The following is a 115343-nucleotide window of genomic DNA, read 5'->3' on the forward strand; positions in this document are numbered from 1 at the left end:
ATCCTAATTGTTCAACGATTCAAATGGTTGTTGCCTTGGAGCCATTACGTAAGGCTTATGGCTTGAATCAGGTGATTGTGTCGACTTATCAAGCTGCTTCAGGTGCTGGTCAACGTGCATGGGATGAGTTATTGCATCAAGCACAACAACACTTAGATGGAGAGACTGAAACGGCTGACATTTTGCCAACTAAGGGGGACAAAAAGCATTTCCCATTGGCCTTTAACTTATTGCCACAAATCGATGTTTTCCAAGATGATGGCTATTCTTTTGAAGAACAAAAGATGATGCAAGAAACTAAGAAAATTTTGTTTGGTGACCCTAAGTCAAGTGAGGTAAAAGTTACAGCAACTGCCGTGCGGGTACCAGTCCCAATTGGTCATGGTGAGTCAGTGTATGTTTCTGTAGCTGATGAATCAGCTACGCGAGAGGATGTCCAACATATCTTAGCTAGTGCACCAGGGGTAATCCTAGAAGATGATCCAGCTAACCAAGTATATCCACAACCAATCAATGCGGTTGGTAAGCGTGAGACATTTGTTGGTCGTGTTCGTGCTGACAATGAAAATCCTGGTAGCTTTAATCTATGGGTCGTGTCGGATAACTTATTAAAAGGTGCCGCATGGAATACCGTGCAAATTGCTGAAGAATTAGTTAAGCGCGATTTGATTCATAGTCAGGCTAAATAAAATACTAAAAAAGGTGTGACAAAACAGTTTCAAAACGTTTTGTCGCACCTTTTTACTACTTTTAATTGTTAATAAGCTTCAACCCATGGGAATTCAGGTTTTGTGGCACCATAGATGGCAAAACCTTTGTCAGTCAGACTAGCCCAGTTTTGATTACCATAATCAAAATGCCACCATTCTTCACTGTAATTTGTGAAGCCGACTTGGGTCATGACATGGTATAACAAGCGTCGATTTTCACGTACAGCATCGTATTTCGGATCAGTCTCTTCTGTTTCGTAATAGGTCGTTTTTGCTCGTTGACTAATATCATCAAATGGACTACCCATATCTAACAAGCGACCATTCTCATCAACAATTGATAAGTCGATCGATCCACCCGTGTTATGAGGGGATGGCTTTGTGGCATCAGTTGATGGTAAGGCAACGATACGAAGTGCCGCTTGCTGGATTTCTGCTTCAGAATAATCAGGATGATCCTGCTTTACAAAGCTTTTCATTTGATCAAATAAAGCTTGCTGCGTTGGAATGCTGCGCCATGTATCAAAAATCACAAATTTATAACCATAAGGTAGCTTGCGGGTTGCTGCAATGAGCTTTTCTTGAACGCCTGCCCGTGTATATAAATCAGGGTAGCTGCCCGGCAGATTTTGAATAAAATATTGCGGACTAACGACCATCTTTTCTGGCAAATAGCTTAAAGAAACGAGCGGCTCGTTATTCTCCCGAATAGGAACCTCACGAATGGGAGACCAGTCCCAGTTTGTAACTGGTGTTTCAATTGGCGTGTCAGTAAAATCTAACATCTAATGCCTCCTTGGTAATTAAATAATTAAAAAATTATGTCAATTTATTAGTATGTCTTAGCCCCATTCTACCATGAATTCAGTCTAATGAAACCGCTTTATGGTTGTTAAAAAACGCACAAATAGTGTAAAATAAAAGCATTCTTTTTACAGAAGTAAATACTTTCCTGAAAATCGGATTTTATATTATAATGATATTCAATTAAAAAATAAAAAGAAATGTGAGTGAATGAAAATGACCAAAAATGAATTTGTACAACCACTTAATCCAAAGGTCACAAGCTTAGCTGCTGATGGCCTCATCGGTTTTCAAAAAAAGGTTCGCGATATTCCTGATTTGTTACGTTTAACATTCGGTGAACCTGGTTTCAACGTAGATGGTGCCATTAAAGACGCTGTTATTTCATCAGTTGCCAACAATAATTCACATTATAGTGATGCCCAGGGGGAACGTGATCTGCGTCAAGCAGCCGTAAAGTATTATGCATCTCGCTATGATTTACCTTTCGAGAGTGAAGACAATGTGATTGTAACAGTCGGTGCCTCAGAAGCCATCAATGTTATCTTTATGACGTTATTGAATGAAAATGAAGGGTTGCTTATTCCTGAGCCTGCATATACACCCTATACAGCATCGCTGGACTTGGCACATGGTACAAAAATCACCATTAATACCCGGCCAACAGACTTTAAATTAACACCAGAGTTGGTGGCTGATGCTGTAGAGCAAGCCAATGTACCAGTAAAGGCCATTTTATTTAATTATCCATCAAATCCAACGGGAGTCACTTATACTCGTGATGAGTTAGAAGCCCTGGCAGATGTGTTTAAACGTTATCACTTATGGGTGATTTCTGATGAGATTTATGCACAACTGACATATGATCAAGACCATGTCTCGTTAAGCAGCTTATTACCTGAGCAATCGATTTTGATGACCGGACTATCAAAGTCACATGCCATGACTGGTTATCGCATTGGGTTCATTATTGCTGATCAAGCATTTATTGATGAAGCACAAAAGGTGCACCAAGCATTGACATTTGCCTTGCCAAAATTTATTCAGGATGGTGCTACGGTTGCCTTAACGACGGCTGCCGATGTTGCTGATGACATGCGTGATACTTACAAGCGTCGTCGTGATTGGTTAGTACCACATTTAGAAGAATTTGGTTTTGAAGTTGTTAACCCAGAGGGAGCCTTTTATATTTTTGCTAAGATTCCTGATGATATGGGGCATGATAGCGAGGCTTTTGCCTTGGACTTAGCTGAGAATGGTCATGTTGCGATGATTCCCGGCTCAGCCTTTTCTGAATACACGCCGGAGTATGTGCGTATTTCATACGCTGCTTCAGACGAAGATTTGCAAGAAGCGGTACGTCGTATGTCAGCTTTCTTCGCTGCCAAAAGGGCCAATGTTAACGCCTAAAAAATTTACATAGTGGTTTCAAAACATCGTTTGTCGCATCCATTTTTTGGTATATAATAAACAATGCAGCTTAGAATGTTTAATAACTTTATGATAAATTTGGAGGAACGCGATGCAAACGCGTGTAAACAAAAGTCGACATTTAGTCTTAACAGCGCTGTTTATAGCGGTTATCTTACTACAATCAATTGTGCCATGGCTTGGCACATTGCCTTTGGGAGCTTTTGCGGTCGGTGCAGCGGTGACTATTATTACTTATACGGTCGCCATTGGTGCGATGGTTCTTGGACCTAAAACAGGGGCTTTATTAGGTTTTGTTTGGGGTGCCTATTCTTTATGGCATGCATGGGCTAGTGTCCCAAGTATTGGTGCTTTGATTTTCCGTAATCCCATCACAGCATTGGTGCCAAGGATTATGGTTGGATTATTGACTGGTTATTTATATCAAAAATTTGTGCAACAATATGAGTTAAAAAAACAGGGGCCTGGCTTAGCTATCTTAGGTAGTTTGTCAGCTGTTATTAATACAACGTTGGTCTTATTGATAACATGGCTCAGTTTTACTGTGATGGATACTTCTTTTACCGGTATTCCAAACACTAATTTAGCGCAGTGGTTGATCGTTTCGATTGCTGGTTTTAATGGGATTTTTGAAATTATCGCCGGGGCCATTTTAGTACCACTGATTGGCTTACCACTCATGACTTATTTTAAAAATCGTTTGACTTAGTATACAAACTAAATAATTAAATTCACGGGTTAAGTGAGTTTATTTAATCAGGTAACGATAGCGAGTAACAACACTCATGATCGTTACCTGTTTTTTTACGGCTATTTTTTGAAATTTTACCGTAACAAAAACTTTTTATTTTTATCTGGTGTATAATAAGGAAAGAGGAGAAAGCATATGACGATAGGTAAGGATTTAGCACAAAGGAATAATGTTATTCGGGCTGCTGTTATGGGAGCTAATGATGGTATTTTATCCGTATCAGGTATTGTTATCGGTGTTGCAGGGGCAACGACAGATTCGTTTGCAATTTTTATTGCTGGCTTTGCCGGTGCGCTGGCCGGCACAGTTTCGATGGCGATGGGTGAATATGTTTCAGTGCATTCAGAAAACGATGCCCAAATCAAGGCAGTGGCGACTCAGAAAGCAGCGTTAGCAAACCATTATGAGCAAGAATTTGATTTTGTCAAAAGGCAGTATATGACGCAAGGTATATCAGCAGATTTAGCGCAAACGGCTACGGCAGAATTGATGGCCCGTGATTCATTAGAAACGACGATTCGTGAACGGTATGGCTTTACGCAGCATCATGAAATATCTGCTTTAGCGGCAGCTCTGGCATCAATGATTTCATTTCCATTAGGTTCATTGTTACCGATGCTAGCAATTACATTATTACCAGTTCATTTACGTATCCCCGCAACAGCGCTTGCTGTGTTGGTTGCCTTAGCAATTACTGGTTTTTCAGCTGCTCATTTATCAGGAGCAAATGAATATAAGGCAACTGGTCGTAATGTTATCGCAGGTATTTTTACAATGATTGTGACATATTTTGTCGGAACGTTAATAGGAGCGTGAAATTATGCAGGACTCACAAACAACGATGTCGGAAAAATTGAACACGATTCGTGCAGGTGTATTAGGATCAAATGATGGCATTTTGACAGTTGTTGGTGTTCTTTTTTCAGTAGGTGCAGCGACAACTAATCAGTTTACAATTTTAATAGCTGGATTAGCAGATTTAATGGCGTGTGCCTTATCAATGGCATCTGGTGAGTATGCCTCAGTTAGCTCACAAGCGGATGCAGAAAAGGTGGTGGTCGCGCTTGAGCAGGATCGAATTCAGGTTAATCCTAATAGTGTGCAACAAGATATTTATAACTTTTACCATGAACAAGGACTAAGTGAAACAACTGCAGACAAAATTGCCAATGAATTAATGCGTAAAAATCCGCTGGCAACAATTTTGAAGGTAAAATATGATGTTTCATTGGGCCATTATGTTGGTCCTTGGTCTGCAGCATTTTCTTCCTTATTCTGTGCAGCTTTGGGTGGTTTTTTACCATTAATTGCCATGTATATGGCACCAGTTAAGTGGAAATTCTTAGCCACAATTGGCGCAACGGTCATTGCGGTTGCTTTGACAGGCTTATTAAGTGCGCGGTTGGGAAATGGTTTCCCAAAGCGTGCAATTATTAGAAATATAATTATTGGTATAATTACAATTACTATTCACTATGGTATTGGAAAGCTCTTTTGATTTTAGTACACTAAACAGAGAGAAGAGTTTAGCAATATCATGTCACTTGAGAGGCTGTACTTTTCGGTCTCTTTTTTATTGCTAAAAATATATATTCCTGGAGATAATAATGACAGATCATTACGGGCTAATTGGTTATCCGGTACAACAATCCAAATCACCAATTATGCAAAATGAAGCCTTTCGGTTGTCTAATGTTGATGCTGACTATCAGTTATTTGCTATTGAGCCAGAAAATTTAGGGGAAAAATTTCATGAATTAGTTGCCCATGGTATACGTGGTCTGAATGTCACGATGCCTTTTAAGCAAGCAATTATTCCTTATATTGATGAAATGTCTGCGTTATCAAAAAAATTAGGAGTGGTTAACACGATTTCTGTGCAAGATGGCCAGATATTTGGTGACATTACGGACGGCATTGGCTTTTGGGCAACAATTCAACGGGTACCAAAGCATGTTGTTATTTTAGGAACTGGTGGTGCAGCGCGCGCCATTATTGCCAGTGCACCTAGTGAAAGTCAGTTACACGTCTTTAATCGCATGACGCCAGAATTTGATCAGAAAGCAGCCATGTTAGCACCATTATTGGATGAACCATTACATAATATTGCCTATGTAGATCAATTTTTATTAGAAGCAGATTTGATTATTAATGCAACAAATGTGGGTATGCAAAATAATCAATCGCTTCTTTCACCAAGACAATTTGCCATTACACCAAATCATGCGCAAGTTGTCGATGTTATTTATAAGATGAACGACACACCATTTGTAGCAGCTGCCAAACAGGCCAATCGACAAGCAACCGATGGCCTCGCCATGTTAGTAGGGCAAGGTGCATTGAGTTTTGAAAGATGGACAGGCATCCAACCTGATCAAAACGCAATGTTGACAGCGATTTTAAGAGAAGGAAGATAATAAAATGATTGTTATCATGGCAGATGAGTCTGCAGCACAAAAAACTTTAGCGAAGGCCAAGGCTAATCATATAGAACATGTTTATGCCTCTGAAAATCGTGTTGGTTTTGCTGGTTTAAAGGACATTGACGAGGTCCCATTTATTAATGAACAGCAAGTCGTAGATGTGATTACGAATCATCCGGCAGCAATGCAAGTTAGCCGGGCCTTTCATCCGACTGATACGGTGATTCAGACACCTCACTCAACAATTGGTGGTCAGAACTTTAGTTTAATTGCTGGACCAGATGCTATTGAATCTGCCGAACATGTCTTAGCGATGGGTCAAGCTGCCAAGGCAGCTGGCGCAACGATTTTACGTGGGGGATCTTATAAACCACGTACGAGCCCATATAGTTTTCAAGGACTTGGTGAACAAGGACTTATTTGGCATCGTGCAGCGGCAGATGCTTTAGGTATGGACATGATGACGGAAATCATGAGTCCTGCGGATGTTGATTTAGTTGGTAAATACACAGATATTTTCCAAATCGGCACACGTAACATGCAAAACTTTTCCTTACTAAAAGCTGTCGGTCGTCAAAATAAACCAGTGTTATTAAAGCGCGGTATGAGTGCAACAGTTGATGAGTTTTTAAGTGCAGCAGAGTATATTGCATCTGAAGGGAATCAACAAATCATTTTGATGGAGCGCGGTATTCGTAGTTTTGATCAAAAATATTTGCGGAATACAATGGATGTTAGTGTGATTCCGGTCTTGCAAAAGTTGACTCATTTACCTGTTTTGGCCGATCCATCACATGCTGCTGGAGTTTCTGAACATGTGTCGCCAATTGGATTAGCTGCGGTTGCGGCTGGTGCGCAAGGTCTAATGCTTGAAATTCATGATCAACCAGCAAAAGCCTGGGTGGATGGCAAACAAGCATTGACGCCTGATCAGATGACGAATTTATTTGCAAAAGCAAATGCTATTCATGAACTATGAGGTGAATAATATGGTGACAGTTTCTGTTCCTGATAAAACCTATCAAGTGCAAGTTTTAGACGGTTTGCGCCATGAAATTGGTAAAAAAATTCGACAAGTATGGTCACCACGACAGATATTAGTGATTACTGATAAAAATGTGGCTGATTTGTATTTATCTGATACAGTGGTACAACTGCAATCAGCTGGGTACCAGGTCACCACACTAGTACTGCCTGCAGGTGAACGTTCAAAGTCATTGGCAAGTCTTGAAAAAGCTATTTCGTGTTTAGCTGAACATCAATTCACTCGTGCGGATGGTGTAATTGCTTTAGGTGGTGGGGTAGTTGGTGATTTAGCAGGTCTAACATCCGCCACATATATGCGTGGTATTGCATTCATTCAAATTGCAACGTCGCTAACCGCTCAAGTTGATTCAAGTGTGGGTGGTAAAACAGCCATCAATTTAGGTCAGACAAAGAATATTATGGGAACATTTTACCAACCTGATTTGGTATTGATTGATCCAACTTATCTTAAGACACTAGCCATTCGTGATTTAGTAGAAGGCTACGCTGAAGTGGTTAAATGTAGTGTCTTAGCAGGTGGTGATTTTTGGCAATTGACTGGTACGATTCGGACGGTTAATGATATTTTGACTAGATCATCAGAGCTGATTACCCAATCTGTACAATATAAAGCTGATATTGTGATGCAAGATGAACGTGAAGCAGGGATTCGCAAGTATCTTAATTTTGGGCATACGATTGGTCATGCGATAGAATTACTGGCTGAAGGTGGTCTCAGGCATGGAGAAGCAGTGGCAATTGGTATGATAGCAATCACAGAACGTTTTGTTGCTGAAAACATTAGTTCGTCTGAATTTTTACAAGCGTTAAATCGGCGCTTACAGTTAGTTGGTTTGCCGGTGGACTCTGTTTTGATTCGCCAGCCAGCGACAATTGACCAGTTGGCGCACGATAAAAAGAACCTTTCAGGTATCTTACAGCTAGTCGCAGTTAAAGAACCTGGTCAACCAGCAATTATCAAAAAGTCATTGGCAGAGATGACAGAATTTATTGAAGGAGCATCTTAACCTATGCGATATATGACAGCAGGAGAAAGTCATGGTCCAGAAGAGGTTGCCATTATTGAAGGCATTCCAGCAGGCCTGACAATTACAACAAATGATATTAATGAACAACTGGCTCGGCGCCAACATGGTTATGGGCGTGGTCAACGTCAAGTTATTGAAACTGATACCGTAACGATTATGTCTGGTGTCCGTCACCAAGTCACTTTAGGATCACCCATTGCTTTAAATGTTCATAATGATGATCACAATCATTGGTCAAAAATTATGGATCCAAATATCCCCGCAACTGTTGAGAATAGTATGCGTAAAGTCATGCGACCAAGACCAGGTCATGCCGATTTAGTTGGTGGCATGAAATATCGGCATCAGCATGATTTGCGAAATGTACTAGAACGTTCATCAGCTCGTGAGACAGTGATGCGTGTGGCTGTGGGTGCCGTCGCTAAAAAACTATTGGCGGCGCTTGATATTGATGTTCATGGTTTTGTGACGAATATCGGTCCTGCTAGTTCAGATTTGACACAACTAACGCAATATAAAACCTTAGCGGAATTGCGTGCGGTCACTGAAAGCTTACCAACACGTGCATTGACCGCTGCGGATGATGAAGCGATGCGTGAAGTGATTGATCAAACAAAACGCAATCGAGATACGGTTGGTGGTACGGTGCAAGTCATGGCTACTGGTGTACCAGCTGGCTTAGGATCGTATGTATCAGCAGATGAAAAATTAGATGCGAAGATTGCCCGTGCAATGGTGGGCATTAATGCCTTCAAAGGGGTTGAATTCGGTGGTGGTTTCACAAATGCGACAAAATATGGTAGTGAACTGATGGATGAAATCTATTGGTCAGCTGAGCGTGGTTTTTATCGTGGCGCTAACCATCTGGGTGGTTTTGAAGGCGGTATGACAACTGGTGAAGTGATTGTTGTCCGTGGTCTTGTTAAGCCAATTCCAACACTATATCAACCAATGCAGAGTGTTGATATCGACACCCATGAAGATCACCGTGCATCAACAGAAAGATCAGATACAACGGCAGTAACAGCAGCAGCAGTTATTGCTGAGGCTATGGTGGCAATTGAACTTGCAAAAGCCATCTTAGATAAATTTGATACTGATAGCTTGTCACGTTTACAAGAACAAGTGGCAGCTTATCGTGAAGAAATCAAACATTTTTAATTGGAAAAGAATTGTAGGTTAAATAATGGGCAAGATTAAGTTACAAACAGCGGGGAAAAAACTGCGGGGAACTTTAACGATGCCTGGTGATAAAAGTATTTCACATCGAGCAGTTATGTTGGGAAGTATTGCGTCAGGTGATACGCGGGTACAACATCTTTTGGATTCCGAAGATGTTCGTCGTACAGTGACGGCAATGTCAAATTTAGGGGTGACATTTAGTACTGACAATCATGATTTAATTATTCATGGTAGGTCATTGAATGAGCTCGTTGAGCCAAGTCAAATGTTAGATATGGGAAATTCAGGAACGACGGCCCGTTTATTGATGGGGCTATTAGCGAATCAACCATTTGCGGTAACATTTCGTGGCGACAAAAGTTTATCAAAGCGACCATTTGCGCGGGTCATTAAGCCATTGATTGCCATGGGTGTCAGTTTTGTGACAAAGAATGATCATTTACCAGTCACTAAACTTGGTACACACGAACTTGCAGGTTTGGTCTATGAATTGCCAGTGGCGTCTGCCCAAGTAAAAAGTGCCATTATCTTAGCGGCACTGCAAGCGAAAACGCCAACGACAATTATTGGGCCAATCGCGACTCGTGATCATACTGAACGAATGTTAGCAGCATTTGGCGTACAATTGGTACGCGAGGACCATCAAATTAAAATTACACCACAGACGCATTTAACTGCGACCACGATTCGCGTCCCTGGCGATATTTCGTCAGCTGCTTTTTGGATTGTGGCTGGTGTGCTGGTTCCGAAAAGTGCGCTCACTCTCAAACAGGTTGGGATTAACCCAACTCGTACAGGTATCATGAAAATTTTACAGCGAATGGGTGCTAAATTTTCATTTGATAATGAGTCAGCTGATGGAGAACCAATGGCTGATATTCAAGTGCAATCGCAATCATTACATGGCACAACGATTACAGCAGTTGACGTCCCAGCTATGATTGATGAAATGCCACTAGTTGTGCTCGCTGCGACACAAGCACAAGGTGATACAGTTATCTCGGGTGCTAGTGAATTACATGTGAAAGAAAGTGATCGGATTGCCACTGTCACTACCCAGTTAAATAAATTAGGAGCTAATATTGAGCCTAGAGAAGATGGCTTTTATATTCATGGTGGGACACCACTACAAGTTAAGCAACCAACAATCATCGATTCGTGTGGTGACCACCGCGTGGGGATGATGTTGACCATTGCGGCTTTAATAACAACAGGGGATGTATCACTTGCCAATGCAGAAGCAGTGAATATTTCGTATCCTAACTTTTTTAGTGATTTAAGTGAGGTCATAGATTAATATGAAAGTGATTTTAATTGGCTTCATGGGAGCTGGTAAAACAACAGTTGGCCAATTACTGGCTGAAAAAACGGCGTTGCCATTCTTGGATACCGATCAACTGATTGTCAAACAGACTGGTCAGTCACCTGGAGAAATTTTTGCGACTGTTGGTGAGTTAGGTTTTCGACAGTTAGAACAAACTATCCTGCAAGAAAATCTGACAAAATCTGGGATTATGGCTACCGGTGGTGGCATTATTGAATTAGAGCAAAATCGACAACTATTAAAAAATAGCCCAGTACCAGTTATTTACTTATCTGGTTCCTTTGGTCAAACAGTCGAAAGGTTGGTAAAAGATAATACACGTCCGATCGTGCGCAATAAATCTTTATTGGAGTTGGCTGAACTTTGGGAGCAACGTCTCAAAAAGTATTCAGGTATTGCAACAGAGGTTATTTATACTGATAACAAGACTGCTGACCAGGTTGCTGAAGAAGTATTGCAGCATATGAGAGCTGTTAATGATGAAACGACTGAAAATAGGTAATGCGAGCGCAACTGAACAACGTCCACTTGTCGCCGTACCTATGGTTGATGAAACGATGGCAGATGTGAGACAGACGGCACGGATGCTTAGCCAAACGGCTGCCGATGTCGTCGAATGGCGGATTGATTACTTATCAGGTTTATGTGAGTTAACGGCTAGTAATATTCGCCAGGTTCATGAGATACTTAATAAACCCTTGTTATTTACTTGGCGAACGGCCGGTGAAGGGGGACAATTAAACTATCATCATGATAGCTACCAAATGGTTTACCAACGTGCGCTACAAGCAGGCGTTGATGCCATTGATATTGAGCTTGCGTTACTAGCAGATCAACAAGCACTTTTAAAATTAGTGCCTGAAAATGTTAAAGTTATCGGTTCTAAGCATAACTTTGACACAACCCCTAATCATTTAGTTAGTCTTTTAATGGAGATGACAAGGCTACCTATTGATGTTGTAAAATTAGCGGTCATGCCAAAAGTGGCAACGGATGTTGACCGCGTATTGCAGGCGACAATGACGGTTACTGCAAACAGTGATTTACCGCTGATTACGATGTCGATGGGGGCGTTGGGGATGAGATCACGCGAGGTTGGCTACCAATACGGTTCACAGCTAACTTTTGCAAGTGTGAAAGCGGCATCAGCACCAGGTCAAATATCACTCACAACACTATTACATAAATGGGGAGAATCAGATGTATAATAGTCACTTTTTTTCAGATGATAGACAAGCTGTCCTCAATGATATCCCGGGTACGATGGGGTATACCTTGATTACATTTCATGCAGAGGGTGATGATATTCAGTTAAATCAGGCGAAATTACGACTTGATTGGCGCGCACCGGATATTTTTCGACAACACTTAGCACAAGAATTACAGCATAATGAACAGTTTGATCGTATTGGCTACGTGACACGTGTTGAAATGTTACTTGGTCAGGCTATGTTGGATTATAATGGTCGCTTTACTTTAGATACAACTGCACTAAAGAGTACCATTCAAAAGCAAACGCAAGAACCAATGCAATTAACAGCAATTGCTGCGGATATGATTTTACCAATTGGTTTCACAGATTTGCGTCATGTTGTCCATTTAACAAAGTGGGTCCATGAAAACCATGTGGTCTATCATTTAGTGGCTGGATTACCAGCGCTAGAAAAGAAGGTCGATAATTTACGGAATTCAGCGGTGTTTAAAAATAAGGGCCCCGTATTAATTCACGAAGCGGAAATCGATTCACAAGCATTGCTATTATTTTTACAAAATTTGATTCAAGATTATTTTGGTGTCGAAGTTGCGAAACTTCATTTGACGCAGGCAGCATTCGGCCAGGCTGATCCAACAAAACAGTCAGCAGGAAATCGAGTATTGATTGCAAATTTCGAAAATTAAAAAGTAGTCAAACAGTTTTTAATCTTATTTTAATTTAACGGTTGCTTTTTCTCATGCTAGCGTTATAATTAAATAAATTCTAGTAAGACATGTAAGGAGAAAGCATAATGTTATTAATTAATTCAGAAATTAATCAAGTTGTATTCTCAACAACTATTTCATGGTGGTGGCCAACGAGATAGTTGGCTATTTGTTGTGGGCTAGCTATCAGTTATGTATTAACGATAGCTAGCCGCTAGAAATTAACCTGTCAATTTTAAAAGACAACGGCTAGTTAGCACGTAATGTGCTGATTGGCCGTTTTTTTATTTGTTGAGTTAATTATTATTTAAGGGAGAATTGTTATGAGAATAAAAAAATTATCGTTCATAGTGTCAGTGGGTCTGACAACGGCAACTATTGCAAGCTTGTCCCAGGAAAGAGTAGCTTTTGCGGATCAAGCAATCAATTGGACAGAATCAGCAGCCTTGACGACGATGAGCCCATCGCAGGCTAATGATTCTACTGGTTCGGAAATAGTCACTCAAACTGGCCAAGGATTATATCGATATGGTAAAAATAACCAACCGCAATTAGCTGATGCCAAGTCGGTTGATATTTCAAAGGATGGTCGTGAATATGTGTTTCATTTAAAAGATGATTTAAAGTGGTCTAATCACGAAAAAGTGACGGCAAATGATTATGTCTTTGGTATACAACAGACTGTTGATCCGAAAAATAAGTCTAATGGCGCTACCTTAGCTAACAATATTAAGAATGCGACAGCAGTAACAAATGGTGAGAAAGCAGCTGATGATCTTGGTGTTAAAGCACTTGATAGTCAGACATTGAAAATCACTTTGAATAATCCTGATCCTGCTTTTAAAAGTATTCTGACAGGTACAGCATTCTATCCGCAGCCTAAAAAATTTGTCACGAAAGTAGGTAAGGCATATGGTACGTCCGCAGATAAGACATTATCAAATGGACCATTTGTACTAAAAAATTGGCATGGTTCGGATAAGTCGTATCAGTTGGTAAAAAATAGTCAATATGAAGATAAGAAAAATGTTGCCACAAATAAAATTAATATTCAGACCGTGACCGATAATACGACTGGCTATAATTTATATAAAGCTGGGAAATCTGACTATACACCATTAACTGCTGATCAAGTTCGAGCGAATGAAAATAACCGCGCATACCATAGTATTAAAAATGGTCGGACTGACTTTTTGGGATTAAATATGAAAAATAAATATTTACAAAATAAAGACGTGCGAGTTGCCATCAAGCAAGCTATTAATACAAAAGGGCTGACAAATAAGGTGCTTAAGGGTATTCAACGTAGCGGGAATGCCTTTACGCCTGAGAATACAATTAAGAATCCAGATAATCAGCGTGACTTTAGTAAAGAGGCTAACAGTAAAAAATATGCCTTTAATAAAAAAGACGCTAAGAAAAGTTTAGCTGCGAGTGATACGAAGAAAATAAAGTTAACCTTACTAGCCGATAACGATGATCAGAGTAAGATTGAAGCACAATATGTGCAAAATCAGTTACAAAAGAATTTACCTGGTGTTGAATTGACGGTTAAATTTCAACCGAAGGCTGCGCGAGTTAAAGCACAATTATCACATGATTTTGACATTGTCTTAACTTCATGGGGTGGTGAATATGCAGATCCAATGAGTTTTCTTAATATGGTTCAAAGTGATAGTGGTATCAATATTGCACAATTTAATGATAAAGAATATGATGCAGCGCTCGCACGGGCTAATGGTAATGATGTGAATAAGCCAGCCAAACGGTACCAGGATTTACTACAAGCTGAACAACGAATTCATAGTGAATTGCCGGTTGTGACTTTAGGACATCAGTCAACACCAGCATTGATTCGACCAGATGTTAAAGGATTGTTAGTGAATACTTATGGCGCAACGTTTGACTTTAAAGAAGCTTACAAGAAATAAATAGGGGGATATCAGTAATGACACAAGTAAAATTTATTAATGGCGCAATTTTTATCGCAGGTGAATTTAAAACAGCATCTTTTACGATTGATACAGAATCAGGTTACTTTATAGATAATGATGATGATGCTCAAGTTGTTGATTTATCAGGTAAGTTTGTCATTCCGGGGTTAATTAATGCGCATACACATATTTCAGATTTAACAACTAGTGATAAAAAGCAATTGGCAAACATTACCAATGAGACGGAACTGGCCATTTATGCAACGAAACATTTACGTGAATTTTTATCAGATGGTGTGACGACAATCAGAGAGGTTGGCGCAGCGAATAACATTGATATTAAATTAGCAAAATTGATTAAACAACATGTGGTTGCAGGTCCAAATATTATCGCTAGTGGGGCTGCACTGACGATTACCGGTGGTCACGGGGCAGGGGCTATCGGTAAGGAAGTGGACGGTGCTGATGAGGTCCGCAAAGCGACGCGTCAATTGATTAAGACAGGCGCTAAAAATATCAAGTTAATGGCAACGGGTGGTGTTACGAGTAATGACCAAGAGGTACCTGGTAATGTCCAATTTAGTGTTACTGAGTTAGCAACAGCTGTCGAAGAAGCGCATAATTATGGCATACCAGTAGCTGCTCATGCGCAAGGTAATCAAGGAATAAAAAATGCAATCAAGGCAGGTGTAGATTCAATCGAGCATGCGATTTATTTGGATGATGAGGCGATTGATATGTTACTACAAACCGGTACGCCAATTGTGCCAACGCTTTCTGCACCGGATGCTATCCATGATCATAAAAAAGACATCATTGCATGGATGTATGACAAAAATGAGGATGTTTTGCTAGCTCATCGTCAGAGCATTGCAAAGGCGATTGAGGCAGGAGTCGAAATCGTTATGGGTACTGATGGGGGGACGCCATTCAACAACTTTAGTGATGGTTCAACGAAGGAACTTGAAAAAATGACGGCGCTTGGTTTAACGCCACAAGATGCTATTCTGGCAGCAACTAGCAATGCCGCGAAAGTGTTAAGAATCGATGACCATGTTGGGAAAATAGCGCCTGAATTTATGGCTGATTTTATTGTTTTGAATGAAGATCCATTAGAAAATATAAAGGCTCTACAAGGTCCGAAGTCCGTTTATAAGTCTGGAAAATTAACTAACTAATAATACGAAAAAGGTTGGAACAAAAGAATGTTCCAACCTTTTTTCTTAAAATATATTGTATAACGAAATTTACGCTACGGCCAAAAATGACGCAAATCACGTGACATGACACATTAGCTTCAAAACGAGTTTTGTCATGCGCTTTGTTTTACCAAGGCTTGATGACAATCGCAGTTAAAAGATATGCCAGGATTAACAGGCAGACAAGGCCCCATTGCCATTTTGGCAAATGCTCTTGTACAGTCTGTGTTCGTGGAAAGCCTTCCGAAAAACCATGAGAAGTCATGGCAATCGCTAAATCATCCGACCAATGTAAGGCGCTCAGAATCGCTTTGAAATATATCTGAGGTTGCCATAAATGATAAGTGATCCCACGCAAGGCACCAGCATATCGAATGATTTGCACTTGTCGTCTGACACGTGGCACTAAGTTAAAGGCAGCTAATAAACCATAAGTAAAAGTATTAGATAACTTTGCATGCTGATTCAAGCTGAACAGTAAATCTTTCACATTGACAGTTAGCGTGACAGCGGCTCCTAAAAGGAGGTAGGCGTATAAACGAGTTGCATAGACTAGTGCCAGGTGATGTGTGTCACCAGTACCAAAGGCAATAAATGACCACCAAGTTCCAAAGGCCACGGGAATCGAAATTATCAACATCAGGCCAACAATTTTCAAGTTTGGTCGTTGGAGCAATAGATAGATTAAACTAATGAACGCAACGATTCCGTTGAGAATAACGGAACGGACAAATGAAGTTTCAATACCAATGCCGAGCATGATGAAGACGAGAATTGTTGGATTTAATTTAAGCATTTGGCGCCTCCCCAACAAGGTCTAACTGTTGATTCTTAAAAATCAATTCATAGTCAATAAAATCAGCCAAACCGGCACGTTGATGAGAAATCATCAGGACACTTTGGTCAGTTTCGTGAATACTCTGGTTAATTAATGTCATCACTGTGTGTACTGAATCAATATCCAGACCAGCCAATGGCTCATCCAACAATAGAATTGGTTGCCCCATAATCAACATACTGAGCACTTGTAACTTCTTTTGTTGACCACCAGATAGTTGATAGACCACATGTTCAGTTAGATGATTTAAGTGTAAGTTCTCTAAAGCCGTTTGTACACGCTCATCTGTCCAATAATCGGTTGCTAAACTATGCTGTTGTGACAAAGCGACTTCTTCTTGGACGGTCATTGTTACAAATTGATCACTAGCTGATTGAAAAATCAACGCAACTTTTTTTGCCCAATTTTTTAGCTTTATTTTGGCTGTATCTTGATCATCCCAAGTCACTCGCCCGTCATATTTGACTTGGTGACTAAGTGCCTTAAATAAAGTTGATTTACCAATACCGTTTGCACCAGACAATAAACCGATTTGTCCAGTCGGTAAAGTAAAGTCACTATTGATTAACAATTGCCGGCTTTTGCCCACGGTCAGTGTCAACTCTTGCCAACGTAGATGACCATCAGTTTTAGGAACACCATAAAAAGGTGTTTGAGCAGGAAGATTAACTAATTTTGACAGTGATTGTTGATTTAATGTACCTGAATCAGTGTCGATAGCAAATAGATAATCAACAAGTTCTTGATAACCGGATAAGTCATGATCAGAGATAATGATCGTTTTGTGCTGCTCTAGTTGCATTTTTTTCAAATCCGTCAGTAGTGATAAACGTGCGGCTGGATCGACACTGGCAAATGGTTCATCAAGTAAGATGATATCACTGTCCATCGCGATGATAATGGCTAAAGCAACGCGTTGTTTTTCGCCACCAGACAATGTCAATAAATCTTGGTCAGCAATTTGCTCTAGATGGAGCGCATTGATAGCAAATGCTACTCGCTGATTAATCGTCTCAGTTGGCAATTGTAAATTTTCTAAAGCAAATACCAATTGTAGTCGTGCTGTCCGCATCGCGAATTGACGGTCTGGATTTTGGAAGAGCATGGCAATTCGTTTTGCCCGTTCGAAAGGTGCTAATGGTTGAATAGGTTCGTCGTTTAATAATACCTGACCAGCCGTGATGACCCCACCAAATTTTGGGAGTAATCCAGCCATTGCTTTCAGCAGGGTCGATTTACCTGAACCAGAGGGACCAATCAATAAATTAAAAGATCCTGTTTCAGGAACCCAGTTAATTTGATTTAATACGTTAGGTTGGTCAGCTTGATAGGCAAAACTTAGATGATCAACTTGTAATTTTGTCATAAGCTTAACGTTTTAGTAATCCAGATTTTGCAACAAGCTTTTTGATAAAGTAAACTAATACACCACCAAAGAAACCGGCAGAAATCAAACGAATAATAAATAGGGTAATCATCAAACTTGGCTTATAATCTGCATAACCACTATTGAAGAGGTCCCAAATGAACGTCACGATCGTTGTCGTTAATACAGAAAGACTAATGCCTAATTTATCCCAGTTTTTGTAGCCAGTAGTAGCAAATCCGAGTTCTGTACCAATACCTTGGACAAAACCAGAAATCAAATTAGCAGCTCCCCAGCTTGAGAATAATAGCATTTCAACAGCTGCTGCTAATACCTCACCAATGGTTGAACTACCGACCTTTTGTAGGATAGCCCCAGCTAATGGTCCGGCCATTAACCAGACACCTAATGTTAAATCATTAGCGTAGGGTTTTAGTGGGGTAGCAGCAACAGCATAATAAGCAGCACTCCATACCTCAAAAATGACCCCAAAAAAGATGGCGATAATGGCTAAGAAAATCACATCACGTAATGACCATTTAACCTTAGACTCAGTAACTGTTTGCATAATAATTGCAAACCTCCTTAAAATAAAATGTGATCGAATCGCCGAAGCTTTGGTAACAAAAAAAGCCCCAGTATCGATAGCGCTTACACACTAATCATGGATACTGGGGCTTGTTTACTGTCATGGTAAACAAACCAAGCTCCCTAGCAACATTACCTTGCTCAGGTTCTATGGGTATTATCTCAGCCAGTTTAATGGCACCCCAGCTTGTTTGATTCGCTTGTTTAAGTATAGTGGTAATATATTGAATTTGCAAATAAATTCTATTGGGCTAACACAGCATCAGAATAACTCGGGCTTTTAATGGTATAAAGCATACCGTAACCGGTTTTATTTTGTTAAAATAGATTTAACGACAGATGGTGGTGAGAAATGGAGGAAATCACTCGTGAAATCTCAAATAAAGTTGTTAGGGCTAACTGCGAATCATGATTTAGCAGATGCAGTGGCGGAAGAATTGCATTTGCCGTTGACACAGTTAGATATCAAGCGCTTTGCGGACGGCGAAATTTACGAACGAATATTAGAAAGTATCCGTGGTGATGATATTTACGTTATTGCACCAATTGCAGAGGAAGTAAATGATGCATTTATGGAAATGATGATTGTTGTGGATATCTTACGACGCTCATCTGCGGCGAAAATTACGCTTGTTATTCCATACTTTGGTTACGCTCGCCAAGACCGTAAAGCCAAATCACGAGAACCGATTACTGCTAAAATGGTTGCGTCACTTATTGAAATGAATGGTGTTGACCGGGTTGTTTCAATGGACTTTCATGCAGCGCAATTACAAGGCTTTTTTAATATGCCAGTTGACCATTTGCAAGCAGCACCATTATTAACCGACTACTTTTATAGTCGGAATTTATTAGATGATTTGGTTGTTGTCTCACCAGATCATACCGGAGCTGGTCGTGCTCGTAAATTTGCTGACTTACTGGCTGCTCCTTGGGGGGTTGTCAATGATAATGTTGCCATGACTAATCCGGAATCTGATGATGCGATTGTTGGTGATGTCAAAGGACGTCGGGCAATCATTGTTGATGATATTGTTGATACTGGCTATCGTGTGCAGATGACTGCTAAAGCACTACTGGCTAATGGTGCCACTGAAGTTTATGTTGCTGCAACACACCCAGTACTTTCAGGGCAAGCAGCGGAAAATTTGGCGGCAGATGACAATATTGAACGTTGCATCTTTACGGATACCGTACGCGTCCCCGAAGAAAAGCAAAGTTCAAAATTCACAACATTATCCGTTGCGCCTTTGTTTGCTGAGGCAATTAACCGCATTCATGAGAACAAACAGATTGATGTACTATTACGTTCAAAAAATAAGCCAGAAGTTAATTTATAAATAATCGCATTTAAAAATTAGGAGGTACCATAATGGTCTACGCAGCATCAGAAAATCGTTATGAAGTTATGCCATATCGTCGGGTTGCCGATTCAGGATTGATTTTACCAGCCTTGTCATTTGGATTGTGGCGTAATTTAGGAGATCAAAAGCCACTAGCTAATTCAAGAGAAGTGATGTTAAAAGCATTTGATAATGGTATTTTTTCGTTTGATAATGCTTCAAATTATGGCCCTTCCGATGGGACTGCGGAAGAAACATTTGGTGCAGTTTATAAAAAAGATTTACATCCTTACCGTAATGAATTGATTATCACCACTAAGGCCGGCTACCATATGTGGCCAGGACCATTGGGACAGTTTTCGGGTAAAAAGACCTTAACAGCTGCTTTAGATTTATCATTACAACGGATGCATTTAGATTATGTTGATATTTTTTATGCGCATCGTTGGGATCCAGAGACGAACTTACGTGAAACAGCCGAAGCCTTAGACTTAATGGTTCGTCAAGGAAAAGCTTTGTACGTTGGGGTTTCAAATTACACAACTGAACAAGTGGCAGAGATTAGTAAAATATTTGACGAATTACACACACCATTTATTGGTAATCAGATGTCATACAACATGTTTAATCGGGAAGCTGAAGATACAGATATGTTGGCGACTTTGGCGCAACATCATGCCGGATTGATTGCGTATGGTCCATTGGCAGAAGGTTTATTAACGGATCGTTATTTGGATGGTTTCCCAGCAGACATGCCATTGCATCGCACCAATGCGTTCATCAAAGATGATCCCAAGGGGACGGTGTCAAAGCTTAACGCGTTGAATAAAGTGTCAGCTGATCGTGGACAAACCTTAGCACAATTAGCAATGGCCTGGTTACTACGTGATAAACGTGTGCCATCAATCGTTATTGGTGCTTCTTCAGTTGATCACTTATTGGATAATGTCAAGGTTGCTGATAATATGACATTGTCTACCGAAGAATTAGCAAAAATTGATGCTATTTTGAAGGGATAAAATTTGAGGGACAAGAATTGTTTATTTTCTAGATGACTAACTTGAAAATAAACAATTTTTTTGAATAATCATTTATAGGAGAATTGAGCTATGACAAGAAAAGTAACAGTTCTGGGGTCGTTGAATTCGGATACGATTTTGCATATTGATCACTTGCCAGTACAAGGTGAAACCATGGCCATGACTGATGCTTCAACCGCACCAGGGGGTAAGGGAGCCAATCAAGCAGTAGCTGCCCAACGTTTAGGGGCTCAAGTGCATTTTATCGGTGCTGTTGGTCAAGACCAGAACGGTGAGTTGCTACTAAATGCCTTGCAAGCAGATGGTGTCGATACCACACACATTGCCCAACTTGCCAATGTTGGTACCGGAGCCGCCTATATTTTATTGGAAAGCGATTCGAACAATACGATTCTTATTTTAGGTGGTGCGAATCAACAAGTTAGTGAAACAAATGTTGATGAGGCGGAAAAAACGATTCAATCATCAAAAGTCTTGGTTGCACAATTTGAAACACCGATTGTGGCAACGCTGCAAGCGTTTAAATTGGCTAAGTCAGCGGGGGTTATGACGATTCTAAATCCAGCACCCGGGCACAAAGAAATTCCAAAAGAATTATTGGGGTTAACTGATCTGATTACACCTAACGAAACTGAGGCCGAAATCATTACTGGTATTCCAGTTAATGATGATATATCTATGATCAATGCTTCAAATAAAATGCAAGAGATGGGTGCTAAAAATGTTATCATTACTCTAGGTGAGCGTGGTGCGTATTATCAGCTGGCTGATGGTCATCATGGTTTTGAGCCAGCCCTGAAGGTTAAAGCTGTGGATACAACAGCCGCAGGTGACACTTTTATTGGGGCATTAGCAACTAAATTAGCGCCTGATATGACCAACCTTGTTGAAAGCGTTCGTTTTGCTAGTGCAGCATCCGCATTAACTGTGCAAGGTGCAGGTGCCCAACCATCGATTCCCACACTTAAAAAAATGAAAGAAGTATAACATCAATTATGCACAACAACGATATTATTCGTAGATTGCAATATATTTTCAATATTAATAGTAAGAACATGATGACTATTTTTGAATTGGGCGGTTTGACACTCGATAAGTCAACCTATTTAGCAATCATGGCTAAACCAACCCAAGATAGTGCCAGAGATGCCCAATTATCACGACATGACCTAGAAAAATTTTTGAACGGGTTGATTATCTCTCAGCGAGGACATAAAAAGAATCCAGATGGATCAATTGCTGCACCAGACTATAGTATGCAACGCGATAATGACATTAATAATGTCGTTATTAAAAAGGTGAAAATTGCTATGGCGTACACAACTGAAGATTTACTTGATTTTTGGCAAGCTGCTGATTTCAAAGTAACTAAAGGTGAGGTTGGGGCAATGTTACGGCGTAAGTCACATCCCAAATATTTAATTGCTGGTGACCAATTCATGCGTAAGCTATTGATTGGTATGGCAAACACGTTGCGCGGTTAAATAGTTTAATTTATAATAGAAAACGGCTTAAGTTAGGCTTTGCTTAACTTAAGTTTTTTTGTAAACGTTTTAATTTTTAATTGATAATAAAAATTAAAACCACTTTTGGGCAAAATATTTGATATTATTGTGTAAAAAAAATAAAAATAAGCAAAAAAATAGTTGCAACTGGGGTCGTAAGCGAGTAGTATATTGTCGACGGGTAAGGAGCGCCCCGGTTAAGTATAAGTCATAAGCTTTCAACAACCAAGTTGAACGAAATTCTTTATGAATTCTACTTAGCACTATATACAAAAGTAAATAGTACACTGGGACTGACCTTATTACGGCATATTACGTATTATGGGAGGTTGTCATGACTGAAAAAGAAGTGACAAAAAACAAAGGGCTGGTACAAGATGCAGCTGCGGATGATAGTTTAGGTGATATCAATGGTTCTGTATCTGTACCAAAAGGTGGCTCTTTTTGGAGAAAACTGTGGGCATTTTCAGGACCAGGGGCATTAGTTGCCGTTGGGTATATGGATCCTGGTAACTGGGTCACTTCTGTAACTGGTGGAGCAACGTACCACTACACATTACTTTCAGTTGTCTTGATTTCATCATTGATTGCAATGATGCTACAATACATGGCTGGTAAGTTGGGAATGGTTAAGCATGAAGACTTAGCTCAAGCGACTCGTAACCGTACCAACAAGACCGGTGGTATCATCCTTTGGATTATTAGTGAGTTGGCCTTGATGGCAACGGATATTGCCGAGGTTATCGGTGGTGCGATTGCGTTGCATTTGTTGTTCGGCTGGTCAATGATTGCTTCTGTGTTAACGACAGCATTGGATGTTGTGTTGCTATTGTTACTAATGCGTTTTGGATTCCGAAAGATCGAAGCAATTGTTGTAACACTTATTTTAACTATTTTATTTATTTTCGGTTATCTAGTAGTTTCATCAAATCCTAACTTAGCAGCTTTGTTTGGTGGTTACTTACCACAATTACAAACAGTTAGCACACACGGTATTCATGGTGCTGATTCACCATTGGTCATGACCTTAGGTATTATTGGTGCGACGGTTATGCCACACAACCTATACTTGCACTCATCAATTTCACAAACACGTCAAGTGAGTCGTGAAAACAAGGAAGAGTTAAAAGAGGGTGTTCGTTTTATGGCTTGGGATTCAAATATCCAATTGTCATTAGCCTTTGTTATTAATTCATTCCTATTGATTTTGGGGGCATCATTGTTCTTCGGACATGGGGATCAAGTTGGTACTTTCGGTCAAATGTATAATGCGCTAGGTGATAGTTCAATTGCTGGTGCCATTGCATCACCAGTATTGTCAACGTTATTTGCGGTTGCTTTGCTAGCATCAGGACAAAATTCAACAATTACTGGAACGTTGACTGGTGAAGTTATCATGACTGGTTTCTTACACTTGAAGGTGCCAATGTGGCTACGTCGTGTGATTACTCGTGGTTTGGCTTTGATTCCAGTTGTTGCCTTTACGTTAATTTATGGTGGTGATGAAGGAAAGCTTGATCAATTACTTGTTTATTCTCAAGTCTTCTTGTCAGTTGCTTTGCCATTTGCGATGGCACCATTAATTGCGTTCACATCTTCAAAGAAGGTTATGGGTGAAGAATTCGCCAACTCAAAGTGGATGACATGGTTAGCATGGATTGTCTTTGTTGTTTTGACAGGATTGAATATCCAATTAGTCTTCCAAATTCTTGGACAGATGTTTGGTTAATTAGTTAATGAAGCTAATTAAATTTGGCATAAAATGATTTAATTAAATAAACTATAAATCAAGTGGCTGAATTCTTTAAAGAATTCAGCTACTTTTTTGTAGATTTGTGAGGAGGTGGTATTTCAATTATGGTCCACAATAATTTTGACTTACATGACTGTCTTGCTGAATTAACTTCAGATTCTAAAGCAGAATCAAAGATATTACAATACATTGACCAACAGCATGGTCCCAAAAACAAAGTTGTTATGCATATTGAAATGGGTGCGTGAATTTTTACGCCTTGTTTTAGAAACATTAATATTTGGTTTTTCGTATTATTTTTTTACTAATTTAATAGGTTATGAGCAAAGCATTATTAATGCTGTTAGTGTTTCTGTCATATTTTGGGTACTAATGTTAATTGTTTTAGGTTTTATGGGTAAATTTAAGGAGAACGATTAATAATTTAGGCCATTATTGAAAGCACTGTGCGCAAGCAACAGTGCTTTTTTAGTATGTTTAGATTATGATACTAAAATGGTCAGTATTTATTAGTTGGTAATTTGTACTTAATGATGTACAATATTAAGTACAAAAGGAGGACGGCGATATGACATTAGCATTAACTCAAAGTGATTTTCGCGCGAATCTTAAAGAGTATTTAGATAAAGTGAATAATGAGGAAGAAACAGTTTATGTTGCTCGTTCGAATAGTCGGGCAGTTGCGGTTATTTCACAAGAAAAAATGACATGGTTAGAAAGAGCCTTAAGAGCTAAAGAAGGCTCACTAGAATACGCTGTTGCACGTGACCAATTAATTCAACGTCATGAGTTACCAGATGATGATATTGTTGCGTCAAGTGATGAATATTGGGATCAATTTAAAGCATGAAAAAGTTGAAATTTAAACCACGTGCCACCTTTAATGCCGACCTAAAACGGTTAGCTAGTCTTGATAAGACAATTGTTGATGAAGTGCGTGCAGCGATTGATTTATTATTGGAACAGCAACAATTGCCCTCGGAGTTTGATGACCATGAACTGCGACGGCAAATGACTGGTTATAAAGAATTTCATTTGCGAGATACGCCAAAAAGTAAAATACCAAATGATATCAATGATGTTTTGGTGGTTTATACGATTGACAAAAATGAATTAGTGTTGATTGGTATTCGGGTGGGGTCTCATGATCGATTGTTTCCATGTCAAAATCAGTCAAAAAATTACCGAAAAAAAGAACAATAAGTGTCGTTATTACATTGGTAGTATAAAAATAACTTCTTATCTTTTTAGTCTTGAAATGAAGGGTTAATTTGGTTAGTTGTTACATGGTGCTAATAGCAGAATTATTTAATTGAATAGCTTAAACATTAAGCAGCTGAATTCTTCATGAATTTGGTTGCTTTTTTCTTTAAAGGGCAATTATTATAATCTTTATTGTTGACATACCATTATACGTCATATAATATAATGGTATACAATATATAACATTGAGAAATAAGGAGAACAAGCCATGAATATTCAAGTACCAACGGTGGTACTCGATGGTTCTGTATTGGCCGTATTAACCAAGGAAGATACATATGGTTATGTTATTACTAAGGCGATGCAAGAATTATTGGGCGTCAGTGAATCAACGATGTACCCTGTTTTAAGACGATTAAAACGTGATGGCTATTTAGAAACATATGATAAGCCATTTGAAGGTCGCAATCGGCGTTATTACCACATTACTGAAGTAGGTGTGAACCATTTAAATGAAATCAGTCAAGCATGGGTAGATTTCCGTGGGGCAGTGGATTCATTATTGGAGGAAAGTGATGATTAAAGAATATTTAACAGCAGTTAGATCATATTTGAGTGATATTCCTGCTGATGAACGTGAAGAGTTACTACAGTTTTACGAAGAGCAAATGTTAGATGCTGGCTATACGATGGAAGAAGTTAAAGAAAAGTATGGTTCACCAAAGCAATTTGCGCGCTCATTAAAAATTGAATATTTCATTGAAAGTGATGAAGTAGCAGATGAAGATATGCCAACTAGCAAACGAACAAAAAACCGCGTGACCTTAATCTGGTTAATTGTTTTGGGGTTGTTTGCGTCGCCAATTTTAATTCCCGTGGCAATTGGATTAGTGCTCGCACTAATTGGTGCCTTTATTGGTTTCCTAGCAATTATCTTTGGTATCTATGTTGGGATTATCGGAACTTTAGCTGGTGGTCTGTTTGCCTTCGTTAACGGTATTATTTTATTGTGGCAGTCTGTGCCAACTGGATTACTATTTATCGGTGGTGGCTTATTGTTAACTGGTCTAGTTGTTTTCTTTGCACCAATCGTTTGGCGCTTGACCCGTTGGTTATTTGAAATGTTGGTACAATTTGTGAAGTGGATTGGTCATCGCTATTTAGGTAAAAATCACGTAAAGGAGGCACAATAAAATGGGATTAAAAACAACACTCATGGCTGGTGGTAGTATGATGCTTGTTGGTGGTGCCTTGGTGATTACTGGACTATCAACCGGTGCTAAGACGTCATTTACTTGGGATAACGGTCCCAAAATTGTCGAAACACACAGTCTTAACAAAACGTTTAATAATAAAGATTTTAAAAAAGTAACGATTGATAGTGGCGCTAATTCATACGTAAGAATCGTTCGGGGTGACCAATGGCAAGTATCAGGTAAGTATCTTGATGGCAACGCTGATTTAAGTACTGTTAATAATGAATTGAAGTTGGCCTTACGTGAACCCAAAAATTCAGTTTTTGGTTTTAAAGAATCAGATCAGACTGCTGTTGTGACAGTTCCGTATAAGGTTAATTTGGATGACTTAAACATTAACACTGAAGGTAGTGGTGTGAAAACACAAGATGTGTCCGCCAAGAATGTGACAGTTCATAATAATTATGGTGGTGTCCGTTTGACGAAATTGACCGCCCAAAAGATTAATATGCAAGGCGATGCTGGTAATTACCGTTTACAAGATGTCACAGCGGATACGTTGCATGTGGACAGCGGGGATGCCTATTTGAAGGCACGCAATTTAACGTTGAAACAAGCTAGTCATGTGCAGGGTGATAATCAAGAAGTTGTCTTGCGTGAAAGCCATCTACCAGGCATTAAGGTCGCAAACCAAGATAGTAGTATTTATGCTAACGGTGCTGACCAAGGGGATAACGATTATCTAACAGGTGATCAAAGCAAAGCCTTGACGATTGATGGTGACGAGACTGACGTTACGATTAAGTAGTTTATAGACTGATAACTAATATATTTATAGCAAGCAGGGTTTGGAATGATTAATTTGTTCCAATCCCTGCTTTTTGCTAAAAAGTTTAAACATTAATGTAACGCGATTTGTACACGCTGCGCTACGAGTCAAAATAACGCACTCATCGATATACACCGACTTCAAAACGACTTGTGTCACGCTCTTGTGTTCTCACTGTGTTTTAATCTTTGTTATAATGGAAACACTGAAATGGAGAGTGAAATATGAAAATAAATCAATTTGGGGTTATCAAAAGAACTTTCGAACAGAAAATTAATGAGTTGGCGTTGATTGGTTTTTATGATGAAAAAATCCAAGCCGCTATTTCAAAGGGGAGTGTGCCACTGTTACAAGCACTGTTAGAACAAGCAGCGCAATCAACTGCGGTGACAACAAAGTTTGATGATTATATGGTCAACGGACAACAAGATTTAGCTGCTTTTTTGGCAACGAGTAAACAGGTCACTAATCAAGAATTTAATGCTATTGCTTTGCAATTACTTAATTTTGAAGAGGCTGTTGACTATAACTTAGCTGATTCCGTACAAGCGGTAAACAGAATTGGATTACCGTTATTTAGTAAGGACGGGGATTGGTCAACTCAGGATGTGTTAAATGCATGGTATGACCTGTTAACGGCTCATACCAAAGGTGGTTTACAATTTATTGATGAATTAGTCAGTCATCAATATCTCAAGCCAACTAATCAGACAGTGTTCTTTAATGGTAAGGCGTTAGCAACATTTGATACTAACCAATTAATTAAGGAAGTTGTCTACGTTGAAACAGATTTAGATACGGATAAAGATGGTGTAAAAGACTTTGTTCGTGTCGATATTATTCGTCCAACAACAGCACAAAAGGTGCCAACTTTGTTTACGGCATCCCCTTACTACCAGGGAACAAACGATGTGGTTAGTAACAAAAAATTGCACGATGTTAATCAACCACTACAACGCAAAATTCCTAATAATTTAACATACGAGGACATTGCGTATGAGCCTAGTGAGCCTGAACAATTGACCGCCCATGAACAAACTGGTGAGACAACGGTAGCGACTGAGACTTTCTATCCAAAATCACATGTTGATTTGAATAATTATTTCTTATCTCGTGGTTTTGCTGTGGCATATTCTTCAGGGGTCGGGACTCGTTATTCAGATGGTATGCAAGATACTGGTTCGCCTGAGCAAGTGATTAGTATGCAGGCAGTTGTGGAATGGTTAGCAGGTAATCGCCAAGCCTTCGTTGATCGGCAAAGCGGTGTGACAATTAAAGCCCATTGGTCAAATGGTAAGGTGGCGATGACTGGTAAGTCATACTTAGGAACCTTAGCGACTGCTGTGGCAACCACGGGTGTTGCGGGGCTAGAAACGGTGATTTCTGAAGCAGCTATTTCAGATTATTATCAATATTACCGTGATAATGGTCTTGTGATTGCGCCTGGTAGCTTTCCTGGCGAAGACATGGATGTTTTAGCAGAATTAGTCTACTCACGGATGCAAGATGCAGGTGATTGGCATCGGACAAAAGCGCAGTGGGAGCACTTCCAAAAGCAAACCGTTAGCGATATGGATCGCACGACGGGCAATTATAATACTTATTGGGATGCGCGTAATTATCTAAAAAATGTGCCTAATATAAAAGCGGATATTGTGATGGTTCACGGCTTGAACGATTGGAATGTGAAGCCACGACAAGTGTTCCGCCTCTATCAACAACTACAAGAACTTGATGTTGTTAAGAAATTATACCTACATCAAGGACAACATATCTATATCAATAATAATCGATCATTAGACTTTAGTGATCAAATGAATCTGTGGTTGAGCCATAAGCTGTATGGCGTTGAAAATGATGCTGTTGCGCAATTACCAGATTTGACTTGGCAAAGTAACCAGACGCCTGAAACTTGGGAGACTCGTCAAAGCTGGGGCACAACGACCCCTACGAAGATTTCCTTAGCAAATGTGCAAACGCCGGTTAGTTACACAGATCGACAAACGAAAGTCGCCTATGAATCGTATAGTAAAGACTATGATCACTGGCGTTCATTAATGATTGATCGTGACAATCATGAGCTTGATCATTCCCGTGTTATCTTTTCACAACCAAAACAAAAACAAGATTTAGTGATTGATGGTGAAGTATCGCTGCAATTAAGGATTAAGTCGTCAACTAATGTGGGGTTAGTTAGTGCGATGTTGGTGGATTATGGTGATGCTAGTCGCTTAACGAAGAAACCTGTACCACAGGGTAGCCAAATTGACCGTGGTGTCAATTGGCAGCCAACGCCGTTAGTTGAATTTGAACAGGCAAAAGCAACACCTAATAAAATGATCACGATTGGTCATATCAATATGCAAAATCGTGAAAATGCTTGGCGTGTGAATGATTTGCGTCCAGATGAATATGTTGATTTAACATTGACTTTGCAACCAACCTTGTATCAGTTAACGGCGGGTCATCAATTGGGAATCGTGATTTATGGTACTGACTTTGAAATGACCGTACGTGGTAATCAAAATATTACTTATACAATTGATACAAAGCATAGCCAATTATTAGTACCAGTGGTCACTAGTAAGTAAATGTCAATAATCAAGATTGTAGGCAATAAGAGAAAATAAAAGAGGGTATAGTTATGGGACGTAAATTAGTTGGCATTGATTTGGATCGGACAACTTTAAATGATGCCGGAAATATTTCTATTAAAACACGCCAGACCATTCAAAAAATGCAACAAGCTGGTCATGTCGTGGCAATCATTACGGGACGTCCAGTACGTTTGTCAATGGACATTTATCAACAACTGGGGTTAAAATCCCCAATGATTAATTTCAATGGATCACTTGGTGAAATTCCTAATCAAATGTGGGAACATGCTTATTCTTACCAAGTTGACCGTGAAATTGCTTTCGATTTAATTGAAAATGCGGCTGATATGGCTATCAAATCAGTGGTTGCTGAAAGTCGGGCGGATGTTTGGACTAATAGTCGCATAGCACCGGAAAATCCTAATGAAGCGTTTTTCTTTCCGCAAACGACTGACACTTACCACATGTTAGACCGTTTAAGTTTGACCACGAATATCAATTCAATCTTGATTGAAGCACAAAATAGCGATCATCAAGCGCTTATCCAAGAATATGTGACCAATCGTTACGGTGCAGACCGTGTGACAGTTAATACCTGGGGTGCTGATTCACCAGTACTAGAAGTGGTGCCAGCAGGGGTTGCGAAAGATACAGGATTGCAGATTATGCAACGTGCTTTTGATATTGATAAGGATGATGTCTATGCCTTTGGTGATGGCATGAATGATTACGAAATGATTGATTATGCCACGCATGGCATTGTCATGAAAAATGGTAATCCAGCTCTAAAGGCGATTGCTAATGATATTACCTCGTATACTAATGAGCAAGATGGCTTGGCTAAGTACCTAGAGCAAATTATTTAAAAGAGCAGCAAAATATGTTTTACAGCCGTCAATCTACCCAGTAAGTATGGGCAGGTTGACGGCTGATTGTAATTTTGTGCTCTTACAGCGTCCTTATTTTCGATGCCTGAAAAACACCTTTTTGAATAGTAAAAAAACGTGTAGAATAAAATTATTATATAGGACAAGGAGTTTATGAAATGGCGGAGTTACCTAAAGACTATCAGACGAAGTACCGTCAATTAATGGGCGATGATGCAGATGAATTCTTTGCAGCATTTGATCAGCCAGTTGTGAAGGCTTTTCGAGTCAATCCATTAAAAGCTAATCAGCAATTGTATGATACATCAATAAACGGGCAAGTACCTTGGGGCGACTGGGGGTACTTTGGTGTTGCGAAAGGTCATTCGGTTGATCACACAACGGGTGTGATTTATTCACAAGAACCATCTGCGCAATTAGTAGGAGAAATCACGCAACCACAACCTGGTGAGCGGGTGCTTGATTTAGCAGCTGCGCCGGGCGGCAGATCAACGCACTTGGCCTCTTTTATGCAACAACAAGGATTATTGGTATCGAATGAAATTTTTCGTAAGCGGGCGCAAATTTTAAGCGAAAATATTGAACGTTTCGGGGTCCGAAATGCATTGGTGACGAATCACTCACCACAAGAACTATCAAAGAAATTTTCACAATACTTTGATCGCATTGTGTTAGATGCACCTTGTTCTGGTGAGGGGATGTTCCGTAAAGACCCTGAGGCAATCAACTATTGGCATACGGATTACCCAGCAGAAAATGCAACTCGTCAGCGAGAGATTCTAGTAGAAACCATGAATATGTTAAAGCCAGGTGGGACACTAGTATACTCAACATGTACGTTCGCTCCTGAAGAAGACGAACAAATCATTGCATGGTTATTAGCAACTTATCCTGGTTTACACTTGGTTGATGTACCAAAGCATGACGGCATGTCAGATGGTCACCCAGAATGGGCGGATGGCAATCCTGAGTTAGTAAAGGCTGTGCGTTTGTTCCCACAATTCGTGTCTGGTGAAGGGCACTTCATGGCAAAGTTGCAGTATCAGCCAGAGGATGAATCAACAGCTAAGGAACCTAAATTGGCTAAAACCAATTTAACGGCTGATCAGCGACAATATTGGGACGACTTTCAACAAAAATTCTTACCAAGTTATCAACCAGGCGTTCTTTTAGCTTTTGGTGATCAACTTTATGCAGCACCAACTGGCACGCCAGAATTAAAAGGCATCCAGGTATTACGAGCTGGGTTGCATTTGGGAACTTTTAAGAAGAAGCGCTTTGAGCCTAGTTTGGCTTTGGCTTTGGCCTTACACCCTGATACGTTTACGCAGCGCTATCAATTAAACGATGAAGAATGGCGTCAGTATGTCCACGGCGACACATTCATGCTACCATCATCTATGGGTGATTTAACAAATGGTTGGTATTTATTAGAGTTAAATGGTAATGGGGTTGGCTTTGGTAAGCTAGTCAACCGTCAAATGAAAAACTTTTATCCGAAGGGTCTAAGGTTCATTGTTCACGAGAATCAAGCGAATTTATCAGATGACGTATACTAAATATAAAAACTTTTGGTAAAATAGCTATATTAAAGCATGAAAGGAATTAACATGGCAAACGAGCAAATTACGCGTGAAGAAGTTGAACATGTGGCTAGCTTAGCAAAGTTAGCTTTAACGGATGCAGAAGCTGATATGTTTACAGATCATTTAGGTAAAATATTTGATATTGTGACAACATTAGCTGAGGTGGATACAGAAAATGTGAAACCAACATACTCTGTAACTGAGATGCAAACAGTATTACGAGATGATGTGGCGGTTAACGCACAACAATCAGAAGCATTATTGAACAATGCACCAGAACACCAAGGTACTTTGATTAAAGTGCCCGCAATTCTTAATGGGGGAGCTGAAGGTTAATGGATTTTTTGCATACAGATATCGAAAAGTTGCATGAACAACTAGTAAACAAAGAAATTACATCAGTTGACTTAGTTAAAGAAACACTAGCAAATATTGAGCAAACTGATGCAAAATATGACGCATTTTTAGCAACTATGTCAGAAAAGGCTTTAGCTGAAGCTGCTGCCATTGATGAAGCAGGTATCGATCCAGATAATGTACTATCTGGAATTCCATATGGAATTAAGGATAACTTGATTACGAAGGATGTGACGACAACTGCCGCATCAAAAATTTTACAAGACTTTAAACCAATTTATGATGCAACGGTCGTTTCACGTTTGCGTGAACAAGGCGCCGTTGGTGTTGGTAAGTTAAACATGGATGAGTTTGCCATGGGCTCAACAACTGAAACATCATACTATAAGCAAACTAAGAATGCTTGGGATCAAACAAAAGTCCCTGGTGGTTCTTCGGGTGGATCAGCTGTGTCAGTTGCTGCCGGTCAAGTACCATTCGCACTAGGAACTGACACAGGTGGTTCAATCCGTCAACCCGCTGCTTTCAATGGGATTGTTGGAATGAAACCAACATATGGTCGTGTGTCACGTTTTGGAGTGATTGCCTTTGCGTCATCACTTGACCAAGTCGGTGTCTTTACGCGTCGTGTCAAGGATAACGCTACTGTATTAGCTGCTATGTCTGGCCATGATGACAATGATCAAACATCTTCAGACCAAGCTGTACCTGATTTTGCGGCCCACTTGGATGGCGATATCGCTGGCTTGAAGATTGCCGTACCAACAGAATACTTTGCTGCTGGTGTTGATGAAGGTGTTAAAACGACTGTTCGTGCCGGTATTGATAAATTACGCGAACTTGGCGCAACAGTTGATGAAGTTTCATTGCCACATACAAAATATGGTGTTGCTGCATACTATATCTTAGCTTCTGCTGAGGCATCATCAAACTTGCAACGTTTTGATGGTATCCGTTATAGTACGCGTCCAGAAAACGTCAAAAGTTTGGAAGACCTATACGTACAAACACGTACACAAGGCTTTGGTGACGAGGTCAAGCGTCGTATTATGCTTGGAACATACTCACTTTCAGCTGGTTCATATGATGCTTTCTTCAAGAAGGCTGCACAAGTACGTACGCTAATGAATGATGATTTCCAAAAAGTCTTTGCCGATTATGATTTGATTGCGGCACCAACTGCACCAAATGTTGCTTATGACTTTGGTGCTAACCAAGATGATCCTGAAGTCACTTACATGAATGATGTTTTGACGATTCCTGTTAATATGGCTGGATTGCCAGGTATGTCAGTACCAGCAGGCTTTGTTGATGGCTTGCCAGTTGGTATGCAATTGATAGCAAACCGCTACCAAGAGGAGACAATTTATCGTGCTGCGTATGCTTATGAACAAGCAACACGTCTATTCGAAAAAGTACCAGGAGGTAAGGATTAATGGCAGTGCCAAATTTTGAGACGACGATCGGACTAGAAGTCCATGTTGAGTTAAAGACTAATTCTAAGGCGATGTCACCTTCTCCAGTGCAATATGGTTCTAAACCTAATGCCAATACCAATGTTATTGACTGGGGATATCCTGGGGTTTTGCCACAGGCTAATAAGGGTGCCATTGAATATGGTATGATGGCATCACTTGCATTGAATGCCGACATTACACGTGATTTGCACTGGGATCGAAAGAATTATTTCTATCCTGATAATCCCAAAGCTTACCAAATTACCCAACAACAACAACCTATTGGTCGTAATGGTTGGCTAGAGATTGAATTTGAGGGTCAAAAGAAGCGTGTTGGTATTACTGAACTACACGTGGAAGAAGATGCTGGAAAGAATACCCACGGCACAGATGGTTATTCTTATGTCGACTTAAACCGTCAAGGAACACCATTAATTGAAATTGTTGGGGCACCTGATATTTCATCACCTGATGAAGCCTATGCTTACCTAGAAGCATTACGTCAAGCTATCCAATTTACGGGTATTTCTGACGTGAAGATGGAAGAAGGTTCGATGCGTGTCGATGCCAATATTTCAATTCGTCCAGTTGGTTCAAGCGAATATGGTACTAAGGTCGAGTTAAAGAACTTGAACTCATTTAACTATGTGCGTAAGGCGCTAGCATTTGAAGAAAACCGTCATGCTAAGATTTACATGTCTGGTGGTACAATCAAGCAACAAACTCGTCGCTTTGATGAAGCAACCGGTGAAACTGTCTTAATGCGTGTTAAGGAAACAGCGGATGATTATCGTTACTTCCCAGAACCTGATTTGACACCAATCCACGTTACAGACGATTGGATTGATGAAGTTAGGGCAAAGTTGCCAGAGACAGCTAAGGCCCGTAAGGCACGTTATGTCGATGAACTTGGTTTGGAAGTTTATGATTCAGAAGTTTTGACACAAACGCTAGCTATGGCGAACTTCTTTGATGAAACCGTTAGTTTTGGTGCGGATCCAAAGCGTACAGCTAACTACTTAATGGGTGATGTTAATGCCTTCTTGAACGAGCAACAAGCTGATTTGGAAGCAACTCCATTAACACCAGCTCACTTAGCTGACATGATCAAGTTGATTGATGATGGTACCATTTCAACAAAGATGGCCAAGAAGGTCTTCAAAGCCATTACTAAGGGTGATGACCCAGTTGAATTTGTGGAGAAGAATGGCCTTAAGCAACTATCTGATCCAGCAGTATTGACACCAATGATTGATGAAGTTTTGGATAATAATGAGCAATCAATTATTGATTTCCATAATGGAAAAGATCGTGCCGTTGGTTTCTTGGTTGGACAAATCATGAAGCAAACCAAGGGTAGTGCTAATCCAGCAGTTGTTAACAAATTATTGATGGCTGGTTTGCAAGCCCGTAAACCTGAGTAAAAAGAGTGGAAACAAAAACAGTTTGAATCTGGTGTGTAGTGAGGATTCAGTTTTTGAGAACGCGTTTAAAAAGAGAGTAATATACTCTTGTCGGAATCAGAGTAGTTTCATCTGCTCTGATTTCATACATATATTTTATTTAAATTTAGGAGCGAGATAGAATGAAAAGAGCACGCATTATTTATAATCCAACTTCTGGACGTGAAGCCATTCGACGTGACTTGGTCGATATTTTGGCTGTGTATGAAGAAGCCGGTTATGAGACCAGCGCCTATGCAACAACTCCTGAACCAAACTCTGCCATGATGGAAGCAGAACGAGCTGCCAAAGCAGGTTTTGACTTGTTAATTGCAGCAGGTGGTGATGGGACGATTAATGAGGTTGTTAACGGGATTGCTCCATTAGATGAGCGGCCAATGTTAGCCATTATCCCAGCTGGAACCACTAATGATTATGCACGTGCATTGAGTATTCCGCGTGAGGATCCTTTAGCAGCTGCTAAGGTTATCCTGAAGGGGAAGGCAGCCAAGATGGATATTGGTCAAGCCAATGATTCGTACTTTATCAATATTGCGGCTGGTGGTTCATTGTCAGAGTTAACATATTCAGTGCCTTCTAAGTTAAAGTCAATGTACGGCTACTTAGCTTATGTCGTTAAGGGAGCTGAGATGTTGACCAGCATCAAACCAATGGACATCCATGTTAAGTATGATGATGGTGAATTTAATGGTAAATCAGCCATGTTCTTCTTAGCATTAACTAATTCCGTTGGTGGTTTTGAGCAAATTGTGCCAGATGCTAAGTTAGATGATGGTAAATTTACTTTGTTGATCGTTAAAACAACAAAATTTGCTGAGATTTTGAATTTGATTACCGAAGTGCTGAAAGGAAAGCACGTTAATAATCCAAATTTGATTTATGTGAAATCTGAAAAAGTGGAAGTGTCATCGACTAAAAATGACAAAATTATGATTAATTTAGATGGTGAATATGGTGGGGATGCCCCAGTCACATTCGTTAACCATAAACAGCATATTGATATCGTTGCAAACATTGATGATATTGCAGAGAATACGTTAGTTGCAACGCCAATTACGTTACATGAAGATTAATTGTTTTTGATAAGTACTAAGGAAAACCATGTGGGGATTTCTTGGTACTTTTTTTACGGGATGGCTGCGTTTAGCGAATAATTATCAATAATGCGCCGCCGAGTAAGAATGATATATGATAAAATAAAGCTTTAGAGAGTCGCTTGGTCGACATAAAAGATGAAGGACTGGTTTTCATATGGGCACTGTTGAAACATATCGACAATTTGAAAAGAGTTTGGGTGATGATTGGCAAGTATTGCCCAGTCAACATAGTCGGGTCGGCATGTTGAAGGAAATTTTAAATTGGCTTGGTCATCCTGAGCGCCGTTTGTCGGTTATTCATATTGTTGGCTCAAACGGTAAAGGATCGACTGGTGTGATGTTGAGTAAAATATTAACGACTGCCGGTTATCGAGTGGGTCATTTTTCAACGCCAGCAATTTTGTCAGATCGTGAAGTTGTGATGATTAATGGTCAGATGATTAGTGAAAAAGAAGTGATGTTTCACTATAAGCGTATTATGACTGAAATTAAAAATCACGGTGGCGATGAAAAAACATTAACAAAATTTGAAATGTGGACTCTGATTGCCCTATGCCATTTTGCGAAACAAGAAGTTCACTTTGCTATTATTGAGGCTGGTTTAGGTGGTACTGGGGATGCGACGAATGTCGTTGAAAAGCCATTGATTGTTGCGATTACGAAAATTTCCGATGATCATTCGACCATGCTGGGGCATAATGTGCTTAAAATTGCAGAGAATGTTGCTGGGGCGATTAAGCCAGGCAGTTTAGTAGTCAATTATCCTGGACAAGATGTTGAAGTTTTTAAAACACTTCGTGATAAAGCAACAGCAGTCGGGGCAGTTTGGAATCCGTATCCTAAGCCACAAATTACATTGATGCGCTCATCACCAGAAGGGCTGATCGTTAATGCCGACCAATTAGAAGGTTTGAAATTATCATTAACGGGTGCTTATCAGGCAAATAATTTAAGTACCGTTTTGCAGGTCGTCACCATCTTAAAGAATAAGCGAATTACTTTGTCAGATGTGACAGTTGCCGAAGCATTAGCGCATGTTAAAATCACGGGCCGGATGGAGTTTGATAGCACCCATAATATTCTTTATGATGGTGCTCATAATCCGCACGGTATTTCAAGTTTGGTTGCCGCTATTCGTTCTTGGCATTTACCTTTTAAGCCGATTGTTATTTTGGGCCTGATCAAAGGTAAAAATCATATGGATATGTTGGATGAATTGCTTCCTTATGTATCAACGATCATTGCGGTGACACCTGATGCCAAAAATGCGATGTCAGCTGATGAGTTGGCAGCTAAAATTGTGATGATGAGCAATGTGGACGTTGAGATTGCTGATGATTCGACAGCCGCTATTTCGTTAGCGCGACAAGTTCGTGAGTCGTCAAAGTCATTAATTGTGGTTACAGGTTCATTTTATACATTACGGGCTATCGAAAAGGAGGACGGTATTTAACATGATGGAACGATTTGTCATTGCCTCAAATAATACCCATAAAACTGACGAAATGGTTAGTTATCTGGCTGTACTAGGTTTAAAAGGTATTAATTATCGTCAGTTGATTGATGAAATAACGTTTCCACCAGAAACTACTGATGATATGGCTGCCAATGCGCTCGTCAAAGCGCAAACGATCCATAATTTATTGCCAGATGAGTATGTTTTAGCCGATGATTCGGCGCTATTTATCCCGGCCATTCCGGATCAGTTTGGGGTAACGACCATGCGCGAGTTTAGGGCCCATCAGTTACGTGGCGATGATGAAATTAATCAGTATGTACTACAACAATTGCCAGCTGGTGCATCGCGTGAGGCTCATTTGTTGGCAGATTTTGTGGTAATCACACCACAAAATATCATTTATACCACACAGGGTAAGGGTGGTGTGATGCTGACTGAAACACCACGTGGTAATCGAAATGGATTAGATGAGTTGTTAGAAACTGAAAATGGGCTGACCCTGGCAGAAATTGATATGCCAGCACGTGTGCATTACGCACATCGTGGTCGGGCAGCTATTAAAATGAAGAATCAATTACAACAAGCTGGCGAATTAAAATAATTAACGAATAATCAGAAAAGAGGATTAAGTTTGATGACACTCACTGCAGATAACATCACAACGTTATTAGCTGATCAAGATTTATTAGTATCAGCACCAGAATTCGATGGTGAGATACAACATTTAGCTTATAATTCAAATGACGTTGTACCAGGTACCTTATTATTTATTAAGGGGAATTTTAAAGCTGCGTACTTAACCGATGCCATCGAAAAGGGCGTTACTGCAATCGTTGCTCCGGCTAACTTTAAGCATGATACTAATTTACCAACTTGGGTAGCAGATGATGTACCAGCGGCCATGAGTATTATTGCGATGGCTTATTACCAATATCCACAAAATAGTTTAGCTTTGATTGGTATAACTGGTACCAAAGGGAAGACATCAACGGCGTATATGGCATATGAAATTTTGCGTGCGTATACACATGATAAGGTTGCGTTGTCTTCAACTTTACAAGTTATTACGGATAATAATCCAGAATCTCATTATCGGGCACACTTAACAACGCCAGAATCAGTAGATTTGTTCCGTTGGATGCGTGAGGCGGTTGATAATGGTATGACGCATATGGTGATGGAAGTATCATCACAGGCATTTAAAATGCGCCGCGTTTATGGTCTTCATTTCAATGTTGGTATTTTCTTAAATATTAGTCCAGATCATATTGGTGAAAACGAACATCCAACATTTGAAGATTATATCCAACACAAAATGATGTTATTTGATCATTCAGAACAGGTGGTTTTGAATGTTGATACAGATCATTTTGGGGAATTGATCGAACATGCTGAATTAACGGTTCCTCGTGATGGTATTTGGTTGTATGGGCAAGAAGATGCTGATTCTCCCAAAGCGGATGTTTACTTTGAAGCGACTGATGCCAACTTACATGGCAGTGTCTTTAAAGTTCGTGAGGTGGGTCAACAAGCCGAACACTTACATATTAATGGGGAATATACTTTAGATATGCCTGGTGATTTTAATCAAAGTAATGCGTTAGCAGCAATGATTGCAACGCGTTTGGTTAATGCGGATGCACCAGCAATGGCCGAAGGGCTCGAAACGGTAAAAGTTCCCGGACGGATGCAGGTTTTAAACACCAAAGAACACGGGACAATATACGTCGATTATGCCCATAATTATGCGTCAATTGCGGCCTTATTGCAGTTTGTTCGCCAAAATGAATCGGTCAATCAATTAACGATTGTTGTGGGAGCGCCAGGTAACAAGGGTGTCTCACGTCGTCCTGGTATTGGAAAAGCCGTTAGTGAGGGTGCCGACGTTGTTTATCTGACGAGTGATGATCCACAGTATGAGGATCCAGCAAAAATTGCTGATGAGATCCAAACGGCAATCACTAATCCGAAAGTAACGATCTATCGCGAATTAGACCGTACAAAAGCGATTGCATCAGCAATCCAGGCAGCTGGTTCAGACGATGTTGTCGTCTTAGCAGCTAAAGGATTGGATGAATATCAAAAGATAGACGGTGTCGATACACCATATGAAAATGATTGGGCAGTGGCAAATCGGATTGTTTCCGAATTAGAGTTCTAGTCTTTAGGCTAGAAATTTGTTATAATTTATAGAATTGTCGTTATTACGGCCAACTATTAATAAATAAAAAACCTCAGTTATAAAAGTAAAGGGGAAACTATCATGGCTAAAGAACCAGCAGAAAATACATCAGAATTTGATATCGGTGATTTCGTCACCGGTAAGAAGTTTGCTAATTTTGAGCATGACTTCAAAGGAATCGTTGAAAAAATTTATGAGCATTCAGTCTTAGTGGTTATTACGGAAAATAATCCTGAAGATGATGCAACCGTAAACGAATATAATCATCGTGCAGTATTGCGTATGTCAGACGCTAAAATCTTAGTAAAGACTGATAACCCTGCACCTCGTCCATCAGAAGATGATGAAGCGGATGATAATGCCAAAGGAGACAAAGCTTAATGGACTACAAGAATCAAATTGCCGAAACAATTGCTGCAGTTGTTCCTGAATTGGATAAAGCAACGATTCTTTCAAAAATTGAGGTGCCTAAGGATACTAAGATGGGTGATTATGCTTTTCCAGCATTTTTACTAGCCAAAGAACGTCGCATGGCACCACAACAAATTGCAAGTAACATTGTGTCAGAAATTGCAACTGACGGCTTTAAAGAAGTCAAGGCTGTTGGACCTTATGTTAATTTCTTTTTGGATCAAGCCAACTTTGGTGCTGAAACATTAGCTGAAGTGCTACGTCAAGATGACTATGGTCATAACACTGATGGTGAAGCGGGTCATGTGACAATTGATATGTCATCACCTAACATTGCTAAGCCAATGTCAATGGGTCACTTGCGGTCAACAGTTATTGGAAACTCTTTAGCTGAAATTGCCAAAGCAAACGGCTATCAACCAATTAAAATCAATCATTTAGGTGATTGGGGAACACAATTTGGTAAGTTGATGTCAGCTTATAAGCGTTGGGGATCAGAAGAAGAAGTGAAAGCTGACCCAATCAACACATTGGTAAAGTACTATGTACGTTTCCATAAGGAAGCTGAGACACAACCTGAATTGAACGATGAAGGTCGTGCCTGGTTCAAGAAGCTTGAAGATGGTGATGAAGAAGCGCACGGACTATGGTCATGGTTCCGTGAAGAATCATTGAAAGAATTCATGGAATTATATAATGACCTAGATATTGATTTTGATTCATTTAACGGTGAAGCTTTCTATAATGACAAGATGGACGCTGTGATTGATACCCTTAAGGAAAAGCAATTACTTGTTGAATCACAAGGTGCACAAGTGGTTGATTTGGAAGACGAAGGATTGAACGTTGCAATGATCCAACGTACTGACGGGGCAACTTTGTACATGACGCGTGACTTAGCTGCTGCTATTTTCCGTAAGAACAACTACAATTTTGTTAAGTCACTATACGTGGTTGGTGGTGAACAGCGTGAACACTTCAAGCAATTGAAGGCGGTCTTGAATAAGATGGGTTACGAGTGGTCAAATGATATTGAACACATCCCATTTGGTATGATTACTGTTGATGGTAAGAAATTATCAACACGTTCTGGCCGTATTGTTCTATTGAAGGACGTTTTGACTGATTCTGTTAAATTGGCAACTGCTCAAATTGACGAAAAGAATCCAGATCTACCTAATAAGGCAGAAGTTGCTCATGAAGTTGGAACTGGTGCGGTTGTATTCCATGATTTGATGAATGAACGTCTGGGTGACTTTGATTTCAAGTTGGAAGAAGTGGTTCGTTTTGAAGGTGATACTGGTCCATATGTACAATATACAAATGCTCGTGCGCAATCAATTTTGCGTAAGGCAGGTAAGCCTGAGTTAGATTTGACTAACTTGTCAATTGATGATGAACAAGTTTGGGAAACTGAAAAGTTAGTTGCAAACTTTAGTGATATTGTTCGCCGCGCATGGCGTGATCGTGAACCATCAGTGATTGCGAAGTATGCATTGAATTTGGCCCGTACTTTCAATAAGTACTATGCTAATTCAAAAATCTTGGTTGAAGATGACCAATTAAATGCACGTTTGGCATTAGTAACGGCTGTTTCAAATGTTTTGACTGAATCACTACGTTTGTTGGGTGTAAAAGCACCACAAGAAATGTAATTAAAATATATTAACTATTAAAAGGGTCGAAGTTCATTCCGTGTATCGGAAAACTTCGACTTTTTTACCTATAATAATGATTGATAATTTTGTCTACTAAAGGCAGAGTTAAGTGAAATAGTCGATTATGATAGAATAGTACCAGTGGTGGCAGTAACGATCAGTCATCATGATTGAGTGAAAAAAGAGGAATGAAACATGGCTTTAAAAAAGCAAGAACGACAAGCAATGATTCTTGAAATTTTGGCACGTAATGTGATTGATTCTCAAGAAGAAATTTTACATCGTTTGCAAAATGCAGGTATTGCAGTCACACAAGCTACGGTCTCACGTGACATTAAAGAACTACGGATTGTACGTCGTCCGGATGTTAATGGTCAAACGAGATATCAAGTGATGGCTGATGCAACGAATCAGGCTGCTAATGATGGCAATCAAATTGAACAAGGCTTTTCAGACATGGCAGTCGATGTCACACCAGTGTCATTTATGATTGTGGTAAAGACGACGCAAGGTAATGGCAATCGTTTGGCTGCGATGATTGATGCAGCGGAAATGCCAGAGGTGATTGGTACATTAGCTGGTCATAATACAATTTATGTCACTACGCCGACAGCTGAGGCGGCAATTGCTTTAGCTGATCAATTTAATAATTGGAAGCAATAATATGAAAGATTATATTAAAGGATTAAAAAATTGGTTTCATCAAAAAATGATGCCAGTGACTAATTGGTTACGTAAATTTTTTGGTCCGTTAATTCGGTTTCACCAACGATTTTTTCAGCCATTCTATGCGTGGTTGCGAAAAACTTTTGGCCCTTTTTGGCATAGATTTCAAATCAATCGCTGGCTGATCGCGTTATTCCTGTCGCTGATTTTAGTTATCAGTGTGCTAGGAACCTTTGAAGCTAAGACGACGGATGTGTCTGATTTGAAAAAGCGCCTCCAATCAACCACTGAAATCTATGATGTTTCTGGTAACAAGGCAGGTAGTCTGTCAGGACAGAAGGGAACGTATGTCAAGTTTAGTGAGATTTCTCCACATGCGGTAAATGCCGTTATCGCTACTGAGGATCGTAATTTCTATAAGGAACATGGTTTTTCTGTCCGTGGAATGACACGTGGGGTATTGACTACCATCTGGTACCGAATTCGCGGTAGCAATGTGTCGGTTGGAGGGTCAACTTTAACGCAACAGTTGGTAAAAAATGCCTTCCTAAGTCAGGACCAGACTGTTATTCGTAAAGCACGTGAATTATTTTTATCAGTCCAAGTTGAAAAAGAATATTCTAAACATGAAATCTTGGCAATGTATCTAAACAATGCTTACTTTGGTCATGGTGTTTGGGGTATTCAGGATGCGGCTAAAAAGTATTTTGGTGTGAGTGCAGCTGATTTGTCGGTGTCGGAAAGTGCGATGCTAATTGGGATGCTACAATCTCCCAATGGCTATGATCCATTGACATATGAAGATGCGGCTAAGCAGCGGCGTGATCAAGTCATTCAAAATATGGTGTCAACGAAATATTTGACGCAAGCGCAAGCAGACTATAATGCAAAATTTGCCTTAGGCGCTACCGATCATGAAGTTGATAATTCAAATTATAATTATCCTTATTATTTTGATTCCGTCATTAATGAAGCAATGAATAAGTATGATTTGAAAGAACAAGATATTTTGAATAATGGGTATAAGATTTACACAACTTTGGACCAACAAGATCAAACGAATTTGCAAAATGATTATGACGATGAGACCTTAAATCCAATCGGTGATGGGTCACAGGCAGCTTCAGTGGTGATGGATGCGAAAACTGGTGGTGTCCGTGCCGTTGTTGGTGGTCGTGGTGAACACGTCTTTAGAGGATTCAATCGTGCTACCCAGTCACATCGTTCACCAGGATCGACGATTAAACCAATTGCGGATTATGCGCCATCATTGTCACGTGGTTTCTCATATGATTCTGACCTGAAGAATAGTAAGATGAGCTTTGGTACCAATGGTTATTCACCTTCAAATTATGGTGATTATACCAGTGAAAAAATCCCAATGTATCAAGCCTTGGAGAATTCTTACAATATTCCGGCCGTTTGGCTGCTTGATCAAATCGGTGTGAATGCTGGGTATAACGCAGCTACTAAGGCTGGCTTACCATTGGCCAAATCTGATAAGAACTTGTCGTTAGCAATTGGTGGTATGAAAAAAGGTGTCACACCATTAGAGTTGACTCAAGCATATACGAGTTTTGCTAATGGGGGTCAAATGAGTGATAGCCATTTCATTACTAAAATTGTCGATACTTCTGGTAAGACGATTGCCCAAGCCAAAGAAAAGCATACGCGTCTATGGTCAAAGCGGGTGGCTAATGAGATGACTTCAATGATGATGGGTGTTTATACGCATGGTACTGGAACCGCTGCTGATCCGAGTGGTTATGATGTGGCTGGTAAAACAGGAACAACTGAAGTTTCAGGAACTAATTCAACGAGTGATAATGCCACTGACTCATGGGCAATCGCCTATACGCCAGATGTTGTTGTGACGACATGGACAGGATATGATGAAACGGATGCTGACCATACGATATCTGCCTATTTGTCGCAAACATCTGGTCCGTTAATGAAAACGGCACTTGAACAAGTTTTGCCAAATACAAAACAAACGAACTTTGGTGTCAAAAGTGTTCGCGCGAAGATGTCAGCCACTAAAAATGGGGCTTCAAATAAGAAGAATGGTATTTCTAATAACATTTCCGGTATTGGTGATGATATTAAGAATGGTGCTTCTAGTGCCTGGAGTAATGTCAAAGGTGGTGCCCAAAAAGCTTGGTCGGGAATTCAATCATTATTACCACAATAACTATAAAATATGAGATAATGGAATAACTAAAAGAGATGGGGAATAAATACTTATGATAAATATTTACGATGACGTTAACGCAGTTGCAACTACTTTACGCGAAACAGCGCAATATAAGACATTACGTGATGCCATTGATGCTGTCGAAGCTGAGCCAGAAGCTAAGGCTATCTTTGCTCGTTTCCAACAAGCACAAACACAAATCAATCAAGCAGTGCAATCAGGTAATGAACCAGCAGAGGATCAAATCAAAGCTTGGCAAGAAATTGCTAACGAGATGGAGCAATATGATTCTCTAAAGAAGATGCTTGAAGCTGAAAAAGGATTGAACCAATTGTTGATGGAAATCAACGATATCATTACCAAGCCAATTGCCGAATTATACGGTCAAGACTAAATAATAGAAATGAGAGCGAGATAAAAATCGTTGCGCAAGGCTTCAGACTTTTAGAATGCGTTTAAGCGATAAACAGGGTGGAACATGTGATTTTGTTCCACCCTGTTTTGCTGTATTAACGTCTTTTAGAACGTTCTCTTTTTTTTGTCGTCAAACTCCCATATAATGAAATTAAAAACAAAAAGGGGCTGGAAAATGAAATTTATTCATGCAGGCGATTTACACCTGGGTAATCCATTTGGTGGTTTATCCGTGACACCAGATTGGTTGACTGACAAGTTACAATCTGCAACCGAAACTGCCGTCCATCGCTTGGTGGATGATGCCATTACTGCTGCAGTGGATTTTGTGGTATTAGCAGGTGACTTATTTGATTCAACCACGCCCGATGCGCGCGCACAATTAGATTTAGTCAAAGAATTAGAAAGATTAGCAACGGCCAACATTCCGGTATATATCGGGTTTGGTAACCATGATTATGTTGTTGATTGGCAACGGTTACCAACATTTCCAAAGAATGTAACCCTGTTTCCAGAAGCGGTGACTACGTATGATTTACAGACCCAAAATCATGAGACAGTAGCAATTTCAGGATTTTCATATACACAACGGCATATTACGACTGACCAAGTGGCCCAATTCCCAATGAAAGCTAATCAAGCTGATTGGCATATTGGTGTTTATCATGGTGCGGTGGGTGAAGTCGGTTCAGGAAATTATGCCCCGTTTAATTTGCAAGCACTGCAAGACAAACATTATGATTACTGGGCATTAGGTCATATTCATGTGCGAGAGACATTGCAAGCTAAGCCATTTATTGGTTATTCGGGTAGTATTCAGGGATTGGATAAAACTGAAACTAATGCCAAAGGTTATTATATGGTAGAAAGTGACGGTGATGAACTAGTACCGACATTTACTCCGGTGGCGCCAATTACTTGGGTGACGGCAAGCTTACGGACAAATCGTGACTTGAGTACGGTTGTTCAATATGTACGCGAGCAATTTGCGGCCAAGGATGAGTTTGAATTAATTACGTTAGAGTTGATTACTGAAGACCCCAATGTCCTGTCAGCCATTGTGAACCAACAATTATTGGCACAATTTGTGGCAGCAGCTCAGCCTACTGATATGTTCTTTATCTACGATATTCAGGCACAAACGCAAGACCAGCAGATGCCGTTACCAGCTGTTGATGAGACCTATTGGTCAGAAACCGTGGCTGATGTATTTACCCGAGAGCAATTACAAAAACTAGGCCTAAAACAGGTGACGGATGTCGCTGTTTTAGATCATTTTTTAAATGAACAGACATTGCAGGAGCTACAGACAGCAGTTCAAACACAATTGCACTTGGCACAGATGGGGGATGAATATCATGTGGATTAAAAAAGTGCATATTGTGGGCTTTGGTCAGTTTAATGAACAAACATTTGATTTTGTGCAGGGATTACAAATTGTGCAGGGATTAAATGAAGCCGGTAAGACGACTTTACATCAATTTTTATTTGATATGTTATTTGGCTTTCCACAAGCTAAAGGTCGTAAAATCAACACTTATGAGCCATTAAATAAAGGCCCATATGGTGGTAGTATGCAATTTGAAGTTGATGGTCAACTTTACGAGCTGGAGCGTTTAGGCAGAACACAAACAGCAACGACTTTAACAGCCGTCGCAACGGGGCAACAATTTGCTGATCCGGAAGCAATGCTGACCAAGTTATTGGGACCAGTTGACCGTGACTTATATTTGGCAATTTTTAGTTTTGACCAAGCAGCTTTAATGAATATCTTTTCACTAAAGCCAGACGACTTTGCATCATACTTGCGGACGTTAGCAACACCAGGAGCTCAGAATTGGTTAGAAGTTGCGAATCGCTGGGAAAAAACAGCAACGGCAAAATTTGGTAGCACTAAAACAGCGCATCGTGAGCTCAACCAAGCTTTGGCAAATTTAAAGACACAACGCCAACAGTTACAAAATAAGATTCGCCAACAGCCATCTTTAGATAAGTTACAAGCAGAGGCGCAACATCTAAGTCAGCGGGTAACGAGTTTACAGCAACGGCAAGAGCAGATCCAAGGTCAGATGAGTCACCAACAAGCACAGGTTCACTTAGTACCGGTGTATCGACGTTGGCAGCAGATTAAGCAACAAGTCAAAGCGACTGGTAAATCGTTGGATTTAACGGTTGCTGACAAAGCTGACCGTGTCCGGCAACAATTAGCCGCATTAGATGAAGTGATGGTAACGACAGCGGTTACGAAGCAACAAGTTGAATCAGCGACCGTTGCTTTACGGCAATTAGAAAAATTAGAAAAGCAGCAACAAACTTTGGCTGAACAACAAGTCAAATCTGTCCAGGCTCAAAATGAATTATTGGAAAAATATCATTGGACACAGATACCACCATTATTAACAGAGCAACAAAAAGCTCGTTTGGGTGGTCAAAGAGAAACGACGCAAGCAAATTCTGATTATCGCTGGTTGATAGTAGCGGCAATAATTTGTGTTGTGGTTATTATTGGTGCTTTGCTGGCGGGTCATTGGATGATCGGTATGCTGTTAGCGGTGCTTGTCTTAGTCATTAGTTGGTGGGGTAGTCGCCGACCAGAACAAACAAAAACAACACTGAATGGGTCACAAGATTTACCAGCTGCCTATCAACAAATGTCAGCCAACGATATTTTTGCTGTCCAGGCGGATATCCAGCATATTAATGATATGATGTCGTCTAATAATCAAATTATTCATGATCAACAGGCGATGATGCCAGAATTGGTTAAAGTGCGAGCAGCTTTAAATTGGTTAGGTGAAGGCTTAACTGTTGATGAATACCGCAAGCGACTTGCTGATATCCATATCAAGCAAGAAACCATGGGACAACAACAATTACAACGCGCTAATCTCCAACAAACTTTACAAGATTTGTATCAAGAATTAGGCGTGAAAGATGCTGCCATGTTGCGGCAACGACGCGATGCACAGCGTCATATTAATGATTTGCAGCGTGAAGCAAATGTGCTTGAAGAACAACTAAAAGATGCTGACTTGCATGAGTTAGCTGCGCAAGCTGTTGTTAAGCCAGATGATCAGCCAGAAGCGGACGAGCAGCAACACATTTTAAAGCGTATTCAGGATGAGAAAAATCAGTTGAATCAAAAGTTGGCTGAAATCAATGTACAATTACAAAATCTACAAACTGATAATACGATCGAGCATCAGCAACAGGTGGTGGCTAACCAAGTAGCCGTTGTTAATCAACAATTGACTCAGTATTTTGTTGATCGGCTAGGTAGTGAGTGGATTAGGCAGGCATTGAATGCGGCCATTGCTGATCGGTTGCCAAATCTTTTGACGCAGGCAGGGGTTATTTTAAGCCGGTTGACCGATAATCATTATCAAATGATTCAGCAAACGAAGACGTTGCTCAAGGTGGTTCGTGATGATGGGAAGATTCTAGGGGTGAATCAGTTATCAAAAGGAACGGCTGAGCAATTGTATGTGGCATTGCGTTTAGCCTTTATTAAAACTGTGGCCGCTGCTTTGCAGTTACCGCTGTTGATTGATGATGCCTTTGTTGACTTTGACAATCAACGACGGCAGACCATGTTGAACGTATTGAAAGATCTGGCATCATCTGAACAACAAATTTTTTACTTTACGGCGCAAAAGACACCAGGAGAACAGGTCTTAGAATTGACGCATCAACAATAGGAGGTTGTTTTGACAAAAGCATTAAAGGACTATCAATTAGATGAACGAGTTGAAACCTTTGCATTACTTAAAGAAGTTGATGCCCGGGTAACACAACAGGGAAAGCGTTATTTAGCTTTACAATTGGCTGACCGTTCCATGGATATCAAGGGGATGAAATGGGATGCTACCGAAGCAGAAGTCGGCAAATTAGCTGCAGGCATGGTAGTCTATATTCAGGCGGTACGCCAAGCGTATCAGGATAAACCACAATTAAAGGTGTTGTCGATTCGACCAAGTAAAATTGGTGAACCACAGGATGCAGCAGATTTTGTGGCCGCTGCACCTATGAAAAAACAAGATATGGCCGAAGAAGTATCAGCGATTATTTTTCAAATTACTAATGCAAATTGGCAACGCATCGTACGACACATTCTTGGTAAGTACCGTGAGGCGTTTCTGCAGTTTCCAGCTGCTAAAAGTAACCATCATGCCTTTGCGGGTGGGCTAGCGTATCATAGTTTATCGATTGTGCATTTAGCACAAGCTGTTGTTAAGCAATATGATAATTTAAATGCTAGTCTATTATATGCGGGGGCTTTATTGCATGATCTTGGGAAGGTCATTGAACTTTCCGGACCAGTTGCAACGCAATATACGACTGCTGGTAATTTGATTGGTCATATTGTGCTCGTTGATGAAGAGATTGTTTTAGCAGCCACGGAGTTACAGATTGATTTAAAGAGTGAAGACATGCTTGTTTTGCGGCATACAGTTTTGGCACATCATGGTTTATTGGAATATGGCTCACCTGTACGTCCGATGATCAAAGAAGCGAATGTGTTACACCAGTTAGATGAACTAGATGCTGGTATGCAAAGCTTTGATAACGCTGTGGCTGAAACCCAACCTGGTGAATTTTCACCTCGCCAATGGGCCTTAGATAATCGCAGCGTTTATCGACCAAGTGAAGAGCATCTCGCAGATGAAACAAGGTAGAAAAAAATTTTCGTGAATTCGTTTGCAAAATGTAAGCTTTTTACATAAAATTATAGTAAGTGATAAAGCAAAATTAGATTTGAGAGGTTTTAATAATGGATTACCTAATTGGAGTTGACTTAGGAACCACATCAACAAAAGTTGTCCTATTCGATACTAAGGGACATGTTATTGCAAGTGCTAATAAAGGTTACAAGTTATACCGTGATGCACCCGATATGGCTGAAGAAGATCTAGATGAAATTTGGGAAGCGTTTACTGATGCGATGGTACAAGTAACTCGTACTGCCAAGGATGGTAAAATTTTGGGTGTTTCATTTAGTTCAGCAATGCACTCATTGATTGCCTTTGATGCTGACTGGAAGCCTTTGACTCGTGTGATTACGTGGGCAGATGCACGTGCTGTTAAGTACACAGAGCAATTAAAGTCAAGTGGTGTTGGTCAAGAGATTTATAGTAAGACTGGAACACCAATTCACCCAATGGCTCCTTTGTCAAAACTTCTTTGGTTAAAGAATGAGCAAACTGATATTTACAACAAGGCAGCTCATTATTTGGGTATTAAAGAATACTTGTTTAACCGTCTATTTGGCGCTAACAAGATGGACTACTCAATTGCATCAGGAACTGGTTTGTTTAATATCTTTAATTTAGATTGGGATGAACAAGCATTATCAGTTACTGGTGTTGCTAAGGATCAATTACCAGAACCTGTGGATCCATACACTATTGAAAAGGGCATGAATCCACAATATGCTGCTGAAATGGGCTTGGATGTCGATACGCCATTTATTTATGGTGCAGGGGATGGTCCATTATCAAACCTTGGTGTTAACGCTATTCAACCAGGTGTTGCAGCCGTTACGATTGGTACATCAGGAGCTATCCGTGTCGTTACAGATGCACCAAAGATCGATCCAAAGGGACGTACATTTACATACGCCTTGGACAAGGACCACTGGGTTGTTGGTGGACCTGTTAATAACGGTGGTGATGTCTTCCGTTGGGCACGTGACAACATGTTCGATTCAGAAAAGTCAACGGCTGAATTATTAGGGGTTGATTCATACGATCTCTTAACTGAAATCGCCTCAAAGATTCCAGCTGGTGCTGACGGTTTGTTGTTCCACCCATACTTAGGTGGCGAACGTGCCCCAATTTGGGATGCTAATGCGCGTGGTTCATTCTTTGGTTTGACACACAACCATACGCGTGCTCACATGGTACGCGCTGTCCTTGAGGGTATTATCTTTAATATCTACATGGTATCGCTAGCACTTGAAGAGGTTGTTGGTGACTTATCTGCTATCCAAGCAACTGGTGGTTTTGCTCGTTCACCATTGTGGCGTCAAATGGCTGCGGATATCTTTGAGCAACCAGTCACTGTGCCAAAGGCCTTTGAATCAGGTGCCTTAGCAGCAACTGTGATGGCACAAAAGGCTTTGGGATTGGTTGATAACTTAGAAGTTATTGGTGATATGATTGGTGAAGCAAACACTTACCAACCAAATCCAGATAACTATGAGGCTTATCGTGAATTGACACCAATTTTCATTCGTCTATCTCGTCAATTACAAACAGAGTACAAGGCAATTGCTGATTACCAACGTACCCATATTGACAAATAATTAATAAATTTTAAGTAAAAGTGGTTGGACATTATCTTGTCTTAACCACTTTTTTTCGTTGGTAAAAATATTTTTCCTTAGAAAACATCCCGTAACTGTTGTGCTGATAGCATATCAAGGTACGGGATATTTTAGTGTGTCATTATTTTTTTAGCTATCAAAAAAATGGTCTATTTTCTAAAGGAATGCTTACGAATATAAATTGGTATATGTATTGACTTTCAAAAATCATATCAGTACAATTACTTGACCAGATAATATATAGAGAGATATGAGAATTATAAAATGACATTACATCAATTTTATAACATTGGTATACTTATACCTGCTTTTAATCCTGATGACAAATTGATTTATTTATTAGATGACATACACCAACAAACAAAATTTAATCAAAAGATTATTATTGTTGATGATGGATCACTAAATCAAGATATTTTTGAACAAATTACGACCAAGTATGGTCAAAGCATTGTTGTCCTACACCACGATAGTAATCAAGGGAAGGGGCAAGCATTAAAAACTGGTTTCCAATACTTTTTGCAACACTATCAATTTATTAACGGTGTTGCAACAATTGATGCGGATGGGCAACATAAAGTGAGTGATCTTCGAAACTTAGAAGATAATTTTATAAAACATCCTGAAGCGTTGATTATTGGTGGCCGTACTTTTGACGAAGCAGTACCTTTAAGAAGTAGATTGGGTAATCTGGTAACCAATCAATTAGTGAAGGTATTGACTGGTATCCGAGTACAAGACACACAAACTGGACTCCGAATTATTCCAATCAATTATGTGAAATTATTAATTTCATTCCCGACTAACCATTATGAATTCGAATTTGATATGTTATTGGCGACTAAAAAGGCGGGGATTGAACTTGTAGAAGTTCCCATTCAAACGGTGTATTTGGATAATAATGCGACGTCGCATTTTAGGGTTATCCATGATTCATTAGCTATTTACAGTCGCTTTTTTAAGTTTGCGTTTAGTGGTGTCAGTTCGTTTGTCATTGATATTGTTAGTTTCTATGTGTTGGTACATTTTATGATGACATATACTCATGATTTTATTATATGGGCAACGCTTATTTCACGCGTCATTTCAGGACTGTTTAATTATGTCATGAATAAACAGCTCGTTTTTGGTACCCAAACTCGGCAAGCTCTTTGGAAATATAGTGGATTATTTCTTTGCCAATTGGTCGCCTCTGGTTTATTAACGACAATTTTTAGTTATCTAACAGCGTTAAACCAGGCAACTTTTTGGATTAGTTGCATTAAGATAATGGTTGATCTTGGCCTGTTTTTGATTAGCTATCAAATTCAAAAAAGATTCGTATTTCGGGAGGCCAAGGATACTAATGCAGCTTAAACTTCATCAAAAAGTATTATATGGATTAGCGGTTATATTAACGGTTATTTACCTGATTTGGCGAACCTTTTTCACGTTGCCATCGCATGATCACCTTGGTTCATTTGTCGTTGCTATATTACTCTTGCTAAGTGAAATATTGTCTAATATGACTGCGTTTATTATTATTTATTTCCGTGTGAACTTTGATAAAAATAAGAATCAACAACTAGATTTACCTGATATTGCTCCTGAGATTGTCTGGCCGGATATAGATGTCATTATTGTGACACATGATGAAGATATTGAATTATTGCGAAAGACAATCAATGCCGCGGTGAATATGACGCCCGGCCATCATCAAAAAGTTAATATTGTGATTGCTGATGATGGTAATCGACCATCAGTGAAGTTATTGGCTGAAGAATATCAGGTAATGTATATTGATATGCCTGAAGGTAATCAGGCGGCAAAAGCAGGTAATATTAATCACGCTTTAAAATTTATTCAGGCACCGTTATTGGTGGTGTTTGATGCAGATATGATTCCCTTTCAAACTTTTTTGCTACATTCGGTGCCTTATTTTATTCAAAATAAACTGATGCAAAAGCAAGATAATCAAGTGAAATCCTTGGGCTTTTTACAAACACCTCAAAGCTTTTATAATGCTGATATTTTTCAGTATAATTTGTTTTCAGAAAAAACAGCGACCAATGAACAGGACTTCTTTTCACGGGATATCAATATCCTAAATGGCTCAAATGGGGCAGCAATTTTTACCGGATCCAATGCCGTGTTTGCCAGAGAAGCGATTGATGCAGTTGGTGGTTTTCCTGAAAAGACATTGACCGAAGATTTTGAACTAGGCGTGCGCATTAATTTAGCTGGCTACATCAGCTTGGCAACGAGTGAACCAGAATCAAGTGGGATGACACCAATGGCCATCAAGAGTGTTGTTAAACAACGTGTTCGCTGGGCACGGGGTGTTATCCAAAGTGCTCGGAATTTACACATATTGACTAACCGTCAATTACCATGGGTGAACCGTTTGATTTTGATCAATGTGTATCTATATTGGTGGTCTTTTGCAAGAAGAATGTTGTTTATCTTGGCACCCATCTTATTTGCTCTTTGGCATATTAAATTAGTCGATGTTAATTTTTGGCTATTACTTATACTATGGGCGCCAGGATATCTGTTACTACATTATGTGTTAGGGAAAAGTAATACTAACATACGTGGTGAGCGGTGGGGTGAAATACATGAAACCTTTTTTGCACCATATCTTTGGCTGCCTGTTCTTTTGGAGACCCTGGGGATTAAGCAGAAGAAGTTTAAGGTGACCAATAAAAATAATGGACAATCAACACAGGCAATCCTTTATGGTATCCCGTATTTAGCACTGTGGTTGCTTGATGTTTGGGCACTAATTTCATTTAATTACGGTAAATGGGGCTCTGAAATTATGTATGGGGCGATTATCAGTTTTTGGCTGCTTACCCATTTGATTAATTTAACATTTAGTTTGTATATCGCATGGGGTCGCCAGATCAATCGTCAATCAGAGCGTTTTGCCCGATCAGTTAAAGGGTCTATACAAGTCAATGACGAGACAAATATACCGATAACCACAATTGATATATCTGATAAAAGTTTGTTATTTAGACAATCTGAAAGTATTGGTTTGGAAATTGGACGCGAAGTGGTTGTTGAACTTTATCATGCTGGCAAAACGATTACATTCAGTGGGGTTATTCGGATGAGATATGATGACAATACAAGATATGGGCTACAGATTACCTATATTACCTCAGATAATCAAAACAAGTTATATCATCTTATTTACAATGGTAGAAATACGTTACTACCTAGGGAACAAGATTCTTGGATGACCATTTATGATGCACTGTTATTTAATGTTGGTTATCACTTGAAAAATAGCTGGCGAAATATCCAGTCATATAGAAGGATGAAAGAAAAATGATGATGGCAGCAATTCTGTTTGCGTTAGCTTTACTAGGATTTCAGCAGTTAGTGATGTTCCTTAAGGGCAGTCAATATTTATCATGGTTGCTTGCAATTATTGTGCAAAGCTTAGTTGTTTATATTTTCGCACTAGCCCATCAGTTACGAATAGGTATTTGGCTAACGTTCATTAGTGGGCTAATGCTGGTAATAATTTTTTTCGTGGTTAGGCTAAAGCAACGACAGTTACATCAAATAAAGTTACATCTATTTGATGTATGGTTTATGATCTTTGGTATCTTAATCAGCCTAACTTTGTTGAAAAGCCCGTTGATTCATTATGACAATTTTACCCATTGGGCAACCATGGTAAAGTATTTAACTTTCGTCGGTGAACTGCCAGATGCCCAACAAAATTTGGTGACGTTCACTGATTATCCACCAGCTACAGCGATGTTTTTGACCTATTTATCGACGATTGTAGGTTATCATGAAGGCAGTCTACTGGTCGGGCAATTTGTGATTATTGGTGCGGGTCTATATGCCTTATTTGGGGTACTTCGCGATCAACGACGTGCCTTAATAACGGCAGGCTTGGTGTTCATGTTGACGCTGATTAATATCTTTAACATCGCCATTAGATTTAATAACTTGTTAGTTGATTGTCTGATAGCTATTTTAGCGATAGCAGGTATTAGTGCTGTCTATATTCATCAGAATCAACGTGGTTGGCAAATTGTTAGTACAAGTTTGATTGTCAATTTTTTATTATTGACCAAAAGTTCGGCAATGTATTTCGCAATCTTGATATTAATTTATTTTGCCATAGCTAATTTGGCGAAGATTAAAAATAAGGCGCCTAAATGGCGTGAGGTCATTAAAACGACCGCAGTAATTATCTTGACGACTGCTGGAAGTTTTATTGGTTGGTTACTGTGGCGTGTTCATGTCGCTAATGTGTTTACGAAAGTATCCAAACATGCCTTAAACTTGCAAGCCTATCAAAGCCAAGTTGATCATGAATCCGCAAACACACAAAGGTTAATTGTTCAAAAGTTTATGAGTTACATGACTAATACGGACACGTTATTTTTTCGAGGTATCCTATTAGTTAATATTGCCTTATTACTGACTTGGTTAGTGATTCGTGTTGGTCTCCATAAAAGAAGTTATAGTCTGCTTATGTTAGCAATCACTGATTTAGTTACAGCCATCTATATGATTGGTGTACTGGGGATGTATGTCGTTTCAATGCCATATGCTGAAGCCATCAATTTGGCTGGTATTGATCGTTACTTATCAACGATTGTCATATTTAGCATTTTATTAAGTGGTGTCATTATTTTAAATGATATTGACCGAGCATCGTTTCAACCAATTGTTGCGCAACGAAATTCAGCTAGTTTTGCCAATTTACAAACAAAACAGGTGTATCAAGAAAGTACTTTTTTCTTGCTTATCTTTTCAAGTGTTCTGATGTTGTCAGAGATTAATGGTATTAATTTTTTAAATCAAAAGATGAACGATGCATTGCCGATAAAGATGCAGCAGATGGTGCCTAATCAAAATACGTTTAACCACAAACGTATTTTACTTGTTGATGCGAAAGCACAAGACGTTAACAATGCTTATGCAAACTATGTGGGTCGTTATTATTTATTTAGTGATCATGTGGACGGGCGTGAAGCATTTGATGTCTCATCCAAGCAATTTCAGTCAATTATTCAGGGGTATCAATATGTTGTTGTGCCTAGATACCATCAAACTTTTTCAAAATTAACAAGCAAAACTTATCATGAACATGTGCGTACGGGTATTTATAAGGTAACTAATAATGGTATAAAACCGTTATCGACTGCAAAATACTTAGCTGAGATGAATCAATAATATGCTCTGAAATAGTGAATAATAGAGGCATGGGATGGAAAATATAATGGAAATAACAGTCATTATAATTACTTCATTGTTAATTATAATGGGGATTGTTGCAATCGATTACTCAATTAGAACCTGGATCGATAAAGTTAACGGATCGGTAGTCCTAAAAAGGTGGTTAATTTGGTTAAGAGTGGTGATACCAATTGTGGCCATTGTGATGATTGATTTAAATTACTCAGATGCGACTGATATTTGGGGTCGATTAACTGGTTACAGCGTTGAGATATCGATTGCCTGTTATTTTATTGTGCACGTACATGACAAATTATTTGTGTATGCAACGGATTGTATGGCGCATGTTGTCATGTTATTTAATATCAGCGTGTATTTTCCGGCGGTACCAAATTATCAAGATTTTGGTAGGCTACTTCTTTCGTTATTTGGTGTGTTATTAACTATATTTATAAATCATCTTATTTATAGTTATGATGTTTTTAAAATCAGGTCGCGTATCCGATTTTTTGTCATCATTTGTGTGTATAGTATGTCGTGGTGGAGTATTTTATCACTCAATCAAACAATTTCGGGCTATGATCTGCTAGCACAGATGCTTGCTAGTATTGTTAATATTTCGATTATTTTGTCATTGGACCTATTTTTTAGAAAACAGCTCGAGTCGTTAACTCATGAAATCAATGCAGATTTTTTAACGCAAATTGGTAACCGTAAAGCATTTGAATTTGCGTTTCAACAACTATTTGATAAGTATGAAAAAAGACAGCATGATTGGTATCTTGTGATGATAGACATTGATGATTTTAAAAAAATTAATGATCAATTTGGTCATATAGTTGGTGACACAGCATTGCGTCGTTTATCGAAAGAGGTTAATCTACAGTTATATGATCTACAATTAGATGCTTCGTTTTTCAGAATAGGCGGGGAAGAGTTTGCTATTTTGTTGACGCATATTGATGAATCGCATTTACCGCAAATTATTGAACAACTCAAGACAACTGTTGGTCGAATTGATATTACAACTAATGGTGAGCAGTCTGTAAAGATATCTATATCGATAGGAGTTGCTAAGTATCAGCATCATGATAATAGTGCTGCAGTGCTTTACGAAAGAGCAGACTCGTATTTATACGCAGCTAAAAAAGATGGCAAAAATTCAGTGAACTATGAAGGTAATAAGTTAATAAAATAGGGCATGTAAATGTCGATACCGCTAATCTAATTAGATTGGCAGTTTTTTATGTTGTTACATTAAACCCGTTGATAGCGTTTGCTTTCCAAATTCCTTTTATGTTAGGCTTAAACCTATTATGTGAAGGGGTAGGTATTTACAAAATGGGGCAACAATTACCTAAGCGTATCAAAACGGTTTGGCGCTTACAGGCTGGACTTAATCTTTTAATTGATATTGGCATTGTGGTAGGAATCATAGTGTGTCATTATATTTTTTCATGGCCAACATGGCTGATATGGGTGGCAAGTTTGCTTGCGATGATGGCAGCAATCATTCAATTTACGCTGATCCCTTATCGTTATCAATTCTGGCGTTATCAGCTTTCAGAACATGATGTTGAAATCACAACGGGCTTTTTCGTACGTAAAACGACGGCGGTGCCAATCTTACGGATCCAAGATGTGACCTTGTCTGCGGGGCCTTTATTACAATTTAATCATTTACAATCAGTTAAGATTCATACAGCAGCCGCAGTACATGAAATCGGTGGGGTTGATCATGCCACCGCAACACAACTAAAAAATCAAATTATGAATCTAGCCAAGGAGGAGGATGTTTATGACAGTTAAGGCAAAACATCTGCACCCCTTAGCATTAATTGTTTTTTTAGTTGAGGAAGTGAAGACGTGGTGGCTGTTACTATTATTAGGCGCTATTAATGGTTTATGGTGGGTGCTTTTAGCAGCGATTTGTTTAGGATTAGCTTTAATAGTTGGTCGCTATGCCACCATGACTTACGCAATTACAACTAATGAAATTGTGATTAAAAGTGGCATATTTAATAAAAAACAACATCATCTGACTTATCCAAAAATACAAACCTTTCAAACAAAACAATGGTTCTTTATGAAGCCACTGCATTTGGTTAGTTTAAAAATTGAAACATCGGCGCATGTTGACAATCAAGCTGATGCCAGCTTACCGGTGATTACGGTAAAAGAAGTTAGAGAACTGGAACGATTAAAACAGAATAGTTATTCAGAAATAAATGAACCCGCAGAAGCGACATCAACAAACGCCGAACCACAACATTCAGAAACAAAACAGGCACAATATCAAATTAAATGGCGCGACTTAAATTTGTATGCGCTGACTTCATTTAGTGTCGTACCAATTTTAGTTGGAGTGTTGGCGATTTATAGCAACTTAGATGATGTTTTACCAGATCATTATATTAATCAAATATTTAGTCGTTTTAGTCAGCAGACCGCAATGGTGATTATACTTGATGTTGTCTGCTTGATTTTGTTAGCTATCGTGGCTGCCTATTTGTTGATTATTCAGCGTTACTATCACTTTACAATTGTGCACCAAGGTTCACAGCTGACAACGAAAAAAGGATTTTTTCAAACTAGTCGGGTGACCGTCAGACTTAACCGAATTCAAAGTGTGGTGTATGTCCAATCGTGGTTACGACGCTTATTACATTTAACAACTGTTCAGGCGTTGGTAGCAGCAAACGCCTCGGATGATGAAGACAGTGGTGATGTGGTCATTATGCCAGTCGTGCAAACGAAAGATGTGCAACATCAAACCCGCCGCTTTATCAATTGGCTGCCAAGCCAAGATGTTGTACCCGCTTCATGGCGACAAACGAATGCCCATGGTCGTTGGGCATTGATTCGCAACCGCTTGTTAGTAACTGCTATTGTGGTTATACCAACTTGCATTTTTTGGCGTCCCTATGGTTTGTTATCACTAATTTTGTTGCCGGTTGCGTGGGGGCTGGGTGCTTATGTTGGTAAAACAAATGGTCTTGGTGTGACTGAAAATCATATTTTGGTTGCCCAAGTGGGCCGTTTATTTGGTCAAAAGCGCTATTATATGCCTAAGAAAAATATTCAATCAATGCGAATATCGCAGAGTATTTTTATGCGCCGGACAGGACTGGTCCATTTAGAAATTCGTCTACGCAGTGGTAACAGTGAGTTATTAGTTGAGAATCGTTATTTGCCAAAACGTGATGCTCAGACGATTTATAACTGGTACCGTCAGACAGATATGGACAAAGAGGCTATCCAATGATTTATAGTAGGCTTTATGGTATAAAGTAATAGAAGTATCTCGATAAATCTAGCAAAATAGGACAGGAGAGATTGATATGGTATGGGGAATTATTGTTGGTATTCTGGTTGTGATAATTATTGGATGGTTAATTGCTATCTACAACCAGTTGGTGCGTTTACGTGAAAATGTCCGTAATGCCATGGGGCAAATTGCCGCACAAGTTGAAAGTCGTTGGGATGCGTTAACTAATTTAATGCAGGCGACTGAAAAATATCAAACGTACGAGAGCAAAACCTTTGAAAAGATTGTTAATGCTCGTCAAAACGTGTCTGAACGATCAGATGTCGCCGATGTAAATGCGGATGAACAACAATTTAATCGGGTATTAGGGGTCGTCAATGCTTTGGCTGAACAATATCCTGACTTAAAAGCTAGTCATGTCTATCAACAGACAATGACGGCAGTTGATGAGTTTGAGAATAAAGTGCGTCTATCACGAATGGTATATAACGATTCAGTTACGAAATTAAATCGATCGATTCAAGTCTTTCCTAATTTCATGATTGCTGGTTCAATGGGCTTTAGTCAGGAAAAGTACTTCGAAAATACCCAAGGAAAACAGGAGATGCCAAAATGGGAAAAGTCAGAGTAAAATCGCTCTGGTTACTATTTCTGGCATGTATCGTTTCGTTTTTCGTGTTGGGGAATAGCCAGAAGGTTGCGGCTGAACAAACCGTTAATCGCATGAATATCGATGTGTCTTTGAATGATCAAGGAACAGCTACAATTAAAGAAAATTGGTCCGTAACAGCTGATGAAGGTAGTGAAATTTACAAAGTTGTGAAGTTAGTTGGTCCTCAAGAGCTTTCGAATTATCAGGTTAGCATGGATGGCCGTCAATTTACGAGGCAATCAAATTGGCAAACTGATAATAATCGCCAGCAAAAGGCCTATCAATATGGTCAGAATGGGGATGAACTAAATTGGGGAATTACCTCATACGGTACTCATGAATATACGATTCAGTATCAAATCAGTAATTTTGTTGAACAAACGGCCACGAAGCAAATGATTGCTTGGCAGTTTTTAAACAGTGATGTGAAGATTTCGCCTAAAAACTTGCAAGTTGTTGTTCATGATTCAAACCGACAATTATCAGTGGATAATGGTTATGGTGTTTGGGGATTTGGCTTTGATGGGGAAACTGCGTTTAATAAGGGGCAGGTGACCATGCAAAGCAGCAAGAACTTGTCAGAAGATAATTACGTCAAAATGATTGTTCAAATCCCTAAGAATACCTATGGTACGGCATATAAAACGACACGTTCTTTTGATTCCTATATGCAAGAAGCCTTTAAAGGTAGTGATTATAATTATCAAGATTATAAGAACGGGGAAACCGTGAAGAATGATCAAGGACGCCGGCTAGCATTAATTGTGGTGACTGTTGTTATTCTGTTGGTATTGGGTGCTGGTATTTGGTTACTACTGTGGTATCGCAATTACCGTCGTTATTATCCAACTATTAAGACGTTACAAAAACAAACCAAAGGCGAGTACTATCGTGAAATTCCAACCGGTAGTATTTATAATGTTTACCAACTATTGAGTGCCATGTTATCGACGACAGTGACAAGTAATTTCTTGTCAGTCGGGTTGTTACAACTGATGCGTGATCAATATTTGACCATTCAGACAAAAGATGCTGAAAAAAAGCCGAATAAGAAGAAAATCACGTTTATATTGGCTGATAAAGAATTGGCGGCGGATACGCCAGAACCGATTCAAAAGTTACATGAATTATTAAAGCATGCAGCTTCGGATGGTGTCGTGACACAAAAAGCTTTTGGTAAGTACTTAAGCAAACATGGTAAAAAACTTGAGTCGTTAACGAAGGCTTTCAATAACTATAGTCAACAGTATGGTGAGGCCAATGATTTGGTTTATCCGACGAAAACAAAGCGAGTAAAAACTGATGATAAAAAGCGTGATCGGGCAAATCGGGCGGCTAGTTGGTTACAAGGCTTCCGCAAAAAGCCGGCCGCGGATGAAGTTGATTTGAATCTGGCTCGTCTAAAGAATTACTTGCAAGAATTTACATTGATCAATGAGCGAACGCCACAAGAGGTTGGCTTGTGGGATGATCTAATGTTAGCGGCAGCCGCTTTTGGTATTGCTGAAGAGGTTGCCGAGCAATTAACGGTGGCTTATCCAGAGTATCAAGCAGAAAGTGTTTACTATCATGGGTCATTTTTCCCATTCTTTGCTGTTCACCACTTTAGTAGTGGTGCCATGACGACTGCTGTTAGTACCGGTAGTGGTGGCGCCACGAGTATGTCCGGTGGTGGTAGCTTCGGTGGCGGCTCTGGTGGTGGTGGCTTCCGTTGATTATGAACAAGCTGAATTGGTGTGTACCAATTCTGGGACATCAAAAGGTGTCGTAAACGCTTTTTTACGATTTGTACAGTTGTAAAAAGTTAGTGAAAAGGTGTAGAATAACGTAGTTGAGCAATCGCTTACACAAGTGTGAGTGAAATTATTTTTTGATTGAAGAGGTTAGTGTATTATGTTCACAATGCTAACAGGATTATCAATTGACAAATCTACAGGACTGTATCAATGGTTGCTAAGTGATTTTAATATTTGGCCATTTTTGATTCTAGTTCTTGGAATTGCCTTGTTGCTATTTTTTATCCTGAAGTTAAATGTTAATACCTTCGTGGCATTAATTATTACATCTATTTTAGTTGCCCTTGGTCTGGGTATGAACCCAGCTGGAATCGCTGATGCGTTGAAAGACGGTATCGGTGGCACGATGGGTGAGCTGATTGTCGTCTTTGGATTTGGATCGATGATTGGTCGTTTGGTTTCTGATTCTGGTGGTTCCTACCGTATTGCGACAACGCTGATTAGAAAATTTGGTAAGAAGCGTTTGCAGTGGGCAGTTGCCGGTGCATCATTTATCATTGGTATTTCTTTGCTATTCGAAGTGGGACTAGTTGTTTTGATCCCAATTGTGTTTACAATTGCGCTTGAAGCTGAAGTACCTTTGCTTTACTTGGGAATTCCAATGGCTGCAGCCTTGTCTGCTGCTCAAGGGTTCTTGCCACCACAGCCATCACCTACAGCAGTTACTAATATTCTAGGTGCTAACATTGGTATCGTCTTGATGTACGGTATTGTTGTTGCCATCATTGCAATGTTAGTTGCTGGACCATACTTCACTCGTGTTATTAAGAAGTTTGAGCCTAAAGCATTTAAGATTACTAAGAAGCTAGATGCTATTGGTGAAGTTAAGACATTCAAGTTAGAAGATACACCATCATTTGGTTTGGCAATCACAACCTCATTGATGCCCGTTATCTTCATGCTTATTTCAACAATTTACACGTTGGCGGTCAATGGTGGTAAGCAAGTTTACTCAGGTACGATTGGTGATGCTTCATGGAAAGCCATGTCACATGCCACTCAAAGTGGGTACATTACTGATCCATCTGTATTAGATAAGATTGTTGCCATGTTTGGAAATCCTGTGATTGCCATGGTCGTGGCTATGTCATTTGCGATCTGGTCAATGGGACCAAAGCAAGGTCGTACAATGGGTGAAGTTGGTGACTCAATGAGTAATGCCTTGAAGTCAATCGCTAACCTATTGATGGTTATCGGTGGTGGTGCCGCCTTCAAGGGAATCTTGACTGCTGGTGGTATCTCTGATGCAATTGCTTCAGCTTTCTCAAACACGTCATTGTCACCAATTATCTTTGCTTGGATTATTGCTTTGATTTTGCGTGTGTCAGTTGGATCAGCAACAGTTGCTGGTTTGACAACAGCCGGAATCGTTGCACCATTGGTAGCAAGTCAATCAGCTGTCGATCCAGCCTTTGTTGTCTTGGCTATTGGTGCCGGTTCAGTTGGTATTTCACACGTTAACGATGCTGGTTTCTGGATGTTCAAGGAGTTCTTTGATTTGGACGTCAAGCAAACTTTGAAGATTTGGACGGTACTAGAAACATTGATTTCTGTTGTCGGCTTGATCGTTATCTTAGCTTTGTCAGCAATCTTTTCATAATTAATATAAATAAACGTAAAAACTGGGATAGATTTGAAGTGCCACAAAAAAGTTAGACATTTAAATAAATTTTAATTACCTAAGACCTGTTCCCGATATGCAATCGGAGGCAGGCCTTTTGTTTTCAACGAAATACGCTCATGGTTAAACCAATGGACGTATTTGTCGACAATAACACTTAATTCTGCAATATTTTTAATATGTTGTTGGTTAAGACTTTCCCGTTTTAACAGATTAAAAAAGCTTTCAATGGGGGCATTGTCCAAACAATTCCCCTTACGTGACATACTGGGAATAAAGTCTAAAGCTTTTAACTTGGCTTGATAATCTTTCTGTTGATAATGCCAGCCTTGATCGGAATGAATAATCGACTTTGTACCACTTGGTAAATTAGCGCACAATTGGTCTATCGTTTTCATAATTAATTGCTTATCTGGGTGCGCACTAACCTGTAATGCCAACACTTCCTTGGTTGCTTCATCTGTCATTGCTGAAATATAGGCCCAATGTTGATTAGTTAACCGCACTTGGGTCACATCGGTATGAATGACCGTATAAGGCTGGGTGGCATTAAACGTTTGCTTCAGAAAATTAGGTGCTTTAGTACCAATGTTGCCCTTGTATGAACTATATGAACTGGTATGCCTACGGTATATATGATTTTTAATCCCTAATGTATGCATCAATTTAAGGACAGTATTAGCAGAAATTTTAACACCTTGATTTAAAAGTTGACGATGAATACGGCGATAACCGTAGGTTTTGTGACTAGCCAGAAAAATGTTTTGAATCATATTTTGAATCTGTTGATACTTACTAGTCTTTAATAATCGTTTTTTCTCATCATAATAAGTCGCATGTTTCAAATCAAAAAATGTTAGTAGGTCATTAACTGTGCATCTATTCTTACGGTCTCCCCGGACAGAATCAACTGCTAGTGTTTTGGCTTTGTTTGAGAGAGATCCGACCGGGGTGGTAATTTTTTTAATATATCTCGTTCCATTTCTGTTCGAAATAATTGTTCTTTTAAACGTAATATTTCTTCTTCATAGGCTTGTTTTTCACTTAGTGAAAGTGCTGACTGATGTGTAGACTTTACTGGTTTCTTTTTCATTAAGCTAGGCCTTCCTTTTTGACGAGGAATTAATGCAGCTAACCCACCTAGCTTAAAAGCTCTATCCCAGCTATAAACTTGTGAAGCTGAGATGTTAAAAATAGCGGCAACTTTACTAACTCCCACAGCATGAGTTTGATAGTATTCTACCACTTTCAGCTTGAAGTCTAGATCATAACGCCTTCTATGATGTTTAACTGCTAATGCTTCAAGGCCTTGTTCCTTAGCAAGATTTACCCATCCTCTAAGTAAATTCTCGTCTGACAATTTTAATTCTGCTGCGAGCGCATTTAACGAGATGTTTCCCTTACAGTAACGTTGCACGGCATTAATTTTAAAATCAGTTGAATATTTAGTCATGAAAAATACCCCATAATCGTTAGATTTTTGTGTCTAACAATTATGGGGCACTTCAATTTTCTATCTCAGTTTTTTATTTGTCTTTTAGGAAGATGATGACAAATAAAAAAACTATTAATCCTTATGAGGAAATGTGGTAAGTCGCTAGTCGAAAGGTTATACTTAAAGACAATTGCTAATTTTAAGCACATATTTTAAATGAAAGTGAAAATACAAGAGTTATTTTCATCAGAGAAGGTACGTTTGTGGTAACAAAAGAAATTCAAACGGGTGTGTTTGTTCATGTTTTACCGACAAAACAATTTGCAACAACGCACATCGCAGTTAATTTTACGCAACAATTAAATCAACAAACTCTCAATGCACGTGTCCTAGTAAGTAATATGCTGGAAACGGCTTCTGCAAAGTATTCCTCGCAAACCAAGCTTGCTCAGGCTCTAAGCGAAATGACTGGGGCAGCCTTTGGGACAGAGATTTTTAAAGTCGGTCAATTACATACCATTCGCTTGCAATTAAATTTGGTCCACGAAGCTTTTGCAACGACAGATAGTGATATTCTGCGTGATGGGTTCAACTTTTTAAATGAAGTCATTAATCGGCCAATGGGTGACGAGTCAGTTGGTTTTTCACCAGTCATGTTTAATCGACAAAAGGAAATTGCCCTTGATGAAGTTGCTGGTCTTCGCGAAGATAAACCTTACTATGCCTTACGAGAAGCCTTGCAAGCTTATTTTGGCTCTGCAGATCAGGCATTGCCAGCTTTTGGAACCATTTCTGGTTTGCAAGCTACCACGCCACAACAAGCTTGGCAGGTTTGGCAAGAAAGTGTCGCAAATGATCGTATTGATATTGTGGTCGTAGGGGATATTGCCTTAGCCGAGGTGCTTGCAGCAACAACGCAATTTAATTTTGCACCACGCCATCATCAATTGCAGGCAACCTATCAGCAAAAGTTATTCCCACAAGTTAAGCAGGTCAAGTCACAGGATGATGTAAACCAAGCGCGTTTAGTGCTGGGCTATACATTAATGTCGGCTGGCGATGAACGCTTTATTGCTAATGTGTTTAATGGTCTATTTGGTGGCCTGGCGATTTCAAGATTATTTTTAAACGTTCGTGAATCAGCAGGGCTAGTTTATGGTATCTCATCTGATTACAATCCATATACTGGGTTATTGATCGTAGAAGCAGGTGTTGATCAAGTCAATCTAGCTATTACAACAACAAAAGTTAATGAAGAATTACAACGTCTCCAACAGGAATTAGTTCCTGATGAAGAATTGGCAGTAGTAAAACAATTATTAAAGACATCGTATACGATGACCTTGGATCAGCCACTTTATTTAGCAGATCGTCTGTATAATCAACAAGTCTTAGCTCAGCCAATCACTGATGACGCTTGGTTGGAAAAGATTGACGCGGTAACGGCTGAACAAGTTCGAAGTTTAGCACAGCGTGCAGTTTGGCAATTGCAGTATGAAATGGTTGGGGGAGAAGTGAATGTTGGCTAAATCACAAAAATTTTTACCAGCTGAAAGACATCTAACTTTGTCGAACGGTTTGCGGGTGCACCTGCTCCCACGACCAGACTTTCACCAAGTGGTCGCAATGGTCACGGTAGACTATGGTGCTCGTGATCGACTGTTTATGGATCAAGGGAAACTTGTTTCACAACCAGCTGGTGTTGCTCATTTTGTCGAGCATCGTCTGTTTGCACAACCAGATTATGATGCGTTTTCACGATTAAGCGAACTTGGGGCAAATGCTAATGCATTTACGACCCAGACACGAACAAGTTATTATCTGTCAACAACCGTTGGTAATCAAGCAGCATTGCAAGAATTATTGACATTCACGCAAGAACCGTATTTTGACTTAGCAACTGTCCAACGTGAACAAGAAATAATTACGCAAGAAATAGACATGTATGAGGATGACATTAATTCAAAACTATACCGTCTAATTTTGGCGCGTTTATATCCGGATGATCCTTTAGGACAGGACATTGCAGGAACAGTCGAATCGGTTCACCAAATCACGCCGGAACAGTTGCAGTTAGCATTTTCATCATTTTATCAACCAGACAATATGGATGTGGTGGTCACAGGGGCTTTTGATGAAACAAGGTTACTGTCCTTGATTGAAAACTCGCCAGCAGGGCAGCGCGTAGCAGCTAAATCAGTTATCAAGTTGGTGTCAGACTTAAAACCTGTCATCACAACGCCATTAGAAGTGCCTTTAAATGTCGTGCGGAACAAAGTGGTATTGGGTCAACGATGGGAACTAGATTTTGCCAAATTGTCGCGACGTGATATTTTACGAGTGACAATTATTGGTAGTCTCGCTATCGATCTTGTTTTTGGTGAGTTTTCGCCAACGTATATGACTTGGTATAACGATGGTCTCATTGATGATAACTTTAGTGCCGATTTTGACGCGGAACGGCACTTTGCTTATTTGACAATTGCTGCTGAAACGGCAGATCCAGAGCGCGTCATTGCAGCAGTTTCACAGGTTTTGAATGATTTAACGGCGCAAGTTAGTCAACTGACGACCAGTTTTAATTTGGTTAAGAATGATGCCTTAAGTCGTCTGATCAATAAATTAAATCAACTAGAAGAAACGGCCATTCGCTTTGAAGGCCAAACTTTTGATGAGGCAACCTTGCAAGATGAAATAGCTATTTTGCAAGCGCTAACAGTCAATGATATGATTACGGTATTAACACAGACAGCGGTCAGCCCAGTGGCCAGCATAATCGCTCGACCTGATATGTTGTAATTATGTTAAAATGAAATAGAATGCAATTATATTTATTATGCTAAATTTTAAAAGTTAGGATGAGAGATTATGAACGAAGAACGCAATAGCGCTATCGGACAAGAGCTCCAACAGGCTCGACTTGATAAAGGGCTATCACTTGATGATATTCAACAATCAACGAAAATTCAAAAACGCTACTTAGCGGCGATTGAAAGTGGCCAATTTGATCAATTACCAGGTGCCTTTTATGAACGCGCATTTGTCCGTCAATATGCAACGGCGGTTGGAATAGATGCGGTTGCCTTCATGCAAAAATATGAAAATGAAGACGCTGAAACACCACAACCTGATTTAAGTGCAGCACGTGTTGATGCAGATAATGTGACTCGTGCGGGCATGCATCAAAATGAAGAGACAGTTGCTGATAAAACACGAAGCATGATGCCAAAAATCATTATTGGTGTGGTCATCGTTGCGATTATCGCCATTATTTGGGCAGTGGTTTCATCGTTTGCTGGTTCTGCTAAGCAAGAATCAAAGAACCAGTCGACCGTCTCAGTATCAACATCACAAGTTGCTAACAAGGATTCTTCTTCAAAGAAGGCATCATCAAAGTCATCAGCAACGACGTCTTCTGCTAGTGAGTCAAAATCATCAGCATCAAGCAGCTCAAAGAAGGCATCATCAAAATCATCTTCTGAAAAGAAGGAAAAGACAGCTAAAGTTGACTTGGGCGAAAGTAATGTGAGTGGTACGACAGTTACCTATGACTCAGTAAAAGCTCCTAATAAGGCAATGAAGATGCAGTTGAAGGCCGAAGATGGTTCTTCATGGATGCAAGTTAGTGATGCAGCTGGTACCGTATTGTGGAATGGTACTGTGGAAGATAGTAAGACGCAAGAGGTTGATATCCCAACATCAGCAAATGGTGTGCAGGTCTCAATTGGAAATGCCTTAGCAACAAAAGTATCACTAAATGGTAAGTCAGTTGACTTGCAATCTAATAATGCGAGTGTTTGGCACTTGAATATGAACTTTACACGATAAAAACGTAGGAGCAGATAAAAAATGAATTTACCAAATCAACTGACTGTATTTCGAATGATTTTGATTCCAGTGTTTATGTTAGTATTGTCAATTTCACCTGATTGGGGTGTTTTGACGTTTGGCGGTACAACATTACCTGTCGCACATTTAGTCGCTGCAATTATATTTATTGGCGCATCATTAACTGATCTTGCTGATGGTAAAATTGCTCGTAAGCGTCACTTGATCACAAACTTTGGTAAGTTTGCGGATCCACTAGCTGATAAGTTACTCGTTATGACAGCCTTGATTTATTTTGTTCAATTTGATTGGGTACCAGCTTGGATGGTTGCCATTATTGTTATCCGTGAGTTAGCAATTACTGGTTTGCGTACGTTGATTGTTGAAAATAATGGTAAGGTTTTGGCAGCAGCTATGCCGGGAAAGATTAAGACCGCCTCACAAATGGTCTCAATTTCTTTCTTCCTACTACACGATGTTTTCTTCGAAATGATCAATGTACCATTCGCCATGATTATGATGTGGATTGCCTTAATCGCAACGGTTTACTCAGGAATTGATTACTTCTATAAGAACCGTGGCGTATTCGCCGATGGGTTTAAGTAGAGAGCGAGACAAAAGACGGTTTGAAGCCGGTTGTAACAATGATTGCGTTATTTTGGCTCGTAGCAAAGCGAAGAGACAGAATTACGTAATCGTTGTTACATTAAGGCTTCAGTCTTTTGGAACGCGTTTGAGAGAGTGTGACAAAAAGACCTCTTTGAATCTCATAATAAATGAAATTTAAGTATAAAAGCCGGGACGAAATGTCCTGGCTTTTATATTCCATAATGGTCGTCGAATATCAATTTTTGATTTATACTAATAAAAGACATTTATAGAACATGTTGCCTCTTTATTAATGGGGAAGGAGGTTGGCAATGCAACAAGAACAAGTTGGGAAAAGTTTAATTACTCGTCACCAAACGATTACATCAGCTGAATCTTTAACGGCTGGGTTGTTTGTGGCAACGTTAGCTGAAGTGAGTGGTATCTCTGCAGCACTACCAGGGGCTTTTGTGACTTATGCGGCCGCTGCTAAAACGAAATTAGTAGGGGTGCCCGCAGAATTGATTACGCAGTATGGTGTTGTATCTGACCAAGTGGCGCAAGCAATGGCCAGGGGTGCGCAAGCAAAGTTAGCAACTGATTGGGCGATTAGTTTTACTGGTGTAGCTGGTCCGGATGCGTTAGAAGGACATCCAGCTGGGACAGTCTATATTGGTGTGGCAACGCCGTCTGGACAAACAATGGCGCAGAAATATCAGTTTAGTGGTGATCGTCAGGCAGTCCGTGAGGCGAGTGTCGCAGCTGGCTTTGACTGGTTGGTAGATTTATTAGCCAAAGAATCGTCAATTAATTAGATGTATTGAAAAAAAGTGTTAATTAGGTTACACTAGAACTGCGTTAAGTTAAAGTTAATGAGCGGAGGCCCAAAAGATATGGCTACAGGAAAGAATATTAATCCAAATAAAAAATTAGAAGGTAAGATCACTGATCCTAAAGAACGTCAAAATGCATTGAATGACGCTTTGAAAAAGATTGAAAAGTCTTTCGGTAAGGGATCGGTTATGAAGCTTGGAGACAGTCGCTTTACCAAAGTTGAATCAACACCAACTGGTTCATTGAAGCTTGATGTGGCTTTGGGTATTGGTGGTTATCCAAAGGGTCGTGTTGTTGAAATATATGGACCTGAATCATCTGGTAAGACGACCTTGGCTTTGCATGCGGTTGCGGAAGCACAAAAAAAAGGTGGTATCGTTGCCTATATTGATGCTGAAAATGCGATGGATGTGGAATATGCCAAAGCATTAGGTGTTGATGTTGATGAACTACTATTATCTCAACCAGATACTGGTGAGCAAGGATTGGCCATTGCGGACGCCTTGGTAGCATCAGGTGCGATTGATATGGTCGTTGTCGACTCTGTTGCCGCTTTGACACCTAAGGCAGAAATTGATGGTGAAATCGGTGATTCGTCAGTTGGTTTGCAAGCACGTATGATGTCACAAGCGCTACGTAAGATGTCAGGTGCTATCTTAAAGACAGGAACGACGGCTATCTTTATCAATCAATTACGTGAAAAGATTGGTGTGATGTTTGGTAATCCTGAGACAACTCCTGGTGGACGTGCATTGAAGTTCTATTCATCAGTACGTCTGGATGTTCGTCGTAAGGGTGGTATTGATGCAACTAAGGCAGATGGTGATAATATCAAATCTGTTGGTAATTTGACACGTATTAAGGTCGTTAAGAATAAGGTTGCCGCACCATTCCGTGAAGTTGAAGTTGAAATTCTCTTTGGAAAGGGAATTTCAAAGACTGGTGAAATGATCGACTTGGCAGCTGATAAAGAAATCATCATTAAAGCTGGTTCATGGTTCTCTTATAAGGGTGAAAAGATTGGCCAAGGAAAGGTCAATGTTATTCGCTGGTTAGAGGAACCAGAACATAAAGAAATTTACGATGAAATTTATGATCAAGTTCGTCTGGCTTATATTGGTAGCCATGATGGATCAGCTGATGCACCTGAAGCTGCACAAGAAGCAGATGGTGATGAAGTGCCATTGGATATTGAAGAAAAATAATCTATAATTAATAGGAAAAAACTGGGACATCATGTTTGTCCCAGTTTTTGTCTGTAAAAATAACTAGCGAAACAGGCCAAAGTGGTGTAACATAGAAACACTAATTTTTATCGGGGGAGCATAACATGACGCCGTATGACTCAGAGCAAAAACGCTTAGATTCTGTACTAGAAAAAATTCAGGATGCTAAGGCAAATAATAAAATGCAACAAACGAACGCCAAGGAAAAGAAGGCGGATGTTGATTCTGGCTGGAAAGATGTTCGTTTTAAGACATCAACGTATGGTAGCTTGTTTGAGACAGCGATGTCGGTCCGTCAACAACAACAAATGTTACAAGAACGTGAGTTGGCGATGGATTCAGCCGAACATCAGGCAGTCGTATTGGATCGTTTGACTGAACGCCCTTATTTTGCACGCATTGATGTGCAAGAAAAGGGAGCAGAAAAGGTTGATCAAATCTATATTGGTTTAGCATCATTTTCAGATGGACCAGATAATTTCTTGATTTATGATTGGCGTGCACCAATTTCTTCTATCTATTATGATGGTGGTTTAGGTCAAGTCTCTTATGACACACCTGATGGTAAACAAGATGCTGAAGTCTCTTTGAAACGTCAATTTCAAATTGAGGATGGCACAATTGTCACAATTTTTGATACTGACGAAGCAGTTGGTGACCAGATGCTGCTTAATGCGGTTTCAGGTGAATCAACGACTAAGATGAAGTCAATCGTTACGACGATTCAAAAAGAACAAAATAAAATCATCCGTAATACGGCAGCGGACTTGCTGTTTGTGCAGGGAGCCGCTGGTTCTGGTAAAACATCGGCTGTACTACAACGAGTGGCTTATCTGCTTTATCGTTATCGTGGTCATTTAACTTCAGGACAAGTCGTACTATTCTCGCCAAATCAATTGTTTAATGATTATATCGATCAAGTGCTACCAGAATTAGGTGAGCAAAACATGGTGCAAATGACCTTTTATCAGTATGCATCACGTCGTTTGCCTAGGTTACAGTTAGAAACATTGCAAGAACGTTTTGAATCGAAACCAACAGGCATGGCCAAGCAAATTATTGACTTAAAGGGGACAAGTGCCTACTTTAAAGCCATGCAAGCGTACGCGCAATCATTAAACCAAGCCAATTTGAAACTACGGCCGATTAAATTCCGTGGTCAAGAAATAATCAGCAAGGATAAAATTGCGGAAATCTACTATTCATTTAATGATAACTATAACCTTGGTAATCGTCTGCATGCGACGAAAGAACAATTGATGAAGATTTTGCAAGGTAAATCAGGTAATGAAGTCCATGCTGATTGGGTAGAAAATGAAGTGCAAAATTTGAGTAAGGAACAATATGATACGATGCTCCGTGACAATCCACGTGAATTTGATTCAGACGAAGCGGAGTATAAGTATATTGCGAAGCAGTTGGTAATGAAAGCATTCACGCCGGTTATCCGCGGTGTTAATCGTAATCATTTCATCAATATTAATGAGCAATTTGTGCACTTCTTAAAATCAGTACCTCAGCTTATCAATTTGGCTGACTATGATATGAGTCAGGCAGAATGGCAAACTGGTGTCAAGCACACCGTTGAACAAATGCGCCAAGGTATTTTGCCAATGGCAGATATGACGCCTTATATGATGTTATTCGATCTCATTAAGGGGAGCCGTGGCGAACGTGATATTCGTTTTGTCTTCATTGACGAAATTCAGGACTATACATCTTTCCAGTTGGCGTTCTTAAAGTTTAGTTTTCCAAAGGCTCGCTTTACAATGTTAGGTGACTTGAACCAGGCCATCTTTACCAAGGAAAACGCCGTTAGTTTGCAGGATGAATTGTCACAGTTATTTGATCCTGATAAGTCAGAGTACATTGAGTTAACCCAAACATATCGTTCAACCCAACAAATTACGGACTTTTCAAAAGATATTTTGATTAATGGCGCGCAAATTGATGCTTTTGAACGCGCCGGTGATTTACCAGCGGTTTCAATCGTGCCAACTACTGAAGCAATGGTGACAGAAATTGTGCAACAATTAGCTGATAATCAAGCTGCAGAAGAGACGACGGCGATTATTACGAAGACTTTGGCGGAAGCTGAAATAGCGTACGCAGCTTTACGTGACCAAGCGGATGTGACGATTATTCGCACAGAAAATCAACGCTTAGTACCAGGAACAATTATTGTGCCTGCGTACTTGGCCAAGGGACTAGAATTTGATGCCGTTATTATGTGGAATGCGTCGCCAAAGGTGTATCATGGAGATGATGAACGACAACTTGTTTATACCATTGCATCTCGTGCAATGCATCAGTTAACGATATTTGCCGTTCAAGAATTGACGCCACTATTAGCGAATGTGGCTGATAACTTATACGAGATGAGGTAGTCTACTATGGCGACAGCACCGTTAAATTTTGCTGTTTTTAATAGAGAGAATTGGCAAAAATTAGCTAATCAGTATGTGGTGCCAGAAAAAATTGATATGACACCACAGACATTGCAGAACATTAAGGCATATAATGACCGCATTGTGATGGCCGATGTATTTAATATTTACGGACCGTTAGTGACCTATATTAAATTACGTTATGACCAGTATCGGCATGATATAGCAGAACGCGCTGATTTTCTTGGTCAGTCAGCATCACGGGGACCATTTATTATCGGTATTGCTGGTTCAGTGGCGGTTGGTAAATCGACAACAGCACGTTTGTTACAATATATGTTGCAGTCAGCTTTCCCCGAGAAGGAAATTGCTTTAACGACAACTGACGGATTTTTATATTCTAATGAAAAATTACGAGCTACTGGTATTTTTGACCGTAAGGGTTTTCCTGAGTCTTATGATATGGCAGAGTTATTAGCTTTTATGAATGCATTGAAAGAAGGCAAACGGACTGTCCATTCGCCTAAGTATTCTCATGATATGTCCGATGTGTTGGTAGGTGAGTATGATGAGTTTGATAATCCAGATATTTTCATTATTGAAGGTATCAACACGTTACAAAGCGGGGCGAACACACCTGTATACGTTTCTGATTTCTTTGACTTTTCGATCTATGTTGATGCACAAACAGATTTGATCGAGCAATGGTATATTGAACGCTTTAAGGCGTTGCTGTCAGCTGCAAAGGATAATCCGTCTGATAATGAATTCTTTGCTAAGTATACAAAGATGCCAACGGAACAAGCGGTAGCATCTGCTTTAGATGTTTGGCGCCAAGTGAATTTGCCTAACTTAAACGAATATATTTTACCAACTCGTGAGCGTGCCGATTTAGTATTGCATAAACAAGCTAATCACGAGATAGATACGATATGGTTACGCAAATTCTAAAAACATTACTTTTCAAAATGACGATAATGTAACAAAAATCCAGAAAGACGCCGAACATTCGTGTTCAGCGTCTTTATTTTTTATTTTTAAGGAAATTTTAGAGATTATTTTTCGAGTTAACTATCTTAATGTTTTCTTTATAAATGCCTATTTTATAGAGGAAACTTTCTAATGTTACAAAAATATTTCGTGTATGAGCGGCTTTGAATTAACCATTTAAATTCATGTAATGTTTATGTAACTTGTTATAAGCTGAAATTGTTAAACTATTACTTGTCGTTGGGTAATGCCCAATTCATCAACCTGCGTAGTCACAGGTATTAAATATAGTAATCAAAATTATCCATTAGGAGTATTATTAATTTTTATGAGTAGTAAAGTGAAACAAACAGCCTTAGCAGTTGCCGGAGTTGCGTCAGTCTTTGTTGCTGGTTCATCTATTGTTAATGCCGCATCAACTTATACAGTTAAAGAGGGCGATACTTTATCAGAAGTTGCCAACAAGTTCAATATGACAGTTGATGACTTGGTAAAGTCAAACGACTTGAAAGATGCGAACATGATCTTTGTTGATCAAAAGATTGAAGTACCAGATTCAGAAGACCTTGCTGAAACTGATATTGATGCATCAACTGATTCTGCAGCTAATGATGCCGCATCATTGGCAATGTCTCAAGCTGCTTCATCAGCTGCTGCAAGTTCAGCTGCCGCAGCATCATCAGCCGCCGCTGCTAGCTCAGCTGCTGCATCACAAGCTGCTGCTGACAAAGCTGCCGCAAGTGAAGCTGCTCAAGCAGATACGACTGCAGCTGCAGAGCCAGCTCAACAAGCTGCACCAGCAACTTCAAATGAGTCATCTGCTTCAGAAAGCACATCATCATCAAACAATGAAGCTGGTGGATCAGTTAAGGCACAATTCTTGGCTAACGGTGGAACTGAAGCTTTGTGGAGTTCAGTTGTTATGCCAGAATCAGGTGGAAATCCTAATGCCGTTTCACCAAATGGTTACCAAGGTCTTGGTCAAACCAAAGAAGGTTGGGGAACTGGTAGTGTTGCCAGCCAAACTTCAGGAATGGTTGATTATGCCACTTCACGTTACGGTTCAGTTGAAAACGCAACGGCCTTCCGTCAAGCTAACGGTTGGTGGTAAAAAACACTTAATGAATAATAATCAGAAGATTGAGCAATTAAATTGTCTCGGTCTTCTTTTTTTATGAAAAAATTTTTGGAAGTTGTGAACACATCACAAACGACTGTTCAATAAATGATATTACCCTGTAAGGGATTTCATTGCTTATGGCATAGCGGTATTGAGAGATAAATTGATGACCACGATTGGTTATTACAGTTGTTACTTGTGAACGTGGCTACAATGTTTGTTAAATTACTTAACAAAAAACCTTGATTAAATAGAAAACGAGTTTTACAATTGTACATTGTGATTAAAAACAAATGGAGGAAAACAAATGGCACATGATAAAAGTGTGACTTTGGATATGGACGGTAAGCCATTTAACCGTACAGCCATGGTCGCCGTATTATTGATCGGTACTTTTGCTGGTGTGTTGATGCAAACATCATTGGGAACGGCTATTCCAACCCTAATGAACGATTTTGATATTTCGTTTGCAACGGCACAACAAGCAACAACTTGGTTCTTACTAGCAAACGGGGTGATGATGCCCGTTTCAGCTTTCTTATCAACACGTATTAAATCAAGAACATTATATATTATTGCTTATGCACTTTTAACTGCAGGAATGGCTTTGACGGCCTTTACACCTGCTGATTCAAATATGTGGTGGATGTTCTTAGCTGGCCGTATCGTAACTGCCATTGCCGTTGGGGTGACGATGCCTTTGATGCAAGTGGTAATGCTTAACATCTATCCAGTTGAAGAACGTGGTGCTGCCATGGGAATTAACGGTATCGTGATTGGGCTAGCGCCTGCTATCGGACCTAGTTTGTCTGGTTGGATCCTTGAGAAGGACCACACATTACTTGGTTTGACAATTTCTTCTTCATGGCGAACAATCTTTATTTTGCCATTGATCGTTATTGCCATTGCATTTATTTTGTCATTCTTCTATGTTAAGAACGTTTTGCCTACGAAGAAGATTAAGTTGGATGTTGTTTCATTCGTCTTGTCAATTCTTGGTTTCGGTATCTTCCTACTAGGATTTACAAATGTGGCTACAGCAGGTTGGGGTGATTTCTCATCAGTTATCTTACCAATCATCGCTGGTTTGCTACTAATCATTTTGTTCATCTGGCGCCAAGTTAAAATGGATGTACCATTTATGGACGTCCGTGTCTTTAAGAATAAGCAATTCTCATTGACGACCTTAGGCGTTATGTTGGCTATGATGGCCATGATGGGTGTTCAAATGATGTTGCCAACTTACTTGCAAAACGTGCATGGTATGTCAACGTTGAATTCTGGACTAGTTTTGTTGCCAGGTGCATTGATGATGGGATTGTTGGCACCATTGACTGGACGCATGTATGACCAAATTGGTGCAAAGCGTTTAGCAATTGTCGGCTTTATCATCTTGGCTTTGGGAACTTTGCCATTTATGTTCATTACGACAACGACTTCAGGTGCTTTCATTACAGCCCTATATGCTTTGCGTATGTTTGGTGTTGCGATGGTTATGATGCCATTGACGACGATGTCAATGTCAGTTTTGCCAGCTAATGAAGCACCACATGCAACGGCTTCAAACAACACGGCCCGTCAAGTGGCTTCGTCAGTTGTTGTTGCCTTGTTGACATCAGTGACACAAAATATTATCAATAACAATGAGCCAGGTAAGGCTTTGCAGACAGCTAACCCATTACAATATGGATCAGATATGCTTGATGCCTCAATGAAGGGATTCCGTGTATCATTTGCCATCGGTTTCGGCTTCGCAATTCTTGGTATTATTGTGGCACTATTTGTCCGCGGTGGTCGTGTTGTACCTGAGGGTATGACAAAACATGTCTCATCAGATGAAAAGGAGGATTAGGCAACATGATTATTATTGTTTTAGCAGTATTTGCAGTATTAACATATATCTCATGGTTCTACATTAAAAGTGCGCCAACACGCCTTGTTATGGGTCTAATCTCTTTTGCTTTATTAGGAGCAACCGTGTTGTTGCTGACCGCTAATATCAAGTCACATTATGGTATGAAGAATGTGACGACAACTACCGAAAAGACAATTTATTCAGCTGGTGGTTCAGAATCACCCGCTGGTATGTTGATTACACAAGAACTTGGTACGAAGTCAGGCAACTATGTCATGATCTATGCGGATCGTGAAGATGGTAAAGCTAAACCACATTTTGTACCAAACAAGAAGAACATGGCCGAGGCTATTAACAAGGAGGCAACTTATAAGACTGCTGATGTTGATAAGGCTACGGTTAAGACGGTGACAACTCGTCGTGAGTGGAAAAATGACTTCTTCAAGTGGTTGTTAGACTTTGGAGGTGAAGGTCACTCACTAGTTAAGCAAACAAGCACTGTGACTGTTCCTAAGAATACTTGGGTTGTTTTGAGTGCCAAGCAAGCAAAACAAGTGACAGCAAAGCAAAAGGCAGCTGGCCAAGATAAGACCGCTGTTGCTGCGCAACAAAAGCAAATGCGTGATGCCATTCAAGCTAAGGTTGCTGCATATATGAAGGATAATCCAAAGGCAAGTGCCAATGACGTTGCCAATTATTCTCATGAAGCAACTGCGGAAATGACAGCAGAAGCCATGAAGCAAATGCTTAAATAGTAATTAAAAACATTTATTAACAGGAGAGATGATTGGCCGTTTGATTTCGAACAGTCGACGTCTTAACTGCTTAGTAAATGTTTTTTTATTATCAATGTAATCGCCTGCTATAATTGGTATCATCGCTAATCATGCGATAATAATTTCGCAATCAGTTAAAATGTTTGTATCATTAAGTAGGAACACGTGTTATACTTAAAACATAGTTTGAAAGATTTTGTTTTATGTTTCTCAGAAATAAAGGCATCTTCGTTTTGGATTATTAATTTTTATGGCAGGATGCCAGGAGGTTTCAGACATGGAACAAGGAACAGTAAAGTGGTTTAACGCAGACAAGGGTTACGGATTTATCTCACGCGAATCAGGCGACGATGTATTCGTACACTTCTCAGCAATCCAATCTGATGGCTTCAAGTCATTAGAAGAAGGTCAAGCTGTATCATTTGAAGTACAACAAGGTGACCGTGGTTTGCAAGCTGCTAACGTTACAAAGTTGTAATCGTTAATCAGTTTAAAAATAAAAGAGCCTGGGGATTCTCCTAGGCTCTTTTATTGTGGCAATAGTGATGCATTATTTCTATGGAGAGTGTGCAATGGTAGGGTGGACAAAGCAAATCGAGCTGCCAGCGGATCAGCCGGCAGTCTCAATTAAAGAGCAACTGACCATGTGGCATGTGCCACGACGGATACGAGGCAATTTTCGAATCGCACGTCGTATTTATTTGAATGGTGAGTATCAACCGACTTCAACTATTTTAAAACCACATGATGTGTTGTTATTGCACTGGTTACCAACTGATTTTATTACACCAGATTCACATTATGTCCCTGATGATTCACAATCCTTACAAATCTTATATGAAAACGACGAGTTATTAGTTGTTAATAAAATCAAAGGTGTTAAAACGCATCCCAATTCTCCTGGTGAAGATGGTACGATGATGAACTTTGCTCAAGCATACTTGGTTAAGCAGGGTAAACGGGCATACATGGTTCATCGTTTAGACGGTCAAACGACTGGGGCCTTGATTATTGCGAAAGTACCATATGTGGTGCCAATGTTGAATCAACTGTTACATGATAAAACCATCAAACGTACTTATTTGGCTTGGGTAGACGGCCACCTGCCACAGCCAATGGGGACGATTAACCTACCAATTGGTGAGCACCCAACTAATACTCGTTTGCGTCAAATCAATGGAATCAACGCGAAACCCGCCGTGACTCACTGGACAAAAATTAAAACGGTCTATCAACAGACGTTAGTCCGTTTGCAGTTAGAAACTGGGCGGACCCACCAAATTCGCTTACATATGGCAGCAATCGGGCATCCACTGGTGGGGGATGACTTGTATAATCAACAGTCTAATTATGCAGGTGGTTTATTGTTACATTCTGCTAGTGTGCAACTACCGATCCCGTTTTCAAATGATATCAAGTCGATTGGGGCACCGTTACCGTCTAGTTTCCCGGCAAATCTTAAGTAATTACCCGAGCTTATTAAGAAATTTCAAAATTTTCCTTTAAAATGTAATGATTTTGTTAAGAACTTCTGTTATTATTAAAAAATGTTGTATTAAACAAAAATTAAATACGCATAAACGCGTAACGAATTAAGGGGAAACTTCTTCAATGGAAATCAAGTCACACAAGAAAATGTATAAGGCAGGTAAGCAATGGGTATCAGTTGCAGTAGCAACTACTGCAGCGGGTGTCGCTTTCGTTGGTGCTAATGAGTCTGCTTCTGCAGATGTATGGCAAGCTAACACTGTTGATCAAGTTGCATCACAAGTTTCAGCAAATGGTGGTGTTAACGATTACCAAATCCAAAACGGTGATACGGTTTGGGCATTAGCCATGGCCACAAATGATTCAGTTGATCATTTTGCGACAACTAATGGGATTATTAACCCTGATTTGATTGTTGCTGGTCAATCATTTAATGGGGCAACTGCAGCAACCGCTCAGTCAGCAACTGCGCAATCAGCTGCTGCACCAACTCAAACTGCTTATACAGCAGCACCGGCAGCCAATGAAGCATCATCAGTTGCACCTGCAGATGATACAGCAGCTAGCCAAGCAGCTGCAGACTCTGCTGCTGCTGAATCAGAGGCCGCTGCTAGCCAAGCCGCAGCTTCATCACAAGCTGCTTCTGAAGCCTATGCTGCATCAGTTGCTGCCAGTGTTGCTTCATCACAAGCTGAAGCTGCCTCAATGGCTGCTGCTGAGTCAGACGCAACAGCAGCTAGTGAAGCTGCCGCCAAAGCCGCTCAATCAGAGGCAATGGCTGCAACTGCTAAGTCAAGTGCTGCTGCGCAATCAGCTGCTTCAGTCTCATCATCAGCCGCTGCTGACAGTGCTGCCAAGGCTGCTGTTTCAGCACAAGCCGCTGCTAAGCAAGCAACTGCTAACCAACAAGCGACTGAAAAGTCAACAACAGCATCTTCATCAACTGCTGGTAACGTTGACAATGCCACATTTAATGCTTTAAAGTCTAAGCGTAGTGGCATGACGACTGAATGGTCATCTGATTTAGCTGCCAAAGCACAAGCACGTGCCCAACAAATCGCTAACAACGGTGGTTCAATGCCTAATGAACACTGGAGCAATGGTAATGAAGTCATTTCAATTGGTTTTGGTGCTGGCTCATCAGTTGTTGATGCTTGGTATAACGAAACAAATATGACGACTGCATCAGGAACTGGTCACCGTGACTGGGAGATGCGTGCAAGTTCAACTCACTTTGGCTTTGCACAAGTTGGTGACGTCATTGTTGGTGTTTCTAACTAATTAATTATTGTAATTAAAAACGAGGTTTGGATGTCAAAGTCCAAACCTCGTTTTCATTATTAAGTGTTTTTTAGCATGATTCCTGTCCTGCGCTTTGCTCCGGCCAAAAATAACGCAAACTACATTACACCCCGACTTCAAATCGTTATTTGTCACACTCTGTTTAAACGTGCTCCAAAAACTGAAGCTTCAATGTAACGCAATTGACGTCATTCCTGTCCTGCGCTTTGCTCCGGCCAAAAATAACGCAAATCACGTTACACACCAGCTTCAGACCGTTTTTTATCACACTCTGTATTAAGCCCAATTACCTTGGCGGAAAACAGGGACTAGTTGGCCATCTTGGGTGACACCATCAATATCCATGTCGGCAGAACCAATCATAAAGTCAACGTGTACGATTGAATCGTTTTGGCCCTTTGCTTGACGATCAGCAACTGACAGTTGGGTACCGTTCTTAATGTTTGAAGGGTAGGCAGCACCAAGTGCTAGGTGGTCAGAGGCATTTTCATCGATTAAAGTCGTGTAGAAAACGATGTCTGAGTTAGAGATTGGCGAATCATCTGGTACTAATGAAACTTCACCCAATGATGCAGCACCTGCATCTGTTTGAATTAATTGTTGTAATACATCTTGACCAGTCGTTGCTTCAGCAGCCACGACCTTACCATCGGCAAAAGTTAATTTAATATCTGTAATTAAGACACCTGAATATGATAAAGGCTTTGTTGATTGTACTGTACCGTCAATATGGCGATAGTCAGGTGCCGTAAAGACTTCTTCAGTGGGCATATTTGGCACAAAGCGGTTACCAGCTTTGTTGAATGATTCAGCAGCTTCCCAGACATGATCTTCAGCTAAGCCAACAGTTAATGATGTTTTTTCAGAATGGTATTGAAGGGCCTTGAAATTTTGTTGGTTCAACCAGGCCGCTTTTTCGTTGAGCGTCTCGATATGTTCTTGCCAATCAGCAATGACATCATTATCTTCTGAAATGCGGTTGATCTTGAAAATTTCTTGCCATAATTTATCTTGCGCTTCATCAGCTGCTATATCTGGAAATACTTTCTGTGACCATTCCTTACCAGCAGCAGACACAACTAGCCAGGCAACGTCATTATTCATTGTGGCTTGACGAACGGCCGTATTGGCTCTTTGATAGGCTTGTTCGTAAAGTGAGACCCGGTCGCTGGGAACATCGCTAAAGCCATCAGGATCATTCGAAACAATGGAAATCCGTGAGGTTTGGTTAGCCATTAGAGATTCGGCACGGACAGAAACCCAAGCAGGGATATTTGTTAAGGTTGCTTCGCTGGCATGCGTCAAAAATTCGCGTTGTAAAATGGTATCTTTCCATTCAACAATGACTTGATTAGCACCTAATGCATAAGCAGCATGCATAATCCGGTGGACAAGGTCGGCTTGATCAATTTCGGCATAGATAATGACATCTTGGCCAGGCTTTACATTAATACCAACATGGGTAATTAAATCGGCATATTTATCTAATAACTGATCGAAATGTTTAATTGTCATGATTTTTTCTCCATTTTTTAAGATAACTATCATTTTACAGGTATATTAGGGTTTCGTCACGTTCTGCTTAAACGCGCTCCAAAAGTCTGAAGCCTTAATGTAACAACAATGGCATAATTCCGTCTCTTCGCTGCGCTACGAGCCAAAATGACGCCATCATCGTTACAACTGGCTTCAAAACGACTTTCGTCACGCTCTGATTAAACGCGTTCCAAAAAATTGAAGTCTCAATGTAATGCAGTTTACGCCATTCCTGTCCTCCGCTTTGCTTCAGTCAAAAATGACGCAAACAACATTACACACCGATTTCAAGCCATTTTTTGTCACGCTCTGTCTTAAATTGTTGGTTAGTTGCAAATCGTGATATAATGCAACAAATACTTATTGAAGGAGCATAGCATGAGTCGAAAGAAGATTATGTTATCGGTACTCGGACTCGTTGTGGTCATTGTGGCTGGTTATGGGGCCATCATATGGTTTAGTGATGATCGGACGTATACGAGAGAATTAAATAAAGCCCGTGATGCCGTCGCGGTTCAGGATTGGCAGACTGCCAAGAAACATTATCAGGCGTCACGGCAGGTACGTGTTTCTGTTGAGAACCGGACCGCCAGTGAACAATTGAATGATTTAGAGCGAGCAGATGCAGCGATTAAGAAACAAAATTGGGAATCAGCCCAAAGTTTGTATCAGCGCGCGATTGATACTGATGGTGGGGTGGACTTACTAAAAAAGGCAGCTAAAACAAATCAACGGTTTGTAACAGCTAAGAAGGATACTGGTAAATATCAATCATCAGCTTCGTCGTTACAAAAATCAGTGGATAAGAAAGATAGTGAGCTCAAAGACTTAAAGAAGCAAATGAGTGAGTCGACAGCTGCAGCCCAAGCGGCTCAAAGTTCAGCTGATAAGGCCTTGGCAGATGCGAGAGCAAATGCGGACGATGCTAATAAACAAGCCGCCTCAGCTGCATCAGCTTCGCAAAAAGCAGCAGATGATGCTAAGAAGGCGTCAGAGTCAAGCAGTAAAGATGATGACGATGATAAAGACGATAAAGATTAAAAAAGTAGGTTAACGGTGTATCCTATTAATTAGGGGGTATGATTAATGACAAAGCAAACAGCTATTTTTGCAGGTGGATGTTTTTGGTGTATGGTCGAACCGTTCGAAACCTTACCAGGAATTGAAAAAGTGCGATCAGGCTATACCGGTGGTGCGATGGTTGATCCAACGTATGACGAGGTAGCCGCTCATATTACTGGTCATACAGAAGCAGTTAAGATTTGGTTCGATGATGACATTGTGTCATATGAGTCTTTGGTTGAACTCTATTGGCAACTGGCCGATCCAACCGATGCTATGGGGCAATTTGCAGATCGTGGTGACACTTATCGACCAGTTATCTTCGTTAAGGATGATGCACAACGTCAAATCGCTGAAGCTTCTAAGCAGGCACTGGCTTCATCAGGACGTTTTGATCAGCCGATTGTAACAACTATCGAAGATGCTAAACCATTTTACGATGCTGAAGAAGAACATCAACAGTTTTATAAGAAAAATCCATTACGTGAAATGATGATGATGATGCCAAGAAAGAGGTATCAGCACAAGTATTGGTCAGATAAGGAGGATGCAAATAATGGCAAAGCCTAATGAAGCAGATTTACGTGAGCAATTAACGCCAGAACAATATGCGGTCACCCAAGAGGCGGCAACTGAAGCGCCATTCAATAATAAATATGATGCCTGGTTTGATGAAGGTATTTATGTTGATGTTGTGAGTGGTGAACCATTGTTTAGCTCTTTGGATAAATACGATGCTGGTTGTGGGTGGCCATCATTTACAAAGCCAATCGAGAAAAAATCAGTAAAACGCCATCTTGATACATCACACGGAATGTACCGGACAGAAGTTAAGTCACAAGATGCTGAATCACATTTGGGTCATGTATTCACTGACGGTCCAATCGCACAAGGAGGGTTACGCTATTGTATTAACTCAGCTGCGCTCAAGTTTGTACCGGTCGCTGAATTAGCGGCCCAAGGATATAGTGAGTATGAGTCACTATTTAATAAAGAATAGATATTCACTTAAGCGGCGGTAAGCTGTTTTCAAGCCACTTTCATGGAATTGTCATGAAGGTGGCTTTTGACTAGGGCGTAGTTTATAAATTAGTGAATTTAACTAAAGGTACCCATATCGACTATATTTTTTTCATTGGGTAAAAAATTAGCGAAATTAAATTGATAAATAAAGTTATGATGGCTTTATGATTAATCAAATGGAGAGAGTGGACACAATGAATTGGTTACTTTCAAAGAAAGATGAGCATCGATTGGCACTACATCAGTACTTAATCACTCATCATAGTAAAAGTTTTTTAATTAAAGATTTGATGGCAGCAATGGGCTGGTCTCGGTACCTGACACTACAAGCTGCGCAACAGTTAAACATTGACTGTCAGGCACAGTCATCACAAGACTTCATTATTCTGTCTGATGCTAATCGGACAATAACCTTGCATGATTTACAGTTAATTAGTAGTGCTGCCTTGAAAGGGTATTATTTACGACAATCACTAAAATTTGACCTCCTGTTGGATGTTTTTCTGGAAGGCGTCCATTCTAATGAAGTGATTGCTTTTCGTCATTCCTCTAGTACAACCGTGGTTCGGTTGGTAAAAGAAGAAGTACGTGAACAGTTGCTGCAGCAGGGTATTCGGATTGCGGATAATTACCAATTATTGGGTGATGAGCGCCAAATTCGAACCCTGATGATTGAACAAATCTACTTAGCTTTTGCTAATTCGCCGTTACCGTTTAGTCAAGAGACGCAACAATATGTGAAACAGGTTCAAAATGATGTGGTGCCTTTATTGACGAAGCGGGCAACGATTAAGCGTGTGCTAGAAATTACGATTGGTGTCTGGCATACACGCGTGATGAACGGTCATCATATTCAACCTACGGATGAAGATTTGCTTAAACCAACTGCAGCGTTGCAATTTTCTGCCAAACAACTAATGGGACAGTTTGCTTCATATCTAAAACTACGGTTAGATCCTGAAGATACTTGGGTGGACGATGAGCTCCGTTATGGTTTGTCTGTATGTTATGCGTTGGGTATTGGGCAAACGACCGATTATTTATCAGATTTAACAGCTGATAATCAAGCAACTGTTACTTGGGCCGTTGAACGAATCGGTCGCGCTTACTGGCATTATTTTATGAAAGAACTGCCCGACGGACAAAAACAAGCAATTAAAGAGTTGATTGGGCCAGTTTTGATTCGTTTATGTTATTTCCCACCATATGATATTCAACCTTTACCAGATGTTGATTTTCAAATGCAAACTTATCCAATTCACACGGCCTTTACGAAACAGGTCATTCATATGTTTACGCATCGGTTTGATTATAGTGAGGAACAATTGATGGGGATGCTGTTCAATCCGTTATTAAGCACTTTTATTAAAGTGTTTACGGTGGAGGACATTTTCCCGACGATTACAGTGACGATTGATTTGATTGACATGCCCGCGTTAGAGAATTATTTAACGCAAATGGTTAGTCAATGGGATACATTAAATATAAAAATCACTAATGAGTTGACCGAAGATACGGATTTTTATCTGTCTAATGTGATGATTAGTCAACAAATACCCGGTTTTGCCTGGCAGACTATTCCAGAGTGGTCAGAACGTTTAGCATTACGGCAAAAGATGATTGATTTGACAATGCGGCGTTTTTATAAATTGTAATACATAAGTATTAGAATTGGTGATTAATCAACGCTTTTGCTACAATTACAATGAAGTATCATAATTAAAAAGAGATGTGGGCGATGTTTTCATCGGAGTAGTTGTAATGGGGGATTATTATGAATAAAACAGTTGTTGTCAGTACTACTGTTGTGGTGACTGCGGTAGTTGTAGGTGGCGGCACCTATGCTTTCTTGCATACACCGAAGCGACAGTTCGAATCTAACTTAGTCAAGATGACCAAAAGTGATGATAATATTGCAAATTTTCGCGTAAAGGCTAATGGCACGGTTGATGATATGGGTAGTGTCAGCGGCACACTTAAAGCAGATTCACAGAATGAAAATAAACTGGACGTACATTTAAAAGTAACTGATAAAAATACACCAGAAGCCATGAATATTAAAATGGATAAAAAACACATTTATGTGTCAGCGGATATGCTGACAAGTTCAGTGAAAGAATATGGCTTAAAAGGTCTAACGAAAGTAACCAAATCACTGGATAAATATTGGCTTGATTCGTCTCAAAGTGAGTCGTTAAAAGATTCGTACAGTTCTATTGATACTAAAGAAGTGCGTTCAGACGCGACAGCCGTTACAGAATGGTTTAAAGATTTAGATAGTAATAAGTTCAAGAAAGTGTCTAACGGATACAGAGTTAACTTGAATAAAGCAGATATGAAAAGTTTGATGACAAAGATTTCAAAAACAAAATCAGGTAAGGAAATTTCGAAGTCCGAGTGGCAAGAGGCTAAGTCAGCACTTGATCCAATCAAAAACTTCATGCTCAAGCTAACTGTTGGTGATAAAGGAAACTCATTCGCAATTGATTTTTCGGGAAAAGAAAATAATCGCAAAGAACAATTAACCTCTAAAATCAACACAAAACGAGATGATAAGTTAAAGGTAAAGATGCCGGCAAAATCATTGATCAAAACTGAGTCACAGTTATCGGAATTACTAGAAGGAAAAATGTTGGCTTACTATAGTGATCAAATTGCATCATCAATTGATGAATTTAATTCATCAGTTAGTTCGTCAACAAACGATGAAGTTTTGGATGCGTAGTCGGTAGTGATAAGCTTATAGATAAGGAGGAATATGTATGTCTGAAAAAGTACTAGTTACGACAACGGAAGCAATTGCTGGTTACCATGTTGTCGAAACGATGGGTGAAGTATTTGGGCTAACAACCCGTTCACGAAATGTGGTGTCATCATTTGGTCAATCAATGAAGGCTATTGTTGGTGGTGAAATCAAAGGTTACACGAAGTTGCAAGATGCCGCCCGTGATGAGGCCATTGATCGTTTAAAGACTGCCGCTGCCGAAGTAGATGCTAATGCTGTTGTGATGATGCGTTTTGATTCATCATCAGGAGCAATTGGTGATTCAGTTACAGCCTATGGGACTGCTGTAAAGATTGAGAAAGATGTCGATTAAATAGCGCGAGAAAAAAGTTGTTTTGAAGTTAGTGTGACACATGCTTTCCGCCGTTTTTGGCCACAGCAAGGTGGAGGATAGGAATGGCGTAAATTTTGTTACATTGAGCTTTCAGACTTTTGGAATGTGTTTATGATATCAGTTACAGCGTTAGTGGCTTGTTACACTAACGCTTTTTTGCTGGAAAATCCAAGTAAAACCGCTAGTTTAAGGCATTGTTATCCAGTTGCGTATAAAAAGAAATTGAGATAAACTTAGAACGTTAGTAGTAATTTTTTACAGACTTATAAAAAATTTTGAGATTGTAGCAATAATTCATGTTGATGGGCATTACCATGAATTAGCGAAAAGATTGGGGTATTGGAATGGGTGAACAATTAAAATATTTAACTGTACCTGAGGTGCAGAAAATCATGTTGGCTATTCTGGCTGACATGATTAAATATTTTAATGAACATAATTACCATTATGTCTTAACGGGTGGTAGTGCCTTAGGGGCGGTCCGTCACCAAGGATTTATTCCTTGGGATGATGATGCCGATGTGGCATTACCAAGAGATGAATACGAAAGGTTTATTCGTGAGTATCAACCATATAATTCGCAGTATGAATTGTTAACCCCGTACAACACTGAGAATTGGTTGTATGCTTATACGCGGGTGAGTGATACGCAGACGCAAGCGGATGGTAAATGGGCACTTGTGCATAACGGTGTTTATGTGGATGTTTTTCCGATTGATGCGGTACCAAAATCCAAAGTCGGACAAAGAATGGCGTATTATCAAATGAAGTATCTTGATGTGATGCGTAATTCAACGCGACGAATCGCTATTTCAAAACAAGAACCCGGCTGGTGGTTGAAACCACTGCTTATTAAATATGCGCAACGGCATACGACGGGGTGGTGGGTGCAACGCATGGATAAGTTAGCGCAAAAGATGAATCAACGCCATGTTGCGCGTTCAAATATCTTTAGTTTGTACATTGTCCAGGGATTGAATAAGACAAGGGAAAATTTTCCACTAGCTGTTTATCAACAACGACAATCAGTCCCGTTTGAAGATTTAACTGTTTATATACCAGCAGATAGCCAATCTTACCTCACTCAGATGTATGGTGATTGGCAGGCTCTGCCACCAAAAAAGAAACAAAAAACGCATGCCCGTTTTTATAATAAAGGAGTAGAAGTACATGATTAGTTTATACATACTACTCATCGCTAGTGTTGTTGCCATTTTCGGCCTATTTGTAACTATTTTTGCCCGTGTTAAGAAGATTGATCGTTCTAAAAGAATGGGGCATTTCTTCCTGACATTTGGGATAATCGTTGCTTTATTTGCCGGCTTTTCAATTAATAAAGAAAAAGAGGCGCATCAAGCAGCCCAGGATCACCAAAAGAAAGTTCAAGCAGAACAAATTTATGATGCCGAACTGGTTCATTTGAGTGATAAAAAAGTAAAAATCAAAGATGGTGAAGCGAAGGTAACCATTCATGTATCTAAGAATGCGGCCGTGAAGGTATCTAGTAATCATGAGCAACTCCATGACTTAAACTACAAACCGAATAAAAGTAAAAAAGATATCAAGGTAACTTTTGTGATGCCTGGTAAGTATACGGTTAAGGCAACACGTGGTCAAAACAAAATCACGAAGCATATTACGGTTCAAAAGGATGACCAAAAAAAGGTCAGTGAATCAACAAGCACGTCAGCTAGTGAAGCAGAAATTGTTGAACCAGCCAGTGAAATTGTTGAAGAACCAGCTGTGACTGAAGAAACGAGTACTGAAGAGGCAATTGATCCAGGATTGACTGAAGATAGTGCAGAAACTGATACTGCCGAAGCTGAAGTGGCACCATCTTATGATGAGACACCAAACTATACGCCAACTTGGACGCCGGACACTCCTGCAGATACGCCGGCTAGTGACACTGGTGGGGCGGCAACCGATACAGGTGCCGCTGATACTGGTACACAAGGTAGTGAAGCATCAGATGATGCCGCCGGTACAGAAGACTCAGTTGTTGATGATGGTAGCGCAGTACAATGAAGATAGGTTAGAAAAATGGTTGAAAACAAAGTAACCGTTGCAGCAAATCACGTGACGAAGCGATTTGATTTAGCTGAACGACAATCAGATAAAGTAAAAGCTGTCTTCAAATTTTGGGGTAAAGGTATTCCTAACTTTTGGGCAGTCAAAGGTGTGTCCTTTGAAGCACATGCAGGTGAAACCATTGGGGTAATTGGAACTAATGGATCAGGTAAATCAACCTTACTAGAAATGGTAGCGGGATTGACCCAACCAACCAGTGGACAAATGACGATTAATGGGTCAACTTCAATTATTGCGATTGGGGCGGGGATGCGACCAAAATTAACTGGACGCGCCAATATTCGTTTAAAGGCCTTGATGCAAGGCATGACGGAAAAAGAAATTGAAGCCAAGATGGATGACATCATCGAGTTTTCTGAACTAGGTGACTTTATTGACCAACCGGTTAAATCATATTCATCTGGTATGAAATCTAAGTTAGGCTTTGCCATCTCAGTTTATTCCGATGCTGATATTGTTATTATTGATGAGGCCCTCTCTGTGGGTGATCCGACATTTACGCAAAAATCAATGGAACGTACGAAGCGCTTTAAAGAAGAGGGTAAAACAATCTTCTTCGTGTCGCATTCTGCGGCACAAATGCGTCAAATGGCGGACCGCGTGATTTGGATGCACTATGGTGATATCCGAATGGATGGTCCGATTGATGAAGTGATGCCAGAATATGAGCGCTTCTTGAAGCGTTTCAATCGTTTTTCAGAAAACGAACGATTAGCCTATCAGAAACGATACAAGGAAGCGCAAAAAACATTTACGTTAGGGCATCTAAAGCAGTTAGAACGTAATCGACAGATGTTATTGGATCCATCAACGGCTTTGAAACGGCAAAAAGAAGATGAACACTCCTTTACTGAGGGCAGTGAGAAAATGGGATGGTTCACTCGTGTCTTTTTGATTATCATTACGATATTGACGGTGGGATTGATGAATAAGCAGTTGTTAAACATGTCATGGGCTAATGTGGCAGCACATCCGACCCACTTGATTACAAACTTTGCGCCGTCAAAGTTGGCTCAGTTAAATCAGCGTCATGGTCGTACGGGTGAATCATCAAAACCCGTAGATACACCAGTTTATTCGGCTACGCAAAATACGTATACTGTGAAAGATGGGGAAACGCTAGAAGGTATCTCTGAGAAAACGAATATTTCGGTTGAAGCCATCATGCAAGCTAATCAGATGACAGACCAAGTGGTCAATCCTGGGCAAGAAATTATTTTGCCGGTTGAGAGGTAGTTATTGTGAAAGATATTTGGAAAATTTTTAAGGAATTAGTAAAGAGTTGGCCAGTAGTCCAGCGAATTGCTCGTTACAATAATGATCAGACATACCGGGAAAACTACCTAGGGGATTTTTGGCATTTTGCTGATCCGGCACTACAAATTGGTATTATGATTTTGATGTTTGCGGTTCGTAATGGTAGTGACAATGGTAATCCCCACGCCACTGGTTTGGCGGGATATATTGCTTGGATTGCTTTAGGGATGGTCACTTACTTCTTTATGCAATCAGCCATGCAAAAATCAGCAAAGAGTATCCAATCGCAGATTAATATGTTATCTCGCATGAAGTTCTCTTTGTCAGCTATTCCAATGACGGAAATTATCACTGAGTTACGGCGTTACTTTGTCATGCTAGGTATGGCATTTTTTGCAATCTTGTTTATGAATGTTAAACCATCAATCTATTGGTTACAATTCTTTTATTACTTTTTTGCGATGATGATTTTCTTGTATGCCTTATCGCTAGTGACTTCAACAATTACCGTGTTAGTACCAGATTTTTATAATGCCTATGCAGCGGTATTACGTGTAGGAATGTGGATTTCGGGTGTAATTATTCCGGTTGATAGTCCAAATTTCCCACTATTGTTGTCAAATGTATTGAAATTAAATCCATTGTATTACATTATTCAAGGATTTAGAGAAACGTTGTTAGAAAACCCGGTTTGGTTCTGGCATAATATAACAGCAAATCTGTTGTTCTGGGGGATTGTACTTATTCTACTAACAGTGGGTGCACATATCCATATGCGTTTCCGTAATCGTTTCATGGACTTTGTATAAAGGAAGAAATAATGAAAAAGACACTAGGAATCATTCAAGTATTAGCAATTTTGGTTATTGGTATCATGATTGGGGCTTTTGCCGAACGCAGTCATGCGTTTGGTTATGCGGACAACACACCAATTATTCCCAATGGTACTTATAAAACATCAAATGCGAATAAGTGGCAAACAATGGAAGTTTCAGGCTCTGAAGTCAAAGATGCAAAAGGTAAGCATTTAGTAGTTGTGGACAATCGCTTTACTAATCGTACCCGTGGGCGTTTAGTTTTGGCCAGTCCTGATAAGGGGAATCGTTCATGGTCATACTATATTGCTAAGGTAAAAGAAGGCTGGCGAGTAAGTCCAATTGTTAATGGTGAACCAGACCATGATTCGGATTTTATTGTTTACGTCAATTAGATAGAAGAAATTCTCATACCAGGATTAAATCCTGGATACATATTAAAAATTAGAGGGACATTCATATGAGCAATCAAGTAAAAATCATTATTGATAAGTTGGACGCTGCTGAAGTTACGAAGATAAAACGTTATATGGCTAATTTATACCAGCTTATTGGTTCTGATACTACATTGACGATTTTAGATCCACGGTATAAAGGCGACTATAACCAGTTGATTAATGAGTATGAAAAGCTTTCGGGTGACTTCCCGAACATAAAGATTGAAAGTTTCTATGTGTCACAATATTTGAAGAGCAATCGACGCGACAACGTCAATCAATTTACACAAGACTATATTGGCAACCAAAAATTTACTGTTAAAAAGAAAGGCGGCCAACGCCTTTTTATGCAAGATGGTGAAGTACGGATTGCCATCATTAATAATAAAGCTGGTAAAGTCACGGCGGTTGACTTTGCTAAGCCAGGTCAAAAGAAACCGCACCAACGTGTCTCGGTTAATGCTGCTGGTAATATTCAAGTGTTACGTCATTTTGATGATAAGACCCATTTGCCAGTTGTTGATGAGTATTTAGACACGGACTTAAAGACACAGTTGACAGTCCATTTTGATGAGCGTGGTTTACGCTCAGATTATCAGCTAGTTGGTTGGGATGAACCCGTAGTATATAGCGAAGTCGATTTATATGAACAGTGGTTTAATCGTATTATTCAACCAGATGATTATGTGATTAATATGAATCGCCACTATGATGTGTTATTTGAACATCAGCATGACGTGACCAAAGTCTTTCTAATGTAGTGATTGGGTGGCAATTGAGATGGATTTGAAGAAAAAAGTAAAACGTGTTGCACATATTTCAGAGGTTGCCATGACTTATCGGTACTCTGACTTGAAAAAAACACGCGAATATTATATACGCCATTATGATCAGGCAACGGTTGATGATCAGGTAGTATTGTACGAAGCCCGTGATGGGCAGTCAATGACGGATTCCCCATTAGCAATTTTTCGTTATCTGAGTTCTCATGCACAGTATCAATATCTGCAACATGTGTGGGTCGTGACGGATGACAGCCCAGAAAATCTGGCAAAAATGGTTGCGAATGTACCGTCTGATGTGCAGTCCAAAATTATTTGGGTGAAGCGCAATACGATTGCCTATGCGAAATGGTTACTAAAGGCAAAGTTTTTGATTACCAATTCAACATTTCAGTCGTTTTGGCATAAGAAGCCAGCGCAAGTTTATCTAAATACTTGGCATGGTACGCCGTTGAAATATATGGGTTATGATATTCCTGGTTCAAAGACTTCCTTAAAAAATGTGCAACGTAATTTATTAATGGCGAATTATATTATTTCACCGAACGCCCATACATCGCATGTGTTTTTAGATCGTTATAAATTAAATGGCTTGTACCAAGGCGAAGTGCTTGAGGGTGGCTATCCGCGGATTGATTTGACTTATGCGCATGAGCAAAAAAGTACTCTGGCATATTTGCAACAAAGTGGTGTGCAACTAGATTTAACGCAACTCATTGTCATGTACACACCAACCTGGAAGGGAACGTCAATTACAAACCCATCTGGGAGCATTCAGCAAATTTATGAAGAGATTAAGCAATTAAAACAGTTAAATCCTGATAAAAATATTTTGGTTAAAGTACATCCATATGCTTATCCATTGGCTAAACGTCATGAAGGGTTACGCCCATATTTAGTGCCGGATGAAATGGATGCTAACTTGATTTTAGGAATCACTGATGTCTTGATTACTGATTATTCAAGTATTTTCTTTGATTATTTAGTGACTGATAAACCAGTTATTTTCTATGCTTGGGACCATGAATTATATAGTAGTTATCGTGGCATGTATTTTGATGATAATGAGTTACCTGGTCCAATTTTAGATGATATTGAATCAGTAGGACATGCATTGCAGCATACTAATCAAATTAGTGAACATTATCAGCACAAATATCAACAAATTAAAGAAAAAGTTGTCCCATACGATGATGGTCAAGTCACTACTCGCATCGTTCAAACAGTCTTTAATCAACAAACAGTGTCAGGTGTAAAGCATATCCCAGCAAGTGGCTTGGATAAGACAAAATTGCTGATTTATCCCGGTGGTATGGGAAATAATGGGATTACGACTAGTGCCATCAATTTAAGTCATCATATTGATTATGATAAATACGATGTGACATATTTGTTGTGGGACAACGATAATGAAGAAATTATCAATAACGTTGCGCAGTTAGATGAACATGTGCGCATTATGTACCGCTTTGGGGTCACTGCCTTAACCCGTCCGGAACATCGACAAGACCGTTATGTCAGTGAACATGGAATCAAACGTTGGTCTGATACGAATATTCCAAAAATTGGTTACCAACGTGAAGCAGATCGATTATTTAATAGTGTTCAATTTGATACATTGGTTGACTTTTCGGGATACTCATTTAACGGCTCAAAGCTATTTGCGGTCATGCCTAGAAAGCAATTGGTTGTTTATCAACATAATGATTTATACACCGATTCACAGAAAGTAATTAATGGTAAGCAAGTGCATGCCAAGAAGTTAGGCGCTTTATTTACGCTCTATCAAGTTTTCGATAAAATCGTTTCTGTTTCGGAAACTTTAAAGCAAATCAATGAGAAGAAGCTGTCAGAATATGTTCGGCCAGAACAAATGGTGGCAGTGCCAAATTCATTGACGCTACCTACAGAGGTAGATCAGCAAGCAGATAATTTACCTGTTATTGAAGATTATCAAGCGGCTGCAACTATGCGTGTACAGTATGTTGAGATGTATATGTCTTTGGCGGATATTGCACAGGGTGTAACCGTTATTAAAGCAGTCAATCGTAATGATCATATTCGTGTTCTTGGGCGAGCCCGCATTAATCAGCAAACATTCTACAAGCTTGCGATAAATGACTTACCAAGTGGTTGGGTTGCTGCAAAGTATGTCGATGTTCAGGAAGTTAATGAATTATTGTACCAAGAACCAGCTCATCAAATTGGTTGGGTGTATAACAATAAGCGACGTCTGTTCCAGACACCATATTTAAAAGGTGAAGATACTAGTGATGTCATTGGCCAGGCAAAATGGTTAAACCATACTTTTGTCAAAATTGTTGCACAAGCTGAAACGGGGGATGGTCGATATTACCAAGTCCAGCTACCAAAAAGTCAGCAATTAGCTTGGTTAAAGGCGTCAAGCATCTTACCGATGCAGTCCGCATCGAAGTTTGCCTTTTATCAATGGTTATGGAACAGAATGTCTAATAAAGTTACTGAACAAGTATATAATGTTGGTGTCAAACAACTATTTATGATTAATCATGAGGTTGTCTTGACTAATCAACCATTAGGGTTGAGTAAACGCGGGATTAAACAACGCCAGTTAAAAACGGTTAATAGACTTTATTTAGCAACGGCATTCGCCCAAACGACGACAGGTAATTATTACCGAGTGAAAGTCGGTCAAAAACAATGGTGGCTTGCTGAAAAAGATATGAATAAACAATCTATTGATGTGTTACTGACGAATAACTATCACGTCAATTTGAGTGACTATCTAGATGTACCTGTTAACCAATCATTAATTTTTAACCGGACCAGTGAACAGATGATTCGTTTACATTTCAATACTTTACCGGATGATTTGGTAATGGTGGCTGGTTATCGAACTACCCTGTTAGTTGATAATCAATCAGTTTATCAACTATACTCTGAAAAGTTTGATGAGTCGGTGATGGTACCAGTAAATGAGGTATTTGTGTTAGATACGACACACTTTGATGAGGTGTATGCTGTCAGCGGGGACATCATGGTTGCTTATCAATCAATGTTATTAAGTCAGGAGCAACAACAGATAGTGGTGACAAATCATATTGTGGAATTAGCTCGGGTATGGAATTGGCAAACGCAAGCGTTCATGATTTATGGTCAGTTGGATAATCAATATGGTTGGTTTGATGAATCGGTATTAACAAATGATCATATGAAACCACTGTCTGTGCAAGAAAAAATGCTACCTGATGAACAATCAGGTGTGAAACTAGCAGCTGATGTGTTGCCGGTTGATGAGATTCAACCAGTTTCTAAAATTGACCAACCATGGATTACACGAAAAATTTCTGTATGGGATGATGATAAACATTACACACAATTGCTTCGACAAAATGGACAAACTATTTTGCTGTCCGATACTGGGGATGCAGTATTAGCTGCGGATGTCCAACAGGCAGTTTCAGACTCTTTGCTGTATCAAAATGGTCGTCAGTGGGCGACGTATAGTCATTTTGTTTTTGTGGCTGTTGGTCGTTTGTCACCTGAAAAGAATCAAACAATGCTATTAGATGCTTTTGCAAGGGTTTATGCAAAACATCCAGAGGCTGAGTTAATTATCATTGGTGATGGCGTTATCCGTGATGAATTGGAAAATAAAGCTATGCAGTTGGGTATTGCCAATGTTGTCCTATTTACTGGGCAAGTTGATAATCCTGCGGACTACTTGGCATTGGCCGATGTTTTCGTACATCCATCACTTTATGAAGGTCAACCAATGGTTTTGCTAGAAGCTTTAATGCAGCAACGGTTAATTGTGGCAACTAATATTGCGGCGAATGTTGGTGTGATAGGTAACCAAGAGTATGGTTTAGTAACGCAGGATGTGACTGCAACTTCATTTGCGCAATTAATGTTGTTTACCATAGAGAATCAGACTAAATTAGAAAAATTTGATATTAACGTTTATCAAGAACAGGCGCGCCAAGCGTTTAATGCTATACTGAAATAATAAATACTAATAGGAGTTAGAAATTATGAAAAGAATTATTACTTATGGAACGTTTGACATGTTGCACTATGGTCACATCAATTTATTGCGTCGGGCAAAGCAATTAGGTGACTATTTAATTGTCGTTCTGTCATCTGATGAGTTTAATTGGGATTCAAAGCAAAAGAAAACGTATTTTTCTTATGAAAAGCGTAAGCAATTATTAGAAGCTATCCGTTACGTTGACTTGGTTATTCCAGAGAATAGTTGGGATCAAAAAGTTTCTGATATGAAAGAGTATCATGTGGATACTTTAGTTATGGGGGATGACTGGGCAGGTAAGTTTGACTTTATTGAAGAGCAAACAGACACAGAAGTCGTTTACTTACCACGTACGCCAGAAATTTCAACATCACAAATCAAAGATGACCTAAATAAAAAGAAATTGGCCACAAGTGTGGATACCTCAAAAATTGATGTTTCAGGGAACTAGTCGCTAAATAACCAGTAGTAGGGAAGATAACTCGTATGACAGTTAAAAGCAAAGTAAAACGGTTTTTGAAGTATTTGCATATTGGGAAGTCAACTAATGACTGGACGGATAAAAATGTTATTGTTTTTGGTGATAGTATTGTTGCCGGCCAAGAGTTAGTGCGTGAAGAAACACCGTATCGTGATGCGGTATATGCAAAACTAGCCTCATATTATTTGCGTGCCCATAAGTTAGAAAACTTTGCCGAAACTGGTACGGGGCAGTTTAAAGGCCAACACAATCTTGACCAGCTAGCTGGTTGGACGCACAGTTTTGAAGGTAGTATTCAGCATTATTGCCAAGACATTCGTCAGGCTGATGTGGTGTTGATTGCTTATGGTAACAACGATTGGAAACAACCTAATCCGGATGGCTCATTGCATACATTAGAAGAAGTTAAAATGAAATTGCGTGAGAACATCCAGCGAATTAGGCGACTTAATCATCATATTCAATTAGTGGGTGTTTTAGAAACGTTAGCATTTCGTAAGCACAAGCCTGCTTGGCATTTAGAAGGGCCTAATGGTTTTACTTATGAAGAAATGGTATCAGCATTTATTGAAGTGTACCAAGAACTTCAGGTGCCGATATTTGATATCCGTGATTATCACTTAGGTAACCATATGGACGAGTATGTTGATGATCGCGATCATTTTACTTTATCAGTGCATAAACAGATTGCTAAGTGTTTGACAGATTTTGTAAGGCATGGTTATCAATCGCCAACACAACGTTTTGGGGAAACTGTGAAATTTATTTTTACAGAGAATTTGTTTGAAGATTCGCAAATGCGTTGGGAGTTATTTAAGCAGATTAGAAACCAAGCTGAGCAAGGGCGACGTTCTGAGGTATTATGGTTTGGATTATCGGAAAAATATCAATCACAATTGGATAAATTATTTTCGGAAAATGAATTACCAGCTGATTTGAAGATAACTAATATTTATCAATATTATGCGGCACCATTAAGGTATTCTGAAAAGGTAGACGATTTATCCTTGAAAGAAGGAAAGCTGTTTAATCAAAATAGCGTAGACTTTATCAAGTTAGATGGTGATAAAATTTTTTTAAAGCAACTAGATACTACTAAATGGTCTAATGGTATGACCAAAGATTATTTTAATAACATGTGGCTTCAACACTATATTTCGTTAAAAGATGAAGTGTTTCTAGTGGAGGAAAACAAATTAAAGAGTGTTAACCCGTTAAATTTGTACGATATAACGTAGGAAGAGGAATAGATAAATGAGATTTTTTTCTGAAAATGACCAAGATATAAAACTTAAGAAAACTAAAAATTTACCAGGATTTGAAATAACTTTAACAGAAAATTTGAGTATTAAATCTCAAATTAATAATCCCTTTTTTACAGGACTAAGGGGAATGAATATCATTCAGCTACCTAAGAAAATGAAGGGGTTTCGTGATAATCCGGATTTGCAAAACTTGCTGGAACCGGTAAAAGTTCGAACAGGTATTAAGGCAGATTTAAATGATTCACAATTTTTGATTTTTCAACCTAATTTGGAATTTTTAAGGGCTCATAAGTTATGGGCAAATAATCAAATTTTTGGACATGATGAGGAAATAGTTCCAACTATTCTTAATTATGGATTTCATGATGTAACTTTAACTAAGGATATGGTAATAGGTAATATTATTGTTTTGAATGCCATTGTTTAGATTCCTTTCAGTTAAGGAGGTTGGGCTGAATATGAGAAAAATTTTTTTTATAACTAGTACTTTACCCAAAATTCATGGGGGTAGAACTAAGTCGTTATTACAAAGGGCACATTTATTAAATCAAAAGGGAATTGATATAACAATTGTTTCGACTAATTATAATTCGGAATATGAAGAAACGTACTCTTTTTTTAGAGAACAAAATCGAGTATTGGGTAATACTTCCTTTGAAAATATTTATGATTATTATAAGCAAAAAAATAGTACGAAAAATGTTAAAGTGACTTGGAAGGAAATGCTATCAAAATATGTTGGTGATTTTTCGGAATACGTAAAGGTTAAAAGATCATCGCAGAATGACCGTACTTATTTTTATAGAGATGGACTTCCTAATTTTGTGGTTAAAGGTCTTGACTCTGGAAACATTGAATTTTTTGCTTTATATAGAGATTGGAATTTTGAACCATTTAAAATTTTTTATGTTAATAATAATGGATTTGTTCATAAAATAGAGACTTTCGGCGAAAATAAGTCGAGAATTCTACAAGAATTTGTGACAGAGGAAGGTCTTAAGTATTTGTCGAAAACATTTAAGAATGGAAATACAGTTACAAGCATAAATCTAAACACTGCGTCTGAATCTGTTAATTTTTCGAATGAGAAAGAGCTATTTTCATACTTTTTTGGTGATATCTTTTCAGAAAATGATGTTGTTGTGAACGATGCAAGGCTTTTAGATAAACCGTTACTCGAAAATAAGGTTGGAAAAAGAATTTTTCAATTACACAACCCACATTTAGAGGACCCTTTAGATACCTTATCAGGCATAAAACATTCCTTTAAGAATATTTTGAATGCAAATTTGCCTGAAAATAGTGTTATTGTCACTCTTACGCAGAAACAAAAATTAGATATTACTTCAGAAATTCCGAGTTTAAAAAATAAGATTGCTGTGATTCCTCATTCTACTAAAAAAACTAGGATTCAATATGATAAGAGAAAAAATCATTTTGGTGTCATATGCCGATTACATCCACAGAAAAATTTAAATGATGTGATTATGGCCTTTTATTTGTTTGATCAGGAAATTAAGGGGTATTTCCTTGACATTTTTGGAGATGGGGAGAGTCGATCAGAATTAGAAAATCAAGTGAAAAAATTGGGATTGGATAAAAAGGTAATTTTTCATGGCAATGTGCAGAATGTAAACAAAGCATATCAACAAATTTATGCATTGTTGATAACTTCTAATTTTGAAGGTTTCCCATTAAATGCATTAGAGTCACTTTCTAACGGAACGCCTATCATTACTTATGAAGTGAATTATGGACCCACTGACATTGTAGACGAAAAAAGCGGATGGGTTGCAAAGTCACGTACTCCGGAAGAATTTAAAAGACAAATGATTAACGCTGTTAATAATCCTAAAAATACTTTAGAGGTTCAAGAAAGAGCATCTTACTTTTCTGAAGAAAACTTTGTTTCAAGATGGTTAGAGGTTATTGATCATGATAATTGAAAAATTTACTAGTTTACAGAAACTGAATGATAATATTTGGAAAGTTCAAAACCAAGATAGTGATTTTTATGTGACTTTTTTGGATAGAACTTTCCCAAATTGGAATCGCTTTTCAATAAAAAAAGTCAAAGATAATTTATTATATTATGATGGAGAAAATTTAAAATTTAGTTTTCGCATTAATTTAGAAACAGGAATATTTAAGCATATAGATGTTTATTTAAGAAATGATATTAGGCCATATCGTCGAATCTTTTTAACTAATGGTTTTATAAGAAAGATTCGATACTATGAATTCAATAGTTGGGTAAAAAATTATGATATCGTGGTGGGCAATAAGTTAAAGGCTATATATACAATTGAATATTTTAATAGCGAGGAACGATACATAGATGATTATTATAAGCCAGGATCTTTATTTTATGATAAGGAAGACTTTTTAACGCATATGTTTTCAGAGAAATATAATCGAGGGGAGATTGGATAGTCATGATAGTGAAAGAATTTAATTATACCCCAAAAGGGAATCTGGATTTTATAGATGATACTGGTCAAGATGTAACTGGTGAAATAAACATACTTTTTCCATCAGGAAAAGTAATAAATAATTTTAATCATAAATATAATAAAATTCCAGAAGAAATGTGGGGATATAGAGAAGTTACTTTAACGGATAAGCATGGACGCCAACTTTTTTTTGATGATAGTCTTATAAATACTTATTTTACTAATGAAACTGAACAAACGCTCAAATATGTTTTTTTCCGTGCAGATGTGATGTGCTTTGGAATCTATCCCAATAATGATAATAAGTTAATAAATTTAAATAAAAAAGAAAAAATTTTTTTTGAAGGTAATTATCTAGGAGTAAAAGTGCCTTATAAAATGGAGATGCCGTATTTTTTTGAAGTTTTCACAGAGAATTCGGTTAACCTAGTTAATTATAGAAAAAAGTCAGATAATGAGTACCTGCTGGACTTAACGTCAATTGATTTGAATGAGATTAAATCAATTTATTTTAAAGATTATAAGTTTAATCGTCAAATTAACTATTGTATATATGAAAATAAAGACGAAGCCTATCAACAAATAGAGAATTCAAAATATGATCAAGTAAAATTAGAATTTACTGAAGATGAAAGATTTTCTAACAAAAATGATTGTCAATTAATGGGGCAGTTAGGTGAAAATCATTTTAGTATAGATGAAAATTTTAGATTAGATGAATCTTTTCTAAAGGAATATAGAGATAAAAGCGATAAATCGTTGGAAGTTTTTGCAATTAAGCAAGGAAAAATTTCACAAGTGAATTATAGTATTTCATCTAACCTTAAGAAAAGCAATCTGTATTACCTCTTCAAAAATAATATTATAATTTTAGGATCTAGAGTAGTTACAGGTGACTTGAAGAAAAAAATTGTGGCCGCTGAGCCTTTAAAGGTGAGCTTAGAAAGCGTTTCTGATAAATATATTGAGTTAGTATTTCCTGAAAAAATTTGGACATTACAAATTATTACAACTTCAAATAACTTGAAGGGGCCTTTTTCTGAAATACCTAATAATATAATAGAGAACAAGGTGCATATAGAATTTAATGATGTTTTTAATGATTTGGGTGTTGTTAATGGCGTCAGGAATATGAATATATTCGCAAATGTTAGTTTTGAAAATGAAAGAAGTTCTAGTCTTTATAAATTACAGTTAGCTAACAATAATGGAATTAATAAGTACCAATTATTTGATAATAGGAGACCTTTACCTGGTGGTGTAGGAAAGTATCAGCAATATATCCAGGTTTTTAAACAAGAAAATACAGATTTAATTTTCTTAAAGGGGCCATTACATAATTTAGTTAACAAAACATTTAATTTAGAAGCACAAGTTAAATCTTTAAAAAGGGAGCAAGATAGTTATAAACTTACTCTTCAAGTAGAGGGTGAACTTCTTGATAAGTGTAATATTCAGTCTGTTAGGTTAATAAACAGAAATATTCTCAATCCTAAAGAAAATGATTACACTGTAAATATAATATCTGAAAATGAAGATTCAGTTGTAATTGACTCAATTATAGACTTAGAACACAGCTATATTCCATTTTACTGGGATTTGTTTGTCGTTTTAGGAAATGAAAATATTAATTTACCAATTCAAGTAAGCAAATTGACAGATAGTGTTAAAGATTTAGTTGATGTGGATGTCTTTGAAAAAGAGATAAGAACAGCAGTAAACACAATTTTATATCCATATGTTACTGCTGGTGGATCATTAGCATTTACCTATAGAAATATTGAGCCGTATGAAAATGAAGTAAATTTCAATAGAGAGATTAAAGCTTATAATGTATACAATCATTTTAAAAAATATTTAGATAAAAAAAACATTTGGATAGTTTTTGAAAAGAATAGTTTTGGGGCGCATGATAATGCCTTTCACTTTTTTAAATATATGTATGAAAATGAAAAGCATCCCAATACTTATTATGTAATCAGAAAAGATTCTCCTGAGTATAAAAATTTGAGTAAAATGCAGGATAGAGTTCTTGTTTATATGAGTTTTAAATACTTTTTGTATATGTTTTCTGCTCGTGTATTTATTTCGTCAGACACTAAATTTCATGCATACAATTTGCAACGCAGAGACTCATTGTTAGCTAAGTCTATGTTACAAAAGAAAAATGTGTTCTTGCAGCACGGAATGAATGGAATAAAAAAAGTACCAGTTTTTCATAAAAAAAGAGGCCTTTTAGATTTGATAATAGCGCCCAGTGATTTTGAACGCGACAATATAAATATAAAAAAATGGGGATATTCTCCAAATGAAGTTGTTGCAACAGGGTATGCTCGATGGGATTCATATATAGATAAGACTGATGAATTATCATACCATCAGATATTTATGATGCCTACCTGGCGTAAATCAATGGAGGGTATGAGTCGTGAGGAATTTTTAAAAACAAGGTTTTATAAAGAGTATCAAGCCTTTTTAAAATCACCTAAATTAAAAGAGGTTTTGAAAGCGAACAACACTAGACTTGCATTCTTTTTACATCCATATTTTAAAAATTACGTTGATCTTTTTGATATTGATGAAAGTTTTACTGATAAGTATGGGTATCTAGATGTAGATATGGGAAATGAAATCATGAAGAGTTCAATGATGATTTCAGACTATTCAAGTGTTGTTTGGGATATGTTCTATTTAGAGAAGCCAGTAATATTTTATCAGTTTGATCAGGAAGATTATTTGAAAAGTGAAGGCGCTTATCTAAATTATGAAAAAGATTTGTTTGGAGATGTTGTCTTTAATTCTGATCAAGCAGTAGATTCCATTATTAAGTATGTTGAAAATGGTTTTTCCGAAGAAAATCAGTATTCAGCTATGCGTAAAAAATATATGAACTTTCACGACCACCAGAATTCCGAAAGAATTTACCAGGCTATTTTGAGCAAGAAAAAATTATTAGGTATAGAAAATAAGTGGACGTTGTTGAGAAGGGTTTCAAGGAAGTTGTGGAAACTAAAGAAAAAAATTTTAAACTATAATTCTAATACTAACTAGATAGAATTATAAATGGGTGAAAGGTGTAAATAGAATGATTAGAATAGAAAAATTCTTATTTTCAGCAGAGGAAATTTATTTACAATTTTCTGAAGATATTTTTGTAGAACAAGTATATGCAATCAATAAAATGGGGGACAAGTATTTTGTTCCTTTAAGAAAAACAAGTTCTGGTCAAATTACATTATTCCCCTTGAATGAGTTGCCAGATTATGGTATGTACAGTTTTTTACTTATTGACAGCAATGGTAATGAATATCAATCTGTGTTTAGCGATGATGTAGACCGTGCTATAGTTGGCAATCAGGCTAGTAAATGGAAATTTTCCAATGATAAAAAGTTTTTTATACAGAGCAAACGTCCTTCTATATCAAAAAGTGAAAGGGATATAGTTGTACTTGAGAAAAAATTTGAAAACGGTTTATTAGATTTACGTCTACCTAAAAAAATAGAAATTAGTAGTCCAGAGATTTGGGTAAGGAAACAGGAGAAAACGAATCAAGCATTGTTAGATAGCTTTTATTTGCCTGTAATGTTTAAGAATCATCACTTAATTATTGATGTACGCAATATTACTTTGGATAAGGATGTTAAATACTATCTTTTCTTGAAGCAAGCGGATATTTTTTACAGACTCTATGCTCCTAAGATGAAAACGGAGCTTAATAAATCGTCAAGGTATATTGAAATTGGTGAGAATCTTGGATTTGCTAACTATTTTTATTACACTATTCACAATAGATTGGCGTTAGTATCTATTTCTGTTAAGAAAGCTCATGCGCTTGATTTACAAAAAATGGACTACCATAATAATCCATATGCCAGACATTATTTGCCTCAAATGAACGGTAATATTAACGTTATGGATGTGGCAGGGTTACATCAGATTGATAATTATAGTTATAAATTAAGGTTAAAGAATAATAATCAAAAGTTTAATAAATTATTTTTAGTTGATACGAATAAGAGTCAGTTTGTTGGGATTCCGTATAATCAAGTTCAAGAAGATATTTACTTATACTTACATGATGCGCTAGATTCTTTTAAAGACTATGAATCAAAATTAAAATTACTGGGAATTTATTCTGATAGACACTCGTTGTTTAATCTTACTTATTTTCGTATCGGAGACTTAAAAAATCACCCGGGCTACTTGAGGTACTATAATGCAGTTGATTTCAATGTGACAGAAAACAATATGGCTAGTCGCTTCTTTATTAATGATAATGGCGTAATTTCTGTTCATAATAAGTCTAAATTTGCTTTGGATAGAAAAGAGAGAAAATTACCTTTATCGCTAACTGTTGATCATATTAGTCAGGTGCATAAAAAATTAGTAATTAATTTATTTTTTAATTTGAAGCTGTTGCCATGGATGAATAAGATACAGATTCTAGATATTTATTTGTACAAAACTGCTTTCATTAATGAACATCATAAACTTGATATTATTGATTTAGACTTTGATAAACAAAATATAAAAGTTACTTCTGATATAGGAAATTTAATTTCACATGATGAGTATGGGTATTATAGGATTGCTTTAAAACTTAAAATTAACGACAAAATTTTTGATATCAAGGTCAATATGCCTTCTTCAGATTTAAAAAAAGAATTATCCCAGGGAAGAGTTATGTACAAAGATAATGGAAGGACTATTTTTCCATCTGTTGAGGGTAATACATTAAGCTTAATTGCAGATAATCTTGTTGATATTGATAATAAACACAATATACACCTAGAAAAGCGGTATACAAATCTTTTTAAAGAAAATAAGATACATTTTACTCCTGGTACATTTATAATTTTTGAAAAAGAAACAAATTTTGCACAAGATAATGCTTTTGCTCTATTCGAGTGGGTTCAAAAACATGATCCAGATAATGAAATGTATTATGTAATTAGAAAAGATAGCCCTCAAGCGGATAAACTCGTTAAGTATCCTAACAGAGTTTTGTATACAGGTACACAGAAGTATTATGAAATGGTTACTAAAGCACACATGCTTGTATCTAGTGATAGCCCTCTTCATTTGGTTGGTGATGTGAATAGACGCAATGCATCACCTTTTTATAAAGAAGTGATCATGAAAAAGCCATTTATTATGCTACAGCATGGTGTAACAGCAATGAAAAGCCATGCTAGTAATAAGCCTTGGAACGTAGCTTCAGGAATGATTGATTACTTTGTTGTAACTAATACCTTAGAACAAGAGGTTGTGCATCAAAGTATGGGGTATTCGTATGAACAATTACCAATTCTAGGATTTTCCCGTTGGGATTTGTTTGGAGAAAATACTTTAGTTGAACAGCAATTTAATAACAAAATTATTTATGTTCCTACCTGGCGACAATGGCTAAATAAGGCAACAGATGAAGAATTTGTGAAAAGTGAGTACTATCAAAAGATTAATGAGTTACTGGAAAATAAGAAATTGAATGATATTTTGAATGAGCATGACACCGAGTTTTATGTTTATTTGCATCCATTTATGCAACGACTTACACATAATTTAAATTCTAGTAATTCAAGGATTCATATTTTATCTAGTGATAATTATGACTTAGGAGATTTGTTGAGAGGGGCATCATTATTAATTTCTGATTATTCATCAGTTGTATGGGATTTTGCTGTACAAAGAAAACCTGTGATTTTTTATCAATTTGACAAGTCAAGGTATTTAAAAAAGGTCGGTTCATTAGTGGACTTAGATAATTTACCAATCGGAGAATCCTATCAATCAAGTGATCAAGTTGTTAATAAGGTTTCTTATTATTTGGATAAAAATTTTGAAATTGACAAAGCTACTGAAAATAATATTAATTCTATTTTTGGATCGGATGTACAAGAATATTCTAAGAACATATATGACTTCATAAAAAAAGTTTCTAACGAATATATGTATACAATGTGGAGTAAAAAATAATGAAGATATTATCTATGGGTTCACCTGCAACCACATATGTTTTTAATAAAAAAATAAATGATACTTATGGTGGAGAGCATATAGTAAAAAAAGTGAAAGAGTTTTATACAATTGGGCATTTAATGTCTAGTTATGCTTCCATAAAAAAATTTGCGGATAAAAGTAATATTTCGCCAGAATATAAAGAATTTTTAAATTGGAACTTTGAAAATAATGGATTCTGGGAAAAACTGAAAAGTTTTCAACCAGATATATTATTGATGGATCTATTTTCTGATATATACTTTGGAAATTTGGTACTGTCGGATGGTACTTATGTGACCCGAAATATTCGTCTTAACAAGACTTTTCCAAGCGAAGCAGTACGAGAAACGTTTAACGATAAGAATTTTTATAAAAATTTACAGTATCATGTAAAACTATTTCTCAGGAATGTGAACTCTTTATCTCCAAAAACACATGTCATTTTTAATAATGCTAGATTTCCTGAGAAAATGTCAATTAATGGGTTATCTCAGAAAAAATATAATCATGATTTTTACAAATTTTCAATAGATACAATAGATAGATACAATAATGCATGGGCCAAAATTGATAATTTGATATATAAAAATGAAGGCTGTCGACGTGTGAATTTTGATAAGAAACATAGTTTTGCCGAGCAAAATTTTAGTAATGGGAAACATTGGTACTATTTTTATAATCAAAATTATTATAGCGATGTTCAAACGCAAGTAGAGGAAATCGCTGCAACATGGGATTTAGGACCAACTGTGAAGAAAATTACTGCTGATGATAAGATTAGTGCGCAAATAGATGCTAATGTTGTTTTATTAGATGTTCCTAGTAAACATACAGACTTAAGGGCTTTTAGAGAAAATAAAAAAGCTTATGAACAAGTCAAAAAAATTATAAAGCAAGATTATGTATTACATGGCAATATCGGCAACTTATTCCGCTTTATTAAAAGAAAAAATTTGGTAGGAGTGTATCCAAAGTATTTGGATTTACATTATCGAATTATTCCTCCAAAGGATAAAAGAACATACGGTCCAAATAGACTATTAGTGAGGTTTTTGGGATTCTCAGATCAAAAGTCAACTTCGATTTTCAAAAGAAATTTTAAAGCTGACTTTACTACATTAAAAGATAGTATAGCCAAAAATACTTATATTTTAGAGATTGGTGATATGAATCTTGTTGCTGGCTCCTTTTATACTAATACAGAAAATTTTCCAGATTATGAAAAACAAATTAGCGAGTTGGTAGAACTAATAGCAGATAAGTATTTAGTTGATTCTAGTAGAATTGTTATGTATGGAACATCCAGGGGTGCGACAGGTGCTTTGATAAATGGTGGCCTAAATAATTATAAAATATTAGCGGCAGATCCTGTAGTAGACGGTCAAGCGTGGTTTGATAAGGGAGATTTACACTATACGGCGAATATTCGAAAAATTAACTTGATGAATGATGTGTTATCGTCACTGAAAGACTACAGTTTATCAAAAGAGAATGTTTTAGTTATGGGAACTTCTAACGTAGGTGTTACATTTTTACCTAATTTGCAATTGCCCTCTGATAAAGTTACAATGGTCGACTTAAATATGGATATTTTTGATCATGCTGAATTAAATGGTAAAAGTGTGCCGTTACAACTGGCAATGATTAATTACCTATTAATTAAGGATGATTTAAGCATTAGAAATTCAAATGAAGAAATTCTAGGTGGAGTTGTACTGTCTATTAAAGACTTAAAGCATGATTCTGTTAACTTAAGTAACGTAAATAAATTCAGAATACGGATTGATGATTTTATAACTAACGAAGATTTTAATGCAGACTTTTTAAAGGGCTTCATTTTAATAAAAACTGATGAATTGTATCAGTTTTGGGAAAAATATTGATTTTATATAAGTTTTAATTTTTTTGCAATAAGATTATCTGATTGATTATGTTAAATATTATATTTTGCGTTAAGGGTGATAAAAATCGTAAAATAGACACGCAGAGTTTGCGAATTATGGCTTGTGAATCTGACAGTTTCGTCAGATTCACAAGTTTTTTTTGATTGATTCTGTGTAAAATAGAATGGTTGTGACAAAATATGGAATACTAATTTAGATTAAACATACTGACTTAACACATATTTACGTATATAATTAAATCAGTAATATTGAATGGATGAGATAACATGAAACATACGTACACATTATGGAAAAGAATTAAACATGAATTTCTCTGGCTTGTGGCTGGGGTAGTCATTGGTGTTGTGGTGTTTGGTGCTGTGGCTTGGCAAATAAACAAGCACAAAAGTCATTCACACACGCCAGTGGCTCAAACAGTCAAAAAAGACCAAGAAACCTTGACCATTAAATCATTAACTAAAGAAAAACAAATTGTGCTTGTTAATTTAGGTATGTCTGAGGTATTTAATGAGGAAAAGTCATCGCAATTGTTTGGTAAAAATATTGTGGGAACCAACAGGAAGAAATTCATGCAAGCCACTTTTGATGCGAAATTAGGTATCAATGGTAAAGACGTTGATATCACTTCAAATGGTAAAGACTCATATGTCATTACAGTCCCTAAATTTATCTTTATTGGCTATAATAATCCTAATTTTAAATTATTAGATGAACATAACGGTGTCTTTAGCTCATTCACGTCAGATATTAGTGAAACTGATATGATTAATAAAGTATTGAATGATAAATCAAAGCAGAAATACGTAGAGGAATACGATGGTTTATTAAAACAGTCGGCTAAAGAGTTCTATCGGGAACTTGCTCACAGTATTGATCCTGATGCTAAGTTATCATTCAAATTTTCAAATAAATAAATTTATATAATTTATTTTAAAAAGCTGGTACTAGGGAGGGGAGATTATGGCTCATTTAGAAGTTGACTATTATTCACAGGTTTTGGGTATGGATCGTACGATGAATGTCATCTTACCTGAATTATCCGATCACAATCCAACTTGGACAGCTGAAACGTTGCAAGATGTACCTGTATTATATTTGTTACACGGAATGTCTAATAATCAAACGACTTGGCAACGCCGCACTGATATTGAACGATTGGTAAGACAAACACCAATAGCAATCGTGATGCCTTCGACAGATTTAGCATGGTATACCAATACTAAGTATGGGTTAAATTATTTTGATGCCATTGCTAAGGAATTACCTGATAAAGTAGCCAGCTTTTTCCCACAATTATCGACGAAACGATCAAAGAACTTTGTAGTTGGGTTGTCGATGGGTGGCTATGGTGCTTTCAAGCTAGCTTTGGCGACTTGGACCAATTTAGTGGTTCTGAAAATGATATTTTAACATTGGCGGAAGACTGCCAAAATCGGCCCAAACTGTATGACTGGGTAGGTGGGCAGGACGAATTTAAGCAGATTAACGATACGGCGGTTACGAAGTTAAAGCAACTGTCATATGATGTGACCTATGAAACAGCACCAGGTCGTCATGAATGGTATTATTGGGACAGGCAGATTGAACGAGTATTGGAGTGGTTACCGATTAACTATGTGAAAGAAGAACGCTTGTTCTAATCGAATAGGTAATGATTATTAGGTTACGTTGTTTAATAAAATGTTACAATAATAGTTAGGCAAAGGGGCTAGAGTTTTATCTGGCTCTTTTTTAGAGAATACATATGATTAAATTGTTGGTGTTAAGAGTGGAGTAAGATGAAAAAGTTTTTAAGTAGAACAAAGTTTGTGGGACCGTCTTTTAATAGCGTCATGAAGCTATTAACTGTTGGCTTGATTTTCAGTTTTTTTACAACAGTGCTTTTGCAATTCGCAATGCATTTTCAAGTTTGGGGACGTCGCGGTGCGCAATCGACTGATATGAATGTCGTCGTACATTATGTTTTGGAATTCTTAACACGATCGCAAATGGTCTACTCAGTGTTAGCGTGTTTACTGTTATTCATTTTCATCGTTGTGCTAGTAAACAGACTATTTATTGGAACCGCTATTTATTCTATATTAGCAATTATCGCGGTTGTTGCTGAATATATGAAAATGAGTACGCGTAATGAACCCATCATCCTTAGCGATATGGCTGAGTTAACGGCTGTTAGTGGTTTAACGAAGATGATCGATAAGGGATTATTGATTGGCGCAATTATTGCCATTGCCGTTTTACTGGTTGGTGCGGTACTAATTGAGTTATATATGCGTCGTAAGCGGGCAGGTGTGTTTGCAGAATCTGTACGTAATATGATGTTTCTTCAATCCGGTAGTAGACTAGGTGTACTATTGATTTCTTTTGGTTTATTAGCAACACCATTTGTGGTAAATGCTGATCAAAATAAGGCAATTCTCTACCATTTTGGTTATCAGCGACAAAACAACATTATGGTTGATGATGCAATGATTAATGGACCAATCATGACGTTTGTTTCAAATATTTCCAGTGTGATTATGCGTGAGCCTGATGATTATTCGGCCAAAGAGATGGCGCGGTTGCAGAAGAAATATACGAATTATGCTAGTGAGTTGAATAAAACACGTCAAGATAACCTCAAAGGGCAGACTGTTATTTCCATTTTAAGTGAATCACTAACGAACCCGAATGAAGTACCAAAATTAAAGTATGAAGGTCCCGACGTCTATAAGAATATCAATCAAATTAAACAAGATGCTGTCTTATCTGGTACCATGTTATCTTCTGGTTATGGTGGCGGAACGGCAAACATTGAATATATGACGATTGCTGGTTTTCCTTTGGCGACCTTTGCGCCAGAAATGGTTGTGCCTTATACGCAATTAGTACCATATGCGAATGAGGTACCAACGTTGCCGAACTTATTTGATCAACGTGAAGTCCTCCATCCATATCCAGGTATGTTTTATAACCGTCGTGATGCTTATAAGGATATCGGTATTCAGAAATTCTATACAACCGATGGTTTGAAGAATAAGTATCCGGATAAGTATACAGGTAAGTTATCGTCGAAAACGGATTACCCAGCTGATAAGAATGCTTACCGCTTCTTATTGGATAAAATTGACGATACGCAAAGTAAAAAATCACAATTTTTGCAGTTAATGACGATGCAAAATCATTTGATGTATAAGGCGAATGAATATCCTGGTAGTCCGTACAAGGTATTGGAACCCGCAGTTTCACAAAATACAAAAGACCAAGTGGAAACATATATTACTGGGGTTCATGAAACCGATATGGCAACCAAAAAGCTGATTGATAAGGTTGAGAACATGGATCGTCCAGTAACGTTAGTCTTCTATGGCGATCATTGGCCAGTTGTATTTACGTTTATTGACCAAGAGACGCAGATGAAAAAAAGTCATGAAACTGATTATTTTATTTATCAAAATAAAGCAGCGCGTGACAATAGTAAGCAATCAACGTTACGTCGTGATCAGCGTCCATACGCATCACCAAGCGATTTCCCATCACTATTATTGCAAGCAACGAATAGTAAGGTGACACCTTTCTTTGCCTTACAAACAAAGGTGGTTGATAAATTACCGGTATTTGCTAATTATGCACGTGATACTTTTGTAGATAACAATGGTAAAGAGTTAAAAACAAAAGACTTAACATCGAAGCAAAAAGAATTATTACACGACTTAAAACTAGTCCAGTACGACTTAAGTGCTGGTGAGCATTATTTGAGTAGTGACTTTACACACAAAAAGTAAACTATTAAGCAACCGAGTTCTTGTAGAATTCGGTTGCTTTTTTAGAAAGTTAGGGATAAAAAATGGTATAAATGGTTATATAGACAAAGTGATTTGAGGGGAACAATAGGGGGATATATTATGGCAGTTAGTCGCATGTCGTTTTATTCGGAAAAGCTAAAAATGAATACCAGTATCAATGTCGTGTTGCCGGAACATCCAACCGAATTCGGTAAGATATTATTGTTGCTACATGGTATGGGGGAAGATGAGAATGCCTGGTTAAATCAGTCGCGTCTGACAGATTATGCTAGCCAAACAGATATCACGATTATTATGCCACGCGTGGATCGTAGCTATTATACGAGCCGGGCGGGTGAAAGCCAGTATTTTGAGTATATCAGCGAGGAAGTCTTGCAACGCTGTCGGTCGTGGTTTCATTTATCAAGTAAACGTGAACGGACATTCATCGCGGGTACGTCGATGGGTGGCTTTGGTGCCTTAAAGACGGGGTTAACTCATCCTGGCCAATTTCAAGGCATCTTTCCAATGTCAGCAATGCCTGATGTTGAACGAAAATGGCGTGAAAATCCAGAATGCGATGCTTGGTACCGTAGTTTATTTGGTTCACCAGACCAGGTTCGGCATTCTATTAATGATATTGCATATCTGATTACTCAGCAGCAGCCAGAACAAGTACCTTTCATTTGGCAATTCTGTGGTGATAAGGATCCTTTTTATGATATGAATGTGATACTGAATAATCAGATTGAACAGCAAGGGCTGCAACATAAATTTGTGCAAGCTGCTGGTGGTCACGAATGGCGCTTATGGGATGAAGC

Annotated in this window: 99 protein-coding genes, 1 pseudogene and 1 riboswitch (2 of these 101 running past the window's edge); of the genes and pseudogenes, 93 read left to right on the forward strand and 7 right to left on the reverse strand. The window is 38.7% G+C overall.

Going from position 1 to position 115343, the window contains the following annotated elements; genetic code table 11:
- Window positions 1–689, forward strand: partial view of an aspartate-semialdehyde dehydrogenase gene (locus FOL01_RS03405; protein WP_075269342.1) — the 3' portion only. Its footprint begins 385 nt before the window's first position; the window shows 689 of its 1074 coding nt (coding positions 386–1074); the start codon falls outside the window, past its left edge; the stop codon is at window positions 687–689.
- A gap of 68 nt (window positions 690–757) precedes the next feature.
- Here the strand turns inward: FOL01_RS03405 and FOL01_RS03410 are convergent, their stop codons facing one another.
- On the reverse strand, window positions 758–1495 hold the full coding sequence (locus tag FOL01_RS03410) for a M15 family metallopeptidase (protein WP_075269343.1): 738 nt from the start codon (window positions 1493–1495) through the stop codon (window positions 758–760).
- Between the two features lie 235 nt (window positions 1496–1730).
- On the opposite strand from FOL01_RS03410, the gene FOL01_RS03415 reads away from it, so the two are divergent.
- The 14 genes from FOL01_RS03415 (at window position 1731) to FOL01_RS03480 (ending at window position 15732) form a co-directional block, all read left to right on the forward strand.
- A complete protein-coding gene (locus FOL01_RS03415) occupies window positions 1731–2924 on the forward strand; it encodes an aminotransferase class I/II-fold pyridoxal phosphate-dependent enzyme (protein WP_075270611.1) in 1194 nt (397 codons plus the stop codon).
- Between the two features lie 112 nt (window positions 2925–3036).
- The gene (locus FOL01_RS03420) at window positions 3037–3654 is read left to right on the forward strand and encodes an ECF transporter S component (protein WP_075269344.1); all 618 of its coding nucleotides are present in this window, start codon (window positions 3037–3039) and stop codon (window positions 3652–3654) included.
- 177 nt (window positions 3655–3831) lie between these two features.
- Window positions 3832–4512 carry a VIT1/CCC1 transporter family protein gene (locus tag FOL01_RS03425; RefSeq protein WP_075269345.1) on the forward strand — a complete coding sequence of 227 codons (681 nt, stop codon included), beginning with the start codon at window positions 3832–3834 and terminating at the stop codon, window positions 4510–4512.
- A gap of 4 nt (window positions 4513–4516) precedes the next feature.
- Window positions 4517–5194: a VIT1/CCC1 transporter family protein gene (locus FOL01_RS03430; RefSeq protein ID WP_075269346.1), complete on the forward strand. Its 678-nt coding sequence runs from the start codon at window positions 4517–4519 to the stop codon at window positions 5192–5194.
- A gap of 109 nt (window positions 5195–5303) precedes the next feature.
- Window positions 5304–6113, forward strand: a complete 810-nt coding sequence (gene aroE, locus FOL01_RS03435) for a shikimate dehydrogenase (protein WP_075269347.1) — start codon at window positions 5304–5306, stop codon at window positions 6111–6113.
- Between the two features lie 4 nt (window positions 6114–6117).
- Window positions 6118–7098, forward strand: a complete 981-nt coding sequence (gene aroF, locus FOL01_RS03440) for a 3-deoxy-7-phosphoheptulonate synthase (RefSeq protein ID WP_075269348.1) — start codon at window positions 6118–6120, stop codon at window positions 7096–7098.
- A gap of 10 nt (window positions 7099–7108) precedes the next feature.
- Window positions 7109–8173: a 3-dehydroquinate synthase gene (gene aroB, locus FOL01_RS03445; protein WP_075269349.1), complete on the forward strand. Its 1065-nt coding sequence runs from the start codon at window positions 7109–7111 to the stop codon at window positions 8171–8173.
- 3 nt (window positions 8174–8176) lie between these two features.
- Entirely contained in the window at window positions 8177–9355 is a 1179-nt protein-coding gene (gene aroC, locus FOL01_RS03450) for a chorismate synthase (protein ID WP_075269350.1), read from the forward strand.
- A gap of 25 nt (window positions 9356–9380) precedes the next feature.
- Complete coding sequence (aroA, locus tag FOL01_RS03455; RefSeq protein WP_075269351.1) at window positions 9381–10673, forward strand: 3-phosphoshikimate 1-carboxyvinyltransferase; 1293 nt, start codon at window positions 9381–9383, stop codon at window positions 10671–10673.
- Between the two features lies 1 nt (window position 10674).
- A complete protein-coding gene (locus tag FOL01_RS03460) occupies window positions 10675–11202 on the forward strand; it encodes a shikimate kinase (RefSeq protein ID WP_075269352.1) in 528 nt (175 codons plus the stop codon).
- Complete coding sequence (gene aroD / locus FOL01_RS03465; RefSeq protein WP_083603417.1) at window positions 11177–11908, forward strand: type I 3-dehydroquinate dehydratase; 732 nt, start codon at window positions 11177–11179, stop codon at window positions 11906–11908. Before FOL01_RS03460 ends, aroD begins: the two co-directional genes overlap by 26 nt.
- Window positions 11901–12599, forward strand: a complete 699-nt coding sequence (locus FOL01_RS03470; RefSeq protein WP_075269353.1) for a hypothetical protein — start codon at window positions 11901–11903, stop codon at window positions 12597–12599. The genes aroD and FOL01_RS03470 overlap by 8 nt, the downstream gene beginning before the upstream one ends.
- 344 nt (window positions 12600–12943) lie before the next feature.
- Window positions 12944–14551, forward strand: a complete 1608-nt coding sequence (locus FOL01_RS03475; protein WP_075269354.1) for a peptide ABC transporter substrate-binding protein — start codon at window positions 12944–12946, stop codon at window positions 14549–14551.
- 17 nt (window positions 14552–14568) lie between these two features.
- Window positions 14569–15732, forward strand: a complete 1164-nt coding sequence (locus FOL01_RS03480) for a metal-dependent hydrolase family protein (protein WP_075269355.1) — start codon at window positions 14569–14571, stop codon at window positions 15730–15732.
- 148 nt (window positions 15733–15880) lie between these two features.
- On the opposite strand, the gene FOL01_RS03485 is transcribed toward FOL01_RS03480, so the two are convergent.
- Genes FOL01_RS03485 through FOL01_RS03495 form a run of 3 tightly spaced genes read right to left on the reverse strand, consistent with a single transcriptional unit; the run spans window position 15881 to window position 18525 of the window.
- Window positions 15881–16549: an energy-coupling factor transporter transmembrane component T family protein gene (locus FOL01_RS03485; RefSeq protein WP_075269356.1), complete on the reverse strand. Its 669-nt coding sequence runs from the start codon at window positions 16547–16549 to the stop codon at window positions 15881–15883.
- Window positions 16542–17957 (reverse strand): ABC transporter ATP-binding protein, encoded by a 1416-nt coding sequence (locus tag FOL01_RS03490; RefSeq protein WP_075269357.1) that lies wholly within the window; start codon window positions 17955–17957, stop codon window positions 16542–16544. The genes FOL01_RS03485 and FOL01_RS03490 overlap by 8 nt, the downstream gene beginning before the upstream one ends.
- Window positions 17958–17961: 4 nt before the next feature.
- Entirely contained in the window at window positions 17962–18525 is a 564-nt protein-coding gene (locus tag FOL01_RS03495) for an ECF transporter S component (RefSeq protein ID WP_075269358.1), read from the reverse strand.
- 123 nt (window positions 18526–18648) lie between these two features.
- Window positions 18649–18740: riboswitch (TPP riboswitch) on the reverse strand.
- Between the two features lie 173 nt (window positions 18741–18913).
- Between FOL01_RS03495 and FOL01_RS03500 the strand changes: the two genes are divergently transcribed.
- From FOL01_RS03500 to FOL01_RS03685, 39 genes are all read left to right on the forward strand, one after another.
- A complete protein-coding gene (locus FOL01_RS03500) occupies window positions 18914–19885 on the forward strand; it encodes a ribose-phosphate diphosphokinase (RefSeq protein ID WP_075269359.1) in 972 nt (323 codons plus the stop codon).
- A 32-nt stretch (window positions 19886–19917) separates the two neighbouring features.
- On the forward strand, window positions 19918–20907 hold the full coding sequence (locus FOL01_RS03505; protein WP_075269360.1) for an aldo/keto reductase: 990 nt from the start codon (window positions 19918–19920) through the stop codon (window positions 20905–20907).
- A 90-nt stretch (window positions 20908–20997) separates the two neighbouring features.
- On the forward strand, window positions 20998–21915 hold the full coding sequence (rbsK, locus tag FOL01_RS03510) for a ribokinase (RefSeq protein ID WP_075269361.1): 918 nt from the start codon (window positions 20998–21000) through the stop codon (window positions 21913–21915).
- Window positions 21916–21923: 8 nt separating this feature from the next.
- Complete coding sequence (locus FOL01_RS03515; RefSeq protein ID WP_075269362.1) at window positions 21924–22412, forward strand: DUF1456 family protein; 489 nt, start codon at window positions 21924–21926, stop codon at window positions 22410–22412.
- 355 nt (window positions 22413–22767) lie between these two features.
- Window positions 22768–24162, forward strand: coding sequence for an Nramp family divalent metal transporter (locus FOL01_RS03520; RefSeq protein ID WP_075269363.1), 1395 nt, complete (start codon window positions 22768–22770; stop codon window positions 24160–24162).
- 128 nt (window positions 24163–24290) lie between these two features.
- Window positions 24291–24434: a hypothetical protein gene (locus tag FOL01_RS11010; protein WP_156834983.1), complete on the forward strand. Its 144-nt coding sequence runs from the start codon at window positions 24291–24293 to the stop codon at window positions 24432–24434.
- A gap of 320 nt (window positions 24435–24754) precedes the next feature.
- A complete protein-coding gene (locus FOL01_RS03525; protein WP_075269364.1) occupies window positions 24755–25036 on the forward strand; it encodes a type II toxin-antitoxin system prevent-host-death family antitoxin in 282 nt (93 codons plus the stop codon).
- The gene (locus FOL01_RS03530) at window positions 25033–25389 is read left to right on the forward strand and encodes a type II toxin-antitoxin system YafQ family toxin (RefSeq protein WP_075269365.1); all 357 of its coding nucleotides are present in this window, start codon (window positions 25033–25035) and stop codon (window positions 25387–25389) included. The genes FOL01_RS03525 and FOL01_RS03530 overlap by 4 nt, the downstream gene beginning before the upstream one ends.
- A gap of 268 nt (window positions 25390–25657) precedes the next feature.
- Window positions 25658–25972: a PadR family transcriptional regulator gene (locus tag FOL01_RS03535; RefSeq protein ID WP_075269366.1), complete on the forward strand. Its 315-nt coding sequence runs from the start codon at window positions 25658–25660 to the stop codon at window positions 25970–25972.
- Complete coding sequence (locus FOL01_RS03540) at window positions 25965–26582, forward strand: DUF1700 domain-containing protein (RefSeq protein WP_083603418.1); 618 nt, start codon at window positions 25965–25967, stop codon at window positions 26580–26582. Before FOL01_RS03535 ends, FOL01_RS03540 begins: the two co-directional genes overlap by 8 nt.
- A 1-nt stretch (window position 26583) precedes the next feature.
- Window positions 26584–27393, forward strand: a complete 810-nt coding sequence (locus FOL01_RS03545) for a DUF4097 family beta strand repeat-containing protein (RefSeq protein ID WP_075269367.1) — start codon at window positions 26584–26586, stop codon at window positions 27391–27393.
- Window positions 27394–27638: 245 nt separating this feature from the next.
- The gene (locus FOL01_RS03550; protein WP_075269368.1) at window positions 27639–30005 is read left to right on the forward strand and encodes a Xaa-Pro dipeptidyl-peptidase; all 2367 of its coding nucleotides are present in this window, start codon (window positions 27639–27641) and stop codon (window positions 30003–30005) included.
- Between the two features lie 53 nt (window positions 30006–30058).
- Window positions 30059–30877, forward strand: coding sequence for a Cof-type HAD-IIB family hydrolase (locus FOL01_RS03555; RefSeq protein WP_075269369.1), 819 nt, complete (start codon window positions 30059–30061; stop codon window positions 30875–30877).
- A 179-nt stretch (window positions 30878–31056) separates the two neighbouring features.
- Complete coding sequence (locus FOL01_RS03560; RefSeq protein WP_075269370.1) at window positions 31057–32457, forward strand: RsmF rRNA methyltransferase first C-terminal domain-containing protein; 1401 nt, start codon at window positions 31057–31059, stop codon at window positions 32455–32457.
- Window positions 32458–32508: 51 nt separating this feature from the next.
- The gene (gene gatC, locus FOL01_RS03565) at window positions 32509–32820 is read left to right on the forward strand and encodes an Asp-tRNA(Asn)/Glu-tRNA(Gln) amidotransferase subunit GatC (RefSeq protein WP_075269371.1); all 312 of its coding nucleotides are present in this window, start codon (window positions 32509–32511) and stop codon (window positions 32818–32820) included.
- On the forward strand, window positions 32820–34277 hold the full coding sequence (gene gatA, locus FOL01_RS03570) for an Asp-tRNA(Asn)/Glu-tRNA(Gln) amidotransferase subunit GatA (protein ID WP_075269372.1): 1458 nt from the start codon (window positions 32820–32822) through the stop codon (window positions 34275–34277). The genes gatC and gatA overlap by 1 nt, the downstream gene beginning before the upstream one ends.
- Window positions 34277–35722, forward strand: a complete 1446-nt coding sequence (gene gatB / locus FOL01_RS03575) for an Asp-tRNA(Asn)/Glu-tRNA(Gln) amidotransferase subunit GatB (protein ID WP_075269373.1) — start codon at window positions 34277–34279, stop codon at window positions 35720–35722. The genes gatA and gatB overlap by 1 nt, the downstream gene beginning before the upstream one ends.
- Window positions 35723–35883: 161 nt before the next feature.
- Window positions 35884–36834, forward strand: a complete 951-nt coding sequence (locus FOL01_RS03580) for a diacylglycerol kinase (protein WP_075269374.1) — start codon at window positions 35884–35886, stop codon at window positions 36832–36834.
- 178 nt (window positions 36835–37012) lie between these two features.
- Window positions 37013–38311: a bifunctional folylpolyglutamate synthase/dihydrofolate synthase gene (locus FOL01_RS03585; RefSeq protein WP_075269375.1), complete on the forward strand. Its 1299-nt coding sequence runs from the start codon at window positions 37013–37015 to the stop codon at window positions 38309–38311.
- Between the two features lies 1 nt (window position 38312).
- Window positions 38313–38918 carry a non-canonical purine NTP pyrophosphatase gene (locus tag FOL01_RS03590; RefSeq protein WP_075269376.1) on the forward strand — a complete coding sequence of 202 codons (606 nt, stop codon included), beginning with the start codon at window positions 38313–38315 and terminating at the stop codon, window positions 38916–38918.
- 33 nt (window positions 38919–38951) lie between these two features.
- The gene (locus tag FOL01_RS03595; protein ID WP_075269377.1) at window positions 38952–40478 is read left to right on the forward strand and encodes a UDP-N-acetylmuramoyl-L-alanyl-D-glutamate--2,6-diaminopimelate ligase; all 1527 of its coding nucleotides are present in this window, start codon (window positions 38952–38954) and stop codon (window positions 40476–40478) included.
- A 102-nt stretch (window positions 40479–40580) separates the two neighbouring features.
- The gene (locus FOL01_RS03600; RefSeq protein WP_075269378.1) at window positions 40581–40880 is read left to right on the forward strand and encodes a DUF2187 domain-containing protein; all 300 of its coding nucleotides are present in this window, start codon (window positions 40581–40583) and stop codon (window positions 40878–40880) included.
- A complete protein-coding gene (gene argS, locus FOL01_RS03605; protein WP_075269379.1) occupies window positions 40880–42565 on the forward strand; it encodes an arginine--tRNA ligase in 1686 nt (561 codons plus the stop codon). The genes FOL01_RS03600 and argS overlap by 1 nt, the downstream gene beginning before the upstream one ends.
- A 198-nt stretch (window positions 42566–42763) precedes the next feature.
- Window positions 42764–43231, forward strand: coding sequence for an arginine repressor (locus FOL01_RS03610; RefSeq protein WP_075269380.1), 468 nt, complete (start codon window positions 42764–42766; stop codon window positions 43229–43231).
- 1 nt (window position 43232) lies between these two features.
- The gene (locus FOL01_RS03615; RefSeq protein WP_156834985.1) at window positions 43233–45425 is read left to right on the forward strand and encodes a transglycosylase domain-containing protein; all 2193 of its coding nucleotides are present in this window, start codon (window positions 43233–43235) and stop codon (window positions 45423–45425) included.
- A gap of 52 nt (window positions 45426–45477) precedes the next feature.
- Window positions 45478–45822, forward strand: a complete 345-nt coding sequence (locus tag FOL01_RS03620) for a YlbF family regulator (RefSeq protein ID WP_075269381.1) — start codon at window positions 45478–45480, stop codon at window positions 45820–45822.
- Between the two features lie 195 nt (window positions 45823–46017).
- Window positions 46018–47211, forward strand: coding sequence for a metallophosphoesterase family protein (locus tag FOL01_RS03625; protein WP_075269382.1), 1194 nt, complete (start codon window positions 46018–46020; stop codon window positions 47209–47211).
- Window positions 47201–49540, forward strand: coding sequence for an ATP-binding protein (locus FOL01_RS03630; RefSeq protein WP_075269383.1), 2340 nt, complete (start codon window positions 47201–47203; stop codon window positions 49538–49540). The genes FOL01_RS03625 and FOL01_RS03630 overlap by 11 nt, the downstream gene beginning before the upstream one ends.
- Before the next feature lie 9 nt (window positions 49541–49549).
- A complete protein-coding gene (locus FOL01_RS03635) occupies window positions 49550–50518 on the forward strand; it encodes a 3'-5' exoribonuclease YhaM family protein (protein WP_075269384.1) in 969 nt (322 codons plus the stop codon).
- 95 nt (window positions 50519–50613) lie between these two features.
- Entirely contained in the window at window positions 50614–52146 is a 1533-nt protein-coding gene (gene gntK, locus FOL01_RS03640) for a gluconokinase (RefSeq protein ID WP_075269385.1), read from the forward strand.
- Window positions 52147–52431: 285 nt separating this feature from the next.
- Entirely contained in the window at window positions 52432–53523 is a 1092-nt protein-coding gene (locus FOL01_RS03645; RefSeq protein ID WP_075269386.1) for a bifunctional glycosyltransferase family 2/GtrA family protein, read from the forward strand.
- Complete coding sequence (locus tag FOL01_RS03650) at window positions 53513–55486, forward strand: glycosyltransferase family 2 protein (protein WP_075269387.1); 1974 nt, start codon at window positions 53513–53515, stop codon at window positions 55484–55486. The genes FOL01_RS03645 and FOL01_RS03650 overlap by 11 nt, the downstream gene beginning before the upstream one ends.
- Window positions 55483–57354, forward strand: a complete 1872-nt coding sequence (locus FOL01_RS03655) for a hypothetical protein (protein WP_075269388.1) — start codon at window positions 55483–55485, stop codon at window positions 57352–57354. The genes FOL01_RS03650 and FOL01_RS03655 overlap by 4 nt, the downstream gene beginning before the upstream one ends.
- A 34-nt stretch (window positions 57355–57388) precedes the next feature.
- Entirely contained in the window at window positions 57389–58555 is a 1167-nt protein-coding gene (locus FOL01_RS03660; protein WP_075269389.1) for a GGDEF domain-containing protein, read from the forward strand.
- A gap of 143 nt (window positions 58556–58698) precedes the next feature.
- The gene (locus tag FOL01_RS03665; protein ID WP_075269390.1) at window positions 58699–59166 is read left to right on the forward strand and encodes a PH domain-containing protein; all 468 of its coding nucleotides are present in this window, start codon (window positions 58699–58701) and stop codon (window positions 59164–59166) included.
- Window positions 59156–60622 carry a PH domain-containing protein gene (locus tag FOL01_RS03670; protein WP_075269391.1) on the forward strand — a complete coding sequence of 489 codons (1467 nt, stop codon included), beginning with the start codon at window positions 59156–59158 and terminating at the stop codon, window positions 60620–60622. Before FOL01_RS03665 ends, FOL01_RS03670 begins: the two co-directional genes overlap by 11 nt.
- Before the next feature lie 76 nt (window positions 60623–60698).
- A complete protein-coding gene (locus FOL01_RS03675) occupies window positions 60699–61256 on the forward strand; it encodes a LemA family protein (protein ID WP_075269392.1) in 558 nt (185 codons plus the stop codon).
- Window positions 61238–62992, forward strand: a complete 1755-nt coding sequence (locus FOL01_RS03680; protein WP_075269393.1) for a DUF2207 family protein — start codon at window positions 61238–61240, stop codon at window positions 62990–62992. The genes FOL01_RS03675 and FOL01_RS03680 overlap by 19 nt, the downstream gene beginning before the upstream one ends.
- 178 nt (window positions 62993–63170) lie before the next feature.
- The gene (locus FOL01_RS03685) at window positions 63171–64673 is read left to right on the forward strand and encodes a gluconate:H+ symporter (RefSeq protein ID WP_075269394.1); all 1503 of its coding nucleotides are present in this window, start codon (window positions 63171–63173) and stop codon (window positions 64671–64673) included.
- A gap of 71 nt (window positions 64674–64744) precedes the next feature.
- Here the strand turns inward: FOL01_RS03685 and FOL01_RS03690 are convergent, their stop codons facing one another.
- Together FOL01_RS03690 and FOL01_RS03695 are read right to left on the reverse strand one after the other, a co-directional pair.
- Window positions 64745–65710, reverse strand: coding sequence for an IS3 family transposase (locus FOL01_RS03690; protein WP_156834978.1), 966 nt, complete (start codon window positions 65708–65710; stop codon window positions 64745–64747).
- Complete coding sequence (locus FOL01_RS03695; protein WP_075269203.1) at window positions 65608–66147, reverse strand: helix-turn-helix domain-containing protein; 540 nt, start codon at window positions 66145–66147, stop codon at window positions 65608–65610. The genes FOL01_RS03690 and FOL01_RS03695 overlap by 103 nt, the downstream gene beginning before the upstream one ends.
- A 245-nt stretch (window positions 66148–66392) precedes the next feature.
- Between FOL01_RS03695 and yfmF the strand changes: the two genes are divergently transcribed.
- The 14 genes from yfmF (at window position 66393) to FOL01_RS03765 (ending at window position 82502) form a co-directional block, all read left to right on the forward strand.
- Entirely contained in the window at window positions 66393–67658 is a 1266-nt protein-coding gene (yfmF, locus tag FOL01_RS03700) for an EF-P 5-aminopentanol modification-associated protein YfmF (protein WP_075269395.1), read from the forward strand.
- Window positions 67648–68928, forward strand: coding sequence for an EF-P 5-aminopentanol modification-associated protein YfmH (yfmH, locus tag FOL01_RS03705; protein ID WP_075269396.1), 1281 nt, complete (start codon window positions 67648–67650; stop codon window positions 68926–68928). The genes yfmF and yfmH overlap by 11 nt, the downstream gene beginning before the upstream one ends.
- Window positions 68929–68997: 69 nt before the next feature.
- Complete coding sequence (locus FOL01_RS03710) at window positions 68998–69957, forward strand: helix-turn-helix domain-containing protein (protein ID WP_075269397.1); 960 nt, start codon at window positions 68998–69000, stop codon at window positions 69955–69957.
- A 21-nt stretch (window positions 69958–69978) separates the two neighbouring features.
- Window positions 69979–70563: a CDP-diacylglycerol--glycerol-3-phosphate 3-phosphatidyltransferase gene (gene pgsA / locus FOL01_RS03715; RefSeq protein ID WP_075269398.1), complete on the forward strand. Its 585-nt coding sequence runs from the start codon at window positions 69979–69981 to the stop codon at window positions 70561–70563.
- Window positions 70564–70877: 314 nt separating this feature from the next.
- Window positions 70878–71360 (forward strand): nicotinamide-nucleotide amidohydrolase family protein, encoded by a 483-nt coding sequence (locus tag FOL01_RS03720; RefSeq protein ID WP_075269399.1) that lies wholly within the window; start codon window positions 70878–70880, stop codon window positions 71358–71360.
- Between the two features lie 78 nt (window positions 71361–71438).
- Entirely contained in the window at window positions 71439–72584 is a 1146-nt protein-coding gene (recA, locus tag FOL01_RS03725) for a recombinase RecA (RefSeq protein ID WP_075269400.1), read from the forward strand.
- A 125-nt stretch (window positions 72585–72709) separates the two neighbouring features.
- Window positions 72710–74992 (forward strand): RNA polymerase recycling motor HelD, encoded by a 2283-nt coding sequence (gene helD / locus FOL01_RS03730; RefSeq protein ID WP_075269401.1) that lies wholly within the window; start codon window positions 72710–72712, stop codon window positions 74990–74992.
- 6 nt (window positions 74993–74998) lie between these two features.
- A complete protein-coding gene (coaA, locus tag FOL01_RS03735; protein ID WP_075269402.1) occupies window positions 74999–75943 on the forward strand; it encodes a type I pantothenate kinase in 945 nt (314 codons plus the stop codon).
- Between the two features lie 367 nt (window positions 75944–76310).
- Window positions 76311–77093, forward strand: coding sequence for a LysM peptidoglycan-binding domain-containing protein (locus FOL01_RS03740; protein WP_075269403.1), 783 nt, complete (start codon window positions 76311–76313; stop codon window positions 77091–77093).
- A 316-nt stretch (window positions 77094–77409) separates the two neighbouring features.
- The gene (locus tag FOL01_RS03745) at window positions 77410–78954 is read left to right on the forward strand and encodes an MDR family MFS transporter (RefSeq protein WP_075269404.1); all 1545 of its coding nucleotides are present in this window, start codon (window positions 77410–77412) and stop codon (window positions 78952–78954) included.
- A gap of 5 nt (window positions 78955–78959) precedes the next feature.
- Window positions 78960–79712, forward strand: coding sequence for a DUF4811 domain-containing protein (locus FOL01_RS03750; protein ID WP_075269405.1), 753 nt, complete (start codon window positions 78960–78962; stop codon window positions 79710–79712).
- Window positions 79713–80010: 298 nt separating this feature from the next.
- Window positions 80011–80211 carry a cold-shock protein gene (locus tag FOL01_RS03755; protein WP_075269406.1) on the forward strand — a complete coding sequence of 67 codons (201 nt, stop codon included), beginning with the start codon at window positions 80011–80013 and terminating at the stop codon, window positions 80209–80211.
- Window positions 80212–80305: 94 nt separating this feature from the next.
- Entirely contained in the window at window positions 80306–81199 is an 894-nt protein-coding gene (locus FOL01_RS03760; RefSeq protein ID WP_075269407.1) for an RluA family pseudouridine synthase, read from the forward strand.
- 145 nt (window positions 81200–81344) lie between these two features.
- The gene (locus FOL01_RS03765; RefSeq protein WP_075269408.1) at window positions 81345–82502 is read left to right on the forward strand and encodes a CAP domain-containing protein; all 1158 of its coding nucleotides are present in this window, start codon (window positions 81345–81347) and stop codon (window positions 82500–82502) included.
- A 297-nt stretch (window positions 82503–82799) separates the two neighbouring features.
- On the opposite strand, the gene FOL01_RS03770 is transcribed toward FOL01_RS03765, so the two are convergent.
- A complete protein-coding gene (locus FOL01_RS03770; protein ID WP_075269409.1) occupies window positions 82800–84038 on the reverse strand; it encodes an aminopeptidase in 1239 nt (412 codons plus the stop codon).
- Between the two features lie 399 nt (window positions 84039–84437).
- On the opposite strand from FOL01_RS03770, the gene FOL01_RS03775 reads away from it, so the two are divergent.
- From FOL01_RS03775 to FOL01_RS03895, 25 genes and pseudogenes are all read left to right on the forward strand, one after another.
- Window positions 84438–85100: a hypothetical protein gene (locus FOL01_RS03775; RefSeq protein WP_075269410.1), complete on the forward strand. Its 663-nt coding sequence runs from the start codon at window positions 84438–84440 to the stop codon at window positions 85098–85100.
- 45 nt (window positions 85101–85145) lie between these two features.
- Window positions 85146–85691, forward strand: coding sequence for a peptide-methionine (S)-S-oxide reductase MsrA (gene msrA, locus FOL01_RS03780; RefSeq protein WP_075269411.1), 546 nt, complete (start codon window positions 85146–85148; stop codon window positions 85689–85691).
- The gene (gene msrB / locus FOL01_RS03785) at window positions 85678–86121 is read left to right on the forward strand and encodes a peptide-methionine (R)-S-oxide reductase MsrB (RefSeq protein WP_075269412.1); all 444 of its coding nucleotides are present in this window, start codon (window positions 85678–85680) and stop codon (window positions 86119–86121) included. Before msrA ends, msrB begins: the two co-directional genes overlap by 14 nt.
- A gap of 217 nt (window positions 86122–86338) precedes the next feature.
- Window positions 86339–87799, forward strand: coding sequence for a helix-turn-helix domain-containing protein (locus FOL01_RS03790; protein WP_075269413.1), 1461 nt, complete (start codon window positions 86339–86341; stop codon window positions 87797–87799).
- 119 nt (window positions 87800–87918) lie between these two features.
- Entirely contained in the window at window positions 87919–88869 is a 951-nt protein-coding gene (locus FOL01_RS03795) for a hypothetical protein (protein ID WP_075269414.1), read from the forward strand.
- Between the two features lie 37 nt (window positions 88870–88906).
- Window positions 88907–89242, forward strand: a complete 336-nt coding sequence (locus tag FOL01_RS03800) for a heavy metal-binding domain-containing protein (RefSeq protein ID WP_075269415.1) — start codon at window positions 88907–88909, stop codon at window positions 89240–89242.
- Between the two features lie 365 nt (window positions 89243–89607).
- Window positions 89608–90441 (forward strand): LicD family protein, encoded by an 834-nt coding sequence (locus FOL01_RS03805; RefSeq protein WP_075269416.1) that lies wholly within the window; start codon window positions 89608–89610, stop codon window positions 90439–90441.
- Window positions 90434–91291, forward strand: a complete 858-nt coding sequence (locus FOL01_RS03810; RefSeq protein WP_075269417.1) for a hypothetical protein — start codon at window positions 90434–90436, stop codon at window positions 91289–91291. The genes FOL01_RS03805 and FOL01_RS03810 overlap by 8 nt, the downstream gene beginning before the upstream one ends.
- 15 nt (window positions 91292–91306) lie before the next feature.
- Complete coding sequence (locus FOL01_RS03815; RefSeq protein WP_075269418.1) at window positions 91307–92590, forward strand: ATP-binding cassette domain-containing protein; 1284 nt, start codon at window positions 91307–91309, stop codon at window positions 92588–92590.
- A 5-nt stretch (window positions 92591–92595) separates the two neighbouring features.
- Window positions 92596–93420, forward strand: coding sequence for an ABC transporter permease (locus tag FOL01_RS03820; protein ID WP_075269419.1), 825 nt, complete (start codon window positions 92596–92598; stop codon window positions 93418–93420).
- An 11-nt stretch (window positions 93421–93431) separates the two neighbouring features.
- Window positions 93432–93821, forward strand: coding sequence for a hypothetical protein (locus FOL01_RS03825; protein ID WP_075269420.1), 390 nt, complete (start codon window positions 93432–93434; stop codon window positions 93819–93821).
- A 65-nt stretch (window positions 93822–93886) separates the two neighbouring features.
- The gene (locus FOL01_RS03830; RefSeq protein WP_075269421.1) at window positions 93887–94624 is read left to right on the forward strand and encodes a hypothetical protein; all 738 of its coding nucleotides are present in this window, start codon (window positions 93887–93889) and stop codon (window positions 94622–94624) included.
- A gap of 19 nt (window positions 94625–94643) precedes the next feature.
- Window positions 94644–98633, forward strand: a complete 3990-nt coding sequence (locus FOL01_RS03835; protein WP_075269422.1) for a CDP-glycerol glycerophosphotransferase family protein — start codon at window positions 94644–94646, stop codon at window positions 98631–98633.
- 25 nt (window positions 98634–98658) lie between these two features.
- On the forward strand, window positions 98659–99105 hold the full coding sequence (gene tagD / locus FOL01_RS03840; RefSeq protein ID WP_075269423.1) for a glycerol-3-phosphate cytidylyltransferase: 447 nt from the start codon (window positions 98659–98661) through the stop codon (window positions 99103–99105).
- Window positions 99106–99140: 35 nt separating this feature from the next.
- Window positions 99141–100373 carry an SGNH/GDSL hydrolase family protein gene (locus tag FOL01_RS03845; RefSeq protein WP_075269424.1) on the forward strand — a complete coding sequence of 411 codons (1233 nt, stop codon included), beginning with the start codon at window positions 99141–99143 and terminating at the stop codon, window positions 100371–100373.
- Window positions 100374–100389: 16 nt separating this feature from the next.
- Window positions 100390–100827 (forward strand): hypothetical protein, encoded by a 438-nt coding sequence (locus FOL01_RS03850; RefSeq protein ID WP_075269425.1) that lies wholly within the window; start codon window positions 100390–100392, stop codon window positions 100825–100827.
- Between the two features lie 31 nt (window positions 100828–100858).
- Window positions 100859–102346 carry a glycosyltransferase gene (locus tag FOL01_RS03855; RefSeq protein ID WP_075269426.1) on the forward strand — a complete coding sequence of 496 codons (1488 nt, stop codon included), beginning with the start codon at window positions 100859–100861 and terminating at the stop codon, window positions 102344–102346.
- Entirely contained in the window at window positions 102336–102833 is a 498-nt protein-coding gene (locus tag FOL01_RS03860; RefSeq protein ID WP_075269427.1) for a hypothetical protein, read from the forward strand. Before FOL01_RS03855 ends, FOL01_RS03860 begins: the two co-directional genes overlap by 11 nt.
- Window positions 102834–102835: 2 nt before the next feature.
- Complete coding sequence (locus FOL01_RS03865; RefSeq protein WP_075269428.1) at window positions 102836–105904, forward strand: CDP-glycerol glycerophosphotransferase family protein; 3069 nt, start codon at window positions 102836–102838, stop codon at window positions 105902–105904.
- A 34-nt stretch (window positions 105905–105938) separates the two neighbouring features.
- Window positions 105939–108830 carry a CDP-glycerol glycerophosphotransferase family protein gene (locus FOL01_RS03870; protein WP_075269429.1) on the forward strand — a complete coding sequence of 964 codons (2892 nt, stop codon included), beginning with the start codon at window positions 105939–105941 and terminating at the stop codon, window positions 108828–108830.
- Window positions 108830–110737, forward strand: a complete 1908-nt coding sequence (locus FOL01_RS03875) for an XcbB/CpsF family capsular polysaccharide biosynthesis protein (protein ID WP_075269430.1) — start codon at window positions 108830–108832, stop codon at window positions 110735–110737. The genes FOL01_RS03870 and FOL01_RS03875 overlap by 1 nt, the downstream gene beginning before the upstream one ends.
- 287 nt (window positions 110738–111024) lie before the next feature.
- Window positions 111025–111672 carry a hypothetical protein gene (locus FOL01_RS03880; protein ID WP_083603424.1) on the forward strand — a complete coding sequence of 216 codons (648 nt, stop codon included), beginning with the start codon at window positions 111025–111027 and terminating at the stop codon, window positions 111670–111672.
- Window positions 111673–111718: 46 nt separating this feature from the next.
- Window positions 111719–112398 (forward strand): annotated as a pseudogene (locus FOL01_RS03885) (alpha/beta hydrolase).
- Window positions 112399–112653: 255 nt separating this feature from the next.
- A complete protein-coding gene (locus tag FOL01_RS03890) occupies window positions 112654–114522 on the forward strand; it encodes a sulfatase-like hydrolase/transferase (RefSeq protein ID WP_237342645.1) in 1869 nt (622 codons plus the stop codon).
- Window positions 114523–114642: 120 nt separating this feature from the next.
- A protein-coding gene (locus tag FOL01_RS03895; protein ID WP_075269432.1) for an alpha/beta hydrolase crosses the window boundary here: on the forward strand, window positions 114643–115343 show its 5' portion. The gene runs 46 nt beyond the window's last position; only the first 701 of its 747 coding nucleotides appear in the window; the start codon lies at window positions 114643–114645; its stop codon lies off the right edge, out of view.

Origin of the sequence: Weissella thailandensis, assembly GCF_001932615.1 — a bacterium.
GTDB classification, from domain to species: Bacteria; Bacillota; Bacilli; order Lactobacillales; family Lactobacillaceae; genus Weissella; species Weissella thailandensis.

What these genes read in the sequence shown, in the direction of transcription:
- FOL01_RS03410 (WP_075269343.1), bottom strand. Translation starts at nt 1,495, where the DNA reads ATGTTAGATTTTACTGACACGCCAATTGAAACACCAGTTACAAACTGG.
- FOL01_RS03415 (WP_075270611.1), top strand. Translation starts at nt 1,731, where the DNA reads ATGACCAAAAATGAATTTGTACAACCACTTAATCCAAAGGTCACAAGC.
- FOL01_RS03420 (WP_075269344.1), top strand. Translation starts at nt 3,037, where the DNA reads ATGCAAACGCGTGTAAACAAAAGTCGACATTTAGTCTTAACAGCGCTG.
- FOL01_RS03425 (WP_075269345.1), top strand. Translation starts at nt 3,832, where the DNA reads ATGACGATAGGTAAGGATTTAGCACAAAGGAATAATGTTATTCGGGCT.
- FOL01_RS03430 (WP_075269346.1), top strand. Translation starts at nt 4,517, where the DNA reads ATGCAGGACTCACAAACAACGATGTCGGAAAAATTGAACACGATTCGT.
- aroE (WP_075269347.1), top strand. Translation starts at nt 5,304, where the DNA reads ATGACAGATCATTACGGGCTAATTGGTTATCCGGTACAACAATCCAAA.
- aroF (WP_075269348.1), top strand. Translation starts at nt 6,118, where the DNA reads ATGATTGTTATCATGGCAGATGAGTCTGCAGCACAAAAAACTTTAGCG.
- aroB (WP_075269349.1), top strand. Translation starts at nt 7,109, where the DNA reads ATGGTGACAGTTTCTGTTCCTGATAAAACCTATCAAGTGCAAGTTTTA.
- aroC (WP_075269350.1), top strand. Translation starts at nt 8,177, where the DNA reads ATGCGATATATGACAGCAGGAGAAAGTCATGGTCCAGAAGAGGTTGCC.
- aroA (WP_075269351.1), top strand. Translation starts at nt 9,381, where the DNA reads ATGGGCAAGATTAAGTTACAAACAGCGGGGAAAAAACTGCGGGGAACT.
- FOL01_RS03460 (WP_075269352.1), top strand. Translation starts at nt 10,675, where the DNA reads ATGAAAGTGATTTTAATTGGCTTCATGGGAGCTGGTAAAACAACAGTT.
- aroD (WP_083603417.1), top strand. Translation starts at nt 11,177, where the DNA reads ATGATGAAACGACTGAAAATAGGTAATGCGAGCGCAACTGAACAACGT.
- FOL01_RS03470 (WP_075269353.1), top strand. Translation starts at nt 11,901, where the DNA reads ATGTATAATAGTCACTTTTTTTCAGATGATAGACAAGCTGTCCTCAAT.
- FOL01_RS03475 (WP_075269354.1), top strand. Translation starts at nt 12,944, where the DNA reads ATGAGAATAAAAAAATTATCGTTCATAGTGTCAGTGGGTCTGACAACG.
- FOL01_RS03480 (WP_075269355.1), top strand. Translation starts at nt 14,569, where the DNA reads ATGACACAAGTAAAATTTATTAATGGCGCAATTTTTATCGCAGGTGAA.
- FOL01_RS03485 (WP_075269356.1), bottom strand. Translation starts at nt 16,549, where the DNA reads ATGCTTAAATTAAATCCAACAATTCTCGTCTTCATCATGCTCGGCATT.
- FOL01_RS03490 (WP_075269357.1), bottom strand. Translation starts at nt 17,957, where the DNA reads ATGACAAAATTACAAGTTGATCATCTAAGTTTTGCCTATCAAGCTGAC.
- FOL01_RS03495 (WP_075269358.1), bottom strand. Translation starts at nt 18,525, where the DNA reads ATGCAAACAGTTACTGAGTCTAAGGTTAAATGGTCATTACGTGATGTG.
- FOL01_RS03505 (WP_075269360.1), top strand. Translation starts at nt 19,918, where the DNA reads ATGGTCTACGCAGCATCAGAAAATCGTTATGAAGTTATGCCATATCGT.
- rbsK (WP_075269361.1), top strand. Translation starts at nt 20,998, where the DNA reads ATGACAAGAAAAGTAACAGTTCTGGGGTCGTTGAATTCGGATACGATT.
- FOL01_RS03515 (WP_075269362.1), top strand. Translation starts at nt 21,924, where the DNA reads ATGCACAACAACGATATTATTCGTAGATTGCAATATATTTTCAATATT.
- FOL01_RS03520 (WP_075269363.1), top strand. Translation starts at nt 22,768, where the DNA reads ATGACTGAAAAAGAAGTGACAAAAAACAAAGGGCTGGTACAAGATGCA.
- FOL01_RS11010 (WP_156834983.1), top strand. Translation starts at nt 24,291, where the DNA reads ATGGTCCACAATAATTTTGACTTACATGACTGTCTTGCTGAATTAACT.
- FOL01_RS03525 (WP_075269364.1), top strand. Translation starts at nt 24,755, where the DNA reads ATGACATTAGCATTAACTCAAAGTGATTTTCGCGCGAATCTTAAAGAG.
- FOL01_RS03530 (WP_075269365.1), top strand. Translation starts at nt 25,033, where the DNA reads ATGAAAAAGTTGAAATTTAAACCACGTGCCACCTTTAATGCCGACCTA.
- FOL01_RS03535 (WP_075269366.1), top strand. Translation starts at nt 25,658, where the DNA reads ATGAATATTCAAGTACCAACGGTGGTACTCGATGGTTCTGTATTGGCC.
- FOL01_RS03540 (WP_083603418.1), top strand. Translation starts at nt 25,965, where the DNA reads ATGATTAAAGAATATTTAACAGCAGTTAGATCATATTTGAGTGATATT.
- FOL01_RS03545 (WP_075269367.1), top strand. Translation starts at nt 26,584, where the DNA reads ATGGGATTAAAAACAACACTCATGGCTGGTGGTAGTATGATGCTTGTT.
- FOL01_RS03550 (WP_075269368.1), top strand. Translation starts at nt 27,639, where the DNA reads ATGAAAATAAATCAATTTGGGGTTATCAAAAGAACTTTCGAACAGAAA.
- FOL01_RS03555 (WP_075269369.1), top strand. Translation starts at nt 30,059, where the DNA reads ATGGGACGTAAATTAGTTGGCATTGATTTGGATCGGACAACTTTAAAT.
- FOL01_RS03560 (WP_075269370.1), top strand. Translation starts at nt 31,057, where the DNA reads ATGGCGGAGTTACCTAAAGACTATCAGACGAAGTACCGTCAATTAATG.
- gatC (WP_075269371.1), top strand. Translation starts at nt 32,509, where the DNA reads ATGGCAAACGAGCAAATTACGCGTGAAGAAGTTGAACATGTGGCTAGC.
- gatA (WP_075269372.1), top strand. Translation starts at nt 32,820, where the DNA reads ATGGATTTTTTGCATACAGATATCGAAAAGTTGCATGAACAACTAGTA.
- gatB (WP_075269373.1), top strand. Translation starts at nt 34,277, where the DNA reads ATGGCAGTGCCAAATTTTGAGACGACGATCGGACTAGAAGTCCATGTT.
- FOL01_RS03580 (WP_075269374.1), top strand. Translation starts at nt 35,884, where the DNA reads ATGAAAAGAGCACGCATTATTTATAATCCAACTTCTGGACGTGAAGCC.
- FOL01_RS03585 (WP_075269375.1), top strand. Translation starts at nt 37,013, where the DNA reads ATGGGCACTGTTGAAACATATCGACAATTTGAAAAGAGTTTGGGTGAT.
- FOL01_RS03590 (WP_075269376.1), top strand. Translation starts at nt 38,313, where the DNA reads ATGATGGAACGATTTGTCATTGCCTCAAATAATACCCATAAAACTGAC.
- FOL01_RS03595 (WP_075269377.1), top strand. Translation starts at nt 38,952, where the DNA reads ATGACACTCACTGCAGATAACATCACAACGTTATTAGCTGATCAAGAT.
- FOL01_RS03600 (WP_075269378.1), top strand. Translation starts at nt 40,581, where the DNA reads ATGGCTAAAGAACCAGCAGAAAATACATCAGAATTTGATATCGGTGAT.
- argS (WP_075269379.1), top strand. Translation starts at nt 40,880, where the DNA reads ATGGACTACAAGAATCAAATTGCCGAAACAATTGCTGCAGTTGTTCCT.
- FOL01_RS03610 (WP_075269380.1), top strand. Translation starts at nt 42,764, where the DNA reads ATGGCTTTAAAAAAGCAAGAACGACAAGCAATGATTCTTGAAATTTTG.
- FOL01_RS03615 (WP_156834985.1), top strand. Translation starts at nt 43,233, where the DNA reads ATGAAAGATTATATTAAAGGATTAAAAAATTGGTTTCATCAAAAAATG.
- FOL01_RS03620 (WP_075269381.1), top strand. Translation starts at nt 45,478, where the DNA reads ATGATAAATATTTACGATGACGTTAACGCAGTTGCAACTACTTTACGC.
- FOL01_RS03625 (WP_075269382.1), top strand. Translation starts at nt 46,018, where the DNA reads ATGAAATTTATTCATGCAGGCGATTTACACCTGGGTAATCCATTTGGT.
- FOL01_RS03630 (WP_075269383.1), top strand. Translation starts at nt 47,201, where the DNA reads ATGTGGATTAAAAAAGTGCATATTGTGGGCTTTGGTCAGTTTAATGAA.
- gntK (WP_075269385.1), top strand. Translation starts at nt 50,614, where the DNA reads ATGGATTACCTAATTGGAGTTGACTTAGGAACCACATCAACAAAAGTT.
- FOL01_RS03645 (WP_075269386.1), top strand. Translation starts at nt 52,432, where the DNA reads ATGACATTACATCAATTTTATAACATTGGTATACTTATACCTGCTTTT.
- FOL01_RS03650 (WP_075269387.1), top strand. Translation starts at nt 53,513, where the DNA reads ATGCAGCTTAAACTTCATCAAAAAGTATTATATGGATTAGCGGTTATA.
- FOL01_RS03655 (WP_075269388.1), top strand. Translation starts at nt 55,483, where the DNA reads ATGATGATGGCAGCAATTCTGTTTGCGTTAGCTTTACTAGGATTTCAG.
- FOL01_RS03660 (WP_075269389.1), top strand. Translation starts at nt 57,389, where the DNA reads ATGGAAAATATAATGGAAATAACAGTCATTATAATTACTTCATTGTTA.
- FOL01_RS03665 (WP_075269390.1), top strand. Translation starts at nt 58,699, where the DNA reads ATGGGGCAACAATTACCTAAGCGTATCAAAACGGTTTGGCGCTTACAG.
- FOL01_RS03670 (WP_075269391.1), top strand. Translation starts at nt 59,156, where the DNA reads ATGACAGTTAAGGCAAAACATCTGCACCCCTTAGCATTAATTGTTTTT.
- FOL01_RS03675 (WP_075269392.1), top strand. Translation starts at nt 60,699, where the DNA reads ATGGTATGGGGAATTATTGTTGGTATTCTGGTTGTGATAATTATTGGA.
- FOL01_RS03680 (WP_075269393.1), top strand. Translation starts at nt 61,238, where the DNA reads ATGGGAAAAGTCAGAGTAAAATCGCTCTGGTTACTATTTCTGGCATGT.
- FOL01_RS03685 (WP_075269394.1), top strand. Translation starts at nt 63,171, where the DNA reads ATGTTCACAATGCTAACAGGATTATCAATTGACAAATCTACAGGACTG.
- FOL01_RS03695 (WP_075269203.1), bottom strand. Translation starts at nt 66,147, where the DNA reads ATGACTAAATATTCAACTGATTTTAAAATTAATGCCGTGCAACGTTAC.
- yfmH (WP_075269396.1), top strand. Translation starts at nt 67,648, where the DNA reads ATGTTGGCTAAATCACAAAAATTTTTACCAGCTGAAAGACATCTAACT.
- FOL01_RS03710 (WP_075269397.1), top strand. Translation starts at nt 68,998, where the DNA reads ATGAACGAAGAACGCAATAGCGCTATCGGACAAGAGCTCCAACAGGCT.
- pgsA (WP_075269398.1), top strand. Translation starts at nt 69,979, where the DNA reads ATGAATTTACCAAATCAACTGACTGTATTTCGAATGATTTTGATTCCA.
- FOL01_RS03720 (WP_075269399.1), top strand. Translation starts at nt 70,878, where the DNA reads ATGCAACAAGAACAAGTTGGGAAAAGTTTAATTACTCGTCACCAAACG.
- recA (WP_075269400.1), top strand. Translation starts at nt 71,439, where the DNA reads ATGGCTACAGGAAAGAATATTAATCCAAATAAAAAATTAGAAGGTAAG.
- helD (WP_075269401.1), top strand. Translation starts at nt 72,710, where the DNA reads ATGACGCCGTATGACTCAGAGCAAAAACGCTTAGATTCTGTACTAGAA.
- coaA (WP_075269402.1), top strand. Translation starts at nt 74,999, where the DNA reads ATGGCGACAGCACCGTTAAATTTTGCTGTTTTTAATAGAGAGAATTGG.
- FOL01_RS03740 (WP_075269403.1), top strand. Translation starts at nt 76,311, where the DNA reads ATGAGTAGTAAAGTGAAACAAACAGCCTTAGCAGTTGCCGGAGTTGCG.
- FOL01_RS03745 (WP_075269404.1), top strand. Translation starts at nt 77,410, where the DNA reads ATGGCACATGATAAAAGTGTGACTTTGGATATGGACGGTAAGCCATTT.
- FOL01_RS03750 (WP_075269405.1), top strand. Translation starts at nt 78,960, where the DNA reads ATGATTATTATTGTTTTAGCAGTATTTGCAGTATTAACATATATCTCA.
- FOL01_RS03755 (WP_075269406.1), top strand. Translation starts at nt 80,011, where the DNA reads ATGGAACAAGGAACAGTAAAGTGGTTTAACGCAGACAAGGGTTACGGA.
- FOL01_RS03760 (WP_075269407.1), top strand. Translation starts at nt 80,306, where the DNA reads ATGGTAGGGTGGACAAAGCAAATCGAGCTGCCAGCGGATCAGCCGGCA.
- FOL01_RS03765 (WP_075269408.1), top strand. Translation starts at nt 81,345, where the DNA reads ATGGAAATCAAGTCACACAAGAAAATGTATAAGGCAGGTAAGCAATGG.
- FOL01_RS03770 (WP_075269409.1), bottom strand. Translation starts at nt 84,038, where the DNA reads ATGACAATTAAACATTTCGATCAGTTATTAGATAAATATGCCGATTTA.
- FOL01_RS03775 (WP_075269410.1), top strand. Translation starts at nt 84,438, where the DNA reads ATGAGTCGAAAGAAGATTATGTTATCGGTACTCGGACTCGTTGTGGTC.
- msrA (WP_075269411.1), top strand. Translation starts at nt 85,146, where the DNA reads ATGACAAAGCAAACAGCTATTTTTGCAGGTGGATGTTTTTGGTGTATG.
- msrB (WP_075269412.1), top strand. Translation starts at nt 85,678, where the DNA reads ATGGCAAAGCCTAATGAAGCAGATTTACGTGAGCAATTAACGCCAGAA.
- FOL01_RS03790 (WP_075269413.1), top strand. Translation starts at nt 86,339, where the DNA reads ATGAATTGGTTACTTTCAAAGAAAGATGAGCATCGATTGGCACTACAT.
- FOL01_RS03795 (WP_075269414.1), top strand. Translation starts at nt 87,919, where the DNA reads ATGAATAAAACAGTTGTTGTCAGTACTACTGTTGTGGTGACTGCGGTA.
- FOL01_RS03800 (WP_075269415.1), top strand. Translation starts at nt 88,907, where the DNA reads ATGTCTGAAAAAGTACTAGTTACGACAACGGAAGCAATTGCTGGTTAC.
- FOL01_RS03805 (WP_075269416.1), top strand. Translation starts at nt 89,608, where the DNA reads ATGGGTGAACAATTAAAATATTTAACTGTACCTGAGGTGCAGAAAATC.
- FOL01_RS03810 (WP_075269417.1), top strand. Translation starts at nt 90,434, where the DNA reads ATGATTAGTTTATACATACTACTCATCGCTAGTGTTGTTGCCATTTTC.
- FOL01_RS03815 (WP_075269418.1), top strand. Translation starts at nt 91,307, where the DNA reads ATGGTTGAAAACAAAGTAACCGTTGCAGCAAATCACGTGACGAAGCGA.
- FOL01_RS03825 (WP_075269420.1), top strand. Translation starts at nt 93,432, where the DNA reads ATGAAAAAGACACTAGGAATCATTCAAGTATTAGCAATTTTGGTTATT.
- FOL01_RS03830 (WP_075269421.1), top strand. Translation starts at nt 93,887, where the DNA reads ATGAGCAATCAAGTAAAAATCATTATTGATAAGTTGGACGCTGCTGAA.
- FOL01_RS03835 (WP_075269422.1), top strand. Translation starts at nt 94,644, where the DNA reads ATGGATTTGAAGAAAAAAGTAAAACGTGTTGCACATATTTCAGAGGTT.
- tagD (WP_075269423.1), top strand. Translation starts at nt 98,659, where the DNA reads ATGAAAAGAATTATTACTTATGGAACGTTTGACATGTTGCACTATGGT.
- FOL01_RS03845 (WP_075269424.1), top strand. Translation starts at nt 99,141, where the DNA reads ATGACAGTTAAAAGCAAAGTAAAACGGTTTTTGAAGTATTTGCATATT.
- FOL01_RS03850 (WP_075269425.1), top strand. Translation starts at nt 100,390, where the DNA reads ATGAGATTTTTTTCTGAAAATGACCAAGATATAAAACTTAAGAAAACT.
- FOL01_RS03855 (WP_075269426.1), top strand. Translation starts at nt 100,859, where the DNA reads ATGAGAAAAATTTTTTTTATAACTAGTACTTTACCCAAAATTCATGGG.
- FOL01_RS03860 (WP_075269427.1), top strand. Translation starts at nt 102,336, where the DNA reads ATGATAATTGAAAAATTTACTAGTTTACAGAAACTGAATGATAATATT.
- FOL01_RS03865 (WP_075269428.1), top strand. Translation starts at nt 102,836, where the DNA reads ATGATAGTGAAAGAATTTAATTATACCCCAAAAGGGAATCTGGATTTT.
- FOL01_RS03870 (WP_075269429.1), top strand. Translation starts at nt 105,939, where the DNA reads ATGATTAGAATAGAAAAATTCTTATTTTCAGCAGAGGAAATTTATTTA.
- FOL01_RS03875 (WP_075269430.1), top strand. Translation starts at nt 108,830, where the DNA reads ATGAAGATATTATCTATGGGTTCACCTGCAACCACATATGTTTTTAAT.
- FOL01_RS03880 (WP_083603424.1), top strand. Translation starts at nt 111,025, where the DNA reads ATGAAACATACGTACACATTATGGAAAAGAATTAAACATGAATTTCTC.
- FOL01_RS03890 (WP_237342645.1), top strand. Translation starts at nt 112,654, where the DNA reads ATGCATTTTCAAGTTTGGGGACGTCGCGGTGCGCAATCGACTGATATG.